We start from the raw sequence: 114,075 nt of genomic DNA, 5'->3' as shown, positions 1-114,075 counted from the left end.
GGCGAAGACTGGATGTTCGATGAAAAATTTAGGCATGACGGAAGGTTCCCGTTACTGCTTGTTCGAATCGGTGGTGGCCGGCTTGGCCGCATCGGCCTGTTCCGGCTTGGCCGCGTCGGCCGGTGCCTTGCCTGCCGCCGGTGCTGCGCCCGCCGGAGCGGCGCCGCCTGCGGCAGGCTTGCCGTTGGCGTCCTGCCCCGGGGTCCACGGCTTGGCCACCGCCGGTGCACCTTCCTTGACCTTCTGCACGCCGGCCACGATCACCTTGTCACCGGCGGCCAGACCGTCGCTGACCAGCCAGTTGCCGTTCTGCGCGCCATCGGTCTTCACGTTCTTGCGCACCACCTTGCCGTCGGCACCGACCACCATCACGTAGCCGCCGGTGGTGTCACGCAGCAGCGCCTGCTGCGGCACCAGGTAGGCATTGTTGCGCTCGCCCAGGTTGGCCTGGAAGCTGACGAAGGCGCCCGGCAGCAGGATCTGCTGGGGGTTCGGCAGCAGCGCACGCAGCGACACCGCACCGGTGGCCGGGTCGACCGTGGTCGAGGAGAAGTCCAGCGTGCCCGGCTCACCATAGGTGCTGCCGTCGGCCAGCTTGACGTTGACCGTGGCCTTGCCGTCGCCGGACAGCGCCAGCGAGCCCTTGGCCTGCTGCGCGCGCAGCTGGGTCAGCTCATCCACGCTCAGCGAGAAGTTCACATACAGCGGGTCGAGCTGGTCAACGGTGGTCAGCAGGGTCACATCGCCCTGGCCGACCAGCGCGCCCTCGGTGACCTGCTGCTTGTTGGCCACGCCACTGATCGGCGCGGTCACTTCGGCGTAGCCCAGGTTGATCCGCGAAGAAGTCACTGCCGCTTCGGCCTGCTTGACGGCGGCCAGGGCGGTGCGCTCGGCCGATTCGGCGTTGTCCAGGTCGGACTTGGAGACGAACTGCTGCGGCGCCAGCGAGCGCGCGCGATCGGCGGCGACCTTGGCATTGGCGTAGGTGGCGCGGGCCGAAGCCAGCTGGGCCTCGGAGGCGTTGAGCGAGGCACGCAACGGCGCCGGGTCGATCAGGAACAGGGTCTGGCCCTGCTTGACCTGCGAACCTTCCTGGTAAACGCGCTTGAGCAGCACGCCGGGTACGCGTGCGCGGACGTCGGCGCTGCGGAACGGCGACAGGCGGCCGACCAGTTCGCGCTGCAGCGGCAGGGTCTGCGGCTTGGCGTCGATCACGCCCACCTCCGGCGGCGGGGGCGTCTGCTGTTCCGGCTTCTTGCAGGCAGCCAGCGCGACAGCAACGGCGCACGTCAAGGCAAGGGTGCGGAGTGGGGCGGTCATCAGGAGGAACTCCGGGGTTGGTTTGTAGACGGGGCCGGCGACGGCTGTGGCGCGAACGCGCGCAGGAAGCTGTCGACGGAGAACTCTGCCCAGCGCCGACGCAGGAGCGCGTCATCACGATGGGGGGTATGGAAGCGCTGTTTGTCGAAATCCTGACCGGCGATCATGCTCAGCAGCAGTTCGGCCATGAAGTGCGGGTCGTCATGCCGGAGCTGGCCTTGCATGCAAACGGTTTCAATCCATTCAGCAAGATGAAGCGTCAGCGCGCCGGCACCGTGCCGGTACAGCGTACGCGCCTCTTCGGGAAACTGGGCTGCCTCGGCTGCAATCAGCCGGCAGGCCTGTCCTACGTGCGGTTGGTTGAAATGCTCCAGGAAGTCGGTGGCGAACTGGAGAAGGCTGGCACGCAGGTCGTCACTGCGGAGTGCACGCAGCATGGCCCCGGTGGCGTGGCCGACGTGGCGCTGCATCACCCGGCGCAGCAGTTCCTGCTTGCTGCCGTAGCGCGAGTACAGGGTCTGCTTGGAGCAGCCGGCATGCTGGGCCACCGCGTCCATGCTCATCTGCATGCCCTGCTCGGCCAGCAGTCTGCGCACAGCATCGAACACGCGCTCATCGCGCGCGTCGAGGGCAACGGGGAGGTAGGCCGGGTTCACGCGGTGGACTATACCGTCCAGTTCAGGATTGTGGAATCGAATCGGCGTCGCCGCGTGTGTCTTTCGGTAACACGCTTTGCCGATCCTGTCGGCACTGCTGAAGCAGGCGCCAGCTCCATACCGGAGCGAACTGAATAGGCGTCTAAACCGCAGCAAACCCGAATCTGCTTATTCCGTCCTGCAGCAAGGCCTTTTCGTGCGGTAGGGCTACAATTTCATTTTCCCAACTGAGCAAGCGCATCGCTCTGCCATGAAACCGCAAAAAACCGCAGCCAAGACCGTGAAAAACAAGACGAAACCAGCAGAGTCGGAGGTCGCAGTGACCGCTGGTTTCTCCCTGGAGCCGGTGTACACGGCCTTGCGCAAGCGCTACCCCGCGGCCGCACAGGCCGAAGCGGTGGCCTTCGCCACTGACTTCTACAAGCGCATGGAATCGGACGAGTTCCCGCACCACAGCGCTGAAGAGTGGGCCGCGCTCGCGGCTGAGACGCTGGAATTCGCCCGTGCCCGCAAGGCCGGCAAGGCCAACGTCCGCGTGTTCAATCCGACTGCGAAGGCCAACGGTTGGGAATCGCCGCACACCGTGCTGCAGATCGTCAACGACGACATGCCGTTCCTGGTCGATACCGTCACCATGTCGCTGGCCGAGCAGGGCGTGGGTGTCCACGTGCTGGGCCACCCGGTGCTGCGCTTCACCCGCGACAAGGCCGGCAAGCTGGTCAAGGTCGGCGAGGGCGATGCCGAGTCGGTGATGCTGCTGGAGATCGACCGCCAGCCGGCCGACGCCATGGCTGCCATCGAACAGGCCATCAACAAGGCGCTGGACGAAGTGCGTGCGATCGTGCGCGACTGGCAGCCGATGAAGGACAAGGCGCTGGCGCTGGCCGACGACCTCGGCAGCCGCCAGCTGCCGGTCGACGACGCATCGCGCAAGGAAGCACAGGAGTTCCTGCGCTGGGCCGCCGACAACCACTTCACCTTCTTCGGCTACCGCGAATACCGCGTCGAGAAGCAGGGCAAGGAAGAGGTGCTGGCGCCGCTGAACGACACCGGCCTGGGCCTGATGCGCGGCAAGGACAAGTCCGCCGCCCGTCCGGTCAAGACCCTGGCCGCGCAGGGCCTGAACACCACGTCCGGTCTGAAGGATGCGCTGATCCTGACCAAGACCAATGCCCGTTCGCGCGTGCATCGCGCTGGCTACATGGATTACATCGGCGTGCTGGAATTCGACGCCAAGGGCAAGATCATCGGCGAGCAGCGCTTCCTCGGCCTGTTCACCTCCAGCGCCTACAACCGCCGTCCGTGGGAAATCCCGCTGGTGCGCCAGCGCCACGAGCACGTGATGAAGCAGTCGGGCCTGGCCCCGGCCAGCCACAGTGGCAAGGCCCTGCGCCACATCCTGGAAACCCTGCCGCGCGAAGAACTGTTCCAGTCCAGCGAGGACGAACTGTTCCGCACCGCGATGGGCGTGCTGGGCCTGCAGGAGCGCGTGCGCAGCCGCCTGTTCCTGCGCCGCGACAAGTACAGCCGTTTCATCTCCGCGCTGGTCTACCTGCCGCGTGAGCGCTTCAACACCGACGTGCGCCTGCGCATCGAAGCGATGCTGAAGGACGCGCTGCACGGCGAGTACGTCGACAGCTCGGTGGTGCTGGGCGAATCGCCGCTGGCCCAGGTGCACCTGATCGTGCGCCCGAAGCCGGGTGAGATGCTCGACGTCGATACCGCCGAACTGGAGCAGAAGCTGGCCCAGGTGCTGCGCAACTGGCAGGACGACCTGCGCGAAGCGCTGGTGGCCCGCCACGGCGAGACCGAAGGACTGCGCATCGCCGCCCGTATCGGCAAGGCGCTGCCGGCCGGCTACATCGAAGACAACAGCACCGCGGTTGCCGCCAACGATGTCAGCCAGCTCGACGCCCTGACCGGCCCGGACGACCTGCGCCTGAGCCTGCAGGCCGTGCCGCGCGAAAGCGGTGATGGCCTGCGCCTGAAGCTGTATCGCCAGCTGGACGACATTCCGCTGTCGGACGCGCTGCCGATGATGGAAAACATGGGCCTGCGCGTGATCGCCGAGCGTCCATACCGCCTGTCGGTCGACAACGCCCCGGTGTACGTGCAGGACTTCGAGGTCGAGTCGACCGCCGGCGCGATCGATGCCGCCAGTGTCGATGAAGCCTTCGGCGAGACCTTCGCCCGCGTCTGGCACGGCGATGCCGAGAACGACGGCTTCAACCGCCTGGTGCTGGCTGCCGGCCTGCACTGGCGCCAGGTCGCCATGCTGCGCGGCTACTGCAAGTACCTGCTGCAGACCGGCGTGCCGTTCTCCCAAGCCTACGTGGAAGGCACCTTCGCGCGCTACCCGCTGCTGGCCCGCCTGCTGGTCGAGCTGTTCGAAGCCCGCTTCGATCCGGCCACCGGCCACGAGAGCAAGGACGACATCGCCGCCGGCCAGGCCCAGCTGAAGGCCCACTTCGACGTGCTGGCTGCCGGTGACGATGCCACCTTGAAGGTGCTCAAGACCGTGGTCGACGCCCGCAAGGGTGACCGCGACGCGCAGATGCAGGCCGCGCGCGATGCGCTGCTGAAGCTGATGGACCGCGTGTCCAGCCTGGACGAGGACCGCATCCTGCGCTCGTTCATGGGCGTGATCGACGCGACCCTGCGTACCAGCTACTACCAGACCGATGCCAACGGCCAGCACGGCCATGTCATCAGCTTCAAGTTCGATTCGGCGCTGGTGCCGGACCTGCCGAAGCCGCGCCCGTACCGCGAGATCTTCGTCTACGGCCCGCGCGTGGAAGGTACCCACCTGCGCTTCGGCGCGGTCGCCCGTGGTGGCCTGCGCTGGTCGGACCGTCGCGAAGACTTCCGTACCGAAGTGCTGGGCCTGGTCAAGGCACAGATGGTCAAGAACACCGTCATCGTGCCGGTCGGCGCGAAGGGCGGCTTCTTCGCCAAGACCCCGCCGGTGAACGGCGACCGTGATGCGATCTTCGCCAACGGCGTGGCCTGCTACAAGCTGTTCATCCAGGGCCTGCTGGATATCACCGACAACATCGTCAACAACAAGATTGTGCCGCCGGTGGATGTCGTGCGCCACGACATGGACGATCCGTACCTGGTGGTGGCCGCCGACAAGGGCACTGCGACCTTCTCCGACATCGCCAACGGCCTGGCCATCGCGCACGGCTTCTGGATGGGCGATGCGTTCGCCTCCGGTGGTTCGGTCGGTTACGACCACAAGGGCATGGGCATCACCGCACGCGGTGCGTGGGAGTCGGTTAAGCGCCACTTCCGTGCGCTGGGCCGTGACAGCCAGAGCCAGGACTTCACCGCGGTCGGCGTCGGCGACATGTCCGGCGACGTGTTCGGCAACGGCATGCTGCTGTCGCGCCACATCCGCCTGGTGGCTGCGTTCGATCACCGCCACATCTTCCTGGACCCGAACCCGGATGCGGCCACCACGTTCGTCGAACGTGAGCGCCTGTTCACCGTGCCGCGTTCGAGCTGGGCGGACTACGATGCCAAGCTGATCAGCAAGGGCGGCGGCGTGTACCCGCGCAGCCTGAAGTCGATCGAGATCACCCCGCAGGTGCGTGAAGCGCTGGGCCTGGACGAGAACGTCAAGGCGCTGTCGCCGAACGAGCTGATGAGCGCGATCCTGAAGGCACCGGTCGACCTGCTGTGGAACGGCGGCATCGGTACCTACGTCAAGGCCGCCAGCGAGCAGCACAGCGATGTCGGCGACCGTGCCAACAACGCGCTGCGCGTGAATGGTGGCGAGCTGCGCTGCAAGGTCGTGGGCGAGGGCGGCAACCTGGGCATGACCCAGCTGGGCCGCATCGAAGCCGCGCAGGCCGGCGTGCTGCTCAACACCGACTTCATCGACAACTCGGCCGGTGTCGACACCTCCGACCATGAAGTCAACATCAAGATCCTGCTCAACGATGTGGTGCGGGCCAAGAAGCTGACCGTCGAGCAGCGCAACAAGCTGCTGGCCTCGATGACCGATGAAGTCGCCGAGCTGGTGCTCAACGACAACTACCGCCAGAACCAGGCGCTGAGCCTGATGGAGCGGATGGCGGTCAAGCGCCTGGGTTCCAAGCAGCACTTCATCCGTACCCTGGAACAGCAGGGCCTGCTTGATCGCCAGATCGAGTTCCTGCCGTCCGATGCCGAGCTGTCGCAGCGCAAGGCGCGCGGCCAGGGCCTGACCCGTCCGGAACTGTCGGTGCTGCTGTCCTACTCCAAGCTGGTGGCATTCGCCCAGCTGCTGGATTCGGACATCCCGGAAGATCCGTACCTGTCCAAGGAACTGCAGCGCTACTTCCCGACCCCGCTGCAGAAGAAGTATGCCGACGCAATGGAGCGTCACCGCCTGAAGCGCGAAATCATCGCCACGGCCGTGACCAACCAGACCATCAACCGCATGGGCGCCACCTTCCTGATGCGCATGCAGGAAGACACCGGCCGTTCCATCGCCGAGGTCGCCAAGGCCTACACCATCAGCCGTGAAACGCTGGATGCACGCGCGCTGTGGGCGCAGATCGATGCCCTCGACGGCAAGGTGCCGGAGTCGGTGCAGATCGACGCCCTGGAAGTGATCTGGAAGCTGCAGCGCTCGTTCGTGCGCTGGCTGCTGTCGCGCCCCGGCGCGATGCCCGGCATCACCGAAGCGGTCAACCGCTACCAGGGCCCGTTCAACGACATCCGCGTTGCCTCGGGTGTGCTGCCGGATTCGCAGCGTCCGACCTACGAAGCCCTGGTGGCCGAGTGGAAGGAAAAGGGCCTGCCGTCCGCGCTGGCGCAGCAGCTGGCCGAACTGCACTTCCTGGAGCCGGCGTTCGACATCATCGAACTGGCCCGTACCCGCAAGCTGAAGCCGGTGGACGTGTCCAAGGTCCACTTCCGCCTGGGCGATGCCCTGCAGCTGCCGTGGCTGTTCGAGCAGGTCGATGCGCTGGAGGTCAATGGCCGTTGGCACGCGGTGGCACGTGGCGTGCTGCGTGACGAGCTGGCCGCCAACCACCGCAATCTGGCGGGCCAGGTGCTGGGTACCAAGGGCAGCAGTGCCGAAGCAAAGGTGGCGGCCTGGATGGGTCGCGACGACAGCAGCCTGCGCTTCACCCTGGCGATGCTGGCCGAACTGGCCGAGCAGAAGACCCTGGACTACCCGACCGTTTCGGTCGCGGTGCAGCGCCTGGGTCAGCTGGCCGCGCATGGTGCGTAAGCGCATTCGCGCTGACGCCCCACGGTTTGCTCTGCAAACCGTGGGCCCCATGCCAACCATGCTCCCAGACCCCCGCGCCGTTGGCGCGCCCCCCTGACTCAGGGGGGCTCCTGATCTGCAGCAGTTGGAGGAACGGCCCCGCGAAAGCGGGGCCGTTCTGCATTGCCGGGTAGTGCCGGCCGCTGGCCGGCAACCGCATGGATCACAATCGGGTGCAGCTGCACCCGATTGTGATCCATGCGGTTGCCGGCCAGCGGCCGGCACTACCGGGTATGCTCTTGCTGGCACACCCACCCGGATCCACCGATGAGCGACACCCCCCGCATCGCTTTCCTGGCCAGCGCCACCGAACCTGCACAGATGGCCCGCGCCGCGATGGTCTCGCGTTATGGCGATCACGCGCCGGAGCAGGCCGACGTGCTGTGTCCGCTGGGGGGCGACGGCTTCATGCTGCAGACCCTGCATCGGCATGGGCACCTGGGCAAGCCGGTGTTCGGCATGAAGCTGGGCACCGTCGGCTTCCTGATGAACCAGTACCGCGGCGACGACGACGTGCAGGCCCGCATTGCGCGTGCCGAACCGGCCAACCTGCGCCCGCTGGAAATGGTGGCGCTGACCGAGTCGGGCACCAGTACCGGTTCGCTGGCCTACAACGATGTCTCGCTGCTGCGCCAGACCCGGCAGGCCGCGCATATCGGCATCGACCTCAACGGCCAGGAACGCGTGGCCGAGCTGATCGGTGACGGCGTGCTGGTGGCCACCCCGGCGGGCAGCACCGCCTACAACTATTCCGCGCATGGCCCGGTATTGCCGCTGGGCTCGCACACCATCGCGCTGACGCCGTTGGCCCCGTACCGGCCGCGTCGCTGGCGCGGGGCGATCCTCAAGGCCGATACCGAGGTGCGCTTCCGCGTGCTCGATCCGTACAAGCGCCCGGTCAGCGTCACGGCGGATTCGCACGAGACCCGCGACGTGGTCGAGGTGACCATCCGCGAGTCGAAGGACCGCCGCGTGACCCTGCTGTTCGACCCGGAGCACAACCTGGAAGACAGGATCCTGAGCGAACAGTTCGTTTTTTGAGGACAATGGGCGGCCGGCCCCGCCGACCGCTTGAAGGACCCCCACCGATGGGCGACAACTCCCCCCGCTTGCTGACCGTCGCGGTGACCTCGCGCGCGCTGTTCGACCTCGAGGAAAGCCATGCGCTGTTCGAAAGTGATGGCGTGGCGGCCTACGCCGAATTCCAGCGCCAGCACGAGGACGATATCCTCGGCCCCGGCGTGGCCTTCCCGGTGGTGCGCAAGCTGCTGGCGCTGAACCAGGGCGCCAGCCCGGAGAACCCGCGGGTCGAGGTGATCCTGCTGTCGCGCAACTCGGCCGATACCGGCCTGCGCATCTTCAATTCGATCCAGCACTATGGGCTGGGCATCATCCGCGCGACCTTCACCGCCGGCGAGCCGACCTGGCCGTACGTGAAGCCGTTCGGTACCGACCTGTTCCTGTCGGCCAACCCCGAATCGGTGCGCAGCGCGCTGCGTCATGGCATCGCGGCGGCAACCATCCTGCCCAAGCCGCCGGGCGAGACCGCTGCGGCAGCCGCCGACCAGATCGATACTGGTCGCCCGGCCGGCCAGCTGCGCATCGCCTTCGATGGTGACGCGGTGATCTTCGGTGACGAGAGCGAGCGCATCTCGCGCGAGCAGGGCGTGGAAGCGTTTGGCCGCCACGAGCGCGAGCGCGCCCGCGAGCCGCTCAGCGGCGGTCCCTTCCGTGGCTTCCTGTCGGCCCTGCATACGCTGCAGGAAGTGTTCCCGGCCGGCGAGAGCGCGCCGATCCGTACCGCGCTCGTGACCGCGCGTTCGGCACCGGCGCATGAGCGGGTGATCCGCACCCTGCGCGAGTGGGGCGTGCGCCTGGACGAGGCACTGTTCCTGGGCGGCCGTCACAAGGGCCCGTTCCTGCAGGCCTTCGGTGCCGACATCTTCTTCGACGATTCGCAGCACAACATCGACAGCGCCCGCGAGCATGTGGCCGCCGGCCACGTGCCGCACGGCGTCGCCAACGAGGGGTAGGGCGGACTCGACCGGTAGGTGCCAACCGTTGGTTGGCACTGCCTAGGACCCATGCCCACCAATGTGGGCATCTACCAGAGCCACATGCCCCGGTAGTTGCCAACCTTGGTTGGCGCTGCCGTCAGGCCACGGGTCCGATCAAGGGCTGCCCGACATTCCCAGCTGCAGGTCCACCACCTTCCAGCGCAGGCCCTGCGGCTCCAGCACCACCTTCAACGGTGGCTGGCCGGGGCCGCGATCGACGTCGATCACGAATCGGTCCAGTGCCTCGAAATGATGCTCGGCATGCTTCAGCGGCCGCGCCGGTTCGGTCGCACCGAAGGCATCGCCGCCCTGCAGTTCATTGCGGCCACGCTTCCACAGCACGTGGCCCTGCAGCATCGCGCCGATCCCGGTCGGGGTCACCATGGTCTCCACTGCGGCACCGCCAAGCTGGTCGCCCAGCCCATAGAGCAGGGCGCCGAACGGGCTGGATGCCACGTCGGGGCCGGCCTGGCGCACCAGGTAGTCGTTGAGCTGCGCACGCAGGCTGCTGCGCACGCGCGGGAAGTCGACGTAACGCTCCAGTCGGGCGGTGTCGCGCTGCTCGATGGCCTTGGACAGGCCATTGACGGTCATGTAGGGGCCGCCGAACCACCAGGCGGCGACGGCCAGGACCAGCAGCACAATGAGTGCGGTGAGTTTCTTCATGCCGACCAGACTGCCGCAATGGCGGCAGTGCCGGGTGAAGACTCAATGACTGGGCGAGCCACGGCCGTCACCGAAGGCATCGACCAGCTGTTGCCGTTCGGCCGGGGTCAGCGCTTCCAGCCGCGTCGCCAGCACCTCGTCGAGGCTGCGGGTGCGGGTGGTGCCAAGGATGCCGCTGGCCACGCCGGGATGGCCCAGCGCATAGGCGAAGGCGGTCTGGGCCGGGCGTTGGCTGCGGATCGCGGCCACTGCCCGGCGCATCTGGCGGGCACTGCGCATCAGCTGGCGGCTGCTGGGCTTCAGCCAGGCGCGCGCCAAGTACCAGCCATCGGCCAGCCGTGGCAGGCGCGGGCGGGCGGGCAGCAGGTGGCCCTGCGCCAGCACGGTCCCGGCCAGCACGCCGATGCCCACCGCCTGCAACTGGTCGATCAGCGGTTCGCGGTCCTGCTGCAGGGCGTTGTAGTCCAGCAGCACCACATCGAAGGCGTCGGGATGGGCGATCATCCAGCGCAGGGTCGAGGCCGAGTGGGTGTTGATGCCGGTGTGCCGGATCAACCCGCGTTCGCGCAGGCGCTGCAGCGCGGCCAGCAGGTCGTCGTTGATGTCGTGCTCGCTGGCGCCATGCAACTGGTAGATGTCCAGGTGATCCAGGCCGAGATTGCGCAGCGAAGCCTCGCAGCTGGCGGTGATGGCTGCCGGCGAGAAATTGCGTTGCTCGGCGCCGCTGACGCCGGCCTGGCCGGTCAGCGTGCCCCCCTTGCTGGAAATCACCAGCGCGTCGCGCGGGTATTGTTTCAGCAACGGGCGCAGGATGCGGCCCAGCCGCGGCTCGGCGTGGAAACCGGAGTAGTTGTGGCCGGTGTCCAACAGGTTCACGCCCTGTGCCAGTGCATGCTCGACCACGTTCGCGGCCGATTGTTCCGGGAATCGGCGATGCCCCCAGAAGCCGGAACAGCCCAGGCCCACCGGCGAAACCGCCAGGCCGGTGCGGCCCAGCGTGCGGCGTTGCTGTGCCAATGGCATCAGAATTCCAGGTCCAGCGCCGCGCACAGGTAGTCGACGAACGGGCCGAGCGCGGCCAGATCCTTGCCCAGCGTGGACAGCAGGCGCGGACCGGTCATGGTGGCGTCGTCCAGCGAGCGCCACATCACCCAGTTGCGGTGCTTGAGGTCGTCGATGAACTCGAAGTCGGCGGGGAAGCCACGCGGCGGACGCACCAGCTTTTCGCTCTCCTCGAAATCGAAGCGCTTGCGCAGGCCCGGTGCGTGCGCGGCGGCCTTCCAGCTGCCCGGGTTGTCGAGGATGAAGTGGCGCACGCGGCGCTGGGTTTCCGGTTCCGGATGCCACAGGCCGGCACCGACGAAGCTCTCGCCCGGCTGCAGGTGCACGTAGAACGAAGGTGCGGCTACTTCACGGCGGCGCTCATGGAACAGGCGTGCGCCCTGCCAGGTCTTGTACGGTGACTTGTCGTTGGAGAAGCGCGCGTCGCGGTGGATGCGGAACAGCGAGCCGCCGACGCCGCGCGTATCGGCACGGAAGTGTTCGCTGACCTCGGCCAGGGCCGGTTGCAGGTCGCCCAGCAGGCGCAGGAACGGCTGCCGTACGTGGTCTTCATACTGCTGGCGGTGGTCGTTGAACCAGGCCTTGTCGTTGTGCCGCGCCAGGCTGCGCAGGAACCTGAAACTGGCGTCCGAGAAGTAGGTGCTCACAGTGTCTCCTGCAGGTGCTGGCCCCAGTCGCGCAGCGATTGCAGCAGGGCCTGGCGCCGCGCATCGTCGGGCGCTTCGGCGGCCAGTGCATCGAGCTGCTGCCGGTACTGGGGCAGGTTGAGTTCGCCCAGCCCGCCGTCGCCGAGCAGGCGCTGGCGGCGGTAATCCTGCCAGCGCTGGCGTTCCGCCGGCGCGAGGCTGTCGGGGTGGTTGCGCGCGCGGTAGCGGAACAGCAGCTCCGGCAGGCGCGGGTCGCGGAAACGGCCTTCCAGCGCGGCCAGCTGCTCGGGCGCGGTGGTGCGTGCCAGCGCAAGCAGCGGTTTGTCGCCGTTGCCGAGGAAACCGTCGTACAGCGAGGCATCGACGTCGGCCACGGTGGCGACGCGGGGCTGGTTGTAGACCTGGCGCGCCTTCTCGGCCAGCTGCGGGGCGAACGCGCGCAGCCGTTCCACCTTGGCCTCGATCGCGGCCACGTCCAGGCCGAGGCGCGCGTGGTCATCGGCGCGCAGGTGGTTCCAGGCGATCAGCGCTGGCACCTTGTTCAGATGCACTTCCTTCAGCGGCACCCGCGCCACGCCTTCGGGCAGCTCGCTGGCGCGCAGGTAAAGGCGCTGTGCGATCACCTCGGCCGGCAGTTCCAGCAGGTCGTCGATCTCGCCTTCCAGGTCGAACACGATCACCCGGTTGTTGATGGTGGGGTGCACGGCCAGCGGGAGTACTGGCGCCGCGCACAGGCGACTGGCCGGGTAGCGCATGGAAATGTGCAGTACCGGCTTCATCGCGGCCACGTCCAGCAGGCCGCCGACGAAGCGCTTGTCACGCAGCTTCAGCGCGTACTCCCACAGGCGCGGCTGCGACTGCTTGAACAGGCGTGCCATGCCGATGGTGGCACGTACGTCGGACAGCGCTTCGTGCGCATCGCCCTCGCGCACGTTGTTGGCCTCGGCCAGGTGCTCGAGCTTGAACGAGGTGGCGCCGTCCTCGCGCAGCGGCCACTTGATGCCGTCCGGGCGCATCGCGCGCATCAGGCGCAGCATGTCCAGCAGGTCCCAGCGCGAATTGCCGTTGCGCCACTCGCGCTCGTACGGCTCGTGGAAATTGCGGAACAGCCCGTAGCGGACGAATTCATCGTCAAAGCGCAGCGTGTTATAGCCCAGCGCGCAGGTGCCGGGGCGCGACAGCTGTTCGTTGATGCGGTCGAAGGCCTCGGCCTCGCTGATGCCCTCGGCCAGGGCCTGCTGCGGGGTGATGCCGGTAACCAGGGTGGCCATCGGCGAGGGCAGCAGGTCATCGGCCGGGCGCACGAAGAAGCTGACCGGCGTATCGATCTCGTTGAGGTCGGCATCGGTACGGATCGCGGCGTACTGCGAGATGCGCGTGCGCCGCGGGTCCTGGCCGAAGGTTTCCAGGTCGTAGAACAGGAAGCTGTCGGCCATCAGTGCGCGCCCTCCAGGACCGGCAGCTGCGCGTGGATCTGCGCTTCCAGCGCGGCCCAGTCGATGTTGTCCAGTGAATCGTGACCGGTGGTGGCGGCCACCAGCATGTCGCGTTGCAGTTCGGTGCGGCGCAGCGCCTCGGCGTACGGTGTGTGCAGGAAGGTGACCATCGTGTAGTGCGGCACGAAGCGGGTCGGCCAGCGCAGCTGCAGTTCCTGCTCCAGTTCGCGCTGCAGCAGGAACGCAGGATCGGCGACACGGTCGCGCATCTCCAGGTAGTTCTCCAGCGCCATCTGCTGGATGGCACGTGCATTCGGCTTGCGCTCGGCTTCGAACGCGGCGAACGCGCCTTCCAGATCATCCGCTTCCATCAGGTGCCGGGCCAGCGCAACGCAGTCCTCGAACGCGCAGTTCATGCCCTGGCCGTGGAATGGCACCATCGCATGCGCGGCATCGCCGATCAGTACGGCGCGACCGTGCTGGTGCCAGCGCTCCAAGGTGAGCGTGCCGAGCAGCCCCGGCGGGTGCTGTTCCCAGTCCGCGCGCAGGTTCGGGATCAGCGGCAGGGTGTCGGCGAACTCCCGCGCGAACAGCGCCTCGGCCTGCGCGCCGGTGTTGACCGTGGCGAAGCTGGGATCGCCCTGGTTGGGAAGGAACAGGGTGACGGTGAAGGTGCCTTCGTGGTTGGGCAGGGCGATGCACATGTAATGGCCACGTGGCCAGATGTGCAGCGCATTGCGCTCGATTCGGAAGCTGCCGTCGGCGGCCGGTGGGATCTCCAGCTCCTTGTAGGAGTGGTCGAGGAAGGCGATGTCCTCGCCCAGCGGGGCACGGCGGTTCATCGCTGCGCGCAGGGCCGAACCGGCGCCGTCGGCACCGATCAGGGTGTCGAAGCGGATGTCGTGCGGGCTGTCGTCGCGGTCATCGATGAAACGCGCGTAACCGGCGTCGAAATCAACGGTGTGCAGGCGCCGATGGAAGTGCACGGTGGCGCCGGCCTGCTCGGCCAGTTCCAGCAACGTGGTGTTCAGATCGCTGCGGTGGATCGACCAGATCACTTCGCTGTCATCACGGCCATAGCGCTGCAGCTGCGGTTCGCCGTCGCGGGGGTGCACCATGCGGCCGCGCATCATCACCGCGCGTGCCATCACTTCGTCCTCCACACCCGCCTGGCGCAGCGCATTGCGCCCACGCTCGGCCAATGCCAGGTTGATCGAGCGGCCACTCTCGTAATCAGCCACGCGCGGATCACCGCGGCGTTCGTACAGGGTGATGCGCCAGCCTTGCCGCGACAGCAGGATGGCCAGCAGGGACCCGGCCAGGCCGGCACCGATAATGCTCAACGAGCGGGAAGCATGTGCGATCAACGAACTGTCCAGCAGCAGGGGAGGGACCGGCTCAAAGGCCGGCCCAGGCTTCCACTTCCTCGACGAAGTGGTGCACGTCCAGGTAGCGGTTGTAGAGCGGGGTGGGCGAGATGCGGATCACGTCGGGTTCGCGCCAGTCGCCGAGCACACCGATGCCGCGCAGGTGCTCGAACAGTGCGCGGCCACGCTCGCGGCCACCGATCACGCGCAGCGACAACTGGCAGCCGCGGCGCTGCGGATCGGCCGGGGTGATGATGTCCAGCACCTGCGGCAGGCGCGCGCGCACCAGTGCCTCGAGCATCCCGGTCAACGCCAGCGATTTGCTGCGCAGCGCCTCCATGCCGGCGCGCTCGAACAGGTCCAGCGAGGCACGCAGCGGTGCCAGGCCGAGGATCGGTGGATTGCTCAGCTGCCAACCCTCGGCGCCGATGGCCGGAGTGAACTGCGGCGCCATCTGGAAGCGGGTGGCTTCCTCATGGCCCCACCAGCCAGCAAAGCGTGGCAGGGTGGTGTCGCGGTGGTGGCGCTCGTGCACGAAGGCGCCAGCCACTGCGCCCGGGCCGCTGTTGAGGTACTTGTAATGGCACCACACGGCGAAATCGGGGGCCACGTCATGCAGGCGCAGCGGCAGGTTGCCGACCGAGTGCGCCAGGTCGAAGCCGATGCGTGCGCCCTGCAGGCGGGCGGCGCGGGTGATCGCATCGAGGTCGAAGGCCTGGCCGGTGCGGTACTGCACGCCAGGCCACAGCACCAGCGCCAGGCGCGGGCCGTGTTCGGTCATGGCGCGCTCGATGGCGTTCAGTGAAATCGTGCCGTTGGCTTCGTCCGGCTGCACTTCCACCAGGCACTCGGCCGGGTCGAAGCCATGGAAGCGGATCTGGGCTTCCACCGCGTGGCGATCGGTCGGGAACGCGCCGGCTTCCATCAGGATCACCGGGCGCTGCGTGGTCGGCCGGTAGAAGCTGACCATCATCAGATGCAGGTTTACGCTCAGCGTGTTCATCGCCACCACTTCGCTGGGCAGCGCGCCAACCACGCGGGCCAGCTGCGCGCTCACCAGGCGGTGGTAGGACAGCCATTGCGTCGGGCCGGTGAAGTGGCCTTCCACCGCCAGTTCGCCCCACTGCTTCATCACTTCCTGCACCGCTGCCTGCGCGCCGCGCGGCTGCAGGCCCAGCGAGTTGCCCACGAAGTAGGTCTGCTCGCCGCCCTCATGGCGCGGAATCAGGAATTCACTGCGCAGCGGGCGCAGCGGATCGGCGGCGTCCAAGGCGATGGCGTGGGTGCGGCTGAGCAGGTCGGACATGGTCGGGCAACAGGCTGCAACGGGACCGCCAGTGTAGCGCTTGGGATGGTGGGACCGACGCCCTGAACGCCTGCGCGCCGGTTGAACTGTAGAGCCGAGCCCATGCTCGGCTTCGCGGCCCGGCAGCCGAGCATGGGCTCGGCTCTACAAGGGCCATGCCCGGCGACCGTTCAGCCCACCGCCGGCACCGGCAGCGGATCCACGTGCCCGCACTGGCTGCAGGTACGCAGCTCCAGGCTGGCGTGGTAGCGCGCAAACACCTTGGGCAGGTCGGTCTCGATGTTCTGCAGCGGGAAGAACTCTTCGTGCAGCTTGTGGTTGCAGCGCTCGCAGTGCCAGATCACGCCGTCCATCTCGTGCGGCAGGCGCTTGCGCTCGACCACCAGGCCGATGCCACCGGGCGGGCGCCGCGGCGAGTGTGGAACCTTTGCCGGCAGCAGGAAGATCTCGCCGGCGCGGATCGGGATGTCGCGCACCGCGCCGTCTTCCTGCACCTTCAGCACCATCTCGCCTTCGAGCTGGTAGAACCACTCGGGGCCTTCGTCGTAGTGATAGTCGGTGCGCGAATTCGGCCCGCCGACCACCATCACGATGAAATCGCCGTTGTCGATCATCTTGTTGCCCACCGGCGGCTTCAGCAGGTGGCGGTTCTCTTCGATCCAGGCGTGCAGGTTGATCGGCGAAGCGAGCATGATGGTCATCCGTAAGGGATCAGTCGCGCTTGCCCTTGCGCGGGATGTAGGACAGGGCCTTTTCATATGCAGGCTGCAGCTCTTCCTGCGAACCGACGTCGATGCCCATCTCGCGCACGCGTCCGTCCTTCAGGCTGTAGACCCAGCCATGCACCATCAGCTTCTGGCCGCGGGCCCACGCATCCTGCACGATGGTCGAGCGGCACAGGTTGGCCACCTGCTCGATCACGTTCAGTTCGCACAGGCGCGCGTGCTTGAGCTCATCGGTCTCGATCGCATCGAGGATGCCGGTGTGCTTCTGCATCACGTCACCGACGTGGCGCAGCCAGTTGTCGGCCAGGCCGACGCGGGTGTTGTGCAGGCAGGCATGCACACCGCCGCAGCCGTAGTGGCCAACGATCAGGATGTGCTTCACCTTCAGCTGGTCCACCGCGTACTGCACCACGCTCAGGCAGTTCAGGTCGGTGTGCGCGACCACGTTGGCGACGTTGCGGTGCACGAACACTTCGCCCGGGGCCATGCCGATGATCTGGTTGGCCGGCACGCGCGAATCGGAGCAGCCGATCCACAGGTATTCCGGGTGCTGCTGCTTGGCCAGCTGGTGGAAGAACTCGGGGTCTTCCTTCTCGATCCGGTCGGCCCAGTCGCGGTTGTTCTGCAGCAGCTTGTGGATGTCTTTCATGTTCGGGTCCCTGGCGTCGGGTGGGGGCGCGCCGCAGCCGTCCGGCTGCGTCGTCGCGGGAATCTGCGGCGTTCAGTCGCTGCGGGCGGCCTGTTCGCGGTGCCAGCGCATCCACTGCGCCAACTCGGTGGAAGAGGGGGTGCCCAGCTGTTCCAGTGCCGCGATCACCGCACGCTGGTTGGCGTCGGGATGGTTCTGGCTCAGCTTGAGCTTCATCTGCACATGTTCGACCTGGAAACGGAAGCCGACGATGGCGCGCAGCTCCGGGCCATGTTCGGCACGCGTGGCATCGAACTGCCAGGCCTGGCCGACGCTGGCTTCGAAGCGGTCGCTGATCGCGCCGACCAGCTCCGCCAGCGCGCCGGCATCGTCGAAGGTCTGCAGCTGGCCACGCAGCTCGGCAGCAGCGTAGTTCCAGGTCGGTACCCGCGCGGCGGGCTCCTTTTCCGGATACCAGCTGGCGGAGACGTAACCGTGCGGTCCATCGACCAGCACCTTGGCCGCGCCGCTGTGGCGCGACTGCGGGTTGGCGCGGGCCCAGTGGCCGCGCAGTTCGATCTGGTCGCCGTCACGCCGGTACAGCACCGGCATCCGGGTCAGCTCCGGCAGGCCATCGCTGCCGGGGGTGAGCACGGTAACGAACGGGTCGCGCGCCAGCAGGCGGTCCAGCCAGTGCAGGTCGGTCTCGGCGAAGGCGCGCGGGGTGAACATGCAGGGGTCAGGCGCGCCCGCCGAGTGACTGGATCATGCGGCCACGCAGGCCCTCGTCGCTGTCGGCCTGCGGCGGCTGCACTTCGTGCAGGCTGAAGCCGCGCACCAGTGCGTCCTCCTCGTCCAGGCCGTCGTACTCGACGAACTCGGCGTCGAACAACTGCGAACGGGCGGTGTCTTCGCTGTCGTAGCTCAGCGTGTTGCCATCGCTGTCGAGCACTTCGGCAGTGCCGGCCGGGCGAACGCGCAGGCGCGCCCAGATGAGGGTGTTGCCGAGGCTGGCCAGCCACCAGCTGTCGCGCGAGGCGGTGATGTCATTCATGAGCGTATTACCAGAGCGAGGCCAGCCAGAGCAGGGCGGCCATGCCCAGTCCGGCCAGCAGGGTCAGCAGCGATACCCAGGCCGGTGTCGCCAGCCCGGACAGCGAGCGGTCCGGTTGCTGCCGATAGTCGCGTCGCAGCAGCCAGGCCAGGGCATCGGGCTTGAGGAAGGCGCCGCTGCCGAAGCGCGCGGCGAGCGCCGGATGGCGGTCGCGCACGTGCACCAGGGTCAGCGGCCAGAAGATCACGAAGGCACTGAACCCGGCCACTGCAACGCCGACGAAACAGAGGGCGAAGAACAGGGTCATGGGGGCGGTACCTCCGTGGTCGTGTGGGGCTTAGAAGTCCGCGCTGCCCGGCGCGCGCGGGTACGGGATCGCATCGCGGATGTTGGACAGCCCGCAGACGTACACCACCAGGCGTTCGAAGCCCAGGCCGAAGCCGGCGTGCGGCACCGAACCATAGCGGCGGAAATCGCGGTACCAGCTGTAGTGCTCGCGATCCAGGCCGAACTGGGCCATGCGCGCGTCCAGCACGTCCAGGCGCTCTTCGCGCTGGCTGCCGCCGATGATCTCGCCGATGCCCGGGGCCAGCACGTCCATCGCGGCAACGGTCTTGCCGTCGTCGTTCAGGCGCATGTAGAAGGCCTTGATGTGCTCCGGATAGTTGGTCACCACCACCGGGCGGCCGACGTGTTCCTCGGTCAGCCAGCGCTCGTGCTCGGTCTGCAGGTCCAGGCCCCATTCGACCGGGAAGTCGAACTTCCTGCCGGACTTCTGCAGCAGGCTGACCGCGTCGGTGTAGTCGATGCGCTCGAACGGTGCGTTGATGAAGTCTTCCAGCTTGGTGATCGCGTTCTTGTCCACGCGCTCGGCAATGAAGGCCAGGTCGTCGCTGCGTTCGTTCAGCACTGCGCGGAACAGGTACTTCAGGAACTCTTCGGCCAGGCGCGCGTCTTCGGCCAGGTCGGCGAAGGCGATTTCCGGCTCGATCATCCAGAACTCCGCCAGGTGGCGGGTGGTGTGGCTGTTCTCGGCGCGGAAGGTCGGGCCGAAGGTGTAGACCTTGCTCAGCGCCAGGCAGTAAGCCTCGACGTTCAGCTGGCCGGACACGGTCAGGAAGGTTTCCTTGCCGAAGAAGTCGCGGCTGAAATCGATCGCGCCCTTCTCGTCACGCGGCAGGTTCACCATGTCCAGAGTGGACACACGGAACATCTGCCCGGCGCCTTCGGCGTCGGAGGTGGTGATGATCGGGGTGCTGATCCAGTTGAAGCCGTTCTCGTGGAAGAAGCGGTGCACGGCCTGGGCCAGGCAGTTGCGGATGCGGGTGACCGCGCCGAACAGGTTGGTGCGCGGACGCAGGTGCGCCACTTCGCGCAGGAACTCCGGCGACATCGGCTTGGGCTGGATCGGGTAGGTGAGCGGGTCTTCGACCCAGCCGACCACGTCCAGCGTGCTGGCCTGGATCTCGAACGACTGGCCCTTGCCCTGCGACTTCACCAGCGTGCCGGTGGCGATGACCGAGCAGCCGCTGGTCAGGCGCTTGATCTCATCGAAGTTGGCCAGGCTGTCGCCGGCCACGACCTGGATCGGGGCGAAGCAGGAGCCGTCGCTCACATTCACGAAGGCCAGATTCGCTGAACCGCGCACCGTGCGCACCCATCCGCGTACCGTGACTTCGCCGCCTTCCGGGATCTTCCCGGCAAGCGCATGTTCAACGCTGACCACCGTCATGACTTGAATCCTCTGCTGATCGACTCGATCTGTGAACACGGGAGTTTACCGGTTGCAGCGTTCTGCTTGCGAGGCATTTTTCGTGGCAACGGCTCCTTATAATGTCCCCGTACCTCTGGAGTAGCCCCATGGCCGTCAGCCTGACCCCCATTGCCTTTGAGCGCGTGCAGCGCTTCGTCGCCCAGACCCCCGGCGCGCTGGGCCTGCGTTTCGGCGTGACCAAGACCGGCTGCTCAGGCTGGGGCCACGTGACCGACCTGGCCCGCGAAGAGCGCGAGGGCGACACGGTGTTCGAGCAGGAGGGCGTGAAGATCTACGTCGACGCCAAGAGCCTGGCCCTGGTGGACGGCACCGTGATCGACTTCGGCAAGCACGGCCTGAGCGAGACCTTCACGTTCAGCAACCCGAACGCCACCGCCGAGTGTGGCTGCGGTGAGAGCTTCACCACCGACGCCGACAAGGCCTGAGGGCCGGCCACCGGGCATGGCCCGGCGCTGACCAGGCGTGCTCTGGTGGACGCCGACCTTGGTCGGCACGCTGGGCTCGGCAGGGACCCCACGGATGGAACGACCGCTTTTCACCTATCACCCCAACGCCTACGACCTCTCCTTCGAAGAGGTCGAGGGGATCTGCGACTGCTGCGGCCAGGCGCGCGCACTGCGCTATCGCGGACCGTTCTACACCCGCCTGCGCCCGGATTACCTGTGCCCCTGGTGTATCGCCGATGGCAGGGCTGCGGCCAGTTACGAGGGGGAGTTCACCGGCTGGAGCGATATCGAGGGGGTATCCCCGGATCCGGCTGATCCGCCGCCGACCATCGCCCGTGAGCTGCTGCTGGAGGTCTGCGAGCGCACCCCGGGCTACTCCTCCTGGCAGCAATCGGTCTGGTTGAGCCATTGCGAACGGCCCTGCGCCTTCCTCGGCTACGCCGGCAGCGACGATCTGCTGCCTATCCTCGACCAGGTCCGGCCGGACGTGGCGGCGGTCAATCCGCGCGACGCCGACTGGGTGCTGGAGCATCTGAGCCGGGACGGGATGATGGTCGGCTGCCTGTTCCAATGCCTGGAATGCGGCCAGCATCGTCTTCACGTCGATCTGGAATGAGCACGTGCCGGACATGGGCCGGCGCTCCCGTTCAGGTTGCCCGGTTTGCGCCCGGTTGCCCGGTGGCGCCGCTTGCCGCATAATGCGCGGCTTCCTGCCTTCCCGGCGGGAATCCTTGCCCCACCGCGGTCTCAACGGCGGGGGGCTGTCCGGCCGCAAGGCCACATCCGAAAGGTAGAAAAAACATGAGTCGTCATTACGAAATCGTGTTCATGGTCCACCCGGACCAGAGCGAGCAGGTCCCGGCCATGATCGAGCGCTACAAGTCGCTGGTCGAGAACGGCAACGGCACCATCCACCGTCTGGAAGACTGGGGCCGCCGCCAGCTGGCGTACCCGATCCAGAACCTGGTGAAGGCCCACTACGTGCTGATGAACATCGAAGCCGACCAGGCCGTTCTGAACGAACTGACCGAAAGCTTCCGCTTCAACGACGCCGTTCTGCGCAACCTGGTCATCAAGCGTGACGAGGCTGACACCGAGCAGTCGCTGATCATGAAGAGCAAGGACGAGAAGGGTGACAAGCCGGAGCGCGGTGAGCGCCGTCGTCGTGACGACGAAGAAGGCGAGTCCACCACCACCGCTGACAACGAAGCCGGCGACGACGCCGCTTCCGCCGCCTAAGGAGCCTTCCCATGTCCAAGTTCTTCCGTCGCCGCAAGTTCTGCAAGTTCACGGCTGAAGGTGTGAAGGAGATCGACTACAAGGATCTCAACACCCTGCGCCAGTACCTGACCGAGAACGGCAAGATCGTGCCGAGCCGCGTCACCGGTACCAAGTCGAAGTACCAGCGCCAGCTGGCGACCGCCGTCAAGCGCGCCCGCTTCCTGGCCCTGATCCCGTACACCGACAACCACGACGTCTGATGCCCGGCGGGGCGGCCTGGTGCCGCCCCGCTGTGCCAGCTATTCGGACAGCCTGTGTTGCGGGGCATCGCCTCGCTAACGAATAACTCATCTGGAGCAATACCATGCAGCTGATCCTCCTGCAGAAAGTCACCAACCTCGGCAACCTGGGCGACCTGGTCGACGTGAAGCCGGGCTACGGCCGTAACTTCCTCGTGCCGCAGGGCAAGGCCGTTCCGGCCACCGAGAGCAACAAGGCCGAGTTCGAAGCCAAGCGCGCCGAATACGAAGCCAAGGCCCAGGCCATCCACGCCGACGCTGACGCCCGCAAGGCCAAGCTGGACGGCGCGAGCGTGACCATCCCGGCCAACGCTTCGACCGAAGGCAAGCTGTACGGCTCGGTCGGCGCCCGCGAAATCGCCGATGCCTTCACCGCTGCCGGCCTGCCGGTCAGCAAGAGCGAAGTCATCCTGGGCGAAGGTGCCTTCCGCAACATCGGCGAGTACGACGTGCTGATCCACCTGCACGCCGACGTCGAGACCACCGTCAAGGTCGTCGTCGTCGCCGAAGCCTGATCCCACGCCGCAAGGCCTGGCATCACCGCAGAACGGGCGCCCGCAAGGGTGCCCGTTTTGTTTTATGGTTCCGTTTCGTGGCGTGCGGCCACGTCCGGCTGACAGGGTGGGCTGGACAATGTTCCACGCCCATTCGTAGAACACGGCCACATCGGTATACTCAGGGCGTCACACCCGTTCCACGGGCATCGATCCCAGCAGGATCAATGACTTGGAGGGTAAACGCAGGCCGCTTGCCGGCCCCAGTCCGGAACCCCTATGCGTCTTTCCACGATCAAGCTGTCCGGCTTCAAGTCGTTCGTCGATCCGACCACCCTGCACCTGCCGACCAACATGACCGGCGTGGTGGGCCCCAATGGCTGCGGCAAGTCGAACATCATCGATGCCGTGCGCTGGGTCATGGGCGAGAGTTCGGCCAGCCGCCTGCGTGGCGACTCGCTGACCGACGTGATCTTCTCCGGGTCCAATGCCCGCAAGCCGGTCTCGCAGGCTACCGTCGAGCTGATCTTCGACAACTCCGACCACACGATTTCCGGCGAGTACGCCTCGTTCAACGAAATCTCGGTCAAGCGCACGGTCAGCCGCGACGGCACCAGCAACTATTACCTCAACGGCACCAAGTGCCGCCGTCGCGACATCACCGACCTGTTCCTCGGCACCGGCCTGGGCCCGCGCAGCTACTCGATCATCGAGCAGGGCATGATCAGCCAGATCATCGAGGCGCGCCCGGAAGACCTGCGCGTGTACCTGGAAGAGGCAGCCGGCATCTCCAAGTACAAGGAGCGCCGCAAGGAGACCGAGACCCGCATCCGCCACACCCGCGAGAACCTGGACCGGCTGGGCGACCTGCGCGACGAGATCAGCAAGCAGCTCGAACACCTCAAGCGCCAGGCCAGGCAGGCCGAGCAGTACCAGGCCCTGCAGGAAGAGCGCCGGATCAAGGATGCCGAGTGGAAGGCGCTGGAATTCCGTGGTCTCGACGGTCGCCTGTCGAAGCTGCGCGAAGGCCTGTCGCAGGAAGAGACCAAGCTGCAGCAGCTGATCGCCGACCAGCGTGATGCCGAGGCCCGCATCGAGACCTCGCGCGCGCGGCGCGAAGAGGCCGCCGACGCGCTCAACACCGCGCAGGCCGCGGTCTACCAGGTCGGCAGCACGCTGGCGCGCCTGGAACAGCAGATCCAGCACCAGCGCGAGCTGTCGCAGCGCCTGCACAAGGCGCGCGATGAAACCCAGCAGGCCCTGGCCGAACTGGGCCAGCACATCAGCGGCGACGAGGCTAAACTGAGGGTGCTGCGCGAGGCAGTGGAGGCCGCCACCCCGCAGCTGGAAGCGCTGCAGGAAGAGAACGAGATCAAGCAGGAAAGCCTGCGCGAGGCCGAAGACCGGCTGGCCAGTTGGCAGCAGCGCTGGGAGCAGCACACCTCGCAGAGTTCGGAGGCGTCGCGCGCCGGTGATGTCGAGCGCACGCGCGTGGACTACCTGGACAAGCAGATCCTCGACGCCGACCGGCGTCGCGAGGCCCTGGCCGCCGAGCGCGCCGGGCTGGACGTGGACGCGCTGGAAGAAGCCTTCGAGCAGCTGCACCTGCAGCACGACACGCAGAAGGCCGCGCTGGATGAACTGAGCGAAGACGTCGAGCTGCGCAAGCAGGGCGTGGCGGCCGTGCAGGAACAGCAGCGCAATGGCCAGAACGAACTGGCCGAACTGCGCAAGCAGGCCAACGGCCTGCGCGGTCGCCTGGCCTCGCTGGAAACCCTGCAGCAGGCCGCGCTGGGCCAGGAGCAGGGCGCGGCCGTCGCGTGGCTGAAGGCGCGCGGGCTGGATTCGGCGGCACGTGTCGGCGAACGCCTGGACGTCGATGCCGGTTGGGAAAACGCGGTGGAAAGTGCGCTCGGCCAGCTGATCGAAGGCGTGCTGGTCGATGACCCGGGCAGCCTGGTCAACGCCCTCGGCGAACTCGGCGACGGCCACATTGCGCTGGTCGCCAGCGCGGATGCCGAGGTCAAGGCTGCACCGACGTCGCTGGCCGCACGCGTGCGTGGCCCGGCGGCGATCCGTCGCCTGCTGGCGCACCTGCATGGTGCCAAGGACCTGTCCGAGGCGAAGGCCCTGCAGGCCAGCCTTCCGGAAGGCGATTCGATCATCACCCAGAGCGGCGAGCGCCTGGGCCAGGGCTGGCTGCGCGTGTCGCGCTCCGGTGCAGCCCAGCAGGGCGCTCTGCTGCGCGAACGCGAGATCAACGAGCTGCGCGAGCAGATCGAGCAGCTGCAGGACCGCGAGGCCGAGCTGGAAGAACAGCTGGCCGGTTTCCGCGAGCAGCTGCAGGCGGCTGAACAGCAGCGCGAAGACGCGCAGCGTGCGCTGTACCAGGCCCATCGCGCGGTGTCCGAGCTGGCTGGCCAGCTGCAGGGCCAGCAGGGCAAGGTAGAGGCTGCACGCACGCGCATCGACCGCATCGAAGGCGAGCTGAAGCAACTGCAGGAAACGATTGAAGCCAACAACGCGCAGGCGCGCGAAGCGCGCTCGCGGTTGGAGAACGCGGTCAGCAGCATGGGTGACCTGGAGTCGACCCGGCAGCGGCTGGAGGGCGAGCGCCGCCAGCTGACCGAGGCGCGCGACCTGGCCCGCGATGCTGCCCGTGCAGTGCGCGAGCGCTCGCATTCGCTGGCCCTGACCCTGGAATCGCAGCGTGCGCAGCTGGCCTCGTTGAGCCAGGCGCTGGAGCGCATGGGCACCCAGCGCGGGCAGCTGGATTCGCGGCTGGGCGAGCTGCATTCACAGCTGGACGAAGGTGATTCGCCGGTCGAATCGTTGCAGGCCGAGCACCAGAATGCACTGGAAGAGCGCGTGCGGGCGGATCGCGTGCTGACCGAAGCGCGTACGTTGCTGGACGGCATCGACGCCGAGCTGCGCAATTACGAGCAGACCCGTCACCAGCGTGACGAACAGGCGCTGGCCCAGCGCGAGCGTATTTCGCAGCGCAAGCTGGACCAGCAGGCACTGGTGCTCAGCGCGGACACCCTGCAGGCGGCGGTGGAAAAGGCCGGCTTCGTGCTGCAGGACGTGCTCAACGCACTGCCCGAGGATGCGCGCCTGGGCGACTGGGAGCAGGCCGTGCATCAGATCGACGCACGCATGCGCCGGCTGGAGCCGGTCAACCTGGCCGCCATCCACGAGTACGGCGAGGCTTCGCAGCGCTCGGATTACCTGGATTCGCAGCACGCCGACCTGACTACGGCGCTGGAAACCCTCGAGGATGCCATCCGCAAGATCGACCGCGAGACCCGCGGCCGTTTCAAGGACACCTTCGACCGCGTCAATGCTGGCGTGCAGGCGCTGTACCCGCGCCTGTTCGGTGGCGGCCACGCCTACCTGGAGCTGACCGGTGAAGACCTGCTCGACACCGGTGTGACCATCATGGCGCGCCCGCCGGGCAAGCGCGTGTCCAGCATCTCGCTGCTGTCCGGCGGCGAGAAGGCGATGACGGCAGTGGCGCTGGTGTTCGCCATCTTCCAGCTGAACCCCGCGCCATTCTGCCTGCTGGACGAGGTGGACGCGCCGCTGGACGAAGCCAACGTCGGCCGGCTGGCCAACATGGTCAAGGAAATGAGCGAGAAGGTGCAGTTCCTGTTCGTCAGCCACAACAAGGCGACGATGGAGGCCGCGCACCAGCTCTCGGGCGTGACCATGCGTGAACCGGGCGTCAGCCGCCTGGTCAGCGTGGACCTGGAAGAAGCCGCGCGATTGGCGGGCGCGGCCTGACGTGCCATCCTAGTTACCTGAATGAACTAGCCGGAGAACCTATCGAATGTCCGACACGGCACTGTTGCGCATCGGCATCCTGGCCGCCGGCCTGCTGTTGATCGCCGCGATCTTCCTGTTTGGCCGTCCGAAGAAGAAGCCCCAGGGACGCCGCGTGGAAAGCGCGGAACCGGCCAGCGGCGAGCGCCGCGAACCGGTATTGGGCGAGGACGGCGTTGTCGTGGCCGATGGCCGCGTCGAACCGGGCATGGGCACGGAAGGCGAACAGGCCGAACTCGGCCTGGGTGATACCGACCCGGGCGCCAGCGATCTCGGCAAGCGCGCCACCCAGGATTTCGACAAGATCGTTTCGCTGTTCGTGGCCGCCCGGGCCGGTGAGCAGCTGCGCGGCGAAGACATCGTGGTAGCGGCGGAGAAGACCGGCCTGGTGTTCGGCCACATGAACGTGTTCCACCGTCTGGTGGAAGGCCATCCCGAGCGCGGGCCGATCTTCTCGATGGCCAGCATCATGAAGCCAGGCAGCTTCGACATGGCCAACATCCGTGCCATGGAAACCCCGGCCATCGCCTTCTTCCTGACCCTGCCGGCGCCGCTGACCGCGCTGGATGCCTGGGAGAAGATGCTGCCGACGGTGCAGCGCATGGCCGAACTGCTGGATGGCGTGGTGCTGGATGACAGCCGCAACGCCCTGGGTCGCCAGCGCATCGCGCACATCCGTGACGAACTGCGCGCCTACGACCGCCAGCACCAGGCGCCGCCGCTGACCAAGACCCCGCGCTGGTGAGCGCCATGGCGTGCCGACCAACGGTCGGCACCCACCCCGACCAACAGTCGGCACCCACCCCGACCAACGGTCGGCACCCACAACAGTAGATCCACGCCATGCGTGGATGGGGTCTACGCCGGTACGCCGGCCACCTTGGCAAACGCGCGGCGGAACGCGGCCATCTCGTCCTCGCTGCCGACGGTCACGCGCACGTGCTGCGGCCAGATCGGCCAGCTGCGCCCGATCACCACACCGTTGTCGGCCATCGCCTTGGCGAACGTGCTGCCGTCGCGTTGCACGTCGACCACGAAGCAGTTCGCTTCCGACGGCAGGCAGCTGAAACCACGCTTGCCCAGCCATGCGATGGTGGCCTGGCGCACCTTGGCGTTCTGCAGGCGACGCTGCGGAATCAGCTGCGGATCCTGCAGGCTGGCCAGCGCCGCCGCCAGCGCGGGCACCGGTAGCGGGTTGTCGCCGGGGCTGGCCAGCTCGCGCAGACGCTCGGGATGTGCGGCCGCCAGGCCCAGGCGCAGGCCGGCCATGCCGTACAGCTTGGAGAAGGTACGCAGTACGATCAGATCGTCGCGCTGCGCCACCTGCGCGATCAGGCTGGGCTGCTCGCTGTATTGCAGGTAGGCCTCGTCGACCAGCACGCGGGTGGAAGCAGGCTTGTGGGCCAGCAGCCAGGCGAGCTCATCCGGTGGGCTGATCGAACCGGTCGGGTTGTTCGGATTGCACACGTACAGCAGCCCGGTCGGGCGCGCATGCGCGGCTGCGACCATCGCACGCAGGTCGTGTGCGCCGTCATTGCGCAGCGGCACCTTCTGCACGTGTGCACCATGTGCGGCAGCGACCTCGCCCAGGGTCTCGAAGGTGGGGTCGGCCACCACCAGTCCCGCCTGCGGGCCGGTCCACAACGTGGCGGCGCGGTTCAACGGTTCGCTCGAGCCCGGATAGAGGCGCACATGGTCGGCCGGGATACGGGCCTGCTCGATGAAGGCATCGCGCACCTGTGCCGCCAGGGCGAAGCGGTAGCGGCCGCAGCTGGCGATGCTGTCGCGCGCCGCCTGCTGGGCAGCGGGGGAGGGGCCGTAGGGGCATTCGTTGAAGTTCAGGAGTACCGCGCCTTCGGCAGGGGCCGCACCGACGGTGGCCGCGGATTGGGCCTGGCCACGCAGCGGCAGGCCGCTGCCGGCGACGGCAAGGCTGGCACCGGCCAGCTGCAGGAAGCGTCTACGGGAGTCAGGCAGGGTCATGGGCAGGATTCCGATGGGGCCGTCGCACGCTAGCGCCGACGTGAGCGGGCGGCAAGGTGCTTTTTGTGGCGTCGAGCCATGCTCGACTACAGACGTGCCAACCAAGGTTGGCACCTACCGGAGCGGGGAGTGCCCGTCGAGCACGCTCGACGCTGCAAGGGCGGGGCGTTACAGGGCCTGACGGCCGGGCGCGGTAGAATCCCCGGCCATCCCAGAACCACCGGATCCCGATGAGCCCCAGCCCCGCCGAACGCGCCGAAGATCTCCGCCGGCAGATCGCCCAGGCCAACCGCGCCTACCACGAGCTGGACGCGCCGGAGATCCCCGACGTCGACTACGACCGGATGGTGCGCGAGCTGGAAGCGTTGGAGCGCGAGCACCCGGAACTGGCCCGTGCCGACAGCCCGACCCAACAGGTCGGTGCACGCCCGTCCGGCCGCTTCCCCGAAGTGCGCCATGCGGTGCCGATGCTGTCGCTGTCCAATGCCTTCAGCGATGAGGAAGTGGCCGACTTCGTGCGCCGCATCGATGAGCGCCTGGGCCGCCGCAGCCTGCAGTTCTCGGCCGAACCGAAGATGGATGGCCTGGCGATCAGCCTGCGCTACGAGGACGGTCATTTCGTACTCGGCGCAACCCGCGGTGATGGCAGTACCGGCGAGGACGTGACCGCCAACCTGCGTGAAATCGGCGATGTTCCCAAGCGCCTGCACGGCAAGGACTGGCCGGATGTGCTGGAGGTGCGTGGCGAGGTGTACATGGCCCGCGCCGATTTCGAGGCCTACAACGAACGTGCGCGCCAGCAGGGCGGCAAGGTGCTGGCCAACCCGCGCAACGCGGCAGCGGGTTCACTGCGCCAGCTCGATCCGAAGATCAGTGCGCAGCGCCGGCTGAGTTTCTTCGCCTACGGCACCGGTGAAGTGCAGGGCGGCGAGCTGCCGGACACCCATTCGGGCACACTGGCCCAGCTCGGCGCCTGGGGCTTCCCGGTCAGCGGGTTGTGCAAGGTGGTGCAAGGCGCCGACGGCCTGCTCGGCTACTACCGTGACATCGGCGAGCGTCGCGATGGCCTGCCGTTCGACATCGATGGTGTGGTCTACAAGCTGGATGACCGCGCCGGCCAGCAGGCCATGGGTTTTGTCTCGCGTGCACCGCGCTGGGCCATCGCGCACAAGTTCCCGGCGCAGGAACAGAGCACAACGGTGGAGGCGATCGAGATCCAGATCGGCCGCACCGGTGCCGCCACGCCGGTCGCGCGGCTGGCACCGGTGGCTGTGGCCGGCGTGATCGTGTCCAATGCCACGTTGCACAATGCCGATCAGATCGCGCGTCTCGATGTGCGTGTCGGTGACAGCGTGATCGTGCGACGTGCTGGCGACGTGATTCCGGAAGTGGTCAGCGTCATCCTCGACCGCCGTCCACAGGGCACCTCGCCCTGGCAGATGCCGACGCGCTGCCCGGTGTGCGGCTCGGAAATCGTGCGCGAGGAAGGTGCAGCTGCGTGGCGCTGTTCGGGCGAACTGTCCTGCCCTGCGCAGCGCAAGGAGGCCATTGCCCATTTCGCTTCGCGCCGTGCGATGGATATCGACGGCCTCGGCGACAAGTACATCGAAACCCTGGTCGACGCCGGCATCGTCAGGAGCGTGGCCGATCTGTACCGGCTCAACCGCGACCAGCTGTTGCATCTGAAGCTGGTGCTGGATGCCGAGGACCCTTCCGCACTGGCCGCCGCGCTGAAGCTGCACCTGCCGGCAGAAGGCAGCGGCGCGGTGCTCAATGCGGTGCTCAAGCTGGATGGCAACGATCCGGCGTGGCGCGCGCAGGCGCTGGCACAGCCGGCCAGCTTCGAATGGAACACGAAGAAGATCGCCACCAGATGGGCCGACAACCTGATCGCGGCAATCGACGCCAGTCGCGCAGCCACGCTGGAGCGCCTGCTGTTCGCGCTTGGCATCGAGCACGTCGGCGAGAGCACGGCCAAGGCGCTGGCGCAGTGGTTCGGTGACCTGGAACTGATCCGCCACCTGCCATGGCCGTTGTTCAAGCGCGTGCCGGACATCGGTGGCGAAGTGGCGCGTTCTCTCGGCCATTTCTTCGAGCAGCAGGGCAACCAGCAGGCCATCGACGACCTGCTGCAGGTCGGGCAGGTGCGCATCAGTGATGTGCACGCGCCCAGTGCCAAGCTGCGCGAAGGCCTGGATCTGGCGCAACTGCTGGTCGAATCGGAAATCCCCGGCATCACCCGCCTGCGTGCGGAGAAGCTGGTGGCTGCCTTGCCGGGTGCCCAGGCGGTGCTGGATGCCGAGCATGGCCAGTTCGTCAACGCCGGCCTGCCGGACGACACTGCGCGCGGTCTGGCCGACTGGCTCGATGCCGATGGCCATGGCGCGATGCTGCTGGCAGCCGAGAAGGCGATGCAGCAGATCCTGGCCAAGGCGCCGGCGCTGGCCGAGATCGTGGCCGGCCCGCTGGATGGGCAGACCGTGGTGCTGACCGGCACCCTGGCCCAGCTCACCCGCGATGCCGCCAAGGAACGCCTGGAAGCGCTGGGTGCCAAGGTTTCCGGCAGCGTGTCGAAGAAGACCAGCTTCGTGGTCGCCGGCACCGAGGCCGGCTCCAAGCTGGACAAGGCGCAATCGCTGGGCGTGCCGGTGTGGGACGAAGACCGCCTGCTGGCCTACCTCGCCGAACACGAATGATGACCCGCCGGGTGCCTGGCGCCCGGCATGAAAGACAAAGGAACACCGATGCAGACCGCCCCGCTGGATTTCCGCCTGGCCACCCGTGCCGACGAAGAACTGTTGATCGCGTTGATGCGCGAGTTCTACGCCGAAGACAGGATCGACTTCGATGACGCGCGCGTGCGTCGCGGCGTGGACGCGCTGCTGGCCGATCCGCGCAATGGCGAAGTGCTGCTGTGGCTGGACGAGGCGGGCGAGGTGGTCGGCTACGCGGTGATCGCGATGGGCTTCAGCCTGGAGCAGGGCGGCCACTTCATGCTGCTGGACGAGCTGTACCTGAGTCATCGCGCGCGCGGTCGTGGTCGCGGCAAGCAGGCGCTGGCCATCTGTGAACAGCGCGCTCGCGGGCGTGGTGTCAGCCGCCTGCGCCTGGAGGTGAACCACCACAACGAACTGGCCCGCCGCCTGTACCTGGCCAGCGGCTACATCGACGACACCCGCGATCTGCTGACCCTGCCGCTCGACCATCCGCGCCCGGAGGGCATCCTGTGAGCGAGGCCCTGCTGCGCGCGCTGCAGCAGCGCGCCACGCTCAACGCGCTGGTGCGCCGCTTCTTCGCCGAGCGCGATGTGCTGGAGGTGGAAACGCCGATCCTGTCGGTGGCAGGCAACACCGAGCCGAACATCGACAGCTTCCATACCGATTTCACCGGCCATGTCGATGCCGGTGGCCGTCGTCGCTGGCTGCGCACTTCGCCGGAATATCCGCTCAAGCGCCTGCTGGCGGCCGGTGTGGGCGACTGCTACGAACTGGGCCGGGTGTTCCGCAACGGCGAGGCCGGTGGCCGCCACAACCCGGAATTCACCATGCTGGAGTGGTATCGGGTCGGCTGGGACCACCACCGGTTGATGGAGGAAACCGCCGAGTTGGTCGGCCAGGCGCTGGCCCTGGTCGGACGCCGTGCAACGCTGCGTGTGTTGAGTTACCGCGAGCTGTTCCAGCAGCACGTGGGCCTGGATCCGTTCGAGGCCGATGAAGCCGCGCTGCGTGTTGCACTTGGCGACGTGCACATCGACCCGGTCGGGTTGACCCGTGATGACTGGCTGGACCTGTTGATGACCCACCACATCCAGCCGCAGTTCGATGACGCGGTGATGACCGTGGTGCATGACTGGCCGGCCAGCCAGGCCGCGCTGGCCCGCATCCGTCCGGGCACGCCGCCGCTGGCCGAGCGTTTCGAGCTGTACCTGGGTGCAGTGGAGCTGGCCAACGGCTATCACGAACTGAACGACGCCCACGAGCAGCGCGCCCGGTTCCAGCGTGACCAGCAGCGCCGCCACGAACGTGGACAGGTGCAGCCGGCCGTGGACGAGGCACTGCTGTCGGCGTTGCCGTCGATGCCTGCCTGTGCCGGCGTGGCGGTGGGTGTCGATCGCCTGTTGATGGCGATGAACCGCACGCCACGCATCGCCGATGTGCTGGCCTACGACTTCGCCCACGCGTGATCCCCGCGTGTTGCTGAACATCGCAGGCTGAACGAAACGCGGGTTCGGTGCGCTTGCGTCGGTAAGCACGATGATGCTCTTATCACGGCCAATGCCGGACACTGGCATCCAGTTCATCCATTCCTGCTGGGGAAGGCTTTGGTCAAGTGGTTCGCGGTTGTCGCTGCACCGGTGTACTCCATTGCGCTCTGGGGTGCCTGGCTGCCGTCGCCGGCGTCGGCCCAGCAGGTGGGCTACGACGATGAAGTGGTGACCTGCGAATCACGCGACATGGGTTGGGTGCACTGCGATATCGAGGTTGCCAACGGCGTCGACCTGGTGCGCCAGCTGTCCAGCAACAGCTGCATCCGCGGCAGCGAGTGGGGCACTGACCGCAGTGGTGTGTGGGTCACCCTGGGCTGCCGTGCCGAGTTCCGCGCCCGGCGCGCAGCGGGCGCGGCGCCGCCGGCTGACAGCTCGGGCAAGCGCCTGGTGCGCCGTGTGGTGCGCTGCGAGTCCAATGGCCGTCCGCAGAGTTGCCCGGTACGACTCGATGGCGCGCCGGTGCGCCTGCTGCGCCAGTTGTCGGTGTTGCCGTGCCGCGAAGGGCAGGGCTGGGGCTACAAGCGCAATGAAGTCTGGACCAGCCGTGGCTGCCAGGGTGACTTCGAAGTGGCCGATGACGATGGCCGCTTCGTCGACATGCCGCGCCGCCTGACCTGCGAATCGAAGTCGAAGAAGCGGCGCTTCTGCGGTGCCAGCATCTCGGTTGGCGCCGTGGTCTCCGAGCAGCTGTCCAGCACGCCCTGCGAGGAAGGCAGTACCTGGGGCTGGAGCCGCAACGGGATCTGGGTGGACGGCGGCTGCCGCGCCGAATTCTCGGTGAATTGAGCCCGGGCAGGCTCCAACCCTGCGGGGCGTGGCCCTACAATGGGCCCATGAACACTGCCTCTGACATCGACTACGCCCGTTACGACCACATCCGCCCGATCCTGTGGACCGGCGATGCCCTGCAACTGCTGGACCAGCGCAAGCTGCCGTTCGTGGTCGAGCACGTGGTCTGCCATGACAGCGACGAGGTTGCCAGCGCGATCCACGCATTGACCGTGCGTGGCGCGCCGGCGATCGGCATTGCCGCTGCCTGGGGTGTCGTGCTGGCTGCACGCGAGGTGCAGGCCGCCGATGGTGCGCACGCCCTGCAGCAGCTGGAACCGGCCCTGCAGCGCCTCAATGCATCGCGCCCGACTGCGGTCAACCTGGCCTGGGCGCTGGCGCGCATGCGCCGTTGCCTGAACGCCGCCGGCGCCGACTGGAAGGCGTTGCTGGAATCGGAAGCGCAGGCCATCGCCGAGGAAGACCTGGCCGCCAACCGCCACATGGGTGCACTGGGCGCGGGCCTGATCGAGGCTGGCAGCGGCGTGCTGACCCACTGCAATACCGGCTCGCTGGCCACTGCGGGGTTCGGTACCGCGCTGGGCGTGATCCGCGCCGGCATGGCCCAGCACCGCATCGCCCGCGTGTTCGCCGGCGAGACCCGGCCGTGGCTGCAGGGGGCACGCCTGACCGTGTGGGAACTGCAGCAGGACGGCATCGATGCCACCCTGATCGCCGATTCGGCTGCCTCGCACCTGATGAAGACCGGCGCCGTGCAATGGGTGATCGTGGGCGCGGACCGCATCTGCGCCAATGGCGATACCGCCAACAAGATCGGCACCTACCAGCTGGCCATCGCCGCCCGCCACCACGGCGTCAAGTTCATGGTGGTCGCACCGTCCTCGACCGTGGACATGGAGACCGTGGACGGCAGCCAGATCGAGATCGAGCAGCGCGACCCGGGCGAGCTGTACGGCGTGGGGGGTACCCGTACCGTCGCCGAGGGCATTGCTGCCTGGAACCCGGTGTTCGACGTCACCCCGGGCGAGCTGATCGACGCCATCGTGACCGAGCGCGGGGTCATCCTGAACCCGACCGCCGGGAACATGCGCACCGCCTTCGGCGGCTGAGGCGGGCAGGAAGGTCCCGGGGTCGGATCCCTTTTCGCAGGAAAGGGCTCTGACCCCAGGCAGGCCTCATCCACGCACGGCGTGGATCTACTGATTTCGCGCAGCCGAGCATGGGCTCGGCTCTACAGGGGCGGTATGGGGCCCTAAGTTCCTGATTTGTGCCGGTAAAATCCCCGTAAAGGGAGGCGGAAAACGGCCTGTTGTGGTAGTATCCACAGGTTGAATCGAGGTTCCGGCGCGACCCCCTCCCGCAGAGGGCTGCGCCGGACTGGACCGCTACCAGACAACGGAACCCGAATGGCAGAAACCGCCAAGGAAATCATCCAGGTCAACCTGGAAGACGAGATGCGCAAGAGCTACCTCGATTACGCCATGAGCGTGATCGTGGGCCGCGCGCTGCCGGATGCGCGCGACGGCCTCAAGCCGGTGCATCGCCGCGTGCTGTACGCGATGAACGAACTCAACGCGCACAGCAACAAGCCCTACTTCAAGTCGGCGCGTATCGTCGGTGACGTCATCGGTAAGTACCACCCGCATGGCGATCAGTCGGTGTACGACACGCTGGTGCGCTTGGCACAGCCGTTCTCGCTGCGCTACATGCTGGTCGACGGCCAGGGTAACTTCGGTTCGATCGACGGCGACTCCGCTGCAGCAATGCGATACACCGAGGCGCGCATGTCGCGCCTGGCGCATGAGCTGATGGCGGACATCGACAAGGAAACCGTCGATTTCCAGCCCAACTACGATGAGAAGGAACTGGAGCCGACGGTCATGCCGACCCGGTTCCCGAACCTGCTGGTCAATGGTTCGGCTGGCATCGCGGTGGGCATGGCGACCAACATTCCGCCGCACAACCTGAGCGAATCGATCAACGCCTGCATCGCGCTGATCGACAACCCGGACATCGATGTCGACGGCCTGATGGAATACATCCCGGGCCCGGATTTCCCGACTGCCGGCATCATCAACGGCACTGCCGGCATCGTCGCCGGCTACCGCACCGGCCGTGGCCGCGTGCGCATCCGTGCCAAGGCCGATATCGAAGTGGCCGACAACGGCCGCGAATCGATCATCGTCACTGAAATTCCTTACCAGGTGAACAAGGCGCGTCTGATCGAGAAGATCGCCGAGCTGGTCAAGGAAAAGAAGATCGAAGGCATCAGCGAGCTGCGCGATGAGTCCGACAAGGACGGCATGCGCATCTACATCGAGATCAAGCGCGGTGAATCTGCCGAGGTTGTGCTGAACAACCTGTACCAGCAGACGCAGATGGAATCGGTGTTCGGCATCAACATGGTGGCGCTGGTCGATGGCCGCCCGCAGTTGATGAACCTCAAGCAGATGCTGGAGGCGTTCGTCCGCCACCGTCGCGAAGTGGTCACCCGCCGCACCGTGTTCGAGCTGCGCAAGGCGCGCGCCCGTGCCCACGTGCTGGAAGGCCTGACCGTTGCGTTGGCCAACATCGACGAGATGATCGAACTGATCAAGACCTCGCCGAACCCGAACGAAGCCCGCGAGCGCATGCTGGCCCGCGTGTGGGAGCCGGGCCTGGTCGGTGCGATGCTGGGTGCGGCCGGTGCCGAGGCCTCCCGTCCTGAAGACCTGCCCAAGGGCGTGGGCCTGATCGAGGGCGGCTACCAGCTGACCGAGATCCAGGCCACCCAGATCCTGGAGATGCGGCTGCACCGCCTGACCGGGCTGGAGCAGGACCGCCTGACCGACGAGTACAAGCAGCTGCTGGAAGTGATCGCCGGGCTGATCCACATCCTGGAAGATCCCGACCGCCTGCTGCAGGTGATCCGCGAGGAGCTGGTCAACGTCAAGGCCGAATTCGGCGACGAACGTCGTACCGAAATCCGCCACAGCGAAGAAGACCTGGACATCCTCGACCTGATCGCGCCGGAAGACGTGGTGGTTACCGTGTCGCATGCCGGTTACGTGAAGCGGCAGCCGGTGAGCGTGTACCGCGCACAGCGCCGTGGTGGCCGTGGCCGCAGCGCGGCGGCGACCAAGGAAGAGGATTTCATCGAACAGCTGTGGCTGGTCAACACGCACGACACGCTGCTGACCTTCACCAGCTCGGGCAAGGTGTTCTGGCTGCCGGTCTACCAGCTGCCCGAAGCCGGTTCCAACGCCCGCGGCCGTCCGATCATCAACTGGATCCCGCTGGAGCCGGGCGAACGCGTGCAGGCCGTGCTGCCGGTGCGCGAGTACGCCGATGGCCAGTTCGTGTTCTTCGCCACGAAGAACGGTACGGTCAAGAAGACCCCGCTGAGCGAGTTCGCCTTCCGCCTGGCCCGCGGCAAGATCGCGATCAACCTGGACGAGGGCGATGCCCTGGTCGGTGTCGGCCTGACCGATGGCGAGCGTGACATCCTGCTGTTCGCCTCCAACGGCAAGACCGTGCGCTTCGGTGAAGACAAGGTCCGCTCGATGGGCCGTACCGCCACCGGCGTGCGCGGCATCAAGATGCCGGCCGGCGAGGAAGTGGTCAGCCTGATCGTGGCCGAAAGTGCCGGTGGCAGCGAGGACGAGAACGAGGACGACAGCGGTGTCGAGGAAGCCGCTGCCAATGGCGACGCGGTGATCGACGGCGCCGACGACGCCAGCGTTCAGTACATCCTTACCGCCACCGAGAACGGCTACGGCAAGCGCACCCCGCTGCCGGACTACCCGCGCAAGGGCCGTGGTACGCAGGGCGTGATCGGCATCCAGACCACCGAGCGCAACGGCAAGCTGGTCGCCGCAGTGCTGATGGGCTCCAGCGACGAAGTCCTGCTGATCTCCGATGGTGGCACCCTGGTGCGTACGCGTGGCTCGGAAATCAGCCGCGTCGGCCGCAACACCCAGGGCGTGACCCTGATCCGCCTGTCCAAGGACGAGAAGCTGCAGGCGGTGGAGCGCATGGATGCCTCGATCGACGAGGACGAGGATGAGGTGGCAGTGCCTGCCTCTGCCCCGGCCGCGACCACGACCGATGGCGCCCCGGCGGCTTCCAGCAGCGAGGACGCCGCGCAGGAGTGATCCTGCCGCAAGGTTGAGCTACGCGACGACGCCGGCCCTGTGCCGGCGTCGTCGTATCCGGATGCCGCACATACGCGCGCGCTTCACGTCGGCGGTGGGATAACGGCGCATGCTGCCCCCGGAGATCGACGATGTCCGCCACGCCGCCGTCCGCTCCTGCTCCCGTCCGCGCCTCCCGGCATCCTCTCGTTACCGTGCTGTCGCTGCTGCTGGTCCTGCTCGGCCTGGTCATCGGCGGGCTCGGCGCATGGCTGCTCAGCCTGGGCGGCTCGGCGTACTACGCCATCGCCGGGGCCGGCCTGCTGGCCAGTGGCCTCCTGTTGTTCGGCAATCGCCGCAGCGGCGCGCTGCTGTATGCGCTGGTGTTCGCCGGTACGCTGTTGTGGACCTGGTGGGAGTCGGGCAGCGACTACTGGCGCTGGGTACCGCGGCTCGGCCTGGTGACCGCGCTTGGCATCGTGCTGGCGCTGCTGGCGCCCACCCTCCACCAACCGGTTTCCAGGCGCCTGTCGCGCAGCGTGGCCGGCGTGCTGATGCTGGTGTTCGTCGCTGCCTTCGGATTGGCGTTCGCGCCGCACGGCGAAGTGGACGGGCACCAGCCGTTCCCGGAAGGCGCGGCCAGCGTCGGGCTGGAACCGACCCGCGACACCACCGGCCTGCAGCCGGCCGACCAGCCTGCCGAAGGGGACTGGCCGGCGTGGGGGCGCAGCAATGCCGCCACCCGCTATTCGCCGCTGCAGCAGATCACCCCGGCCAACGTGGCCACGCTGCAGCTGGCCTGGCAGTTCCGCACCGGCGATATGCCGAAGAAGCGCTGGGGTGCGGAAACCACGCCACTGAAGATCGGCGACCGTCTGTACCTGTGCACCGCCCGCAACCGCCTGATCGCACTGGATGCGGCCAGCGGCAAGGAAGTGTGGCGGTTCGATCCGAAGGTAAAGGACGCTTCGATTCCATACACCGCCGCCTGCCGTGGCGTGAGTTATTACGAGCAACCGGCCACGCCGATCCTCGCCGATGCCGCATTGGCCGATGCCGCTGCTGATCTGGCGTTGCCGGAACCGCCGCCCAGTGCCACCCGCAGCGCTGCACCGGGCAGTCGTCCGGCATGCTGGGCGCGCATCATCGAGGGCACGCTGGACGGGCGCATCATCGCGGTGGATGCCGACAGTGGCCGCCCCTGTGCGAATTTCGGCAACAACGGCCAGGTCGACATCACTCTGGGCATGGGCGAGGTGCCACCGGGCTATGTGTCGATCACCTCGCCACCGGCCATCGTGCGCGGGGTGATCGTCACCGGCCACCAGGTGCTGGATGGTCAGCGCCGCGACGCGCCGTCGGGCGTGATCCAGGCCTACGATGCGATCACCGGCAAGCTGCGCTGGGCGTGGGACATGGACCAGCCCGAACGCAGCGGCCTGCCGCCGCATGAGCAGACCTACACGCGCGGCACGCCGAACATGTGGACCACCGCGACCGGTGATGAGGCGCTGGGGCTGGTCTATCTGCCGCTGGGCAATTCCGCTGGCGATTACTGGAGTGGCTCACGCACGGAAAACCAGAACCGCTACGCGACGTCGCTGGTGGCGATCAATGTGGCCACGGGCAAGCCGGCCTGGCATTTCCAGGCGGTGCGCAAGGATGTGTGGGACTACGACCTGGGTTCGCAGGCCAGCCTGATCGATTACCCGACGGCGGCTGGCAAGGTGCCGGCGCTCCTGCTGCCGACCAAGCAGGGTGATCTCTACATCCTTGACCGCCGCAACGGCCAGCTGCTGACCGCCGCCGAAGAGCGCAGGGTGCCGGTCGGCGGTGTCGAACCGGAACAACGCTCACCCACGCAGCTGTTCTCGCTGTATCACACGCTGCGCCGGCAGCATGACCTGACCGAGCGCGACATGTGGGGCATCACCCCGGTCGACCAGCTGATCTGCCGCATCCAGTTCCGCAAGGCGTACTACGAAGGCTTCTACACCCCGCCGAGCAGTGATCGCCATTCCATCGAATATCCCGGCTACAACGGCGGTTCGGATTGGGGAAGTGTGTCCATCGATACACGCCGCGGCGTGATCGTGGCCAACTACAACGACATGCCCAACTACAACCGGCTGGTGCCACGCGCCGAGGCCGACAGGCTGGGCTGGCTGCCACGCGAGAAGGTCCGGTTCGACAAGGGCGGCGCCGAAGGCGCGGGCGACCCACAGGTGGGCACGCCCTACGCCATCCAGGTGAACGCCGGTTGGCGCCTGCCGTTCACTGGTCTGCTGTGCAAGCAGCCACCCTATGGCGGCATCCGGGCCATCGACCTGCGCACCGGCAAGCTGCTGTGGGACCGTCCGTTCGGCAGTGCGCGCGGCAACGGACCATTCGGCATCCGTTCCGGCCTGCCCATCGAGATCGGCACGCCGAACAATGGCGGTTCGGTAGTCACCGCCAGCGGCCTGATCTTCATCGCCGCCGCCACTGATGACCTGCTGCGCGCCATCGACCTGAAGACCGGCAAGGAGCTGTGGCATGCCAAGCTGCCCGCGGGTGGCCAGGCCAATCCGATGGTGTACGCGCAGGGCGGGCGCCAGTACGTGGTGATCATGGCTGGCGGCCACCATTTCATGGAAACCCCGAACGGCGATTACGTGATGGCCTACGCACTGCCGAAATAGCGCTGCCGGCCTGAGTGCGGCCTACGGGCTGTGACCGCTGTCGCTGAAGTTGCGCTGGCGACCGGGCAGCATCCATCATCGGAACAGGACGGGGCCGGCCAACGCCCCCAGGGAAGGAAACGCATGCTGAACTCCGAACGCCTGCCGGGGCGTGCCACCCGGCTGCTGGCAGGACTGCTTCTGCTTGGCCCTTGCCTGTGGGCAAGCGCGCAGGCGTCGCCCCAGCCCGCCGCACGCAAGGTGCCCAGCGGTGCCGAACTGATCGCAGGCGATGCGCGCTCTCTGAGCCCCGCTCATGCGCCTTGCATGGCGGCCGCAGGCACCGCGCTGGACGCCCGTCGCCGTTGTGCCGACGCTGAACTCAAGGTGCACGACGATGCACTCAATGCCGCCTACAGCGCGGCGCGCTCCACACTGACCGCCAGTGATCAGCAGGTGCTGCGCGATCTGCAGCGGCAATGGCTGCACCAGCGCGACAGCCGGTGCCCGGAAGGCAGCACGGCCGTTGCCCAGCTGGATTCACAGCAGTGCCGCACGCACATGACCCTGCTGCGTGCCCGCCAGTTGCAGGGCGGCGGTGCGGCGGCGCTGGTGGCGGAAGCCAAGGCGGCCCCGGCGCCGGCGCAGGCCGCTGTGCATGCCGCCGATGCCGCGCCCGACAAGCAGGGCAGGATCGTCCTGCGGCCCGGCGAGGGCAGGCTCACACCGGCACTGCAGGTGGTCTTCCAGGTGACCGATTGCAGCGGCACCGACAACGTGACGACCTGCGAGGTGCGGAGCATGGGCGTGACCCGTGGTGGGCGCAACGTGGTGGTCACGGACGTGCAGCCGCGCCTGACCCGCGCCGGCACCGGTGCCCAGGGTGCGACCGCCGTGCTGCTGACCGTTTCGGATTTCAATGGTGATGGCGTGCCGGACCTGCAGGTGTGGCAGGACAACAGCGGTGTCTACAACGTTCCGGTGCATGCGTTCTACCTGTTCGATGCCAAGCGCAACCGCTATGTGCGTGCCAAGGCGTTGGAAGCGGCCATCGGTGGGCGCGACATCGACCATATCGACAATGGGCGGTTCGTGCTTCGCGCGAAGGTCAGCCCGTGCGAGCGCGAGGACAAGGTCATCCAGCTGCGCGGAACCGGCGCGCGCACGTTGCTGCAGCGCCGCTATGACACCTGCAGGGGCGAGGCCCCTACCGAATCGGACCTGCTGAAGTAGGTCTTCCCCCGACGAATGGATGCGTTCCGGAACTGGAGAGCTGAAGGATGAGCGAAGGCTATGGAAAAGGTGGGTCGGGCTTCGGCCTGACCCGGGACCAGTCGGTCGAGATGATCGTGCGTACCTGCATCGACAACGGCATTACCGACCATCGGCAGATTGCCTATGTGCTGGCCACGGCGCAGCACGAATCGCGTGATTTCGCCGCGCCCGAGGAAGACTGGGGCAGGAAGCAGGCGGTGGATCTGCGCTACTTCGGCGGCGAGGAGTACTTCGGCCGGGGCTTTGCCCACCTCACCCACGTCAACAACTACGAGCGGCTGGGCGAGGCTCTGGGGATCGGCCGCGAGCTGGTCGAGCATCCGGAACGGGCTGCCCAGGCAGACATCGCCACCAAGGTGCTGGTGGTGGGGATGCGCGACGGCCTGTTTGGTGCGCGGCTGTCCGACAACGTCAACGCCAACCATGCCGACTACCGGCAGGCGCGGGCCTCGGTCAATGGCGGTGAGCTGAACAACGGCAGTCCCTATCCAGACGCCATCGCCACACGGGCCACTGAATGGGAATCCCAGGTTGCCGGCCTGGTCCAGCGTGTGCAGCAACCAGGCTTCCAGATGCCGGTGCCGACCCCCCAGGCGCCCGCCGGGGCGATGGACCTGCACCGGGGTGACGCCAACCAGCACGTGCTGGAAGCGCAGCAGTACCTGCAGCGCTTGGACATCCGCAACAACGCCAATGCCGCGATCAAGCCCGACGGTGATTTCGGCGCCTCCACCGAGCAGGCCGTGCGCCGCTTCCAGACCGAGCGGGGTATCAGCCCGGCCAATGGCCGCATCGACGCTGCGCTGCTGGAACGCATGCGCAGCGACACGCTGGCGGTCGATCCGGACTTCAAGCGCCGGACGGTGACCGACCTGACCGGCCCGCTGGCCGACGGCAACCTGGGCCCCGGTGAGAAGGGCGAGCCGGTGTTCGAAATGCGCCGGCAGCTGGAGGCGTTGGGGTACCTGACCGAACCGAACCCACGTGCCGAGCGCGATGCGCGCACGTTTGATGCCGGCATGCAGGCGGCCATGCGCAACTTCCAGCAGGACTATGGCCTGCCGCTGCGCCCCGGCGGCGTCATCGACACGGATGCGCGCCGGCAGTTGAACGATGCCGCCGTCGCTCGCGAACATGCGCCGACCACCGAGTTCGACCGCGCGGAGAACTGGCCGCCGCAGCGTCCGCCCTATACGCGGGCGGAGTTCCAGCCGGAGCAGGTGCAGGCGCGGCAGCAGGCCGCGGCGAATGCACCGGTCGCTGGTCCGGCCGCGCCGGAGCCCGCACCGCAGCCCAATGGCATGGAATCGCTGTCGCCCAGGGACGCCGCGCTGTTCGAGCGCATCCGCCAGGGGGTACCTGGCACCATCGGCGACGAGCACGTCATGCAGGCAGTGCTGGAGTCCAAGCGCAACGGCATCGATGATGCCGCGCGCGTCGACCGGGTGATGATGGCCGGAGACCGCCTGTGGGTTGCCGGGTTGATTCCCGGTGAGCGCGCCAGTGTGGATACGGCACAGCCGGCGCGCTCGATGGAGGAAACGGTGAATGATCTGGCCGGTGACAACCGGCAGCGCGAGCACCAGCTCACCCTCGAAAGCCGCCAGCATGAGAACCGCGGGCCTTCAATGGCCTGAGCCTGCGGCAGCGACGTGCCCGCAGTGGGTCCGTCGCTGCCGGCAGGGTGTTTACAGCGTCACCACCACTTTGCCGATCTGTTCGTTCGATTCCAGGTAGCGGTGGGCGTCCTGGATCTGTGCGAAGGGGAACACCTTCGCGATCTTCGGCGCCAGCGTGCCCTTGTCCAGGCCGTCGACGATGAACGCCTTGGCACGTGCCAGCGCGGCATCGTCGGAGACGATTTCCGAGTACAGGTAGCCCTTCAGCGTCAGCGACTTGCCCAGCACGTTGAACAACGGGAACGGGGTGGGTTCGCTGCTCAGCGCGCCGTATTCCAGCAGGATGCCGCCACGGGCCATTGCCTCGGTCAGCGGCACGAACTGCGGGCCACCGATCGGGTCGAACACCACGCGGGCGCCGGCACCGCCGGTGATGCGCGCCACTTCGGCTGCCAGGTCCTGTTCCTGGGTGGCGATGACATGGGCGGCACCGGCATCGAGCAAGGCCTGGCGCTTGCCCGAGCCACGGGTCACCGCAATCGGCGTGGCACCCACTGCATTGGCGATCTGGATCGCGGCCAGGCCGACGCTGCTGCTGGCAGCGGTGATGATGACGGAATCCCCGGCGGCCAGCTGCGCCTGCTCCAACAGTGCGCCCCAGGCGGTGACGTACTGCATCCACACCGCAGCCGCCGTTTCGAAGCCCAGCGCCTGCGGGTGCTTGACCACCAGTCGTGCCGGCACGTTGGCCAGCTCGCCGTAGGTGCCCCAGCGGGCGATGTCCAGCGGCGGCACCACGCTCACCGCATCGCCAGCAGTGAATCCGCTCACCGCACTGCCGACCGCCTCGACCATGCCGGCCGCTTCATAGCCCAGCCGGCTGGGGAACTGCGCCTCCTGCAGATAGGCGCCGTTGCGGAACATCACCTCGGCACGGTTCAGGCCGATGGCCTTGACCCGGATCTGGACCTCGTCGGCGGCGGGGGCGGGAACATCGATGTCGTCGATGCGCAGCACATCGGCGCTGCCATATTCGTGGATGCGGACAACCTGGCTCATGGGGGGGGCTCCTGGGCAAGGCCGGCGCTGGGGCCGGCGGAAAGGTGGAGGCTACTGTGCGCGTGGCCTGCCCCCAGAATAAGGGGTAATCTGGCGTTTCATTGAAAACCAATTGTTTGCAATGGACCTGATCGCTCCCCTGCGGACCTTCGTCAAAGTGGCCGAGGTTGGCTCCTTCGCCGCTGCCGCCGACGCGCTGGGCCTGTCGCCGCAGCTGGTCGGCAAACACGTGCAGTCGCTGGAACAACACCTGGGCGTGCGCCTGCTCAACCGCACCACGCGCAAGCAGAGCCTGACCGACTTCGGCCAGGCCTATCTGGCCCGTGCGCGGGTGATCCTGGAGGAGGTGGAAGGCGCCGAGCAGCTGGCCGAAGTGGCGCGCGGGCGGCCGATGGGGCGCCTGCGCGTCAGCGCACCGGTCACCTTCGGCGTGCATGCACTGGGACCGGCGGTGGTGGCCTACCTGCAGCAGTACCCGGACGTGCAGGTTGATCTGAACCTGTCCAACAGCCTGGTGGACATCGTCGAGGACGGCTTTGATCTGGTATTCCGCACCGGTGATCTGGCCGACAGTGGGCTGGTGGCGCGACGGCTGGGGCCGTATCCGCTGGTGCTGTGTGCATCGCCGGCGTACCTCGCATCGCGCCCGGCCATTGTCCATCCGGCCGATCTGAGTCGGCACGAGTGCCTGGGCTTCGCCCATTCGATCATCCGCACGCGCTGGAGTTTCCGCGATGCTGACGGCAGCGTGCTGAGCGTGCCGGTGTCCAGCCGCTTCATGGTCAACCAGGCCGAGCCGCTGCTGACCGCGGCAGTCGGAGGGCTGGGGTTGATCCTGCAGCCCCATGAAATGCTTGCCGCCGCGCTGGCGCGTGGTGAACTGGTGGAAGTGCTGCCGGACTACGTGCCGGTATCGACGTGGATCAACCTGGTGTACCCGCGCGACCGCCAGCTGACGCCCAAGCTGCGCAGTTTCCTGGACTTCTGCGTGGCTCGCTTCAGCGAGCAGACGATGGCACGGCGATAGCACGGCATCGGTTGGCATTCCTGTGACTGCCTGCGAAGGATCGCCCTGAGACGATTGGCCGGTTGCCGCTGCGTAGCGCGCGCTTGCTGCTGGGGCTGGCGGCATTGCTGTTCGCCGCCAACGTGATTGCGCAGCAGACGACTGCGCAGGCGCTGGCCGCGTGGGAAGCGCAGGGGCGTGCGGATGGCCTGGCGCGACCGGATATCGAATGCCAGGATTTCCTGCAGGCGATGGGCCGGAAGCCTGCGGGACTGGAATACAGCGGCTGCAGCCAGGACGACGCGTCCTGCATCAAACCCATGCAGGCCCACTACCGCGTTCCAGGTACCCAGGCAGTGAAGGTGGAAGCCTATCTGCGCGAGACCTTTGCCATGCCTGCATTGCGCTACGCCTGTTGCGGCTGGAGCAATGGCGCGCCGTACTACTGGCGCGACGGCCCGGATGCGGTGAGGTACCAGATCGGCATGGGCGTGGAATCGCTGCCGCATGAGCGGGGCGATTGGCATCGCATCGAGGCGTTCATCGTCACGGCTGAGGTGCTGCGGCAGGGTCCCTGGCATGGATGCAGCGGGCGGTTCCATGATCTAGGATGCGCCCAGGGATACCCGCAAAGGAACTGCCATGAAGGCTGTTGGATGCCTGCTGCTCTGCAAAGTACTGGCCTGTTCGGTGCTGATGACGCTTTGGGCTGTTCCGGCAGTGGGCGCCGCCTCCAGCGTGCGTGCACATCCGCGTGCGCAGGACGCCATCGGTGACTGGCTTGCGGCCTTCAATGCGGGCAGCCTCGAGGGGTTGCAGGCATTCGCCGATAGATACGCGAAGAAGCAAGGCAGCGGTCCCAAGGACTATCTCGAGTTCCGCGAAAGCACAGGCCCCTTGCGCGTACTCGAATCAACCGAGAGTGCACCCGGCCAAGCGAAGCTGCTGGTGATGGGCCAGATGAACGAACGCGCGATGTGGGTGACCGCCGTCATGGACCCGGCCAATCCGTCGCACCTGATGCAGTTCCAGATCGAGGGCACTGAAACGCCGGACAAGCACAAGCCGGCACGGGTTGCATTGCCTGCCCTGATGGCCGACGTCACAGCAAAGCTGGAGGCGCTGCGGGCACAGGACGCGCTGTCGGGCGCGTTGCAGGTGGCACAGAATGGGAAGGTGCTGCTGGACTGGCGCGGTGGTGATGCCGATCGCAGCACTGGAATTGCAGTGGGCGTGGAGACGCAGTTCCGCCTTGCGTCCTCCAACAAGATGTTCACCGCCGTGGCCATCCTGCAGCTGGTGCAGGATGGCAGGCTCAGTCTCGATGACACGATCGGCAAGCACTTGCCGGACTATCCGAACAAGGCTGTCGCCAGCAGCGTGACCGTGCGCGAGTTGCTGTCACACACCAGTGGCCTGGGGGACTTCTTTGGCGATGGTTTCGAACAGTATTCCGCGTCCCTGAAGACGCTGGATGACTACGTGCAGCGGTTCGCCAGGGATGCGCCGCAGTTCACGCCCGGCAGCCAGGACAGCTACTCCAACTATGGCTTCATCGTATTGGGACGCATCATCGAGGCGGTATCGGGGCAGTCGTACTACGCATATGTGGAGGAGCACATCCTGCACCCGGTGGGCATGACCGGCACCGGCTTCGAGCCGGAAACAGCGAGCGTTCCAAAGCGTGCCGTCGCTTACACGAAGCACGATGGGCAATGGGTCCGTGAAACGAAGTCGCTGCCCTGGCGCGGCATGTCGGCCGGTGGTGGCTACAGCACAGTGGCCGATATGGTGAAATTCGCCGAGGCACTGCAAGGCGGGAAGCTGGTTTCACCTGCATTGCTGCAGCAGGCCACCACGGCGCAGAACCACAAGGGCTGGTATGGCTTTGGTTTCGTGGTTCAGGGCGAGGGCAGGGAGCATCAGTACGGCCACGAAGGCGGTGCGCCCGGATCGAACAGTGCCATCGTGGTGCTGCCGGCGCAGGGCTACGTGATCGTTGGCCTGGCCAATGTCGATCCGGATGCGATCGGCAATGTGGTCAACTACATCGCGCGAAGGTTGCCACTGTGAACGCGGCAGGTGCCGTTCATTCCGGTATCCGCACCATCTTCGTCATCAAGTGTTCCACCACACCCGCCGGGTCCGCAGTGCGGCCGACATGCGTGCTCGACATCTGTACAACCGAGCTGCGCTTGGCGGTGAGGAAATGAAAGCGGGCGCGCGCGGGCAGCTTTGCGATGGGTCCGGCGCTGGCGTCGCCACGGCAGATGGCCACGATTGCATCCAGCCATGGCTGCAGCGCGTCCTGGTCCAGCGCCGGTGCGAAGGCACGCAGGCGCTCAGGATCGATTTCGATGGCCGCCTCCAGATGGCGCGCGCCAGGGCAGGAGACGATCACCCCGACGTTGATGAATTCCTCGCGTTCCACCCGCGGCACGACGCGGATGACCGCATAGTCATACGTGTGCAGCGTGGGCACGGATGGCCTCCTGCACGAACACTGCACGCACTTTCAGGCGGTGCTTGAGATAGTCGATATAGCCCTGGCGATAGGCCTGTGGGCTGTCGAACGCCGGTTCGTCCACCAGCCAGCTGTCCGGCACCAGGCCAACGATGCGCTCGATTTCGGCATCGGTCAGGCACGCAGCCAGTTCTGCGTCCACCTCGGCAATGCGGCTGGCGAACGACAGCAGCACGTGGTCGCGGATCAGCACGAACGGCTTCTCGCAGGCATCGCCGGCGCTGGCCCAGTCGTGGTGGAAGTACATGGCCGCACCGTGGTCGATCAGGTACAGCTTGCGATGCCATACCATCAGGTTGGGGTTGCGGGTGGTGCGATCGACGTTGCTGGTGAATGCATCGAACCAGACGATGCGCGAGGCCAGCTCGGCATCCACAGGCATCGCGGCCGGGTCGTAATTGATTGCACCGGGCAGATAGTCCAGGCCCAGGTTCAGGCCCTCGCTGGCGCGGATCAGCTCCTGGATTTCCGGGTCGGGCTCGGTGCGGGCGAACTCGCGGTCCAGCTCGACGAACAGGATTTCCGGAATCGGCAGGCCCAGCGTGCGTGCCATCTCGCCGGCGATCAGCTCGGCGATCAACGCCTTCGGGCCTTGGCCGGCTCCACGGAATTTCAGCACGGCCATGCCGTCGTCGTCGGTCTCGACCACGGCGGGCAGGGAGCCGCCTTCCCGTAACGGGGTGATGTAGCGGAGGGCATGTACGGTGCGCATGGACGCATTCTAGCGTCCTGCCAGGGCAGGCGTGCCGCAGCAGAGCGGGGCGCCAGCTTAATGAACGGGTACCGCGCGAACCGCTTGTTGCAGGTCGCCTGCAATCTTCACTTGTTCCTTCCGCGTGGAGTGGCAGCATTCGTTCCAACGGAGCAACGCACCCGCGTGTGACCTTCAACAGGAGGCGCTCATGCCACTACAGTGCAGCTGTCACGCTTCACCGTGTATGCAACGCAACGCGTGGTGTTGATCTTGACCTGACACGGTCCCGCCATCGGCGCAGATGGCCATCCGCCGCAGTTCCAGCCAAGTTCCAGACACCTTTCACCCATCGCACCCCCGCGTTGCCCGGTCGGGCCTGCGATCCAGCTACTTGCGCCCCGAGAGAGATTCCTGCGTTGCCGTCGACGCTGGCAGCGTGGGACCGCCGAACCCACGCTATCCCCACAGGCTTTGGAGGTGCACCGATGAACGACGAATTCAATGCCATGCTGCCCCCACTGGACGATGCCAAGGCCGAGGAAATGATCGGCAAGGTCGTGCTGGTGGGTGTCACCCGCTATGGTGGCGACGGCCAAGTGCAGGGTCTGGAGCAGTACGCGGGCACCGTGCTGCGCATCAGCGCCGACGAAGGCGTGGTGCTGGCCGACGAAGACGATGGTCATGAGCGCTACCTGCCGCCCATGCTCGACCAGTACCAGCGGGCCGAGCCAGGCGAATACCGCATGCGGAACAGTGGCATGATCGTGGTCGACCCCGATTACCTGACCGCCTGGGACCTGCACGCCCAGCAGTGACGACAGACCACGCCTGGCAGATGCCGGTCCATCGCCGGCCTCTCCGGGCGTGTCCCACTTTGCCCCATCCGGCCTCTAGCCCTTCCGGCCCATTCATCCCATCCCCTGCGGTGCTAGATTCGGGTCCATGCCCGATTCCGGGTACCCATTCACACCCAGGGGATAAGGATGCTGATCCGTCGAACCTCTCTGGCGGCGGCTGTTGCCGTTGCCACCGTCGGCCTGTTGGCCGCTGGCCCGGCCTTGGCCGACTACGCCAAGCCGCCGGAACACCTGCTCAAGGTGCTGAAGGCACCGCCACCGCCGGCGCCGAACGTGGCCCCGGGCGGCCAGCGCCTGCTGCTGACCACCGCGCAGACCTACCCCTCGATCAGCCGCGTGGCCCAGCCCTACCTGAAGCTGGCCGGCGTGCGGCTGGAGCCGAAGAACCGCAGCCGCCATGACACCCCGGGTGGCTACGGCATTCCGGCCTGCGTGGCCGACTTCACCCTGGTCGACATCGGCAGTGGCAAGGAGACCAAGGTCAACCTGCCGCAGGGCTGTGCCACCGGCGCGCTGTGGTCGGCCGATGGCAGCCATTTCGCCTTCCAGAATGCGGTCGATACCAGCGTGCAGCTGTGGGTGGGCGATGCGGCCACCGGGCAGGTGAAGCAGGTGCCGAACGTGCAGCTGAACCCGATCTTCGGCTACACCGTGCAGTGGCTGGGCGGCAGCCAGAATCTGCTGGTGAAACTGGTACCGGCCAACCAGGGCCCGGCACCTTCCAACGGCGGCGTACCGACCGGCCCGGATGCACAGGAGTCGCTGGGCAGCAGTGGCGAGAGCAGCACCTATGAGGCCCGCGACACGCTGACCAGCGTGCACGACGAAAAGCTGTTCGCTTACTACGGTGCCTCGCAGTTGGCCGTGGTAGATACCGCCGCAGGCAGCGTGCGCCCGGTCGGGCAGCCGGCACTGTTCAACGAAGTCAGCGCCGCGCCCGATGGCGTGCACGTGCTGACTGAATCGATCAAGGCACCGTATTCGCACGCGGTGACCTACCAGCGTTTCGCCAACGACGTGGCCGTGCTGGATATCAGCAGTGGCCGCAGCACGCCGATCGCCAGCCTCCCGCTGGCCGACCGCGTGCCGGTGCACGGCGTGCCGGAAGGCCCGCGCGGTTTCGACTGGCGCGCCACCGATCCGGCTACCCTGGTCTACGCCGAAGCGCTGGACAAGGGCGACTGGAAGGTCAACGTGCCGCATCGCGATCGCGTGCTGATGCTGAAGGCGCCGTTCAACGGCAAGCCGACCGAAATCACCCGCACCGCGCAGCGCTTCGAAGGCTTCGCGTGGACCGCCGATCCGGCCGTGGCCTTCCAGTACGAGAACGACGAGAATCGTCACTGGATGCAGACCCGCATCGTGGATGTGGACCAGCCGAAGAAGGAAGGCCGCCTGCTGTGGGACATGTCCAGCGATGAGCTGTACGGCAACCCTGGCAATCTGGTCTTCACCCGCCTGCCGAATGGCGCGCAGGTGGTGCGCCGTGAGGGCAACCATGTGTTCCTCAGCGGCCGCGGTGCCTCGCCGCAGGGCGACCGTCCGTTCCTCGACCGCCTCGACCTGGCCACGTTGAAGAGCGAGCGCCTGTTCCGCAGCAGTGCAGACGCCTACGAACAGTTCCTCGGTTTCAGCAACACGCCGGGCCGCTACCTGACCTGGCATCAGTCGGTGATCGATCCGCCGAATGCCTTCGTCCGCCAGCAGGGTGAGGCGGTGGCTGATGCGAAGGCCGGCGAGGCGCAGTTCGCGTCCACCGCGACCGCACTGACCAAGCTGGTCGACCCGACACCGGAAGTGCGCCAGATCAAGAAGCAGCTGGTGACCTACAAGCGCGCCGACGGCGTGGACCTGTCGTTCACCCTGTACACGCCGCCGGGCTACAAGGAAGGCCAGCGCGTGCCGGCGATCCTGTACGCCTATCCGGCCGACTTCGCCAACGCCGCGCAGGCGGGGCAGGTGTCCGGTTCGCAGCAGACCTTCACCCGCCTGCAGCCGTACCGCCTGATGCTGCTGGCCGGCTACGCGATCATCGACAACGCCTCGTTCCCGATCGTGGGCGATCCGAAGAACGCCTACGACACCTACCTGGAGCAGCTGGAAGCCGACGCCAAGGCGGCGGTGGACAAGGCCGTGGACATGGGCGTGGTTGACCGCAACCGCATCGGCGTGACCGGCCACAGCCACGGCGGCCTGATGACCGCCAACCTGATCGCGCACACCAAGCTGTTCAAGGCCGGTGTGGCGACCAGCGGTTCGTACAACAAGACCTTTACCCCGTTCGGCTTCCAGAACGAGCGTCGCTCGGTGTGGCAGGCGCAGGACGTGTACCTGAAGGCCTCGCCGTTCTTCTATGCCGACAAGATCAAGCTGCCGCTGCTGCTGGTCCACGGCGAGGACGACGCCAACCCGGGCACCGAGCCGTTCCAGTCGCGCAAGCTGTACCAGGCGATCCGCGGTAACGGCGGCACCACCCGGCTGGTGATGCTGCCGAACGAGCCGCACTGGTACACCGCGCTGGAATCGAACGAACAGTTGGTGGCGGAAATGCTGAACTGGTTCGATACCTACGTGAAGAACGCCAAGTGAAGGAACAGGAAGGCCGCCTCAGAGCGGCCTTCCTGCATCCTGTAGAGCCGAGCCCATGCTCGGCTGCCGCTGGCCTGTAAACAGATTGAGGTGCTCTGCAATCAACTGTGGAGACACGGTAACGGCGTGTTACCGGCACATTCGCACGCCACGCAAATGATCTAGGCTGAACCTGATAGCTCGTTTCAGGTCACTGCGATGAAAGCCATTCTCCTTGCTGCAACGTTGTCGTTGGCCCTGGTTTCAACCGCCCATGCCCAGTCGTTTCCTGCTGAGCTGACGCAATTGGGCATCGTCGCCGGCATGCCCTATGCCAAGGCCAAGCGCCTGCTGGATGCGGCAGGCTGGCAGGCGAGTCCGGCACAGGGCGCCCCCGAGTCACTTGAGGGCTTTCCCGAAGTCGGATGCCAGAAGGGCGGAAAGCAGTGCGCGACAACCTTCGAGAAGGGCGGGCAGCAGATCGCGGTGCAGCTGGGCACTACCTTGGCAGGGCAGCCGTTCGTGCAGGGCGCTGATTGAGCGTCTGCCACTCTCACGCCAGCGGTAGGCGATCCTGCGCGCGTGACAGCCGGTCATGCAGGTCACGCACATGCTCGGCCTTGGCATGCACCCGGGTGGTATCGCCGAAGCTGCGCAGGTAGGCGCAGGCGGCGAAGCCGGCACTCTTCTTTTCGTAATCGGCAATCCAGGCCAACCGGTCCGGGTTGTTGGCCTGTTCGGCTGACCACGCAGCCACCGGTGGCCTGATGCGATAACGCAGGCCGACGCGCCACGGCTTCGGTGTCAGTCGCGCACGGAAGCAATGCTGCAGCCGGCACATGCGCGCGTACAGGGTGTCGGTGCCCAGTGCCTTGAAGAATGACTGGAGCTGCTCGTCCTCGGGTGAGAACGTGGCATGCATCGCCAGCACGCGCAGCCCCGCCGGGGTGCGGTAGACGCGCAGATGCCAATCGGGATGCTGCTCGCTGAAGGCGTCCACGCGCTTCAGCGCAAGCCCTTCAGCACCGCCGGCAGCGGCCAGGCGCTGCTTCCGCCGCATCAGCAGTGCCGCGTTGACCAGCAGCACTGCCGCCACACCCAGTACCAGGCCCATCAGCCAATGCCAGAGCACGGTGCCGATGACGGCGCCGGCAAGCAGCACGAGCGCAGCGACGATGGCCGGTATCACACATCCAGCCGGTGGCTGCGCATGGTCGATGTCGGCGAACAGCACGTCGGGGCTGTTGAGACACAGCGCGCCATAGCTGTTGCGGGTGATGATGACATCGCCATCGCGCTGTACGATCTGCTCGCGGATCGGCACGCCCTCCACACCGTAGTTGCTGCGCACTTCGCGACGCGGCAGCACCTGCCCGGCGATGATGGCGTTGAGGGCTTCATGGGCACGTGCGTCGGCGTGGGCCTGGGCTTGGGCGGGCCCCTCGTCGGACCAGCCGAAGCGGCGCACGACCATCGGCCGGCCACGGAAACGGGCCTGCAGGCGGGCTTCGGCCCAGTACGCGGGAACGATCATCATCGTGCGGTGCTCCATCATCCATGGCAGGTGCCTGAGTGAGTCTGGCACAGCCCCGAAGGGCCTGCATGTGCCCGCTGCGGTGGCCGGGGCGGAGTGGTAGATTGCGCGCTTCGCATGCACTCCACCAAGGACGGAGCGATGTCCAGTTTCCTGCGTTGCCTGCTTGCCCTGGCCTGTGCCGGGGCGGTCGGCGTGGCGTCGGCGGGAACCCCGCCGGGGCCGCAGATCCTCACCACCGATGCCAGCCGCTTCTACGCGCTCTACGACAGCACCGGCGGCAAGCCCAGCATCGCCCAGCTGGCCGGTTACCTGGCCGAAGGCAGTCCGGGCCTGGGTGAACTGGCGAAGGCGCGCCGGGTCACGCCCGAGCGTATGGCCGAGGCCATTGCCAGCCAGCCCGGGGTGTATGCGCAGGGACGCGGTTGCCTTGCAGAGCTGCCGGCGGTGAAGCAGCGCCTGGTGCAGGTGTTCGGCAACCTGCAGGCGATCTATCCGCAGGCCGCGTTTCCGCCGGTGACCATCGCGGTCGGCCGCGGCCGACCGGTCGGGTTGACCTCCAAGAGCGGGGTGATCATCGGCCTGGAAGCGCTGTGCGCAGCCGATTTCATGAATCCCAATGTGCAGGACCGCTTCGTGCACGTGATCGCGCACGAGTACGTGCACATCCAGCAGACCGGCCTGACCGACGTCGAGCCGGGCGACCCGCATGCGACGGTGCTGCGTGTTTCACTGGGCGAAGGCATCGCCGAGTTCATCGGCGAGCTGATTTCCGGCAATGTCGGCAACGGTCGCCACGCGGCCTGGACCCGTGGCCGGGAAGTACATATCGAAAGCGCCTTCGCACTGGATGTGGACAGCACCGATCTGTCGCCGTGGCTGTACAACTACAGGCCCGGTTCGCAGGAACCCTATGATCTGGGCTACTGGGTGGGCTATCGCATCGCCAAGGCCTATTACCTGCAGGCCGAGGACAAGCGTGACGCGGTGCGTGCGCTGATCCAGCAGGACAACCCGAAGGCGATCCTGGCCGCCAGTGGCTGGACGCCAGGCATGTGGATGCCGGCCAAGGTGACCGGCGTGGCGGCGCGGTCGGCGGCACGCTGAGCGCGGGGCCGCGCGCTAGACTGGCGCAGACATTCAACGGAGAGACCCCATGCGTTCCTTGTCCGCTGGCCTGGCCGCGGTTGCCCTCGGTAGCGCGATGAGCGCCCATGGGATGGCGGCCGACGTGCCCGCCGTCAACCCGTTGTTGGTGGAACCTGTCGAGCGACTGCGCCCGGACGAGGTGCGCTTCATGCAGCAGCGCCTGGCCGATTGGCCGGAACTGCAGCGTTACCGCGATGCCAACGCGCGACTGCCTGCCGCCGTACCGGGGCAACCACGCGTGGTGCTCTTCGGTGACTCGATCACCGAAGGCTGGGGCAGGGAGGGCAGCGCGACGTTCTTTCCCGGCAAGGGTTGGCTCAATCGCGGGATCAGCGGCCAGACCACGGCGCAGATGCTGGTGCGTTTCCCGCAGGACGTGCTGGCACTCAAGCCGCGGGTGGTGGTGATCCTGGCTGGCACCAACGACATCGCCGGCAACACCGGCCCGTCCACGCAGGCGATGATCGAAGACAACCTGCACGCGATGGTGGACCTGGCTCGTGCACATGGCATTGCCGTGGTGCTGGCATCGGTGCTGCCGGTCAGCGATTACCCGTGGTTGCCGGGCACGGCACCTGCGCCCAAGGTGCGCGCATTGAACGCGGCATTGAAGCGCTATGCCGATGCGAAGCAGCTGGTCTATCTGGACTACTACACGCCGATGGCCAATGCCGCCGGAGGGCTGGATCCGCAGCTGGCCGACGACGGCGTGCATCCCACCGCGAAGGGCTATGCGGTGATGGCGCCGTTGGCCGAGGCGGCGGTCAAGCGCGCAATGGCGCTGGAGTAGGCACAGTACCCGCACTGCACAGGATCCAGCCCGCCAAGGTACAGTGGCGCCGAAGCTGGCCACGCCGCGTGGCCGCCAGGGACGATGGGGTGGGTGATGCGGAAGGGAATCCAGGGATGGCTTTGCCGCAGTGGCGCAACGATGGCCTTGCTGCTGGCCGCCGTGCCGGCGTTCAGTGCAGACACGGCGGTGCCTTCGCCGCTGACGCGTGAACCGGTGGGCGGCGTTTCGTTGGCCGAATGGACCGCCCGCTGGTGGCGCTGGGCCGACGGCCAGGGCGGCGCGCCCTATCTCGACCCGGATGGCCGCGTGTGTGATCTGGGCCAGGAAGGCCCGGTCTGGAACCTGGCCGGCACCAATGGCCGTTTCCGGCCACATCGCGAATGCGTGGTGCCGGCTGGCAAGTACCTGTTGCTGCCGATCATCAACATGGCGCACTACCAGGTGGATGAGGCTGTGTCCTGCAAGGAGCTGCAGGCGGGGGCGGCGGTCAACAACGATTACCTGATCAGCGCGGTGGTGCTGCTGGACGGCCAACCGCTGGGCGACATGCGCAGGCATCGGGTCCGCAGCGAAGGCTGCTTCCGCATGGATGCTGGCGACGAACACTCTCGGCTGGCCGCCGCCGACGGCTATTGGGTAATGCTCAAGCCGTTGCCGCCGGGCCGGCATACCCTCAGCGTGGGTGCCAACTACGGCGTGCCGGATGGCGGCGCATACAGCCGCATGCGGCAGTCCTTCGAGTACGTGCTGCACGTGGGAGGGCGCACCCAGGTCGTGTCGCGCGAACCGCACGCGGTGCCGGTGGCGGCCCCCTGAAGCTCAGGCGTCGTCCTGCTTCAACGCCGCATCGGCGGCCAGCAACGCTTCGGCGGCCGCACTGAGCGGCGGCGACGGCGGGGCGACCACGCCGATCGCTTCCATCATCTTCGGCATGCCCAGGAACTGCCGCGCACGCCGGTCGTAGATGCCGGTGACCAGCAGCGCGCGCGTGGCGATCTTCTGCTCGGCGCCGATCAGCACGCGCTGCTCCATGATGCCGCGCGAGCCGACCCAGCCCACCAGGCGCGTTTCCAGGGTGAAGCGCTGGAACGGCTTCAGCTCGCGACGGAACTGGATGGTGCCGGCGCCTACGATGGGCGCCCACTTCTCGCGCAGCGCCACCCGGCCCAGGCCCATGCGCAGGATCAGGTCCAGCCGGCCCAGGTCGAAGATGTTCCAGTAGCGACCGTTGGTCATGTGCAGGTTGCTGTCCAGGTCGTTGGGCAGCACCCGGAACTGCAGGCGCGAGACCCCGAACGGGGCCTCCAGCTTCGGCCGGAACAGGCTGTACAGCAGAAGGTGGAGCAGGCGGAACCAGAGATTCATGGTTATGACGACTGTTATAGAATCGCCGGTACGCTAATCTATGACGACTGTCTTAGCAAGGAGCCCGCCGTGAGCCCGCGTCCCTCTGATGCGCCACAACGCGTGATTGATGCTGCGGCACAGATGCTGGCGCGCGTGGGTCTCAATGCCACCAGCATTCGTGAGGTGACCAAGCTGGCCGAGGCACCGCTGGGCTCCACCTATCACCACTTTCCCGGCGGCAAGCAGGAGTTGCTGGCGCGCGCCACCCACATGGCTGGCGACAAGGTAGAAGCGCTGCTGGTGGAGCTGCTGAAGGGGGGGGCGGTGCAGGGCCTGCCGCAGTTCCTGGCGATGTGGCGTGAGCGCTTGCTGCGTTCCGGGTTCCGCGCGGGCTGTCCGGTGCTGGCCGCGGCAGTGGAAGAGCCGGTGGAGGCCGTGCCCAGCCAGCCACGTGTTGCTGCTGCCGAAGTGTTCGCGCGCTGGCAGGGGCACCTCGCCTCGGCGTTCGTCGCTGAAGGGCGCGCCCCCGCAGCGGCGGGCGAGCTGGCCAGCCTGGTGATTGCCAGCGTGGAAGGCGCAGTGGCGATGTGCCGCGCACTGCAGGACATCGCCCCGTTCGACCAGGTGACCGCGCAGTTGCTGAAGGCGGCCGCGCGTCCTTGATCCGGCTATCCGCGTGCGGAAGACGCGCAGCAGGTCATCGGAAGATCATCAGATAGCCCCAGCCGAGCCCGATGGGCAGGAAGGCAGCGATGGCCGACGCGCCCAACCAACGCAGGTAGCTGCGGGAGGCGGGGGATCCCTGCCGCTTGAGGGCCCAGGCATGCGTCGGGAGCACCAGCAACGCCTGCACCGCAAAGGTGGCCACGGCGGCAAGCCATGCCACCAGGACGCCGAGGCAGCCATCGCTGATGCAGCGGCTACCAAACCACGAACCCCAACCGGCGAGGCCAATCATTGGAACGAACATCACGAGGGCGGTGGAGCGGGTGAGCTGGGAGACGTGCATGCCGTAGAGCATACTTTTTCGTAGCGGAAAATCATGATCCAGCCGCCGGCGCGCGGGTACAAGGCCGGCGCCAGTGCGGCCTGTGGGTGATGGACCCACGGCCCCATCGCGCTGGAATCCGTCCACCACCGCCTACGCGGCCCGGCAAGGATGTCCGCATGCAGCATCAGGTTCCCGAAGTCCCTGGCCGCGCTGCCTCCGGCCCCCGGCGGCGGAATGAAGCGCTCACGCCATTTTTCACGCAGTCCACTGAAATTGCCCGTAAACCACGGCAGCGAAGTCGTGCGTGCGCGCCAGCACCTGCAGCAGCGGGGTTGGCCACGCCTGCAGATGGCCCTGATCGTCGCCCTGACCGGTGCGGCCGGATTCCTTGCCTCGTACCTGCTGCGCCTGGCCGGCATCGACGCGATGTTGCTTCGCTACCCGATGGCCGTGTTGCTGGCCTATGGCGTGTTCCTGCTGCTGGTGTGGATCTGGATCCGCTGGCGCTGGGCAACGTACTGGAGGGACTGTCGCCGGATGTGGGCGGTGGCAGCCCATCGCCTCGCATGCAGGGCATGCAGGAACAGGGATGGTGGCGGGTATGCGTGTCGCATACGATCTGGCCGCTGCTCGGCCTGCTGCTGTTTTTCGCCGTACTGGGCTGGCTCGCGCAGGAATGCGTGCCGGGTGCGAGCCATCTGCTGCAGGTCATCCAGGGGGGGAGTGCGGTTGGCTCCTTCATGTCGCCTGGACCCGCCCCGTTTTCAGCTGCACTGAACAGTAGGCTATGATCGCGGTCGGCCGGGATTCGTGTCCCGGCGGTGTCACCTATCGGGAGCTTGTCGTACTGCATCTGAAACAGGGGCGCTGGATGGCCGGACGCCCACTGGGACACACAACCACTGACGAGGAAGAGCGCATGGATGTCGCTGCACGCAGGAACAGGACGTTGTTTCGTTGGATCATGGTGACGCTGCTGGCGGCGTTGTTGCCGTTTGCAGCCCTGGCGCAGCCCGCAACCGGGCAGGCCGATGGCGCCGAAGCCGCCACCGCCGCGGACGAGGCGCAGTGCCGCGCCTGTACCTATGAGCGCATTGGAACCAAGGTCGATATCGGCCTGGTGGCACTGGTGTCGCTGCTGGTGGTGGGCCTGCTGACCGCGGCGTCACGGGAATGGGGCACTACCTCGCAGCGCTGGACCTGCCGCACGCTGGCCCTGCTGCTGGTGGGTGTCGGTCTGGCGTTGCTGTGGTGGGCTGGCAGCGTCGTCTACCTGGGCTACAACCCGTGGCAGGAAATGGCCGCCCCCGCCGATGGCTCGCTCACCTCGACACTGCTCAGTACCTCGCCGAAGTGGTTGGCGGCACTGGTGCTGATCGGCTTGGCGCCTTCCATCTGGAAGCGCAGCGAGCGCCTGCCGGCCTGGCGTATCGGCTGACACTGGAACGGCGGCGCCGGATCACACCCGGCGCCGCCTGCGGCAATCAGTCAAAGCGCCAGCGCATGCCCGCATAGACGCCACGACCTTCGCCCGGGGTCGAGCGCGCGACATCCTTGCCGGCGTCGTCGTAACCCGGCGTGACCGTAGCGGCGTAGTGGCGGTTGCCGAGGTTGCGCATCTCCACCCAGGCCTGCCAGCGGCCACCGGGTGCGTCGTAGCCGATGCGGCTGCCGAAGATCACATGGCTGTCGGCCCAGTAGCTGTTGGCGTAGTCGACGGCGATGCGCGAGGCGTATTCGGTATTGAGCGCGGCGTACAGGCCGGATGCATGATCGAAGCGCAGCTCGGCCTGGTAGGCGTGGCGCGGCAGGCCGGGCAGGCGGTTGCTGCCGAAACGCGCGTCGTGGCGGTAGCGGAAATCGCTGAAGGTATAGGCCTGGCGAAGCGACAGCCGGCCCGGTGCAGCCTGCCACAGCGTGCTGTCCAATCCGGCCTCGATGCCGCGGTGAACGGTGGGGCTGGCGTTGTTCTCGGCGATGAACAGGTTCGGCACCGGTTGCAGTTCAACGCTCAGCAGTTCGTGGTTCACGTGCGCGTAGTAGCCGGTCAGTTCCCAGCGGCCCAGCGCCGCGTCACCGCGCGCGCCCAGTTCCAGCGTGGTGGCGGTCTGGTTCTGCATCGGCACCGGCGCGCGCTGGCGGCCGGTAGACGGGCCATTGCCTGGCCCGAAGTACTGGTTCGAGCCCCAGATCATCGACCACGGGTGCGGCGCCTCCACCGAGCGGCTGAGGTTGCCGAACCACTGGGTCTGGGCGCTGTGCTGCCAGGTGAAGCCCAGTCGCGGCGCATGGTCCCAGTCGTGGTCGCGCAGGCGGCCACCGCTGCTCGGCCAGGTCACCTGCACATCGCGACGGGTGTTGATCAGTGCCAGCCCGGTCTGCATGCGCAGGCGGTCATTGAAGGTGAGGGTGTTGCCGACGTGCAGCGTGCTGTCGGTGCCGTGGTGCCGGAAGTCACGCGTGCGCGTGCCGGCGGCATAGCCGTTGCTGGCAAAGCGCAGCGACTCGCGCACATCGGCGTCCAGATCGTGGGTGACGCGCAGGCCGACCGTGGTTTCGCTGTCCAGGCCGAACAGCCGGTGGCGGCGGCGGTAGTCCAGCGTGGCGTTGAGGTTGGCGTAGTCCAGCTGCTGCCGGTACAGGCTCTCGTTCAAGTCCATCGGGTACGTGTGATAGACCAGCCCGGCCTGCAACGAGGAGTCTTCATCGATCTGCAGCGTGGTGACGTTGCCCACCCAGGTGCTGCCCGGCTGCGGGCGACGCGCATCGATGGCCAGGTTGGCCGCATTCGCGGCACGCGGATCGTTACGGATCTGATCGCGGGTCAGGCGACCGGGCGTTTCATGATTGGTTTCGCGGTAGCGCACGAAGAAACGCGTCTGCAGGTCGGGCGTGATCTGCCAGCCGATGTTGGCCATCGCGCCCTTGCCGTCGCCGCGCGCATGACGCTGGTAACCGTCGAATTCGGTATCGGTGTAGGCCAGGAAGTAGTCGACATCACCACTGACGCCGCCCCAGCTGATGCCGCGCTTCTGGTAGCCACGGCTGCCGGCTTCGTAGTGCAGCTGCACGCCCGCCGAATCACGACCGCTGCGGCTGACGTAGTCGATGGCACCACCCAGCGCCAGCGCGCCACGCTCGAAGCCGTTGGCGCCGCGCAGCACTTCCACGCGCGACAGCCACAGCGGTTCCAGCAGCTCGTAGGGCGTGCCGCCCGGGCCGGTCAGTGGCAGGCCGTCGATCGACACCGCAATGCCCGAGGCGTGCGCGCCCGGGCCCCGGTTGATGCCCGAGCCACGGATCGAGATCTTGGTGCCCTCATTACCCGGCGACTGCGCGCTGATACCCGGCTGGTAGGCCAGCACATCGGCGCTGGTGGATAGTCGGCTGTCGGCCTTGGCAACGTCGATGACGTTGCTGGCGCCGGGGATGCGCTTCAGCGCTTCGCGCGCCTGCGCGCTGGTACCGGCGGCGGTGACCTGTACGGCATCCAGCGTGGTGGCCTGCGGGGCGGCGGCGGCGGTGGAAGCCAGGGCGAGGGAAACAGCCAGGAACAGCAGCGACGGGTGGGGGCGGTACGACGGAAGCGACATGCGGGAATGCTGTAAACCACGAAAGTGGCGCGCAAGTTAACAGGTCGACAGCGCCGCGTCACCCGCCGGCGGCGTATGGCCGCCCGCCGTGTTCCTGTAGAGCCGAGCCCACGCTCGGCTAATCGCGCGCAGCGCGGGTTGTCTGCCATCGCAACGAAGAGCAGCCGAGCATGGGCTCGGCGCTACAGCAGGGTTTATGGCGAGGGTTTCGCCAGCTTCTTGGCCTTCGCGTACAGCCGATCAGCCGCTTCCCTATCGCCCAATGCCGCATGGCACTCGGCCAGGCTGTCCCACGCGTTGGCCGAATCCGGATACAGCTCGGCGTTGAGCGCGAACACTTTCAGCGCCTTGCTGGCACCAAGACTCTCGCGGATGGCATAGCCATCACCGTTGATCGCACGCTCCAGTTCGCCGGTGGGAACGCCATTGCTGTCGCGCAGCCAGCTACGCATCTGCGGCTTCGCATCGGTGCTGTCATCCAGCGCATAGCCGATCAGCCGCTCGGACAACACCGCATGCGGAAACTCCCCGGGCGCAACCACCGCCATCGTGCTCTCCACCAGCGTGCTGGACCAGACATTGCGGGCGCTGCCATTGGTCAGGTACACGAACACCCAGTAACCGTTGGCCAGCGTGCCCTTGTAGGCCAACCGCGCACGAACGCGGGTGCCACCATCGTGGCCGACCTGGGTGTAGCCGTCGCTGCGGGTGGTGTCCCAGCCGGTGGAGAAGAAGTTGCTGCCGCCACCGCTCAGCTTCTGCGGCTGCCAGAGTTTTTCCAGGGTCGCCGTGCGCACCAGCTTGCCGGTCGCCAGCGCCTGCAGGAAACGGTTCATGTCGCCCACGGTGGTCTGCAGGTCGGCATGCCCCCAGCCGTAGTTGGGCCAGGGATCTTCATTGGCCGGTTGCAACGCGCCATCCTTGCCGATGTACGGCACCGCCGCGCGCTCGACCGGCACGTTGGCGATGCCCCATGACGTGCTGGTCATCTTCAATGGCTGCAGGATGCGTTCGCGCGCGATGGCCGGGTAGGGCGTGCGGTAGTGTGCTTCCAGCAGCGCTGTCAGTACCAGGTAGTTGGCCTGGGTGTACTGCATGCGGCTGCCGGTGGCGAACTGCATCGGTGCCGCGCCGGCGACTTTCAGCGCAGCGGCAAGGTCAGGCGCTACACCGGGGTAGCCCTTGCTCACCCAGCGGTTATCCACCCGGTCGTAGTACTCGCCGATGCCGGAGCTGTGGTTGAGGAAATCACGCACGTGGATCGCCTGCCATGCAATCGGCAGGCCCGGCACGTAGCGGCTGGCCGGCGCATCCAGATCCACCTTGCCCTGATCGACCAGTTGCATCACCAGCGTGCTGGTCAGCAGCTTGGCCATCGACTGCGCGGCGAAGATGGTCTCGACGGTGGCAGGGGCATGGGCAGCGGGATCACGTTCACCGCTGGCGCCCTGGTAGAGCACCTGGCCGTTGTGTGTGACCAGTACCGCCTGGCCGGCAATGCCGTAGCGCTCGCGGTTGCTCTGCAGTTGGGCGTCGAGCTGAGTGGAGAGAGTGGTGGGGACGTCACGCGCCGAAGCGGGCGGGATCGCAAACAGCGTGCAGAGCAGTGCGGCAGCGAGCGTGCGGTACATCGCGGTGATCCATCAGCGGTGATGGCGCATGTTGGTCACGACCGACGAGCGGGTCAAGGCCGCCGATTCCCGCATCGGGGAGAGCCGGCCAGCGGCCGGCACTACCACACGTTTCGGTAGTGCCGGCCGCTGGCCGGCACCTCCGTGATCAGCCGAGGATTCCCGGCAGATCCAGTCCCTTTTCCTTCGCGCAGTCGATCGCGATGCCATACCCCGCATCGGCATGGCGCATCACGCCAGTGGCCGGGTCGTTCCACAGCACGCGGCCAATCCGCTTCGCCGCCGCTTCGGTGCCATCACAGACAATCACCATGCCGGCGTGCTGCGAGAAGCCCATGCCCACGCCGCCACCGTGGTGCAGCGACACCCACGTCGCGCCGCTGGCGGTGTTGAGCAGGGCGTTCAGCAGCGGCCAGTCGGACACCGCATCGGAACCGTCGGCCATCGCTTCGGTTTCGCGGTTCGGCGAAGCGACGCTGCCGCTGTCCAGATGGTCACGACCGATCACCACCGGTGCCTTCAGTTCGCCGTTGGCCACCATTTCATTGAAGGCCAGGCCGAGGCGATCACGATCACCCAGGCCGACCCAGCAGATGCGTGCCGGCAGGCCCTGGAACTTGATCTTCTCGGCGGCCATGTCCAGCCAGCGGTGCAGGTGCGGGTTGTCCGGAATCAGTTCCTTCACCTTTGCATCGGTCTTGGCGATGTCTTCCGGATCACCGCTCAGTGCGGCCCAGCGGAACGGGCCGATGCCGCGGCAGAACAGTGGACGGATATAGGCCGGCACGAACCCCGGGAAATCGAAGGCATTGGCCACGCCTTCTTCCAGTGCCATCTGCCGCAGGTTGTTGCCGTAGTCCACGGTCGGCACGCCCAGCGCGTGGAAGCCGAGCATGGCGCGGATGTGGTTGGCCATCGATGCACGCGCGGCCTTCTCCACTTCCTTGGGGGCGGAAGCGCGCTTCTCATCCCACTGTTCGACCGTCCAGCCCTGCGGCAGGTAGCCGTTCACCGGGTCGTGCGCGGAGGTCTGGTCGGTCAGCAGGTCCGGCTTCACGCCGCGCTTGAGCAGTTCGGCCAGCACATCGGCAACGTTGCCGAGCAGGCCCACCGACTTCGGCGTGCCGGCCTTGCACGACTCGTCGATCAGGCGCAGCGCTTCGTCCAGGTTGTCGGTCCAGGTATCCAGGTAGCCGGTGCGCAGGCGCATGTCGATGCTGCTCTTGCGGCACTCGACGGCCAGGCAGGAGGCGCCGGCCATCACGGCAGCCAGCGGCTGTGCACCACCCATGCCGCCGAGGCCACCGGTGAACAGCCACTTCCCGGTCAGGTCGCCGCCGAAATGCTGGCGCCCCATTTCCACGAAGGTCTCGTAGGTGCCCTGCACGATGCCCTGCGCACCGATGTAGATCCAGCTGCCGGCGGTCATCTGGCCGTACATGGCCAGGCCTTTCCTATCCAGCTCGTTGAAGTGGTCCCAGTTGGACCAGCGCGGCACCAGGTTGGAATTTGCGATCAGCACGCGCGGCGCGTCGGCGTGGGTGCGGAACACGCCTACCGGCTTGCCCGACTGCACCAGCAGGGTCTGGTCGTCGTCCAGGCGCTTGAGCGTCTCGACGATGGCATCGAAGCTTTCCCAGTCGCGCGCGGCGCGGCCGATGCCGCCGTACACCACCAGTTCCTGCGGGCGCTCGGCCACGTCCGGGTGCAGGTTGTTCATCAGCATGCGCAGCGGCGCTTCGGTCAGCCAGCTTTTGGCGTTGAGCGTGGTGCCGGTCGGCGCGGCGACGGTGCGGGATGGGTCGTTGCGGGTCATGCGGCGCTCCGGTTCGTAGCGAATTCAAGGCAGGCGTTGAGCACCTGCGCCAGGGTGTGGCGCAGTGGTGCGGCGAGGTCGGGGTCGAGCGGGGTGGGCCAGCTGTGTTCGTCCACCTGGTCCGGCAGGGGCTCGTGCATGTAGCCGCGGCAGGCAAGTTCCATCTGCAGGCTATGCACGCCGCCCGGGATGTTGCTGTAGTGGCGGGTGATCCAGCCGCCCTTGAAGCGGCCGTTGCGCACCTGGCTCATGCCACTGAGCGCCAGCAGGTTCTCCACCACATCGCTCAAGGCGTTGTCGCAGGAGGTGTCCGGTGCACCGGAGGGGCCGGCGGTACCCAGGTTGAACTGCGGCAGCTCGCCTTCGAACAGGTGCGGGATGTGTGAGCGGATCGAGTGCGCGTCGTACACCACCACGGTAGCGTGGCGTGCGCGCAGGCGCGTGATCTGCGCCGCCAGCGCATCGTGGTAAGGCAGGAAATACGTGTCGCGGCGACGGGCGATTTCCGCTTCGTCCGGTTCGCGCCCGGCGTGGTACAGCGGCTGGTTGTCGAAGGTGGTCAGCGGGCACAGGCCGGTGGTGTTCTGGCCCGGGTACAGCGACACGCCGCTGGGATCGCGGTTGAGGTCGATCACCGAACGCGAGATCGCCGAGCGCACCGTGGTCGCGCCCATGCCACGCACGAAGTCGTACAGGTCGTGTACCCACCAGTCTGTGTCGCGGCGGGCCAGCCACGGTGAGTGGTAGTCGCCGATCAGGTCGTGCGGCAGCTCGCTGCCGGTATGCGGAAAGCTGACGATGAGGGGGGCGTCGCCTTCGTGCACCGTCAGCCATTCGGGATGGGTATTCATGCCTGCGGTTCCACGGTTGGCAGCAGGTCGGTCAGGCCCTGCGCCAGCGCGCCACTGCGCACCAGATTCGTGGCGGTCACCATGTCCGGATGGAAGTAGCGGTCTTCTTCCAGCGTCGGCACCTGCGCACGCAGGGTGGCGCGCACGGCTTCCAGCGCGGCGCTGGAGCGCAGCGGGGCGTGGAAGTCGCAGCCCTGCGCAGCGGCCAGCAGCTCGATGCCGATCACGTTGGCCGCGTTCTCGGCCATCTGCATCAGCCGGCGCGCGGCGTGCGCGGCCATCGACACATGGTCTTCCTGATTGGCCGAGGTCGGGATCGAGTCAACGCTGGCGGGGTAGGCGCGCTGCTTGTTTTCCGAGACCAGCGCCGCGGCAGTCACCTGCGGAATCATGAAACCGGAATTCAAACCGGGGCGCGGGGTCAGGAAGGCGGGCAGGCCGGACAGCGCCGGGTCCACCAGCATCGCCAGGCGGCGCTCGCTGATCGAGCCAATCTCGCACACCGCCATCGCCAGCATGTCGGCGGCAAAGGCCACCGGCTCGGCGTGGAAGTTGCCACCGGACAGCGCTTCGCCGGTATCGGTGAACACCAGCGGATTGTCGGACACGCCGTTGGCTTCGATTTCCAGCGTGGTCGCGGCCTGGCGCAGGATGTCCAGCGCCGCGCCCATCACCTGCGGCTGGCAGCGCAGGCAGTAGGGATCCTGCACGCGCACGTCGTTGTCACGGTGTGATTCGCGGATGTCCGAGCCCTGCATCAGCGTGCGCAGGGTGGCGGCGGTGGCGATCTGCCCGCGCTGGCCGCGGATGGCGTGGATGCGGGGGTCGAAGGGCGTGTCGGAACCCTTGGCCGCTTCCACCGACAGCGCGCCGGTCACCAGTGCGGCCTGGAACACGGTCTCGATCTCGAACAGGCCCGCCAGCGCATAGGCGGTGGAGAACTGGGTGCCGTTGAGCAGCGCCAGGCCTTCCTTCGCGCCCAGCTCGATCGGTTGCAGGCCGGCACGTGCCAGTGCATCGACCGCCGGCAGGCGCTCGTCGCCAAGGAAGGCTTCGCCTACGCCCAGCATCACGCTGGCCAGGTGCGAGAGCGGCGCCAGGTCACCCGAGGCACCCACCGAGCCCTGTGCGGGCACCACCGGCAGCACGCCCTTGACCAGCATCGCTTCCAGCAGCAGCAGGGTCTCCTCGCGAATGCCTGACGCACCCTGCGCCAGGCTGACCAGCTTAAGCGCCATCATCAGGCGCACCACGCTGGCCGGCATCGGCTCGCCCACGCCAGCGGCATGCGAGAGCACGATGTTCCGCTGCAGGGTGGCCAGATCTTCGCGCTCGATGCGCACGCTGGCCAGCTTGCCGAAGCCGGTGTTGATGCCATACACCGGCGCGCCCTTGGCGACGATGGCGGCCACCGCCGCCGCACTGGCGCGCACCACCGGCAGCGCGGCCGGGTCCAGTGCGAGCGGCGCACCGCGATAGACCTGCCGCCACTGGGCGAGAGTGACATGGCCGGGGCGAAGAACCAGGGTGTTGCTCATGTGTTGCTCCAGGAGGCAGGCAGGTCGGGCTGTCCGCGCACCACGCGCGCGTGCAGCGGGTTGAATCCAATGCGATAGACCAGGTCGGCGGGGGCATCGATGTCCCAGATCGCCAGGTCGCAGTCCATGCCCACCGCCAGGCGGCCGATGCGCTCGCCATGGCCCAGTGCGCGCGCCGCTTCACGGGTGAAGCCGGCGATGCACTCGTCCACGGTCAGGCGGAACAGGGTGGCGCCCATGTTCATCGCCAGCAGCGGGCTGGTCAGCGGCGAAGTGCCCGGGTTGCTGTCGGTGGCCAGCGCCAGCGGTACGCCGGCCGCACGCAGCGCGGCGATCGGCGGCAGGGTGGTATCGCGGGTGAAATAGAAGGCGCCGGGCAGCAGCACGGCGACGGTACCGGCAGCGGCCATCGCGGCGATGCCGGCGTCGTCCAGATGTTCGATATGGTCGGCCGACAGTGCCCCGAAGCGGGCCGCCAGTTCGGCGCCGCGCTGGTTGCTCAGCTGCTCGGCGTGGATCTTCACCGACAGCCCGTTGGCGCGCGCCGCCTCAAAGACCTGGCGCGCCTGCGCCGGCGAGAAGGCGATGTTCTCGCAGAACACATCCACCGCTTCGGCCAGGCCTTCGGCGGCGATGGCCGGAATCATCACCTCGCACACTTCGTCGGTGTACTCCTGTGCTTCGCGGCCTGGCGGAACCGCGTGCGCGCCGAGGAAGGTGGTCACCACGTTGACCCGGCATTCCTCGCCCAGCGCACGCGCCACCTGCAGCTGCTTGCGCTCGTCGGGCAGGGTCAGGCCGTAGCCGGACTTGATCTCGAGGGTGGTCACGCCCTCGGCGCGCATCGCCAGCAGGCGTGGCCGGCTTTCGCGGGCCAGCTGTTCCGGCGTGGCGGCACGGGTGGCGCGCACGGTGGAAACGATGCCGCCGCCGGCACGGGCGATCTCGGCATAGCTGACGCCCTGCAGGCGCTGCTCGAACTCGTTGGCGCGGTTGCCGGCGTAGACCAGGTGGGTATGGCAGTCGATCAGGCCGGGCGAAATCCAACGGCCTTCGCCGTCGATGCGGGTGGTCGGCTGCAGGTGGGCATCGCTGCCGGCCGCGCCGACATGGACGATGCGGCCGTCGGCGCAGGCCAGGACGCCATCGCGGATGACACCCAGCCCTTCGCCATCAAGGGTGATCAGGTGGACGTTGGACCAGAGGGTATCGACGTGCATGGCATCCACAACGCGGCTGTGCTTATATGTCTATACAATATAGGCGTCCATTTCGGGTTGTCCAGCCATGTCCGATTCGCGTTCCCCGCACAGTTTCCATGCCGCCCACGCCCTGCTGGCCGAGGGTTGGGTCCGCGATGTCCGCCTGCAGGTGCAGGACGGTCGCATCGCGGCCATCAGCACGGGGCAGGGCGCGCAGGCGGGCGACACCCGGGTCGGCATCCTGGTGCCGGGCCTGCCCAACCTGCACAGCCATGCCTTCCAGCGCGGCATGGCCGGGCTGACCGAGATCGGCGGCGGCGACGGTGACAGCTTCTGGAGCTGGCGCGAGCTGATGTACCGTTTCCTGGCCCACCTGCGCCCAGACGCGGTGCAGGCCATTGCCGCCCAGGCCTATATGGAAATGCTGGAAAGTGGCTTCACCCGCGTCGGCGAGTTCCATTACCTGCACCACGATGCCGACGGCCGGCCGTATACCAACCGCGCCGAGATGAGTGCGCGGATCGCCGCCGCCGCCGACCAGACCGGCATTGGCTTGACCCTGCTGCCGGTGTTCTATGCACATGCCGATTTCGGCGGGGCGGCGCCGAATCCAGCGCAGCGGCGCCTGATCCACGACGTGGACGGCTTCGCGCAGCTGCTGGAGGCCGCCAAGCCGGCCTTGGCCGCGCTGCCCGACGCGGTGCTCGGCATCGCACCGCACAGCCTGCGTGCGGTCACCGGCGAGGAACTGAGTGCGTTGCTGCCGCTGACCGACGGCCCGGTGCACATCCATATCGCCGAGCAGGTGCGCGAAGTGGAGGCCTGCCTGGCCTGGAGCGGCCAGCGCCCGGTGCAGTGGCTGTACAACCATGCGCCGGTGGATGCGCGCTGGTGCCTGGTGCATGCCACCCATATCACTGATGACGAGCGCGCGGCCATCGTCGCCAGCCAGGCCGTGGCCGGCCTGTGCCCGATCACCGAGGCCAACCTGGGCGACGGCCTGTTCCCGATGCAGGCGTTCGCGCGCGAGGGCGGGCGCTTCGGCGTCGGTTCCGATTCCAATGTGCTGATCGACGCGGCCGAAGAACTGCGCCTGCTCGAGTACGGCCAGCGGCTTACCCTGCGCGGGCGCAACGTGCTGGCGCCGGATGCCACCCGCAGCAGCGGTCGTTTCCTGTTTGAAGGTGCACTGCACGGTGGCGCACAGGCGCTGGGCGTGGCCGCCGGCCTGCAGGTCGGCGCCAGTGCCGACCTGGTTGAACTGGACGCCGCACACCCGGCGCTGCAGGCGCGACAGGATGACGCATGGCTTGACAGCTGGGTGTTCGCCGCACGTAATGGCGCGCTGCGATCGGTCTGGCGCCATGGCCGCCAGTGCGTGGCCGAGGGCCGCCACCTGCAGCGCGAGGCGATCACCAGCGCCTTCGCTGCCGCCCTGCGCGGCGTGCTGGGCTGATCGCCTCCCGCCACCGAGACCCCATTACGTGAAGGCCAGCAAGTCCGCCACGCTCAACCAGCGTATCCGCAGCGATCTGGAAAGCCGCATCCTCAGTGGAGAGTGGGCGCCGGGCTTCCGGATTCCGTACGAGCACGAGTTGATGGAGCAGTACGGATGCTCGCGGATGACGGTGAACAAGGTGCTGACCGCACTGGCCGAGAGCGGCATGATCGAGCGCCGCCGTCGCGCGGGTTCGTTCGTGGCGCGTCAGCCACCGCACCTGGAGCAGGTGGCGCTGGAGATTCCCGATATCGCGATGGAAGTCGGCTCGCGGGGACATCAGTACGCCTATCGCCTGCTGCAGCGCGACCTGCGCCTGGCCGATGCCGGCAATGCCGGCGAAGTCGAGCTGGCCGGCAGCGAAATGCTGCTGGCGATGCGCTGCCTGCACCTGGCCGATGGCCGCCCGCTGGCACTGGAGCACCGCCTGATCAGCCCGGTGGGCGTGCCCGAGGTGTTGGAGGTCGACTTCAGCACCACCGCCCCGGGCAGCTGGCTGCTGCAGAACGTGTCCTGGACCCGTGCCCAGCATCGCATCAGTGCCTGGGGCGCGGATACTGCCACCGCCAGGCTGCTGGATGTGAAGCCCGGTACCGCCTGCCTGGTGATCGAACGCCTGACCTGGCGTGGCGAACAGCCGATCACCCGCGTTCGCCAGGTGTTCCTGGGGGATGCCTGGGACCTGGTGGCGCGCTTCGCGCCGGGCGCGCGATAGGGATTCCATCCACGCATGGCGTGGATCTACTCTGCCGAAACGACTGTCGCCTTGAACTCTGTCGGGGCGTGTGTACGATGTGTATCGTCCCTGCATGAAGAGCAGGGACCTCATCCGGGAACTGGAAGCGGCAGGTTGGATCTGTCGCCGGATCCGCGGATCCCATCATGTATTCGTGCACCCGCAGCACCCTCACATCATCACCGTTCCTCACCCAAGGAAGGATCTGGGGAAAGGGCTGGTGCAGGCGTTGCAGAAGCTCGCAGGACTGACGTAGGAGGGCCCATGCGATATCCAGTCTTGATCGAGGCGGGCGATGAGCGCACCGCGTGGGGTGTGGTCGTTCCAGATCTGCCGGGGTGCTTCTCAGCGGCCGACACGCTTGATGATGCGCTCACTGCGGCGGAAGAGGCGGCGCTCGCCTGGATTGATGCGGCCCTGGATGAGGGGCGCTCGATTCCGACACCTTCCGCGCCGCAGAAGATCGCCGCCGAGGCATCCAAGGACATCTGTTGGATTCTTGCGTACATCTGCGTTGATCCGGCTCTGCTGGACGACACCATCGAGCGGGTCAATATCAGCCTGCCACGCCGGATCCTGGCGAGGCTGGATGCGCAGGCCAGAGCGGCGGGTGAATCGCGCTCCAGTTACATCGCCCATCTCGCGGCATTGGGCTGAGCAGGCGCCATGTGGAGCCGAGCCCATGCTCGGCTGCTGTTCGCGCGTGGCTCAACTCTGCAAAGGCATCCACGCGTGGCGTGGATCTACCAAGGGGTCGCGCATCGGGATTCAGTAGATCCACGCCATGCGCGGATGCTGCGCCATCAATACGTAGCGCACTGCCGCCAGCGTACGGGCTCATCCACGCCGGGGCGGGCGTTGAGCTGGATGCGCACGTTGCGCAGCGCGGGGTAGTGCAGCACTTCCTCGCAGACCAGCGGCCACACCGCGTCCAGTTCGCCGGTGCGGTTGATCGCCAGTGTCTGCCGGGTCAGCCAGACACCGCTGGCGATGCCGGGCTTGCCGGCCAGGGCGCGGGCCAGATCGGCCTGGAAGCGCTCCAGCGTGGCGGCATCGGGGTCGGGATTGCTGCGCGCGTCGGTCGCGGGGGCGACGGCAGGCATGGGAGCGGGGGCGGCCGCAGGGACTGCTTCGATCGGGGCGGGTGCGGCTGAAGGCGCGGCCGAAGGCGTCGCCACCACCGGTGCCGCAGCAACCGGCGCGGCCTCGTCCACATGCAGGCCCTGCAGACCCAGGCCGACAAGCAGCCCCAGCGTGGCCGAACCCAGTGCGGCAATGGCAATGCGGCGCAGCGCTTCGTGCCGGGCGCTGGCGCGCACGCGCGCTTCGATGTCGCCGGGCAGGTAGGGCTGCAGCAACGGCCACAGGCGCGGCCCGTCCAGCACTTCAACCGCCTGCTTCTCGGCGGCGCCACGGCCGTCGCGCTCGATACGGCCTTCGGTCAGCAATACGCCACCCTTGGCGCCGGCCAGGCGCGCGGCCGCACCCAGTTCGTTCACTGCGGCGGTGCCGATGCGGTAGGCCAGGCCGTGCTTGCACGACACCAGCCATTGATTGGGGCCATCGCTGAGCAGGAAGTCGCTGCTCGGCTCGCGGGCATCTTCGGCCGGATCGACCAGCTCGCGCAGGCCACGCTGCTCGCGCAGCATGCGCTTGACGAGTACCGAAAATTCGCGCCAGTGCATGCCTGCCAGGGCCTGCAGGCCGAGTTGCATCTCCTTCTGCCGCCGCTTGATCCACCACAGATAGACAACGGCCAGGGAACAGGTAAGCAGGGCCGACAGCAGGGCCAGGATCCAGGGGAGCATGCAGGAGTAGGGCGGAAGGGGCGAAAGCGGAGAGCGACAGTGTAAAGGTCGCGGTGCCCGGCTGGGTCAGGATGTTCCTGACAGGAAGCGTGATGGAGCGCGCAGATCGGTATACGGCGGACACGAAAAACCCGCCAATCCTGAAGCCGTGAGGGGAGGGAACAAACGGCAGCCGAAGCGATTGGCGGGTTGCTCGCGATTGTCAATCAAAATTTATTGCATTGCAACAATTGCGCTCAGGGAATGCTGTCCGGCGATTGATGGCTGCCCGGTGCGGGGGCATCTGCACCCGAAGCCGCCCGGTTTTCCAGCCTGGCCAGGCGCGCGTGCAGGGCATCGATGCGGGCTTCCAGCGCGGTCACCTCGTCGGCCGTGGGCACATGCAGCCGCTTGAGCACGCCCTGCACCTGGTCATCGAAGGCCTTCTCGACCTTGTTCCAGGTGCCCGAGGCCTTCTCGCGGGCTTCATCCAGGGACGATTCGACGTTGTCACGCCAGCCCGGGCCCTGTTCGCCGCTGCGTTCACGGCGGCGGGCTTCCCAGGCTTCGCCTTCCTTCACCAGGCCGTCGAAGAAGCGGCTGCCCTCGGCCTGCGCGCGCCCCAGCGCACCCAGCCCGGCCAGCCAGACCTGTTGCGCCGAATCGCTGAGCTTGCGCGAGAAGCGCTCGGCCTGGTCACCGAAAGAGGCGTCGTCGTTGCGGCGGTCGTCGTTCTCGTAGTGGTTCATCGCACTTCCCGTGGGAGTTGGGCCTGCCCCGAGAGTAGCGCGCGGTGGCGTTGCACGGCCGTGATGGCCGTCGCCAGGATTCAGCCCAGCTTTTCCTTCAGCACGCGCTGGATCTCGCCTTCGACCATGCCCTTCATCGCCGACAGCAGGAAACCGAGCTTGGCGGTCACGCGCACGACGCCCGGCTGCAGTTCGATCGCACCGTCCACACCGCTGCCGGAGAAGTTCAGGACGTCGGCGGTCCAGGACGACTTCAGGCCGAAGCGCTCGGACAGCTTGGCAGCGACCTGTTCGATCGCGGCGCGCGCCTGTGCGTCGGGCAGGGCGTGGGCGTGGCGGACATCGATGGTGGACATGCAGGCTCCTGGCGCAGGGCGGGGATGATCAAAGAGGGCGAGCATTGTGCGCATCAAGGGCCGCCGCGCCAAGCACTCATCGTGGGTTCTTCTTCGTTGGCGACCAACCTGCTAGGCTGCGCCGCGTGCAGAACCTGCTAGTTCACTTCAGTCAGCAACAACAGCCCGACCAGCCCCTGCGGCCCGGGGTGCAGCGCATCGTGCGCCAGGCCAACGGCAGCGTGCGGCTCGGTGATGCCGGCCACGGCGCCCTGCTGCTGGCCCAGTTCTGCATGGACGATCGCGGCCTCTGGCTGCAGGTCGGCAATGGCATCCGCGGCATCCACGTCAATGGTCGACCGGTGCGCCGGATGGCCCTGCTGCGCGCGGGCGATGCGGTATACGTGGATGGCGTGGAGATGGTGCTGCAGGGCGAAGTCGAGAGCCTGCTGCAGGCGCCTGCGCCGAAGAACGAGGATGGCAGCGACGAGCAGCAACGACTGCTGCGCGGTGTCGGTGGCCTGCACCATGGCCGCAGTTTCACCCTGTCGCAGGCCCGCCTGATCGGCCGCGGCAACGAGGCCGACATCGCCATCGATGACCCGGCCTTCGCCGAACAGCATGCCCGCGTGGAAGTGCACGGCGAGCGCGTGCTGCTGCGCGACCTGGGCAGCGCCGACGGTACCCGGGTCAACGGCGTGGCCGTGCGCCACTGCTGGCTGCAGGCCGGCGACCAGGTCGTGTTCGATGGCCAGCACCGGTTCGTGCTGGAAGTGCCGCACGATCCGCGCCGGCGGCCGCTGCCCGCCGAGGACGACGCCAGCCACGAGGCCGAGCAGGCGCCGGTGCTGCCGGCCGCGCCGCGCAGGGTCCGGCGCTGGCCGTGGCTGCTGGTGAGTGCGCTGCTGCTGGCCGCACTGCTCAGCCTGCTGCTCTGGTTCGGCGCGCGCTGATCTGAATCCGCTGGGTCCGCGCGGTGGTGGGTGCCGACCTTGGTCGGCACGCTCCGTCGGCGGGCTTGACGCCTGGCAGCACACGGCTTTGGTAGGTGCCGACCTTGGTCGGCACGCTTTTTCGGCGGGCATGACGCCTGACGGCGTACGCCGACCAAGGTCGGCGACTACCGGCGCCACGCCTGCGGCGAATGGATTCCAATGAAACCAAATTTCCCTTGCCGCACTAGGCCGCAAGGCTGGTGCACTGCGGCATACTAGGGGTCTTGCCCCACAGGTGTGACATGACGCGCGCGTTCAACTTCAGTGCCGGCCCTGCGACCTTGCCGGAATCGGTCCTGCGCCAGGCGCAGGCGGAAATGCTGGACTGGCACGGTAGTGGTGCCTCGATCGTGGAAATGAGCCATCGCGGCGCGGAATTCATGTCCGTGGCCGCCGAGGCCGAGGCCGACCTGCGCCGCCTGCTCGATATCCCCGACGACTACGCGGTGCTGTTCCTGTCCGGTGGTGCCACCACCCAGCAGGCGCTGATCCCGCTCAACTTCGCCAGCCCCGGCCAGCGCGCCGACTACGTGGTCAGTGGCCATTGGGGAAAGACTGCGGTCAAGCAGGCCGGCGTCTACGTCGACGTCAACATTGCCGCCAGCAGCGAGCCCGACGGCTATCGCACGCTGCCGCCCCGCGCCGACTGGCAGCTCTCGCCCGACGCCGCCTATGTGCACATCACCGCCAACGAGACCATCCACGGCGTCGAGTTCCGTGATGTGCCGGATACCGGCGATGTGCCGCTGGTGGCGGACTTCAGCTCGTCCATCGCCAGCGAGCCGCTGGATGTACGCCGCTACGGTGTGATCTATGCCGGCGCGCAGAAGAACCTGGGCCCGGTCGGCATCGCAGTGATGATCGTCCGCCGCGATCTGCTCGAGCGTACTGGCCAGCCGCGCGCGGACATCTTCGATTACCGCTCGCATGTCGCCCGCGATTCGATGCTCAACACCCCGCCGACCTGGAACTGGTACCTGGCCGGCCTGGTGTTCAAGTGGATGCTGGCCGAAGGCGGCGTGGCCGAATTCGCCAGGCGCAATGCCGCCAAGGCGGCACTGGTGTACGGCGCCATCGATGGCTCCGGCGGCTTCTACCGCAACGAGGTCGCGCATGCGGCACGCTCGCGGATGAACATCCCGTTCTTCCTGCCCGATGCCGGGCTTGATGCCCGCTTCGTCGCCGAAGCCAAGGCTGCCGGCCTGCTGGCGCTGAAGGGACACAAGGTGGTCGGGGGCATCCGTGCCTCGCTGTACAACGCCATGCCGCTGGCCGGGGCCGAGGCGCTGGTCGCCTTCATGGCCGATTTCCAGCAGCGTCACGGCTGAGCAATGAACGGCGCGCACCGTCGGGTGCGGGTCCCGCAACAAGGAATTCCGATGGCAAGCAGCAAATCCCGCAAGAAGGCGCCGAAGAAGGCCGAACCGGCCAAGGACAGCGCGCCCAGCAAGGCGAAGGGCAAGGCCAAGGCCGCCTCGAACCCGGCACCCACCCTGGCACCGCTGGCGCTGGCCGATGTGCGCTCGAAGATCGACCAGATCGACCGTGACATCCAGAGCCTGATCGCCGAGCGCGCGCGCTTCGCCCACCAGGTCGGCAAGGCCAAGGGCAAGCTGGCCGCCGCTGTCGACTACTACCGCCCCGAGCGCGAAGCGCAGGTGCTGCGCATGGTGGTGGACCGCAATGAAGGCCCGCTCAGCGACGAGCTGCTGGTGCATGTCTATCGCGAGATCATGTCGGCCTGCCTGGCCCAGCAGGAGCCGCTGAAGATCGGCTACCTCGGCCCGGAAGGCACCTTCAGCCAGCAGGCCGTGCTCAAGCACTTCGGCCGCTCCGCGCTGGGCCTGCCGATGGCCAGCATCGAGGAAGTGTTCCAGGAAGTGGAAGCGGGCAACGCCGATTTCGGCGTGGTGCCGGTGGAGAATTCGGGACAGGGCACCATCCAGATCACCCTGGACATGTTCCTGACCTCCAACCTGAAGATCTGTGGCGAAGTGGAACTGCGCGTGCAGCAGTTCCTGATGTCGCGCAGCGGCCGCATCGAGGACATCGAGCGCATCTACGCGCATCCGCAGTCGTTCATGCAGACCTCGGCGTGGCTGCGCGCCAACCTGCCGAAGGCCGAGAAGATTCCGGTGTCGAGCAATGCCGAGGGTGCGCGTCGCGCGCGCAACGCCGACGACGCGGCGGCCATCGGCGGCGAGAGTGCCGGCCACGTGTACGGCCTGAAGAAGGTGGTCACCAAGCCGATCCAGAATGATGCCGACAACACCACCCGCTTCCTGGTGGTGGGCCGCAACATCTTCCCGACCTCCGGTCACGACCGCACCTCGGTGCTGGTGTTCATCCATGACAAGCCCGGTGCGCTGTTCGATGTGCTCAGCCCGTTCGCCCGCCACGGCATCAGCATGAACCGCATCGAGTCGCGGCCGTCGCACCACGGCAAGTGGGAATACGGCTTCTTCATCGACCTGGCCGGCCACATCGACGACGCGCCGATGCAGGCGGCGCTGGCCGAACTGGAAGCGCACTCGGCGCAGATCAAGGTGCTGGGCTCCTACCCGGTGGCCGTGCCCTGAGTGCTGCTGTGGCGGCCCTGGCCGCCGCTCCCTGATGCATCGCCGGCGCTGCCGGCGTTTACGGAACGATCGAACGATGAGCAACGCGCAACACTGGATCGCCCGCAAGGGCCAGCCGCTGCAGGGCAGCCTCACCATTCCCGGCGACAAGTCGGTCTCGCACCGCTCGGTGATGTTCGCCGCGCTGGCCGATGGTACTTCGCATATCGAAGGCTTCCTGGAAGGCGAGGACACCCGCGCCACCGCGCGCATCTTCAGCCAGCTGGGTGTGCGCATCGAAACCCCCAGCCCGTCACAGCGCATCGTGCACGGCGTCGGTATCGACGGCCTGAAAGCGCCGGAGGCACCGCTGGACTGCGGCAATGCCGGCACCGGCATGCGCCTGCTGGCCGGCCTGCTGGCGGGCCAGGCGTTCGACTGCACGCTGATCGGCGATGAGTCGCTGTCCGGCCGCCCGATGCGCCGTGTCACCGGCCCGCTGTCGCAGATGGGCGCAAGGATCGATACCCAGGACGACGGCACGCCGCCGCTGCACGTGCATGGCGTCCAGACGCTGCATGGCATCGACTTCGCCTCGCCGGTGGCCAGCGCACAGATCAAGTCGGCCGTGCTGCTGGCCGGCCTGTACGCGCAGGGCGAAACCCGCGTGGTGGAACCTCACCCGACCCGCGACTACACCGAGCGCATGCTGTCCGCCTTCGGCGTGGACATCGAATTCTCGCCGGGCGAGGCGCGCCTGCGGGGCGGCCAGCGCCTGCGCGCCACGGACATCGTGGTGCCGGCCGACTTCTCTTCGGCCGCGTTCTACCTGGTCGCCGCCAGCATCATTCCCGGTTCCGAACTGCGCCTGAAGCAGGTCGGCCTGAACCCGCGTCGCACCGGCCTGCTGCACGCGCTGCGCCTGATGGGGGCGGATATCACCGAAGAGAATCCGGCCGAGCAGGGCGGTGAGCCGGTGGCCGATCTGGTGGTGCGCTATGCTCCGCTGAAGGGCGCGCGTATTCCCGAAGCACTGGTGCCGGACATGATCGACGAGTTCCCGGCGCTGTTCGTGGCCGCCGCCGCCGCCGAAGGCAAGACCGTGGTGAGCGGTGCTGCCGAACTGCGGGTGAAGGAATCCGATCGTCTTGCGGCGATGGCCACTGGCCTGCGCGCGCTGGGCATGCAGGTGGACGAGACCGAGGATGGCGCCACCCTGCACGGCGGGGCTCGGCTGGGGAGTGGCACCATCGAAAGCCACGGCGACCATCGCATCGCCATGGCATTCGCCATTGCCGGCCAGATCAGCGACGGCGAAGTGCGCATCAACGACATCGCCAACGTCGCCACGTCCTTCCCGGACTTCGATGGCCTGGCGCGCAGCGCCGGCTTCAACCTGGCCTGATCGGCGGATCGCGTTTTCCGGTAGGTGCCAACCTTGGTTGGCACGCTCACATCACCCGGTAGGTGCCAACCCTGGTTGGCATGCTCACATCGCCCGGTAGGTGCCAACGTTGGTTGGCACGCTCACATCACCCGGTAGGTGCCAACCCTGGTTGGCACGCTCACATCGCCCGGTAGGTGCCAACCTTGGTTGGCACGCCTCTCCTGATAAAAGGACGGAGGCCGAAGCCTCCGTCTAAACATCACGAACCCCTCGTCCGCGATCAACGCTGTTCGGTACGGAAATCCACCGGGACCCGCACCACACTGGCCACTGCACGGCCTTCATGCATCGCCGGCTGGAACTTCCAGTTCTGCACGGCGCTCAGCACCGCGCGATCCAGGTCACGGCTGCGTTCGCCGCTGCGCGAAACAATCGCGGCATTGGTCACCTGGCCGCGGCTATCGACATTCAGGCTGGCGATCACGCTGCCCTGTACGCCATTACGCAGCGCGGCGGCGGGGTAGGTCGGCTTGATGTTGCCTGCCAGCGGGCGCGCCTCGCGATTGCGTACCGCAGGGGCGGCTTTGCGCTGGTTGCCGACCGGTGCGGCCTGGCGGGCCGCCGGCTCCTGCGCGTCGGCCACCGGCGCCTGCTCGGGGGCGGGCAGCATGCGCTCGCCGACCGGTGCCGGCGCCACGTCTTCCTGATTCGAGTGACGCAGCCAGAGCAGCGCGGCGGCAAACATCGCCACGATCAGCGCGATCCACATCCAGGGCGACGTGGGCTTGTGCTGTTCGCTGGCGTCCTGCTGCAGCTGCGGCGAATGAAGGTCTTCGTGGGTGGTGGCGGTCATCGCAAACTCCTTCCGTCAATGGACGACGGGGAGAGTGTTGCGCGGGCCAGTGGCGGGAAGTGTCAGCGTTGCGTCAACGTCACCGGCAGGGTTCAGGTTGCCTGCCGGGAAACGTTCAGTTACTGGGTCTTGAAGTCGAACGGCACTTCAATGCTGCCCGGTACGGCCTGGCCGTTGCTCTGCGCCGGGGTGAAACGCCAGCGGCGCACGGCGTCGGTGGCGGCACGGTCGAGCTCGCGTGAGCCGCTGCGCTGGATCACCGTGGCATTGTTCGGGTAGCCGGTGGCATCCACGTCCACGCGCACCACCACGCTGCCGGTCTCGCCCGCGCGCAGGGCCGCGGCCGGGTAGGCCGGCGGCGGCGACTGGCCGGCAATCGGCATCGGCTGGCTGTTGCCGGTGGCGGCTGGCGCAGGGCTCGGCGTGGCCGGGGCCGGTTCAGCGGTGGGCGCCGGCGGCGGCGGGGCGGTTTCGACCAGCTTCGGGGCGTCGTCCTCTACCGGGGCCGGCTTGGCATCGGGCATGTCGCTGGAGCCTGCGGCGGCGGCCAGCGGTTCCGGCAGCGGTTCCACCTGCGCGGTCTCCTGCGGGGTCTGCGCGGCCGGATCGGCACGGAAGAACTCCTTGTCGCGGCCGGTCAACCAGACCAGCACGAACAACAGCACGCCCACGCCGAAAGCGATGCCGGCGATCTTCAGGGCGTTGCGCGGGATATGCACAGTGAACGACTTGGCGGACGACGAGCGGGGTGCAGACATGGACCGGACCAGTACGGAATAGCCCGATTCTGCCACGCCAGGAATGAACCGGGCGGCAGAAATCCGTATAACAAGCGATAATCCCATCCCTGATACCCACCACGACACCTGCCATGCTTGATCCAGCCCTGCTCCGCCACCAGCCCGCCGACCTCGCCGAACGCCTGCGCACCAGCCGCGGCTTCGAGCTCGACGTGTCTGCCCTGGAGTCCCTGGAGGCGGATCGCAAGCGCATCCAGGTGCGGACCCAGGAGCTGCAGAGCCTGCGCAACAGCCGTTCCAAGGCCATCGGCCAGGCCAAGGCCAAGGGCGAGGACGTCTCGGCCATCATGGCCGAGGTCGCTGCCTTCGCCGACGAGCTGAAGGCCTCGGAAGTGGCGCTGGACGAACTGCGCGAGAAGATCGAAGCGATCTCGATGGGCATTCCGAACCTGCCGGCCGACGATGTGCCGGCCGGTGCCGACGAGAACGACAACGTCGAGCAGGCGCGCTGGGGTACCCCGCGCCAGTTCGATTTCAAGGTGCTCGACCACGTCGAACTGGGCGCCCGCAACGGCTGGCTGGACGGCGAGACCGCGGCCAAGCTGTCCGGTTCGCGCTTCACCGTGCTGCGTGGCCCGATCGCGCGCCTGCACCGCGCCCTGGCCCAGTTCATGGTCGACCTGCACACCGGCGAGCACGGCTACGAGGAGACCAACGTGCCGCTGCTGGTCAACGCCGACTCGCTGCGCGGCACCAGCCAGCTGCCGAAGTTCGAGGACGACCTGTTCAAGACCGCCGTGGGCGACTCCACGCGTTACCTGATCCCGACCTCGGAAGTGCCGCTGACCAACATCGTGCGCGATGAGATCGTCGACGCCGAGCGCCTGCCGCTGCGCATGACCGCCCACTCGATGTGCTTCCGTGCCGAGGCCGGCAGCGGCGGCCGCGACGTGCGCGGCATGATCCGCCAGCATCAGTTCGAGAAGGTCGAGCTGGTCTCGATCAGCCGCCCGGAAGACAGCGACGCCGAACACCAGCGCATGACCCGCTGCGCCGAAGTGGTGCTGGAAAAGCTGGGCCTGCCGTACCGCAAGGTGCTGCTGTGCACCGGCGACATGGGCTTCTCGGCGGTGAAGACCTACGACCTGGAAGTCTGGCTGCCGTCGCAGGAAACTTACCGCGAGATTTCCTCGTGCTCGAACTGTGGTGACTTCCAGGCCCGCCGCATGCAGGCGCGCTGGCGCAACCCGGCCACCGGCAAGCCGGAGCTGGCGCACACGCTGAACGGCTCGGGCGTGGCCGTTGGCCGCGCGATGATCGCGGTGATGGAGAACTACCAGAATGCCGACGGCAGCATCACCGTGCCGGAGGCCCTGCGCCCGTACATGGGTGGCCTGGAAACCATTGGCTGATAGCCGGCGCTTCGCGCCGCCGCCCGAGCATGGGCTCGGGCGCTACAGATCTGTGTAGAGCCGAGCCTATGCTCGGCTCTCCTTTATGGCCCGCAGCTTCTCCAGCGGCACCCATCCCGGTTCGCCGTTCTCCGGCACGCACCATGCCCAGCCATTGAGCGTGCGCATCCCGCGCAGCGTCTGCCCGGGGTCCACATCCAGTTCGCGCGCGCAGTAATCCTGCGTGGCAAACGCGCCACCCTGCGCATCGCGGCCGATCACCGGCGCCGGCACGAATCCGGGCTGCTGCCCCTCGGCCTCGCAGAGGAACCAGTCGTCCCAGCCCTCCGGGCCTTCATAACGTTCGCCCACCACCAGCGCCTGGCCGCGGCGCAGGATGATCGGGTGCGGAAATTCGCTGCGGTGCGCAGCCGTCACGATGTAGTTCATGCCCCCAGCCTAGCGCGCCGCAAAAGAAAACGGCCCCGCACAGCGGGGCCGCCAGGGTGGGCCGGGAGGGGGAGGGGATCCCGGCCCGCGTTCAGCGCCCAGACGAGGAGAGAGGGGCGCCGAACGTTGGAACGCGTTACGCCGCGACGGCTTCGGCCGCTTCGTGCGACGGCAGCGCCGCCAGCGCACCGGCGATGGCGTCTTCACGGTGCTGCGGCGAGTAGGCGATGCCCTCGGCGCGCACGAACTCGACTTCGTTGATGCCCATGAAGGCGAACACCTGGCGCAGGAACGGCTCCTGGAAGTCGGCCGGCGAGTCGGTATAGATGCCGCCACGGCTGCTGGCGATGATCACCCGCTTGCCACCGGCCAGGCCCACCGGGCCGTTCTCGGTGTACTTGAAGGTGCGGCCGGCCACGGCCACGCGGTCGATCCAGGCCTTCAACGTGGATGGGATGCTGAAGTTGTACATCGGCGCGCCGATCACCACGATGTCGGCCTCCAGGAACTGCTGCATCACCTGTTCAGCATCGGTCGCTTCAGCGGCGTCGGTCTTGGCCAGCGAGCTGCTGCGCAGGTGCGGTACCGGATTGGCGTCAAGATCGCGATAATCGACCTGCAGGCCGTCGATCTGGCTGGCGAGGCGGGCGACCACGGCGGCCGACAGCTGGCGCGAGACGGAGTTGTCGCCAAGCACGCTGGCGTCGAGATGCAGAAGCTTCATGGCAGTCACCTATGTTCTGGGAGGAAGGGGCGGGGTGGCCCCGCCGACGGAGAGAACGATAGGTTGTTGCAAAGGCGGAATAAAGGTGATTGAATGCCACGTATTGTTCTAGATATGGAACTCGGGCATGCATGACCTGAATGACCTGTACTACTTCGCGATGGTGGTCGACCACGGCGGATTCGCCGCCGCCGAGCGCGCTTTGGGCATCCCCAAGTCGCGACTGAGCCGCCGCATCAGCCAGCTGGAAACCGACCTGGGCGTGCGCCTGCTGCAGCGCTCCACGCGCCGTTTCGCGGTCACCGATGTCGGCACCAGCGTGCACCGGCATGCGCAGACGATGCTGGCCGAGGCCCAGGCCGCCCGCGAAGTGGTGGACCGCCTCAGCGCCGAACCGCGCGGCGTGGTGCGCGCCAGCGTGCCGGTGTCACTGGCGCAGATGCAGCTGCCCAAGCTGCTGCCCAAGTTCCTTGAGCAGTATCCGAAGGTGCGGCTGCAGCTGAACATCAGCAACCGCCGCGTGGACATCATCAACGAAGGCTACGACGTGGCCCTGCGCGTGCGTTCGCGCTTGGACGACGACGGCAGCCTGGTGATGCGCAGCTTCGGCCAGGTGCAGGAACTGCTGGTGGCCAGCCCGAAGTACCTCGACCGCGCCGGCCGCCCCAAGGACCCGGAAGAGCTGACCCAGCACGTGACCCTCAGCATCAGCGAAGACGAAGCCCGCCAGCGCTGGGAACTGCATGGCCCGGAAGGCGAAGTGCGCCGGGTCGACCTGCAGCCGCGCGTGGCCGGCTTCGACTTCCCGCTGCTGCAGAGCATGGTGAAGGACGGTTTCGGCATCACCATGCTGCCGGAAACCGTGTGCGCCGACGCCGTGCGTAATGGCGAGCTGGAAGTGGTGCTGCCGGACTGGTCGCTGCCGCAGGGCGTGTGCCACGCCGTGTTCGCCTCGCGCCGCGGCCTGCTGCCGGCGGTGCGCGTGTTCATCGACTTCCTGGCCGAGCACCTGCCGCCGCAGCTGGAGGCCTCGCGCCTGGATTGCGGTGGCGCCTGTGAAAAGGCCAAGGAGCGGATCAAGGCCAGTGCACTGGGTGCGCTGGCGGTGGATGCCGGCTGAGAAGGCGCGAAGGTAGCGCCGGGCCATGCCCGGCGTTGCTGTATTCCGGCGCCGATCAGTTCCGGCCGAACAGCCGGTCCCAGAAACTACGGCGTCGCGGTGCGGCCGGTGGCGGTCCGGCTGCAACGACGGGCGCTTCCAGCACCGCCATCAGCTCCGCGCTGCGTGGCTTCTTCAGGAATCGCGCATAGTCCAGATAGCTGGTCACCTTGCTCATGTGCAGGCGTTCGGGCATTGCCGGCAATGCGCCGCCCTGCAACAGCACCCGCAATGCCTGCGGACGATCCAGGCGGATCGCCTCGTACAGGGCGGTGCCGCCACAGCCCGGTTCGATCAGGTTGGCGCGCTGCGGCGCATCCTCCAACAGGATTTGCAATGCCTCCGCGTCGTCTCGTTCTACTGCAGCCACCAGCCGCGCCAGCGCCTCGGCTTCCGCAGCTGGCAGGTTGTCGCGATAGGCCTGGTCGGCAATCTCGCGCTCGTCGCGCCCGTCGCCGCCCTGGATGCACAGGAAATCGGTGACCAGGGCGACCGGAATGCCGGACGTATCCAGCGCCCAGTAGCTGGGATAGACACCGTCGCCCCAGCCGCTGGTGAACACCACCAGGCCGTGCGGCGAGTCCTCGCCCCAGGGGCGATATTCGGCGCCTTCATCCAGGCCATCGTGGTCGATCAGTGCATCCGACCATTCACCGTCTTCGTCGCCATCGGCCTGTTCGATCAGGGCCAGCAGCGCCTGCTGGGTGTCGGTGTCCATGAAGCAACCGATGCCAGCGTCGACCGGGTAGCCGATGAAGCTGTCCTCATCCAGTCCGGTCAGGTCCTGCGTGGTCCAGCGCGCCATCTGCCAGTGCAGGGCGGTCGCGGTGAGAGCTTCGCGTGGCTTGAACCAGACCACGGCCAACGCCGGGCGGCCGCTGTGCACGATGATCTCGACCGGATGCCGGCCCAGCGGGGCGGTGTAGTCGGCCAGCGCAGGCGCCTCGGCCTGCACCAGCGGATCGCAGACCACCACGTGCCCGCTGCTGACCGGCAGGTGCCCGGCGAAGGTGCGGTGCAGGGCCACAGCGGCCAGCTGGGTGTCGTCCAGCAAGCAGGTGCGCAGGTTGGCCAGATCGAGATGGGCCATGGCGGCTCCGAGTGCGGTGAAGGCCCCCACCGTGCCGGATGCGGAGGGCAGGGGCAAGGTGGTCTTGGGCAAATGCCCTTCACGTGCGAGAATACGGCGCTGCCCGGGCGACCGGGACCCGATTGGAGAGATGGCCGAGCGGTTTAAGGCACCGGTCTTGAAAACCGGCGAAGGGTTAAACCTTCCGTGGGTTCGAATCCCACTCTCTCCGCCAGTTGTTTCAAAGAGCCCCTGGGAACAGGGGCTTTTTTGTTGCTACGGCCCTTGCTGGCCCGCCATCCGGTCGCGAGGGTCAGTTGAACGAATAAACCGGTGCATTCCTCTGACAACAGGGAACTGCTTCATTCAAGGGCGGTAATCATTTCAAGTGCACAAACGTTCGCGCCGGGAAATTTGAATGCACCCGGCACCCGCGCTAGGCTTCGGATGCCCAAGGAGGGCGACCAACGGAGTCATGGCATGAAGATTGGATTCAAGCTTTCTGTTGCTGTTGCGGCCTGTGCGTTGACCTTTGGAATCGGTAGCGCCACGGCGAAAGCCCCCGGCCCTTGTTCCGTCTGCGAGGTCCAGTACATTGCATGCGAGGCGTCAGGTACAAACTTGAGTATCTGCACCCGGAACTATATGCAATGCCTGCGTCTGAACGGCTGCATTATCCCGTAGCAGGGCGCGGCGGGGACGTGTGGGGACCTTGCGATACCCTGCAACCTTGCCACCCTCCAGACAAAAGCCTCGGTCCTGCCGGGGCTTTTTCGCTTCCGGAAACGCCATGGCGCGGATCGTGCCGGGGGCGAAACCGAGACGGTGCCTATGTGCCCTGATGCAGGCAGGCATATGTGGAGGGAGCGGCATTCAGCCCCGACGCCCACCTGTTGGCTTGTTGTGGCACAACGGGTAACTCGAGCACGACCGGAAAGCCCCATGTGGCCCATTCCGGTCCACGAACACGCCCACCTTGCACACCGGGCAGCGCTCATCGTGGATGGCCGCGCCTGAAATCGCGGTTACTTCCACTGCCCCGTCCTTCACCAGCTCATCCAGAAATGGCGAGTGCTTGCCCTGCAGGGTGAACATCGCGACCGACCGTCGCGCACGCGTCAGCGCGACATAGAACAGGCGCCGTTCTTCGCTCAGCGGATAGGTATCGCCGTCCGGCATTGCCAGCGAAAGCACCGGGTCATCCGCGCGCAGGCTCGGGAAGCTGCGGTTGATCATGCCCGGCAGGATCACGTAGTCCGCCTCGCGCCCCTTCGATCGATGTGCGGTAAGGAACTCGACGTCCATCGTGCTGCCGAAGGCCGTCTTCCAATCCGAAGGCATCGCACCGCGATCCGCGCGATACCGCCCCAGAACAAAGACCGTCACGCGCCCGGTGCGGCCCTGCGGCACTGCACCTGACAACAGTTGCTGGTGCAGCTTCGCAAGGTACTGGCGAACGCCATCCTGCACCTCCTCGCGCCGGTTCATCTGGAACGCCTGCAGCACCGGGCCCATTGCCGGCGCAGCAGAGCGAACGTTTTTGGCGATCTGCGCGGGGTTGCGGCTGATGAAGCGGCTGGACACATCACACAGTGCCTGTGGGCAGCGGAACGTCTGCTCCAGTTTCAGCACCTGGCCATGGCCCATCCATTCGCCGAATCCAGTCATCACCGCAACGTCGGCGCCAGCGAAGCGATTGATCGATTGCCAGTCATCGCCCACCGCAAACAGATGGCGGCCCGGTTGGCTGACCAGGGCACGGCAGAGGCGCGCGCGGGCGCGCGATGCGTCCTGGAATTCGTCGGCCATCACCAGTTCGTAGGGCGATTCATAGTGGCCCTGTTCCAGCAGCCCGGCCGCCATGTTGAGCATGTCTTCGAAGTCGATGCTGCGCTCGTCAGCCAGTGCGTTGTCCCAGGCCTGGAAAACCGGCCCGGCGATCTCCAGGAAGCGCCGGTAGCGTTCCTTGAACTGATCCTCGGGCATCTGCCGCAGGCGCGCCGCCATATCGTCCAGTGTCAGGCAGTTGCTCTTGGCATGGGCAATGAAGGTGCGCATCAGTCCGATCAGGTCAGCATCCGGCATCGGCTTGGCGCCTTGATCGGGCAGCTCGCGGTCGGGGTTCGGGTCAAGCTCGACATCAGACGCGCCAAGCCGCTCGGCAAGATGCTGCAGGGCCTGTCCACTGCGCAGGCCAAACGACGTCGTCTCGACCAGAGCGGTGCCGCGCGCCACATGCTGCTGGCGCTTCCAGTGCATCCCTTCGCTGTAGTTGGCAAAGTGCTTCGGCGGCTGGCCATCGGCATCCAGCGCAAAGTGCTCGTGATACAGCTGGGCGTCCGGATAGTAGAAGTCCGGGCGATACTGGCGATGGGTGTCTGTCGCGGTATCGAATTCGTAGCGCCGCTCGTAGTCGTACGCCACGCCGTTGTAGAACAGCCAATCGGCGATGACGCACTCCTCCAGGCTCTTCACCCGCTCACCCTTCAGGGTGCGGATGTAGGGCGTGCCATCGCGGTCGTAACCATCGGCCATCATGTCGGCACCGAACGGCGGCAGGTCGCGCCCGAACACCAGGCGGAACATGTCCCACTGGGTGCGGAAATGGGTCGAGCGGTCCTTCAGGTCGTCCACCAGTTCGGCCAGCTTGTTGAAGCCCAGCGTCGCGTCGACCGCCCATTCCGGGATATCCGGCTTGCGCCCTGTGGCTTTGGCGATGATGGACAGGCCCAGGGCGTGGAAAGTCCGGGCTTCCACCACGGTGTCGCCCATGCCGAGCCGGTCGAAGCATCGCTGCGCGCGCTCCTCCAGCTCCTGGGCGGCGTCCTTGTTGAAGGCGAGCATCACGATCCGTTCGGGTTCGACAAAGCCGCGGTCGATGGCATAAGCGGCCTTGGCGACCATTGTGGAGGTTTTCCCAGAGCCGGCCGCGGCCACGACCTGTACCCGGTTGTCGAAGCAGATGACGGCGTGGGCTTGTTCCTCGGTCAGGGGCTTGCTCTCGACCCGGTCCAGGAAGTCCTTGGCCAGCACCCGCTCGCGCTCTGCCATGGTCGCGTTGGCCTCGGCCCAGACGGCGGGCCAATCCAGCTGCCAGTCGTGCAGGGCGTCCAGCGCCATGCGGTGGCCGGGCGCGTGCAGGTCGTCGTGCACCTCCTCGTCGAGGAACAGCTGCTCCAGCTCGGCGGGCGGCAGGGGCAGGGCGGGGCGGTCGGCCAGCAACGCCTGCTGCTGTTCGTGGGTGATCCAGCGGCGTCCGGTGGTGCCTCGGTCGGTAAGCGCGTCTGCTTCGGCCAGCCACGCCTGGATCTCCGCCAGAGCGCGCTCAAACAGTGCTTTGCGCCCCCGCCTGGAGCGCGCGAAAAGCATATGCTGCACGGCAGCCGCAAGCCGGGAGCCCTGGCTGTTGGGCAGCCCATCCACGGACAGTGCTTCACCGTGCTCGGTCGTCAGTTCGACCCGGGACCAGAGCACGCCGCGAACGACCCGCACGCTGTGTTCGTTCGCCACCTGCTGGCGGTACTGCCTGCCGTCGATCAAAAGCGCGAGCTGTTCGCCATCCAGCCGCAACTGCCAGTCCGGCGAGCGGGTCACACGCTGGCCCCAGCCCGAGGGGCGCCATTCCATAGACATCCAGATACTGCCCTGCGTACGTCACTGGGCGTAAAGTGCCCTTGCCGCCCCATGATAAGGCGGCTTGGCATGGCGCGCTGGGTTTCCGGTCACTCGCGCACGCGCGCCAGCGATGGCATTGCACCCTCGCCGGCGCGGCAGGCGTCAGGCGTTCACATCCACGACAATGCGGCCGCGCACCTTGCCGGGGATGATCTGCTCATAGACATCCAGCACCTCGGCGAGGCCGATCTGCTGCACGGTGCTTTCCAGCTTCTGCGGGTCCAGGTCGGTCGCGAGCCGATCCCAGGCGCGCTGGCGAACCTCTTGTGGGGCATTCACCGAATCCACGCCCGCAAGGGTCACATTGCGCAGGATGAAGGGCAGCACCGAGCCGTGCAGTGCATCGCTCTGGGCCAGGCCACAGGCGGCCACGGCACCGCGGTACTTCGTTTCGGCGATGGCATTGACCAGCGTTGGGCCGCCGGCCACATCCACCACGCCGGCCCATCGCTCGGCACTCACCGGCCGCTCGCGCGGCTCCGAGAGCTGCGCACGATCGATGATCTCGGCCGCACCCAGGTTGTGCAGATACTCGGCGTGCTCCGGCCGCCCGGTGGCGGCCACCACGCGATAACCCAGCTTTGAAAGGATCGCCACCGCAATCGAGCCGACGCCGCCGTTGGCACCGGTAACCAGCACATCGCCCTGTGCAGGCGTCACCCCTGCATGCTCCAGGGCCAGCACGCACAGCATCGCGGTATAGCCAGCGGTGCCGATGGCCATGGCGTCGCGGGTGCTCAGGTTGCCGGGAATCCGGTTGAGCCATTCGCCGCGTACGCGGGCGCGCTGTGCCAGGCCGCCGTGGTGGCTCATGCTCAGGTCCCAGCCATTGAGCACGACGCGGTCGCCTGGCTTGAAGTCGGCCCTGCTGGATTCCAGCACCACGCCTGCCAGATCGATGCCGGGAATGAGCGGGAACGTCCGGATGACCGGACTCTTGCCGGTGAGGGCAAGCGCATCCTTGTAGTTGAGCGTGGAGTACTCGACCTGTACCAGGACGTCGCCGTCCACCAGGTCGGCTTCATTGAAATCGACGAGTTCCGTGGATACGCCGTCGTTCGTCTTGCGGGTCAGCAGTGCCTTGAAACTCATGGTTGGGGGCTCACGTTCAGTGGATGGCCCCATGCTAGGCTCCCACCGTTATCGCAACAAGAACGATGATTTTCCGTAGGTACTATGGTTTTCCGGAGTATGCATGCGTAGCAAGCGTTGGGATGGCAAGAGCGGGTGTGCCGTGGAGGTCACGCTGTCGGTGATGGGCGGCGTGTGGAAGCCGATCATTTTGTTTCACCTGATGACCGGCAAGCGGCGTTTCATGGAATTGACGCGACGGGTGCCTAATGCCACCCAGTCCATGCTCACCAGCCAGCTGCGTGAACTGGAAGCCGATGGCGTGGTGATCCGCCACGTGTACCCGGAAGTGCCGCCGAAAGTGGAATACGAGCTGTCCGAGTTCGGGCGCACGCTGGTGCCGGTGCTGCTGGCCATGCGCGAGTGGGGTGAAACCTATCGCGGCCATGGAAGCACGGAAGGCGATTGCCAGAGTTGAAGACACTTTTGGCTCTGCGCGAGCGCATTCTGGATGCGCCCGCGCCTGGATGGCTCAGGCCGGCTGCGCTTTCCGGCCCTGCACCACCCGGGTGGCCAGCAGTGCCAGGGTGACCAGCGCGGAGGCGATTGCCAGCCACAACAACAGCAGGGAGTTGTCCGCTTCGCCCGCGGCCACAGCCACAGCCACCGATGGATCCTCGGCGTTGTAGCGGATATCAATCTCTTCCGCCTCGTCGGTGGCACGCATCCGATTGCCAAGGTCGTTGGAGACCGCGATCTTCTCGACGCGTGATTGGCCGTCTTCGGTTTCGAACTCGACATTCAGGACGAAGTTGCTCTTTCTGCCCCTTTTCTCATCCCAATGCACCTCGGTGACGAGGCCCACTGCATCGCGCCCTTCAGCACCGTCAGTGAGGGCATGACGGTGATGGTCGTTGTAGGCGGCCACGGAAAGTGCGACCGCCACGCCAGCGGCAACAAGAATGTTGCGCCAGGAAGTGAATTCCATAATGAGCTCTTGATCCATTGAGGTCGGCGACTATAGTCCTCACCTCGCGGATCTCGTACGAAAATGGCGTGGCGCAGACATTTCGTTGTGATCAGATCGCGCTCGAATGTGCCTGTGGGCTCCTCCATGCAAGCGTTCCCGGTGTGCATCCAGCGCGGAACGTCTGTGCTCCAGCTGAAGGCGGAGGCCGTGCGTATTGCGAATTTCTGCGCGATCGCCATGGTCGGCGTGTCGCGTTCGGCTCGATGTGATCGTTGGGTAGTACGCGCAGGCAGGCGCGATGTATCAACGAAGCACGTCAGTCGGTGGACGGTTCGCCATCCTGTGACGCAACCAGCGTAGGAACGCGTCAGCGCGGACTTTTCCTACTTTGCTTCGGCGATGGAGTGCGCCCATCATCGCCGCGCCAAGGCACTCGCCCTGGCCGGGATTGGCGTCCCGAACTTACGTACCGCTACCGGTCGCGATTGCAGCCGAAGCTGCAACCGCGACAATGCACCGCCTACCGGCTCATGGTGGACGGTGCGTGGGGATCTTCCGATCCGCCGGCTTTAGCGGTACGTATCCGGCACGCCAACCCGCACCGTCCGCCACCTTGCATCTGCAGGTGGCCACATCGTGAGGTTGCCGTCATGCCCGAACGTTTTCCCGACCATCCCCGCCTGCACGCGCTGCTGGGTGCCGCTGTACTTGATCTTCCCGCTGCCTTGGCCGAAACGCTGGAGGACGCGCTCCGCGAATCAGCCGAGTTCGTCACCCCATCGGCATTCTTTGCACACCTGAAAGGCCACGGCAGGAACCTGCGCGCTGATGGCGAGGCCTGGAGTGAAATGTGCCTGAGCCCCGGCCGCGCCTTCGACATGGCCCTGGCGACCCGCAGCGTTTCGGGCATCACGGCGTTGACCGCGGTGCTGCATGCCGCGCATGTGGCACGGGAGAACGACGATCCTGCCTGCTGTCCCTCCGCCGCCGTGGTCGAAGGTCTGTTCAACGCCTGCCAGGCGCTGTCGCTGCAGGTGGAACGCTGCCTGGTGCCGTGAAGGGCTGCGACGCGGTTCCTGTTCCGTTGACGCCCGGTTCCCTATAGTGGCGCTGGAACCCTGCAATGGAATGCCCATGCACGTGATGTCCCCCGGCCGTTGCCTGACGCTTGCACTCGCCGTCGCAACGAGTGCCAGCGCGTGTGCACGGCCGCCGTCCACCGAACACGAAAGGAATCCCGCCATGTCCGGCGCACCCCAGACCGGCCGCACGATCAACGGCCACACCTATACCGATGCGCCCGTGGACGTGAAGCTCGGGCCGAACACTTTCCGCATTCCGGCCAACTACCTGGACAGCCAGATCGCACCGTGGCCCGGCGAGGGCGTGACGCTGGTCATCGAGTGGCCGGACATGAAGCCGACGCCGCCGGGTGCCCGGGCCAATCCGCGTACGAATGATTTCCGGAAGGAGATTGCTGTTCGTATCAACTACATCGATCGCATTCCAATTGAGACTTCGCTTTCAAGGCTTTCCTCAAATGAAGCCATCACGGAGGAGGGTTCTGTGGAAAGGGAGGATCCCAGGGACCGTCTCGATCAACGCGTTGCACAGCCGGAGACCTTGGGCCTGACGCCCTATGCAATCGATGAAGCGAAGATGGTGTTGTACGCGAAGAAGTACGAGGCCCGGTATGGGAAGCCGCCTGTCCGCAATCCGGCATTCGAGCGCGACTGGTATGTTGCACGGGACGGTGCTGGGGGACTGACAAGCTTCATCAAGTGCGATAGCGCAACGTTCCTGGGGGACGGAGTGCGCCTGACGCAGGACGAGGTCATTGATCTGGACGATCCTGTGGCTGCCGGATGCGTTCACTACTTTGTCGATATCTCTGACAGCCTATCCATCTCCCTGCATTACAAGAGAGCTTTCTTGAAAGACTGGAAACGCATGGAAGATGCTGTTCGCGATGTTCTTGCTGCAGCACGGACGCGCTAAACGACGAGGCTCAAGGAGAAAGCAATGAGCGGCCTGACCCAGAAGGACATCAGAATCCTCATCGATTATGCAGATGCCGGTAATCGTGAGCTGTACTGGAACTACCTGTCGCAACTGCCGGGTTCGGACGGCTACGGTACGCTGGCGCTAGGTGTGGTACGTAATGACAGTTTGCCTGGACGCGTGGCCAATGCCTACGCGCAAAGCCATGCCAGATCTCAGAATGACGAAGGTTCGCGCTTTCCAAATGCCGAGCTGAGCGAGCGCCAGTGGGAAGCATTCGGGCGGACACTGCTGCGGGAAGATCTGGAGCTTCGACAGGCGTGGATGGGAAACGGACGTGCGGATCTCGCGCTGAATCTGCCTGGCGCTGACGTCATGCTGGCTCATGACCGCGCTTTCGAGCAGCACAGACTGGACCCCAATTGCTGGACTCCTCGAGTGCTCCTGCAAGCCGCCTCGGACAAGAGCGGCCCCGAGAAGCTGGAACAGATCTGGACCAACATGCTCAACAATGACTACGCCGGGGGCCCGCGCGTAGGCAACACCAGCGTCGATGCCATCAGCCAGATGGGATGGGCGAAGGGCGGGCAGTACCTGACCCGGTTGAGCGTGCTGGAAGCTACCCAGGCATTGGAAGGACGCTCGGCGGTCGATCCGAACGTCATCGGTGGCAACAGCTACTACGCGATGTACTTCGAAGCGGACAGGAAGTGGGCCAGTGTCAGCGCGGGTGGCGGCCATATGTCGATGCGGGAGATCACTGACCTCGCCCGTATCGCCGAACTCAACGACGCGCGCGAGGTTCGTCTGGAACGGCAGGAAAAGCGAACCCAGTTCCACCCGGACGACCCGTACCGGACCATCACCCGCAGTCCGCTTACCGCAGCCGTGGACGACGTGCCGGATCCCGCGCAGGCCCCGACCCGTCTGGCCGACATTGGTCCTGGCCACCGTGAGTACGCCTTGATGCAGCAGGTGCGCGAAGGCGTGGCCGCGATCGATGCCAGCGCGGGACGTACCCATGATGAGAACAGCGAGCGCCTGGTGGCGAGCGTGATGGCCTTGGCGCGTCACAACCAGCTTGAACGTGCCGACCATGTCCTGCTGAGCGCGCAGACCGCCGATCATCCGGCCGGCCGCAACGTGTTCGTGGTGCAGGGCGAGTTGAATGATCCGGCGCATCTGCGGGCCTCCATGCCCACGGACCGGGCGGTGCAGACGCCGGTCGAGCAGTCACTGCAGGCCCTGCAGGCAGTGGGTGCGGAACGTGAACAGGCACACGCGCAGCGCCAGCAGCAGGAGGTCGATGCGCGGGCGCGCGACACCCCGGCCATGCGGATGGCCTGACCGGCCCCCCGGGTGAGCCGGTCACGGGCTCGGGTCTAAAGTGGTTTTCGCCTAGGCCTTTAAGCCTTGGGCGCGGACCCTTCGTTCGCCTCCGCAGTTTTACCTATAATCGATTGGGAACTCTGCAATGGAATGCCCATGCACGTGATGTCCCCCGGCCGTTGCCTGACGCTTGCACTTGCCGTCGCGGTGAGTGCCGGCGCGTGTGCGCGGCCGCCGTCCACCGAACACGAAAGGAATCCCGCCATGTCCGGCGCAACGCAGACCGGCCGCACGATCAACGGCCACACCTATACCGATGCGCCCGTGGACGTGAAGCTCGGGCCGAACACTTTCCGCATTCCGGCCAACTACCTGGACAGCCAGATCGCACCGTGGCCCGGCGAGGGCGTGACGCTGGTCATCGAGTGGCCGGACATGAAGCCGACGGCGCCGGGCGCCCGGGCCAATCCGCGTACGAATGATTTCCGGAAGGAAATTGCTGTGGCGATCGACTACATCGATCGTGCGCCAATCGAAACATCATTGGAGCGATTGTCCTCCAACCAGGCATCCGCCGAGGAAGGATCGGTGGAGCGAGGGGATCCTCGGGATCGACTCGATCTGCGTATTGCGCGGCCCGACGTCATGGGACTGACGCCTTACGCCATTGATGAAACGAGGATGGGGATTTTCTCGAAGGAACACGAGGCACGCTATGGAAAACCGCCCACCCGTAATCCTGCCTATGAAGATGACTGGTACATCGCGCGCGCTCCCAACGGCAGCCTGACCACATTCATCAAATGCGAAAGCACGGCGTTTCGGGGGGATGGCGTTCGCCTGCAGGGCGATCAGGTCATCAGTGAGCAAGGGCAAGCCGCTGCGGGGTGCTTCCACTATTTCTCGGATGTGGAGAACAAGCTTTCCATCTCGCTGAACTACAAGCGGGCCTTCCTGGCGGACTGGAAGCGGATGGAAGATGCGGTGCGGGATCTTCTCGCGCGCTCCCGCGTCCGGCAGTGAGTGCATTCAGGAGCAGGCGATGGGCGGATTGACGCAAGAGAATCTCAGGATTCTGGCCAGCTATGGCAAGGCCGGAAACCGTGAGTTGTACTGGAACTATCTGTCGCAGCTGCCAGATGCGGATGGCTATGGCACGCTTGCGCTGGGTGTTGTTCGCAACGACAGCCTGCCAGGCCGCGTTGCAAACAGCTACGCACAGGATTACGCCCGAGATCAGGAAGGCAAGGGCTCCGGCTTTCCCGATGCGCAGCTGAGCGAGCGGCAATGGGAGATGTTTGGGCAGACGCTTCTGCGCCAGGACCTGGAGCGACGCCTGTTCTGGATGGAGCAGGGGCGTCCCGAACTTGCACTGAATCTCCCCGGCAAGGACGTGATGCTGGCTCACGACCGCGCATTTGAACGGCATGAACTCGATCCCAACTGCTGGACGCCGCGCGTGTTGCTGCAGGCGGCTGAGCAGAAGAGCGGCCCCGAGAAGCTGGAACAGATCTGGACCAACATGCTCAACAATGACTACGCCGGAGGCCCGCGCGTAGGCAACACCAGCGTCGATGCCATCAGCCAGATGGGATGGACGAAGGGCGGGCAATACCTGACCCGGTTGAGCGTGCTGGAAGCCACCCAGGCACTGGAAGGGCGCTCGGCGGTCGATCCGAACGTCATCGGTGGCAACAGCTACTACGCGATGTACTTCGAAGCGGACAGGAAATGGGCCAGTGTCAGCGCGGGTGGTGGCCACATGTCGATGGGTGAGATCACCGATCCGGCCCGCATCGCCGAGCTCAACGACGCGCGCGAGGTTCGTCTGGAGCGCCAGGAAAAACGCACCCAGTTCCACCCGGACGACCCGTACCGGACCATCACCCGCAGCCCGCTGACCGCAGCCGTGGACGACGTGCCGGATTTCTCGCAGGCACCGACCCGCCTGGCCGACATTGGTCCGGGCCACCGCGACTACGCACTGATGCAACAGGTGCGCGAAGGCGTGGCCGCGATCGATGCCGGCGCCGGGCGTACCCACGACGAGAACAGTGAGCGCCTCGTAGCGAGCGTGATGGCATTGGCCCGTCGCAACCAGCTTGAACGGGCCGACCATGTGCTGCTGAGCGCGCAGACCGCCGAGCATCCGGCCGGCCGCAACGTGTTCGTGGTGCAGGGCGAGATGAGCGATCCCGCGCATCTGCGAGCGGTCATGCCTACGGACACGGCAGTGCAGACGCCGGTCGAACACTCGCTGCGGCAGATCGAGGCCGCCAGCCTGGAGCGACAGCAGGCGGCCATGCAGCGCCAGCAGGACAACGACGTCCACGCGCGTGACAACCCTGCGATGCGGATGGGCTGAGGTTACGTAGCAGAGCCGAGCGGGCGCCCGGCTCTGCTGGAAGGCCTTCTCAGAAGCGGTAGGCCGCCTGCACATACACCCGCCGCGGCTCGCCCGGGAAGTGCCCGTTGCGCTCGATGAAGCCACTGGCTGCGTACACCTTGTCGAACAGGTTCTTGACGTTGGCCTGGAACTGCCACTGCTTCCACGTGGTCTTCCAGCTCATGTCGAATACCGTGTATGCCTTGACCGCCTGCCCATCCAGGCTGACACGCTCGCCCACATGGTCGGCGCCGAAGCCGATGGCCGAGTTGATCGACGGCAGGTCGTAGCGCGTCCACAGGCCGAGCTTGTTGCGTGGCGCATTGGCGAAGCGGTCGCCGGAGGCATTGGTGATGCCGTTCGGTCCGGCATCCTTCACCCGTGCATCGTTGTAGGCGTAGGTCAGGTTCACCACCCAGCGCTCGGTCACGTCGGCCAGCAGGTCCAGTTCCATGCCCGTGCTGCGTACCAGGCCCAGTGCAGCGAGTTGGTTTACCCCGCCGATCACCTCGCCGGTGGCCTGCACGATGTTGCTGCGGTCGATGCGGTAGGCCGCCATGTTCAGGGTCACACGGTCGGCCAGCAGGGACTTTAGGCCGACTTCCCATTGCCTGCTGCGCTCCGCGTCGAACGGTCCGCCGGCCGCCGGGTTCTGGTTGGTGGCACTCTGCGGCACGAAGCCGCTGGCGATGTTGGCATACAGGTTCACGCCGTCCCGGACGGTAAAGGTACTGCCCAGGCGCCAGCTGAGATCGTTGCCATCCACGCTGCCGCCACCCATGCGGTCCTGATCCTTGAAGCCATCCCAGCGCAGCCCGGCCAGCACATGCCAGCGCGTGCCCAGTGCCAGCTCATCCTGCAGGTAGCCGCCGTAGCGCTTGCTGCGGGTGGCGGTGCTGCGCCACGGCAGGGCGGCCAGGTTGTAGTCATGCCAGGTGCTCGCGCCATAGACCGGGTTGAACAGGTCGATGCCGCGCACCGGGCCGGCGCCGCGTGCCAGGTCGGCGCTGTTGGCGGTCTGCGCGGTGAAGTCGGCGTCGAGCTGGTACACGTCGGCGCCGAACAGCACCTTGTGTTCGATACGGCCGGTGTTGATCCGCCAGACGGCATTGCCGCTGGCGGTGAAGGCAGTGTTGTCACGGATCTGGTTGCGCAGCTGGCGCGTCATCCACTCGGCCACGCCGTCGCGGTCACGATCAATCAGCCCCATCGGCTCGTGGTACATCTGGTGCTCGTTGTTGCTGAACCAGCGCGCAGCAAGGTCCACGTCCAGGTTGTCGCGCGGTGCGAAGCGATACTGCGCCAGTGCGACCTTGGCGCGCATGTCGAGGAAGTCACTGGCCTCGTTGTGGTTCCAGCGGCGGTCGGTCAGGAAGCTGCCGGCATCGTTCACCGGCACGCCGCGCAGGCGGTTGCCGCCCAGGTTCTGGGTGATGTCGGTGAACTGCAGCACCAGCTCGCCGGTCTGGCCAACGTCGAAGGCCAGCGAGGCATCGCCGATCACGCTTTCGCTGTCGGCATTCCAGCGCACGCCCTGCTCGCTGTCGGCATACAGGCCGGCGCGATAGCGAATGCTGCCGCTGGCATTCAAGGGGCCGGTGCCTTCGATCGATCCGGCGCGGAAGTCCTTGTCGCCTGCCTGCAGCTCGATGCGGCGTTCGGCGCGCGCCTTGGGCTTGCGCGTTACATAGTTGATGACACCGCCCGCATCACCACCGCCGTACAGCGCACCGGCCGGACCTTTCAGTACTTCCACGCGTTCGATATTGAACAGTTGCGGCACCGAGAAGCCCGCATAGGGATCACCACGCAGGCCGTCGTAGAGAACGTTCTCCTGGCGGAACCCGCGCAGGGTGACGCCGGCATAGCTGAAGAAGCTGATGCCGCTGATGCTGCGGTACAGATCGGTGACCTGGCGCGCGGCCTGGTCGTCGATCAGCTCGCGCGGCACGACCTGGATCGACTGCGGCACCAGTTCCAACGGGGTATCGGTGCGGGTGCCGACGGCCGCATCGTTGGCGCGGTACAGGGTCTGCGCGCGGCCGCGGACTTCGACCTTGTCCAGGTCCTTCGGGGTGTCAGCGGAGGCCTCGGAGGCCAGTGCAGGCGTAGCCAGGGAAAGGGGCAGCGCCAGGCAGAGGGCGTGCTTGAGCGGGCTTGGAAGCGGCATGAGGGGGTCGGGACGGGCTGCAAATGAGAAAGATTAGCATTTGCAACGCTTCGTGACCTATCCCCTGATTGCGCTATGGACGCAGGCCCGGGTCGGTATATGGGGTGCCGGCCAAGGCCACCAGCACGCCGGTGCCACCGCGCACGATCAGCTGCAGCATCGCTTGGCGCGGATCCTCGCCCCTCTGCTGGCTGGCCAGTCCACTCTCATAGGCGGCCACCATCGACGCCAGCAGCATGGCTGCGCACAGGCGTGCCTCCGCGTCCTGCGCGGGCCGACCGGCCGCGTCGGCCATCAGCTGGGCCAGGTCGTCGGCCAGCTGTGCCTGCAGCCGTCGCGCGTGCGCCACCAGCACCGGACTGTCGGCCACGGTTGCCCAGAAGGCCGCTGCACCGGAGTTGATCCGTAACAGCGGATGGCCGCTGTCCAGCAGCTCCCGCACCAGCGATTGGAAGGCGGCCAGCGGGGCCATGCCACGGCGCGCCGCCATGCCTTCGCGAAGCAGGGTCCGGGCCTCCTCATCGCGGTCGAACACCAGGTCTTCCTTGCTGGCGAAGTAATTGAAGACCGTCTTGCGCGAGACCCCCGCCGCATTGGCAATCTCGGACATGGACACGGCTTCGAAGCCGCGGCGGATGATCAGTTCGGTGGCGACGTCCGAAATGGTCTGTCGGGTCTCGGTCTTGCGCTGCTCGCGGCGGCCCCGGGGCGGGATCATGGGCGGTTCACTTGTGGGAACGTACACCGAGTGTAACATTGGCGTCGCCAGAGCGCCGGCCCGGCGCTTACAGGGAAATCCCATGTTGTACGACGTCGTCATCGCCGGGGCCGGCCCGGTCGGCCTGTTCCTGTCCTGCGAGCTGGCCCAGGCCGGCTGTTCGGTCCTGTTGCTGGAGCAGGCAGCGTCGCCCGAGACACCCTTGAAACGCCTGCCCTTTGGCTTGCGCGGCTTGAACTCGCCCACCCTGGAGGCCCTGGATCGACGTGGCCTGCTGGATGCGGTTGCCGCCAGTCAGGTGCTGAAGCCGGACAACGGCGCACCGCCGCCCGGCACCGCCCATTGGCTGGCGCAACCGCGGCCGCTGGGCGGCCACTTCGCCGGCATTCCTTTTGCGCTGGACAACGTGGACAGTGCGCGCTGGCGCCATCGCCTGCCGACGCCGGTGCCCACCCAGATGGCGGTCGAGCTGCAGTCGCTGGAGGCGGTGCTGGCCGAGCGTGCGGTGTCACTGGGTGTACAGATCGAGCGTGGCTGCACGGTGCAGGCGGTGCACGCACGCGAAGCACAGATGGCGGTCCAGACCGGTCGCGGGCTGATGCGGGGCCGCTGGCTGGTCGGTTGCGATGGCGCCCGCAGCACGGTACGCAAGCAGTCGGGGTTCGTGTTCGCAGGGACGGCGCCGGAGTTCACCGGGCACACGCTGCAGGTCGAACTGGCAGACCCGTCGGTGCTCGTCCCGGGGCGTCAGTTCACCGAACACGGCATGTGCAATTTCAATCCGCCGGGCATGCTGGCGCTGGCCGATTTCGACGGTGGCGCCGGCCATCGCACGCCGCTGGACCAGCACACCGCCCAGGCGCTGCTGCGGCGTGTCTCCGGGCGAGAGGCAACGATCACGGCGTTGCATCTGGCCACCACATGGACCGATGCCGCGCGCCAGGCCACGGCCTATCGCAGCGGCCGCGTGCTGTTGGCCGGTGATGCCGCGCACATGCATTCGCCGTTGGGTGGGCAGGGGCTGAACCTCGGCATCGGCGATGCGATGAACCTGGGGTGGAAGCTGGCCGCGGTGGTGCGAGGTGATGTGGCAGAGTCGCTGTTGGACAGCTATCAGGCTGAGCGCCATCCGATCGGCGCCCAGGTGCTCGACTGGTCACGTGCGCAGGTGGCGTTGATGCGGCCAGGCCCCGGGTCGCGCGCGCTGGCGGCGGTCATCGCCGACCTGGCCGCGACCCGCGACGGTGCCACCTATCTCGCCGAGCGGCTGTGGGGTGTAGCACCGCCACCGGTGCTCGACGGCAGCCATCCGCGGGTTGGCCGAAGCGCACCGGACGTCCAACTGGCTGATGACCGTCGGATGGGAGAGCTGCTGCGTGCAGGGCAGGGCGTGCTGCTGGGGCTCGATACCGGCGATTCGCTCGGTCCGATCATTGAGCGCTGGCAGCGGTCGGTCACCTGCGTGATGTCCACGGCGCGCGACACGCTGGGACTGGGCGCCGTGCTGGTCCGCCCCGACGGTATCGTCGCCTGGGCCTGCGATGCTGGCGGTGACACGTCGGGGCTGGAGCCTTCGCTGGAACGCTGGTTCGGTTCGCTGCGGTGACCGCCCGCTAGGGCGACGCCACCACGGCCTGCGCGCAGCGCCCGGCTTCGGTCATCACCGAGGCCAGCTGCTTCAATGAGTAAGGCTTGCGCAGCAGGGTGAAGCCATGGCCAGGGTCCCGGGCCAACAGTTCGCTGTAGCCGCTGGTAAGGATCACTGGAAGCCCAGGCAGGCGGCTGCGGATGGTACGGGCCAGATCCAGGCCGTTCATGCCAGGCATCACTACGTCGCTGAACACTACATCGAAGCGGGAGGCATCCCGTTCGAGCTCCGCCAGGGCCTCGTCCGCATTGTGCGCAAGTACCACGTTGTAATCGAGCTCGCGCAGGGCGCCGACGGCAAATTCGGCCACATCGACGTTGTCTTCCACAACCAGCACGCAGACACCGTGACCATGCTGCAGCCCCGGTAGCGTCGCCGGCCGTTCCGTCATTTCTCTCGCCTGCGCCAGCGGCAGGTACAGGGTGAAGCGGGTACCGGCGCCCGCCTGGCTCTGCACGTCCACCTCGCCTTCTGACTGCTTGACGAAGCCGAACACCTGGCTGAGGCCGAGGCCGGTTCCGGCGCCGACGCTCTTGGTGGTGAAGAAGGGCTCGAAGATGCGGTCGACGACGGCGGGGTCGATGCCTGCTCCGGTGTCGGTCACGCTGATCGCGGCGAAGTCGCCCTTCATCGGCGCGGCGAAGCGCACCGAAGGCACCGCGGTTACCTGCTCCACCTCGATGGTCACCCTGCCGTGTCCCTCGATCGCATCGCGCGCGTTGACCGCGATGTTGATCAATGCAGTGTCCAGCTGGGTCCGGTCCAGCAGCACCGGCAACGGCGTGCCGGGCAACGTCAACGACACCTGGATGCGTGCACCCAGTACCGTGGTGATGATGTCCGAAAGCGCGTGCACGCTCTCGCAGAGATCGAAGACCTCCGGCGACAGGCTCTGGCGACGCGAGAACGCAAGCAGTTGCGCGGTCAGCTTGGTGGCGCGGTCCGAGGCTGTGGCAATGGCCTGGATGTAGCGGCGCCGGGTGTCGTCTGACGGCCACGTGTGCAGGAGCATGTCCACCGAACCGGTGATGACCTGCAGCAGGTTGTTGAAGTCGTGGGCCACACCGCCGGTGAGCTGGCCGATCGCCTCAAGCTTCTGCGACTGGCGCAGCTGCTCGCGGGCGCGCACCAGTTCCAGATGGGCCTCCCGCGCCTGCTCGGTGATCGCCGCGACCTGGCGGCTGTGCAGGTCGCGCTCGATCACCCGTTCGGTCTGCTCGCTGACCACGCACAGGATACCGGCGACACTGCCGCAGCCGACGCGCAGCGGTGAATAGGAAAACGTCCAGAATGTTTCGCGCAGCGTGCCGTCGCGATCCATCATCAATGGCAGGTTCTTGAAGCTGCGGCTGATGCCGGCAAAGGCGTCGTCCACGGCATGCACCACGTCCGGCCATACGTCCGCCCAGACATCCTCCAGGCGGTTGCCCATCGCGCCGTGCAATTTTTCCCCCAGCATCGGCAGATAGGCATCATTGAAGAAGAGCGCCTTGTCTTCCTTGCCCCAGGCAAGCCACAGGGGTTCCGGCGAATCCAGGATCATCGCCAGCAAGGTGCGAAGTTCGGCAGGTGCGCTTGCGGCAGTGGCCGAGCGGGCCCAGTCACTGTCCTGCAGCAGTCGGTAGGCGAGCTGATCAGGTGCAGAGACTGACAGGGGAAAAGGATGCATGGCCGCCATTGGCGCAGGGAGGTGGCGCAGCATAGCCGAGCGCATGTCATGACGCCCTGCACATCGCCGGCATGAAAGGCCTCGCCACTCCGCCGTCGACGTGGCAGGGATGCGCCCTTTGTTCCGCAGGTTGCCGCTATAGCGGCGCAGCGCGAAGGGAGGCGAAGCTGGCCTGATCGGCGGGTCTAGCCCTTACGACCTGCCTGCGCGGTGAGCACATCCCGGCCAGCCTCGGTCAGATCGATATCCCCGTCTTCCGCCTGTACCGCCCATCCGGCGGTCACCGCCCACGTTGCGGCATCGCCGCGCACCGGCTCTGCAGCGGCGATTGCCTGGAGTATTTTCCGCTGTTCCGCAGTCATTTCCACGTGGCGGCCCTCAGATACCCAGCAACGACGCCGGTTGCCAGTCCGACAGGCGGGCGTGGCTGACCGGTTGATGGCAGCCGCACACGTCACAACGGAACAACGCCCCGCCCGGAAGTTGCACCAGGTTGTCTTCGCTGGCAGAGCTGGTCGACGAGCAATGCCGGCAGGTGACCGTGAGCGCAGTGATGCGCTGCACGCTGCCTGATAGATCGAACACGGCCTCGAACGCGCGAATGACAGGGTGGGCAGTGTCCGGCATCTGAGTCTCGACAGGGTGGGGAGACCTCATCGTCGCGCGCCGGCTGTGATGGAGCAGTCAGCCGGATGCATGGGCGCGATCAAGACAGGCGCGGCAACCGGGCGCGCACCTTCGTCAGGGATTGTTCTTCTTTCCGCTCAGGTCCAGCGGCTTGTCACTGCCCTTGCGCTCGCTCGACCACACTTCCATGCCCTTGTTGCAGCGGCTCTCGCGGGCAGCGACCTCGGGCGGCAGGTCCTTCAGGTGCGGCGACTCCTGGCAGGCTTGATGCATGTTGCTGTCGTCATAGGTGGCGCAGGCGCTGAGCGATGCGAGGGCGATGGCAATGAGGGTCACGCGGAGCGGGGGCTGCAGGTTCACGGGGGGGGGCCTCGGGTGATGCCGGGATGGCCATGGAATTCAAATCCGTGACACCGGGCATGCACAATCGGACCAGCCGCACTTGTTATTCTATAACAGATGCGCGATAGTCCGGCCCCTGCCGGCGTCAGGCGATGCAGATCACCAGTACCGTGCACAGCACCAGCATCAGCACGAACACGCGCCGGCTCAGTGCCAGGCAGGCCAGATAGGCTGCGAGCGCCCACGCTGCCAGCAGCGCGCAGGCCATCACCCATAGCCCGATACCCATCATCGAACCCGTCGCCAACGCAGACAGTGCGATGGCCTTGAACAGCGCCACGCCCAACACGCTGCCCAGCATGCCGGCCTGCAAGGCGATGGCATCATGGCGGGCAGGTGCGCGATGGGGGGGCATTGCGGGTCCGGTACGGGCCGAGAGCGCGGCGTCGGCTGCACTGTGCCCAAATGCACATCCACGAAATGTGTTCATCGCGCGCGAAGACCGCGATGAAGCCCGTTCAGTCGAACTCACCCTCGGCCGATTCCAGACGCTGCCGGTACGCCGCGCGATGCTGGTACAGCCGCTGGCACTCGGCCGACCTGTGGATGCGGCTGCCGGGTTCATTGGCCACCGAGTCGCACATCCGCGCGATGTGATTGTTGTCCGCCAGTTCGGTGACGAAGAACACGGCAGTGATGCCGGTGCCAAGCAGCACGACATACAGCAGACGGCTGAGCCAGCGTGACAATTTCCGCTCGAAGTGCTGCTGGATGGTCAGGTCGAAGCGGATGATGCTGAGCACGATCCAGACGATGGCGACCAGGAAGCAGAGCGTGGGCAGCAGGTCGCGCCAGATGCCTGCTTCGTAGACCGACTCGCTGTAATGGACCGCAGCTCCGGCACCTGCGATGGCAATGGCCAGCGCCCAGTTGCGGCCCAGTGAGAGCAGGTCATCGAGCAGCTTTTCGTGGTTCCTGGTTGGTCCTGCTGCCACGAGGGTTCCTTCTGCGTGTTGCGACCGGCGGCGGGCTGCCGCCGATCATGCAGATGGTGAAGCATCGATTCGGTGATGAGAAGCCTGCCCGCTCAGTATCCTCCTGCGCGTGCACCGATCCAGCGCCGGTAGCGGCGGGTCCGGCACTTTGCGGCCGCCTGTGCCAGCAGCAGTGCCCAGACGGGCGAAACACCCGGCGCCGTGGGCCGGAGCCTGCTCAGCCGCGCCAACTGGTACTTCACTGCGGCCATGTGTGCGCTGGCGGCCAACGGTTTGTTGCGCCAGTCGATGGTGCGCAGTGTCGGCACCGGGTCGCGGCCCTGCTGCCAGCGGTGGGGCAGATCCGGCTCGATCGCCAGCGCGGTGGCGATGCCGACCATGGCCACACCGCTGTCAAGTACCTGATCGGCCACGGCGCGCCGGCGGATGCCACCGGTGACCATCAGCGGCATGGTTGCCACCGTGGCGATCTCACGCGCGAACTCAAGGAAGTAGGCCTCGCGGGCCAGGCTGCGCTGGTCGCGCGCGGCACCGGTCATGGCCGGTGCTTCGTAGCTGCCACCGGACAGTTCGACCAGGTCCACGCCGAGCGGCGCCAGCATTTCCACCACTGCGCGCGCATCCTCGGGCGAGAAGCCACCGCGCTGGAAATCGGCGGAATTGAGCTTCACGGCCACCGCGAACGTGGGCGACACGGTGGCGCGCACCCCCTGCACGATCTCCAGCAGCGGGCGCGCACGGTTGTGCAGGCTGCCGCCCCAGCGGTCGTTGCGGCGGTTGGACAGCGGCGACAGGAACTGGCTGAGCAGGTAACCGTGCGCGGCATGGATCTGCACGCCACTGAACCCGGCGCGCTCGGCCAGCTCGGCGCTGCGGATGAAGCGGGCGATCACCTCTTCGATGTCCGCCTCGGTCATCGCCCGCGGCGGTGCGAACTGCCTGGACAGAGCGCCTATCTCCAGGGCGACGGCTGACGGCGCGAGTGCCGGTTGGCCGAGTGCGGCCGGCATCTGCCGCCCGGGATGGTTGATCTGCATCCACATCTGCGCGCCCCGTGAGCGTGCCGTTTCGGCCCAGGCGATGAAGCGGTCAAGGTGGCGGTCGTCTTCCAGCACCACGCCGCCGGGGCCGGTCATGGCGCGGCCATCGACCATCACGTTGCCGGTGATGATCAGTCCTGCGCCGCCATCGGCCCAACGCTGGTAGAGCTGCAGCAGCGCAGCGGACGGCGCGTGGTCGGCGTCGGCCATGTTTTCCTCCATCGCGGCCTTGGCAATGCGGTTGCGGATGATGGCACCGGAGGGTAGTGCCAGGGGCGAGAACAGCGACATCGGACAGCTCCAGGACAGGGGAATGGCGCTACGCTAACCTTCAAGTTTTATTGAAGGTCAACAGGCTCCCATGGCGAGGATTCAGGCAGATGAAGATCGGTGAGCTGGCCCGCCTCACGGGCCTCGCGGCGTCGCGCATTCGCTTCTATGAAGACGCGGGGCTGCTGGTGGCGCAGCGCCAGGCCAATGGCTACCGCGACTATCCGGAACAGGCGGTGCTGTTGCTGGAGTTGATCACGGGCGCGCAGCGTGCAGGCTTCAGCCTGGAAGAGATCCGCGCCCTGCTGCCACCGGACATGGGCCAGTGGCAGCATGAGGCGTTGATCGCGATGCTGCAGCAGAAGGTGGCTGACATCGAAGCGTTGCAGCTGCGGTTGGCAGAGAGCCGGGCGCACCTGCTGGCCCTGATCGAGGACATCCAGGCGCGGCCGGACGGCATCGACTGTGCAGCCAATTCGCGGCGGGTGCTGGACCGTGTGAAGCGCGGTGAGCTGGCGCGGCCGACCCTGGTGGCCGGCGATACAGCGTTGCTGCGACCGGATCGCCGTCGCCGCAGAGGCAGCAACTGACGATCCGGCGCAATGTTCAGTGGCTGCCGACGACGGCGGTGCTGCGCTTCTTGTCCAGCATCACCGCCACGCACCACAGCAGCAGGCCGCCGATCGCGGTAGCCGCGCCGACATAGCCGGTACTGGCCGGGCTGAAGCCGGCGCTGATTGCCATGCCGCCCAGCCACGGGCCGAGTGCGTTGGCAGTATTGAAAGCGGCGTGGTTGGAGGCCGCCGCCAGCGTCTGCGCCTCACCGGCCACGTCCATCAGGCGGGTCTGCAGCACCGCCGCCAGTGCGCCCATGGTGCCGACAGTGATGATCATCGGGCCGATGGTCCACACCGACTGTGCGGCCAGCGGATACAGCAGCAGCATCACGATCGACCACAGCAGCACCACGGCGGCGGCCTTGAAGTGGAACTTGTCCACCAGCCAGCCACCGGCGATGTTGCCGATGATCGCGCCGATGCCGAACACGCCCACCGCCAGCGGCATCCACGATTCGGCCACGCCGGTGACCTGCACCAGGGTCGGTGCCAGGTAGGTGAACACGCAGAACATGCCGGCGAAGCCGACCGCGCCGATCGCCAGCGCCAGCCACACCTGGGACGTGTTGAAGGCGCGCAGCTCGCGCATCGGCGAGGTACGTACTTCATCCGGGTCCGGCAGCAGGAAGCGCGCGATCATCGCCACGGTGGCGATGGCCAGCACGCTGACCAGGGCAAAGGCGGTGCGCCAGCTCAGCTGCTGACCCAGCCAGGTCGTCAGCGGGTTGCCGACCAGGATCGCGATCGACAGGCCCAGCAGCACGCGTGACATCGCCTGGCCGCGCTGGCCTGCGGGACTGATCGCCGCGGCCACCAGCATCGCCACGCCGAAGTAGGCGCCATGCGGCAGGCCGGCAACGAAGCGCGCCACCAGCATCGTGCCGTAGTTCGGTGCCAGCGCGCTGGCCAGGTTGCCGACCGCGTAGAAGCCCATCAGTGCCAGCAGCAGCTTGCGGCGAGGGAAGCTGGCGCCGACGAAGGCGAGGATCGGGGCGCCGACCACCACGCCGATGGCATAGGCGCTGATCAGATGCCCGACCTGGGTTTCGGAAATCGACAGGCCGCGGCTGATCTCCAGCATCAGGCCCATGCTGGCGAACTCGCTGGTGCCGATGGCGAAGCCACCCAGTGAAAGGGCGAGGATGATCAGGGTGCGCTGGCGGGGCGTCAGCCGCGCAGCCAGGGAAGAGTTGGGGCTCATGCGGGGGCGCGATGGGGGGGGCGGGAGCCGCCCATTGTACTGCTGCACTGCAGCAGGAGCAGCAGCACTCAGGGTAAATCAGCGTTTGATCGGTGACACGCCGGCCCGCCGCGCCTCGTCGCGTCCGGCTCAGATGCCCAGCGCCGCCCGGGCATGAGCGTACTTTCCGTGCAGGCGCGCGGCCGTCGCCGCATCGAGCATTGCCAGCCGCTGCGGATCGGCGTTGTCATCCAGATCGGCGCGCTTCACTTTCAGTGCCAGCGGGTGGGCGGCAATGCGCGCGTAGTAGCTGTCCGCGTCGGGTGCTGCATCGCGGTTGAGCAGTTGCACCGCCTCGCGCAGCGGTGCGGGAAATACCTCGATCCGCGCGGCAAACGCCGGGCAGTCCTCGGCCACGTCATGCAGCCAGGCCACCACTTCGGCGTCATCGTCGCCGCGCACCGCAGCCGCCACCCGCGCCACATGGCCGATGTAAGGCTGGCCGGCCTTGTCGATCTGCCCCGCGTGGGCCTCGGTGGCCAGCGTGCGGGCAAGTGCTACCCAGTCCATTGCGGTTTCCTTGGATATCCGCGCACAGTTTCGCGCAGAAGCCGCAGCGGTTGTGGATGCGCCCATGACGCTGCCACCGGCATGATGGCGGGGCAGGGGGCGCAGTGTTGCCCCGACAAGGAGGAGTGCGATGCAGGAATTCAGGCATGTGCTGGAAACCCGTGGCCGCTACCAGCTGGTAGCGGTGTCCCACGAGCCGGTGTACGCTCCCGGCGATGTGGTCGGCCATGCGGTCGTCGCCGACGATGGGGATCGTCTGACCGACCTGATATCACTGGCCGAAGCGCGCCAACGCTTGCTGCAACTGGTGCGTGAAGAGGGCGAGGAGCCCGGGCTGGAAAACGAGAACCACCTGCGGAAGAAGGCGTCGCGCTGGCGCCACCGCTAGGCCGTCGCGCCGCGTGCGCATCATGGAGGATTCGGGTGTTGCCCAGTAAGAAGTATCTGCTCATCGCCATCATCACGCTGGCGACCCTGTTGCTTGGTTTCGTGTTCTCCGGCTACTTGACCTTGCTGTTCCTGGGGCTGGACACCCAGCTGTTCACCTGGAACACCTACTACCAGTACGTCCACGCCATCGGCCAACCGCAGGTCGCGCCTTTCGTGGGCAAGATCAAATGGGCGGGCTACGTAGGCTTCGGCCTGCCCCTGCTGGTGCTGCTGGTGGCCGGCTTGGTGCTGCTGCTGAAGAAGGACAAGCGCTCGCTGCACGGCGACGCGCGCTTCGCCACCGGTGCCGACCTGGCCAAGCACGGCATGTTCAAGAAGACCGGCCAGAGCATCGTGGTCGGCAGCCATGGCGGCAAGCTGGTGCGCCTGGATGGCCAGCAGTTCGTGATCCTGGCCGCGCCCACCCGCTCGGGCAAGGGCGTGGGCGTGGTCATCCCGAACCTGCTGGAGTACGGCGAATCGCTGGTGGTGCTGGACATCAAGCAGGAGAACTTCGACCTGACCAGCGGCTGGCGCGCCAGCCAGGGCCAGGAGATCTACCTGTTCAACCCCTTCGCCGAGGACCGGCGTACGCACCGCTGGAACCCGCTCAGCTACGTCTCCGACGATCCGGCCTTCCGGGTGTCGGACCTGATGAGCATCGCCGCGATGCTGTACCCAGACGGGGCCGAGGACCAGAAGTTCTGGGTCAGCCAGGCACGCAATGCGTTCATGGCCTTTACCCTGTACCTGTTCGAGAACTGGGACGACGAGCGCAGCAGCGGTTTCCCGGGCGGCGCCGGCACGCCCACGCTCGGTGCGGTGTACCGTCTGTCCTCCGGCGACGGCACCGACCTGAAGAAGTACCTCAAGACCCTGTCGGAGCGACCGTTCCTCAGCGCCAATGCCCGTTCGGCGTTCGCCAACATGCTGTCGCAGGCCGATGAGACCTTCGCCTCGATCCTGGGCACCTTCAAGGAGCCGCTCAATCCCTGGATCAACCCGGTGCTGGACAAGGCCACCAGCAGCAACGACTTCCTGCTGACCGACGTTCGCAAGAAGAAGATGACCATCTACATCGGCATCCAGCCCAACAAGCTGGCCGAGAGCCGGCTGATCATCAACCTGTTCTTCAGCCAGCTGATCAACCTCAACACCAAGGAACTGCCCAAGTCCAACCCGGACCTGAAGTACCAGTGCCTGCTGCTGATGGACGAATTCACCTCGATCGGCAAAGTGGAGATCATCGCCTCGGCGGTCTCTTACATGGCCGGCTACAACATCCGCCTGCTGCCGATCATCCAGAGCATGTCCCAACTCGACGCCACCTACGGCCGGGAAGTCTCGCGCACGATCATCACCAACCACGCGCTGCAGATCCTGTACGCGCCGCGCGAACAGCAGGATGCCAACGACTATTCGGACATGCTGGGCTACACCACGGTGCGCAGGAAGAACGTCACCCATGCCCGCGAGAAGACCCACAACTTCACCGAGGAACGGCGCGCGCTGATGCTGCCGCAGGAGCTGAAGGCGATGGGGCCGGACATGGAGGTGTTCCTGTACGAGGGGATACCTCACCCGGTGAAGTGCGACAAGATCCGGTACTACAAGGATCGCTACTTCACCTCGAGGCTGCTGCCGAAGGTGGACGTTCCGATGCTGAACGTCTAATTCACGTCGCTGAATTTGTGATCACCATTCGTAGTTAAGAATGTGAATTCGTGATTTCGGTCAAGAATTTGGCATTTGTTCATGGATTTTCAGACTTGTCTGACATGGAATTGACGCGTGGTTGTGCGACCCTGTGCATGTCGTTCAGAAATGTGTGATGGATGGCAGATGTTGTAGAGCAGGGTGGCCAGGAGTTTGTGCCATGAAACAAGGATGGTTTCGACGTTGGTGAGGTATGCGGGTGTGTCGTCGGCAGTGTCTGGCGGCCCCGCGACTTGGTTGGCAGCCGTTGGCTGCAGGGGAGCCGGAGCAGGTGTGCTGCCAGTCAGTGCGTCGCTCCGATTCCGGCGTGCGCGACGCAGCGCCGGACGACCAGGGGACCAATGCTCGGGACTGCTTTTTCGTACGTCAAAGTGAAGCCCGTATGAATCAGGCGTTTATCGCGAAAATGTCCATCGCCGCAGTGGCGGCGTTGATGGTGGCCGGTTGCGCCACCAAGTCCGCTCCCGATTTCGGAGGCCGGTGGAAGCCGGTCAACCGCTTCGCTGCGGCACCCACCGAGATTCCGCTGTACTCCAGCTACGTCTACCAGGCCTCGCCGATGGATGGCACGCTCAAAGCCATGCTCGAGCGCTGGGCCAAGGATTCCGGACGCACGCTGGATTACCGCCTGAGCTCGGACTTCACCCTGTACGGCGCGGTCTCCAGCATCGACACCACCAACGCTCAGCAGGCCGTGATCGATCTGACCGCAGCCTATGCAGCGCAGGGCATCTCCGTCTCCATCGTTGGCAACCAGATCGTTGTGCAGAGCGCTGGCTCGACGCCGACCGCGTCGGCGCAGGGCGCTGATTCCAACAGCGGCACCTGAGTCCACCTCGAAATCATCGAACGTGCCGCTCCCCGCGCCTGTCGCAGGGGCGCCACGCCCATTGATGTTTCAGCAGTACGGAAGAATCCATGTTCCGCAAGAAGGATCCCGGCAATAGTCCCAAGGTCGAGCAGTCGGTCGCCAAGGCGGTCAGCTACGAGATCACCGTGGCCGACATGGCACGCCGCAGCGAGCGGCGCGCATGGTGGGTCGCCACGGGCTCGTTGCTGATGTCGCTCGCACTGGCGGGCGGCTATTACTACATGCTGCCGCTGAAGGAGAAGGTGCCGTTCCTGGTGATGGCCGATGCCTACACGGGTACCGCGACCGTCGCGCGCCTGAGTGGCACGTTCCAGGGCGAGACGATCACCACCAACGAAGCGATCAATCGCAGCAACGTCGCCCAGTACGTGCTCGCGCGCGAATCGTACGACTCGGCAGTGATGGGTCTGCGTGACTGGGAGCTGGTGTTCGTGATGTCCACCGATCCGGTGGCGCAGTCCATGCGCGTCCGCTATGCCGGCAACAATCCGCAGAACCCGTTCGTGATGTACGGTCGCGAGCGCGCCATCCGGGTCAAGATCCTCAGCATCACGCCACTGGGGGCCGAGCCGAACGGCAGCTTCCGCGGCGCTTCGGTGCGCATACAGCGCAGCCTGCTGGACAAGCGCACCGGCGTCTCTACCTACCTGGACAACCAGCTGGTGACGATGCGCTTCAGCTACAACCAGAACCTGGCGCTGTCCGAACAGGATCGCATCCTGAACCCACTGGCGTTCCAGGTCACCGAGTACCGTGTCGACAACGACTACTCGCGTGGCGTGCCGGTACCGGATGACGGCGCCATGCAGGCGCAGGCGCAGCAGGCCGCTCAGGCGGCGCAGCAGGCGCAGGGCGTCTACGATCCGAACAATCCGGCCGCGGCCACCATGATCGATCCGGCCACCGGCCAGCCGGTCGCGGCTCCGGCCTACGGCCAGGTGCCGGGCCAGCCCGTACAGGGTCAACCCATGCCGGGTCAACCGGTGCAGGGTCAGCCGGTGCAGGGTCAGCCGGTGCAGGGGCAAGCAATGCCGGGGCAGGCCATGCCCGGACAGCCGGCCATGAGGCCGGCGCAGAACAATTCCACCGGAACTGCTGATGGAGCAAGCAACCGATGAGTAGTCGAAATATCAGGGGAAGCGCGCTGGCGCTGCTGTCGATGTTGTCGTTGCTGTTCTCAGCAGCGGCGATGGCGCAGGCGGTTGACCACTACGAGTACGAGAAGGACCGCATCTATCCGGTTCGAACCGGCCTGGGCCTGACCACCCAGATCGAGTTGAGCCCGAACGAGAAGATCCTCGACTACAGCACCGGCTTCAGCAGCGGCTGGGAACTGACCCGCCGCGAGAACGTGTTCTACCTCAAGCCGAAGAACGTCGACGTCGACACCAACATGATGGTGCGCACCGAGACCCATTCCTACATCTTCGAGCTGAAGGTGGTGGCCACCGACTGGCGCCAGCTGGAACAGGCCCGTCGTGCCGGTGTGCAGTACAAGATCGCCTTCGTCTATCCGAACGACACCGTGTTCGGCGTCGCCCAGGAAGCGGTCGAGGAAGAGGCCAAGCCGTTGCTGAGCTCGGAACTGGCCAAGGACCGCCAGTACAACTTCAACTACTCCTATTCGACCAGCAAGGCGAAGAAGATGGGGTGGCTGATCCCGGTCAACGCCTATGACGATGGTCGTTTCACCTACCTGAAACTGCCGAATTCGCCGGAGTACAAGACCGGCATCTTCCCGGCGGTGTTTGGTCGTGAAACAGAATACGGTGAAGACTTCGTGGTCAACACCACGGTTGAAGGCAATACGCTGATCGTGCACGGGACACACCCGTACCTGGTCATCCGCCACGGCGACTTCGTCGTCGGCCTGCGAAGGAACGTGAAGAAATGAGCCAGCAGAACACTCCCGGAAACGACCCGAACAACGGACGCGACGAGAGCCAGAGCCCGTACGGCGCACAGGGTGCTTCGGACGCGCAGTCGAACCCGTACTTCGGCACGACCCAGGCCGAGCCTGCGCCGGATCTGGATGCGGCCGCGCCGCAGCTGCGCTCGGCCGAAGAGCAGCGGCTGAACCGCAAGGCGCTGCTGTTCCTGGGCGGCATCGTGGTGCTGCTGGTGGCCATGGGTTTCCTGCTGTTCCGCAAGGGCCAGGATGACAAGGACGCTGTGCAGAAGGTGCCGGACGTTGCGCGCGTGTCTACGCCGACTCTGCCGGACGCCGTGCAGACGAGTCCGGTGCCCTCCCAGGCCATGCAACCGGTTGATCCGATTCCGATGACGCCGCCGCTACCGCCGCCGCCGCTGGATTCCACCCCGCTGTTCGTTCCCCAGTCCGATTCGGCGCGCGAGATGGACCGTGGCCCGACTTTGCTGGACCGCCGCATCGGCTCCGGGAGCGGGGTGGGTGGTGGTGATGGACAGGATGGCAACGGGAGCAATGGCGGCCGCGGCATGGATGAGTACACCCGTGCCATGCTGGCCCAGCTGCCCAACAATCAGGCGGCGCCGGCAAAGGTTCGCCGCGGCCCGGACGTCGAGGATGTCTCCAGCGCCACCTACATCCAGAGCCCCGACGCGCTGCTGGTGCGTGGCACCTACCTGCGTTGCGTACTGGAAACCCGAATCATCACCGATCTCGCCGGCTACACCTCGTGCCTGCTGACCGAGCCGGTGTACTCGATCAACGGTCGCAACCTGCTGCTGCCGAAGGGCTCCAAGATCTATGGCGCCTACGGCGGCGGTCCGATGGGCAAGCGCGTGGAAGTGATCTGGGATCGCATCACCACTCCGAATGGCATCGACGTTGCGATGTCCAGCCCGGGCGTGGATCAGCTGGGTGGCGCCGGTCATCCGGGCCAGTACAGCGCGCACTGGGGCAGCCGTATCGCCTCGGCGCTGATGATCAGCCTGATTTCCGATGCCTTCAAGTACGCAGCCGCCGAACACGGTCCGGAGACCACCACCATCGCCAATAACGGCATGACGGTGCAGTCGCCCTATGAGAGTGCTACCGCACGCACGATGGAGCGCCTGGCCAACGAGGCACTCAGCAGCAACCGTCGTCCGCCGACCGTCACCATCAACCAGGGCACGATCGTGAACGTCTACGTCGCCAAGGACGTCGACTTCACCAACGTGCTGCACCCCCGCCGGTAACCCAACGAACGATCATGGACGCCGAAGTGTCACCCCTCGCCCTCGTCTCCAGCGATTTCCTGCGCTATCAGTACGAAGTGCTGG

Annotated in this window: 105 protein-coding genes, 1 tRNA gene and 1 pseudogene (2 of these 107 running past the window's edge); 57 read left to right on the top strand and 50 right to left on the bottom strand. The window is 66.6% G+C overall.

Annotated features, from left to right (window positions below; all coding sequences use genetic code 11):
• The 3 genes in view from VG561_RS04995 to VG561_RS04985 are tightly spaced (at most 15 nt apart) and all read right to left on the bottom strand, a layout consistent with a single transcriptional unit that may run on beyond the window.
• Positions 1–36: the 5' end (the start) of a multidrug efflux RND transporter permease subunit gene (locus VG561_RS04995; protein ID WP_046431562.1), read on the bottom strand. Its footprint begins 3,138 nt before the window's first position; the window shows 36 of its 3,174 coding nt (coding positions 1–36); it begins with the start codon at positions 34–36; its stop codon lies beyond the left edge, outside the window.
• A gap of 15 nt (positions 37–51) precedes the next feature.
• A complete protein-coding gene (locus VG561_RS04990) occupies positions 52–1,320 on the bottom strand; it encodes an efflux RND transporter periplasmic adaptor subunit (protein ID WP_014647677.1) in 1,269 nt (422 codons plus the stop codon).
• Positions 1,320–1,976 carry a TetR/AcrR family transcriptional regulator gene (locus VG561_RS04985; protein ID WP_111207029.1) on the bottom strand — a complete coding sequence of 219 codons (657 nt, stop codon included), beginning with the start codon at positions 1,974–1,976 and terminating at the stop codon, positions 1,320–1,322. The genes VG561_RS04990 and VG561_RS04985 overlap by 1 nt, the downstream gene beginning before the upstream one ends.
• Positions 1,977–2,226: 250 nt before the next feature.
• Between VG561_RS04985 and VG561_RS04980 the strand changes: the two genes are divergently transcribed.
• From VG561_RS04980 to VG561_RS04970, 3 genes are all read left to right on the top strand, one after another.
• Complete coding sequence (locus VG561_RS04980; RefSeq protein ID WP_046431556.1) at positions 2,227–7,203, top strand: NAD-glutamate dehydrogenase; 4,977 nt, start codon at positions 2,227–2,229, stop codon at positions 7,201–7,203.
• A 306-nt stretch (positions 7,204–7,509) separates the two neighbouring features.
• On the top strand, positions 7,510–8,283 hold the full coding sequence (locus tag VG561_RS04975; protein WP_032962058.1) for an NAD kinase: 774 nt from the start codon (positions 7,510–7,512) through the stop codon (positions 8,281–8,283).
• Positions 8,284–8,330: 47 nt separating this feature from the next.
• Positions 8,331–9,275 carry a 5'-nucleotidase gene (locus VG561_RS04970; RefSeq protein WP_005410242.1) on the top strand — a complete coding sequence of 315 codons (945 nt, stop codon included), beginning with the start codon at positions 8,331–8,333 and terminating at the stop codon, positions 9,273–9,275.
• Positions 9,276–9,413: 138 nt separating this feature from the next.
• Here VG561_RS04970 and VG561_RS04965 read toward each other — a convergent pair whose 3' ends face one another.
• The 12 genes from VG561_RS04965 to asnS all read right to left on the bottom strand — a co-directional run bounded on the left by VG561_RS04965 (position 9,414) and on the right by asnS (position 19,922).
• A complete protein-coding gene (locus VG561_RS04965) occupies positions 9,414–9,965 on the bottom strand; it encodes a DUF2939 domain-containing protein (protein WP_014647672.1) in 552 nt (183 codons plus the stop codon).
• Positions 9,966–10,007: 42 nt separating this feature from the next.
• A complete protein-coding gene (locus VG561_RS04960; protein ID WP_049408572.1) occupies positions 10,008–10,988 on the bottom strand; it encodes an aldo/keto reductase in 981 nt (326 codons plus the stop codon).
• On the bottom strand, positions 10,988–11,674 hold the full coding sequence (locus tag VG561_RS04955) for a DUF2461 domain-containing protein (RefSeq protein ID WP_032962055.1): 687 nt from the start codon (positions 11,672–11,674) through the stop codon (positions 10,988–10,990). The genes VG561_RS04960 and VG561_RS04955 overlap by 1 nt, the downstream gene beginning before the upstream one ends.
• Positions 11,671–13,110, bottom strand: a complete 1,440-nt coding sequence (sbcB, locus tag VG561_RS04950; RefSeq protein WP_142234960.1) for an exodeoxyribonuclease I — start codon at positions 13,108–13,110, stop codon at positions 11,671–11,673. Before sbcB ends, VG561_RS04955 begins: the two co-directional genes overlap by 4 nt.
• Positions 13,110–14,477, bottom strand: coding sequence for an FAD-dependent oxidoreductase (locus tag VG561_RS04945; RefSeq protein ID WP_423179421.1), 1,368 nt, complete (start codon positions 14,475–14,477; stop codon positions 13,110–13,112). The genes sbcB and VG561_RS04945 overlap by 1 nt, the downstream gene beginning before the upstream one ends.
• 31 nt (positions 14,478–14,508) lie before the next feature.
• Positions 14,509–15,783: a kynureninase gene (gene kynU, locus VG561_RS04940; RefSeq protein ID WP_014647667.1), complete on the bottom strand. Its 1,275-nt coding sequence runs from the start codon at positions 15,781–15,783 to the stop codon at positions 14,509–14,511.
• A gap of 170 nt (positions 15,784–15,953) precedes the next feature.
• A complete protein-coding gene (locus VG561_RS04935) occupies positions 15,954–16,475 on the bottom strand; it encodes a 3-hydroxyanthranilate 3,4-dioxygenase (RefSeq protein WP_041864228.1) in 522 nt (173 codons plus the stop codon).
• A 19-nt stretch (positions 16,476–16,494) separates the two neighbouring features.
• On the bottom strand, positions 16,495–17,157 hold the full coding sequence (gene can, locus VG561_RS04930; RefSeq protein WP_010480460.1) for a carbonate dehydratase: 663 nt from the start codon (positions 17,155–17,157) through the stop codon (positions 16,495–16,497).
• A 72-nt stretch (positions 17,158–17,229) separates the two neighbouring features.
• Entirely contained in the window at positions 17,230–17,868 is a 639-nt protein-coding gene (locus VG561_RS04925) for an FMN-binding negative transcriptional regulator (protein WP_142234959.1), read from the bottom strand.
• A gap of 7 nt (positions 17,869–17,875) precedes the next feature.
• Positions 17,876–18,190, bottom strand: coding sequence for a hypothetical protein (locus tag VG561_RS04920; RefSeq protein WP_006453002.1), 315 nt, complete (start codon positions 18,188–18,190; stop codon positions 17,876–17,878).
• A 7-nt stretch (positions 18,191–18,197) separates the two neighbouring features.
• Complete coding sequence (locus VG561_RS04915; RefSeq protein ID WP_005410232.1) at positions 18,198–18,497, bottom strand: hypothetical protein; 300 nt, start codon at positions 18,495–18,497, stop codon at positions 18,198–18,200.
• A 30-nt stretch (positions 18,498–18,527) separates the two neighbouring features.
• Positions 18,528–19,922, bottom strand: a complete 1,395-nt coding sequence (gene asnS, locus VG561_RS04910) for an asparagine--tRNA ligase (RefSeq protein WP_111207034.1) — start codon at positions 19,920–19,922, stop codon at positions 18,528–18,530.
• Between the two features lie 128 nt (positions 19,923–20,050).
• Here asnS and VG561_RS04905 point away from each other — a divergent pair, with 128 nt between their 5' ends.
• The 7 genes from VG561_RS04905 (at position 20,051) to zipA (ending at position 26,991) form a co-directional block, all read left to right on the top strand.
• The gene (locus tag VG561_RS04905; RefSeq protein ID WP_046431542.1) at positions 20,051–20,389 is read left to right on the top strand and encodes a HesB/IscA family protein; all 339 of its coding nucleotides are present in this window, start codon (positions 20,051–20,053) and stop codon (positions 20,387–20,389) included.
• Between the two features lie 94 nt (positions 20,390–20,483).
• Positions 20,484–21,026: a CbrC family protein gene (locus VG561_RS04900; protein WP_049442463.1), complete on the top strand. Its 543-nt coding sequence runs from the start codon at positions 20,484–20,486 to the stop codon at positions 21,024–21,026.
• 185 nt (positions 21,027–21,211) lie between these two features.
• Entirely contained in the window at positions 21,212–21,649 is a 438-nt protein-coding gene (gene rpsF, locus VG561_RS04895; protein ID WP_006452997.1) for a 30S ribosomal protein S6, read from the top strand.
• 11 nt (positions 21,650–21,660) lie between these two features.
• Complete coding sequence (rpsR, locus tag VG561_RS04890) at positions 21,661–21,891, top strand: 30S ribosomal protein S18 (RefSeq protein ID WP_002804494.1); 231 nt, start codon at positions 21,661–21,663, stop codon at positions 21,889–21,891.
• 104 nt (positions 21,892–21,995) lie between these two features.
• Entirely contained in the window at positions 21,996–22,445 is a 450-nt protein-coding gene (gene rplI / locus VG561_RS04885; protein WP_014647660.1) for a 50S ribosomal protein L9, read from the top strand.
• A gap of 258 nt (positions 22,446–22,703) precedes the next feature.
• Positions 22,704–26,207, top strand: coding sequence for a chromosome segregation protein SMC (gene smc / locus VG561_RS04880; RefSeq protein ID WP_423179420.1), 3,504 nt, complete (start codon positions 22,704–22,706; stop codon positions 26,205–26,207).
• A gap of 46 nt (positions 26,208–26,253) precedes the next feature.
• Complete coding sequence (gene zipA / locus VG561_RS04875; RefSeq protein WP_014647658.1) at positions 26,254–26,991, top strand: cell division protein ZipA; 738 nt, start codon at positions 26,254–26,256, stop codon at positions 26,989–26,991.
• 113 nt (positions 26,992–27,104) lie between these two features.
• Here zipA and VG561_RS04870 read toward each other — a convergent pair whose 3' ends face one another.
• Entirely contained in the window at positions 27,105–28,229 is a 1,125-nt protein-coding gene (locus VG561_RS04870; protein ID WP_049420860.1) for a pyridoxal phosphate-dependent aminotransferase, read from the bottom strand.
• Between the two features lie 224 nt (positions 28,230–28,453).
• On the opposite strand from VG561_RS04870, the gene ligA reads away from it, so the two are divergent.
• From ligA to VG561_RS04825, 9 genes are all read left to right on the top strand, one after another.
• Positions 28,454–30,925, top strand: a complete 2,472-nt coding sequence (ligA, locus tag VG561_RS04865; RefSeq protein ID WP_185741890.1) for an NAD-dependent DNA ligase LigA — start codon at positions 28,454–28,456, stop codon at positions 30,923–30,925.
• 48 nt (positions 30,926–30,973) lie between these two features.
• A complete protein-coding gene (locus VG561_RS04860; protein WP_010480482.1) occupies positions 30,974–31,459 on the top strand; it encodes a GNAT family N-acetyltransferase in 486 nt (161 codons plus the stop codon).
• Positions 31,456–32,412, top strand: coding sequence for an EF-P lysine aminoacylase EpmA (gene epmA / locus VG561_RS04855; protein ID WP_014647654.1), 957 nt, complete (start codon positions 31,456–31,458; stop codon positions 32,410–32,412). The genes VG561_RS04860 and epmA overlap by 4 nt, the downstream gene beginning before the upstream one ends.
• 138 nt (positions 32,413–32,550) lie before the next feature.
• Positions 32,551–33,282, top strand: coding sequence for a DUF3011 domain-containing protein (locus VG561_RS04850; RefSeq protein ID WP_014647653.1), 732 nt, complete (start codon positions 32,551–32,553; stop codon positions 33,280–33,282).
• A 47-nt stretch (positions 33,283–33,329) separates the two neighbouring features.
• Positions 33,330–34,394 (top strand): S-methyl-5-thioribose-1-phosphate isomerase, encoded by a 1,065-nt coding sequence (gene mtnA / locus VG561_RS04845; RefSeq protein ID WP_014647652.1) that lies wholly within the window; start codon positions 33,330–33,332, stop codon positions 34,392–34,394.
• A 297-nt stretch (positions 34,395–34,691) separates the two neighbouring features.
• Positions 34,692–37,418 carry a DNA gyrase subunit A gene (gene gyrA / locus VG561_RS04840; protein ID WP_142234954.1) on the top strand — a complete coding sequence of 909 codons (2,727 nt, stop codon included), beginning with the start codon at positions 34,692–34,694 and terminating at the stop codon, positions 37,416–37,418.
• 131 nt (positions 37,419–37,549) lie between these two features.
• Positions 37,550–40,078: a membrane-bound PQQ-dependent dehydrogenase, glucose/quinate/shikimate family gene (locus VG561_RS04835; protein WP_046431508.1), complete on the top strand. Its 2,529-nt coding sequence runs from the start codon at positions 37,550–37,552 to the stop codon at positions 40,076–40,078.
• A 123-nt stretch (positions 40,079–40,201) separates the two neighbouring features.
• Positions 40,202–41,290, top strand: a complete 1,089-nt coding sequence (locus VG561_RS04830; protein ID WP_423179419.1) for a lysozyme inhibitor LprI family protein — start codon at positions 40,202–40,204, stop codon at positions 41,288–41,290.
• 47 nt (positions 41,291–41,337) lie between these two features.
• Positions 41,338–42,969 (top strand): peptidoglycan-binding protein, encoded by a 1,632-nt coding sequence (locus tag VG561_RS04825; protein WP_262093093.1) that lies wholly within the window; start codon positions 41,338–41,340, stop codon positions 42,967–42,969.
• A gap of 51 nt (positions 42,970–43,020) precedes the next feature.
• Here the strand turns inward: VG561_RS04825 and VG561_RS04820 are convergent, their stop codons facing one another.
• Positions 43,021–44,010, bottom strand: coding sequence for a zinc-dependent alcohol dehydrogenase family protein (locus VG561_RS04820; RefSeq protein WP_423179418.1), 990 nt, complete (start codon positions 44,008–44,010; stop codon positions 43,021–43,023).
• 121 nt (positions 44,011–44,131) lie between these two features.
• On the opposite strand from VG561_RS04820, the gene VG561_RS04815 reads away from it, so the two are divergent.
• The 3 genes from VG561_RS04815 to VG561_RS04805 all read left to right on the top strand — a co-directional run bounded on the left by VG561_RS04815 (position 44,132) and on the right by VG561_RS04805 (position 47,089).
• Positions 44,132–45,037 (top strand): LysR family transcriptional regulator, encoded by a 906-nt coding sequence (locus VG561_RS04815; RefSeq protein ID WP_032962018.1) that lies wholly within the window; start codon positions 44,132–44,134, stop codon positions 45,035–45,037.
• An 83-nt stretch (positions 45,038–45,120) separates the two neighbouring features.
• Positions 45,121–45,792, top strand: coding sequence for a DUF4952 domain-containing protein (locus VG561_RS04810; protein ID WP_258014705.1), 672 nt, complete (start codon positions 45,121–45,123; stop codon positions 45,790–45,792).
• Positions 45,713–47,089, top strand: a complete 1,377-nt coding sequence (locus VG561_RS04805) for a serine hydrolase domain-containing protein (protein WP_229653780.1) — start codon at positions 45,713–45,715, stop codon at positions 47,087–47,089. The genes VG561_RS04810 and VG561_RS04805 overlap by 80 nt, the downstream gene beginning before the upstream one ends.
• A gap of 16 nt (positions 47,090–47,105) precedes the next feature.
• Here VG561_RS04805 and VG561_RS04800 read toward each other — a convergent pair whose 3' ends face one another.
• Both VG561_RS04800 and VG561_RS04795 read right to left on the bottom strand, forming a co-directional pair.
• A complete protein-coding gene (locus VG561_RS04800; RefSeq protein WP_423179417.1) occupies positions 47,106–47,498 on the bottom strand; it encodes a DUF3037 domain-containing protein in 393 nt (130 codons plus the stop codon).
• Positions 47,476–48,252 (bottom strand): HipA family kinase, encoded by a 777-nt coding sequence (locus tag VG561_RS04795; protein ID WP_046431494.1) that lies wholly within the window; start codon positions 48,250–48,252, stop codon positions 47,476–47,478. The genes VG561_RS04800 and VG561_RS04795 overlap by 23 nt, the downstream gene beginning before the upstream one ends.
• Before the next feature lie 467 nt (positions 48,253–48,719).
• On the opposite strand from VG561_RS04795, the gene VG561_RS04790 reads away from it, so the two are divergent.
• The 3 genes from VG561_RS04790 to VG561_RS04780 all read left to right on the top strand — a co-directional run bounded on the left by VG561_RS04790 (position 48,720) and on the right by VG561_RS04780 (position 52,199).
• On the top strand, positions 48,720–49,049 hold the full coding sequence (locus VG561_RS04790; protein ID WP_014647641.1) for a hypothetical protein: 330 nt from the start codon (positions 48,720–48,722) through the stop codon (positions 49,047–49,049).
• A 168-nt stretch (positions 49,050–49,217) separates the two neighbouring features.
• A complete protein-coding gene (locus tag VG561_RS04785; RefSeq protein WP_111207043.1) occupies positions 49,218–51,680 on the top strand; it encodes a S9 family peptidase in 2,463 nt (820 codons plus the stop codon).
• 198 nt (positions 51,681–51,878) lie between these two features.
• On the top strand, positions 51,879–52,199 hold the full coding sequence (locus VG561_RS04780) for a hypothetical protein (protein ID WP_041863592.1): 321 nt from the start codon (positions 51,879–51,881) through the stop codon (positions 52,197–52,199).
• A gap of 13 nt (positions 52,200–52,212) precedes the next feature.
• On the opposite strand, the gene VG561_RS04775 is transcribed toward VG561_RS04780, so the two are convergent.
• Positions 52,213–53,196, bottom strand: a complete 984-nt coding sequence (locus VG561_RS04775) for a hypothetical protein (protein ID WP_423179416.1) — start codon at positions 53,194–53,196, stop codon at positions 52,213–52,215.
• A gap of 138 nt (positions 53,197–53,334) precedes the next feature.
• Between VG561_RS04775 and VG561_RS04770 the strand changes: the two genes are divergently transcribed.
• From VG561_RS04770 to VG561_RS04760, 3 genes are all read left to right on the top strand, one after another.
• On the top strand, positions 53,335–54,300 hold the full coding sequence (locus VG561_RS04770) for a DUF2268 domain-containing protein (RefSeq protein WP_262224708.1): 966 nt from the start codon (positions 53,335–53,337) through the stop codon (positions 54,298–54,300).
• A gap of 49 nt (positions 54,301–54,349) precedes the next feature.
• Positions 54,350–55,132, top strand: a complete 783-nt coding sequence (locus VG561_RS04765; RefSeq protein ID WP_014647636.1) for an SGNH/GDSL hydrolase family protein — start codon at positions 54,350–54,352, stop codon at positions 55,130–55,132.
• Between the two features lie 141 nt (positions 55,133–55,273).
• A complete protein-coding gene (locus VG561_RS04760; protein WP_262093102.1) occupies positions 55,274–55,951 on the top strand; it encodes a hypothetical protein in 678 nt (225 codons plus the stop codon).
• Between the two features lie 3 nt (positions 55,952–55,954).
• On the opposite strand, the gene VG561_RS04755 is transcribed toward VG561_RS04760, so the two are convergent.
• The gene (locus VG561_RS04755) at positions 55,955–56,500 is read right to left on the bottom strand and encodes a thioesterase family protein (protein WP_046431478.1); all 546 of its coding nucleotides are present in this window, start codon (positions 56,498–56,500) and stop codon (positions 55,955–55,957) included.
• A gap of 69 nt (positions 56,501–56,569) precedes the next feature.
• Between VG561_RS04755 and VG561_RS04750 the strand changes: the two genes are divergently transcribed.
• Positions 56,570–57,145, top strand: coding sequence for a TetR/AcrR family transcriptional regulator (locus tag VG561_RS04750; protein WP_197606218.1), 576 nt, complete (start codon positions 56,570–56,572; stop codon positions 57,143–57,145).
• 34 nt (positions 57,146–57,179) lie between these two features.
• Here VG561_RS04750 and VG561_RS04745 read toward each other — a convergent pair whose 3' ends face one another.
• Positions 57,180–57,503 carry a hypothetical protein gene (locus VG561_RS04745; RefSeq protein ID WP_014647632.1) on the bottom strand — a complete coding sequence of 108 codons (324 nt, stop codon included), beginning with the start codon at positions 57,501–57,503 and terminating at the stop codon, positions 57,180–57,182.
• A 204-nt stretch (positions 57,504–57,707) separates the two neighbouring features.
• Here VG561_RS04745 and VG561_RS04740 point away from each other — a divergent pair.
• Positions 57,708–58,189 (top strand): annotated as a pseudogene (locus VG561_RS04740) (hypothetical protein); the annotation flags it as partial.
• A 203-nt stretch (positions 58,190–58,392) separates the two neighbouring features.
• The gene (locus VG561_RS04735) at positions 58,393–58,911 is read left to right on the top strand and encodes a hypothetical protein (protein ID WP_321210534.1); all 519 of its coding nucleotides are present in this window, start codon (positions 58,393–58,395) and stop codon (positions 58,909–58,911) included.
• 46 nt (positions 58,912–58,957) lie between these two features.
• Here VG561_RS04735 and VG561_RS04730 read toward each other — a convergent pair whose 3' ends face one another.
• The 6 genes from VG561_RS04730 to hutI all read right to left on the bottom strand — a co-directional run bounded on the left by VG561_RS04730 (position 58,958) and on the right by hutI (position 68,122).
• A complete protein-coding gene (locus VG561_RS04730) occupies positions 58,958–61,066 on the bottom strand; it encodes a TonB-dependent receptor domain-containing protein (RefSeq protein WP_262093104.1) in 2,109 nt (702 codons plus the stop codon).
• A gap of 194 nt (positions 61,067–61,260) precedes the next feature.
• Positions 61,261–62,697: a serine hydrolase domain-containing protein gene (locus tag VG561_RS04725; RefSeq protein ID WP_262093105.1), complete on the bottom strand. Its 1,437-nt coding sequence runs from the start codon at positions 62,695–62,697 to the stop codon at positions 61,261–61,263.
• Positions 62,698–62,845: 148 nt separating this feature from the next.
• Complete coding sequence (hutU, locus tag VG561_RS04720; RefSeq protein WP_346601156.1) at positions 62,846–64,513, bottom strand: urocanate hydratase; 1,668 nt, start codon at positions 64,511–64,513, stop codon at positions 62,846–62,848.
• The gene (gene hutG, locus VG561_RS04715; protein ID WP_262093107.1) at positions 64,510–65,364 is read right to left on the bottom strand and encodes an N-formylglutamate deformylase; all 855 of its coding nucleotides are present in this window, start codon (positions 65,362–65,364) and stop codon (positions 64,510–64,512) included. The genes hutU and hutG overlap by 4 nt, the downstream gene beginning before the upstream one ends.
• Positions 65,361–66,902, bottom strand: coding sequence for a histidine ammonia-lyase (gene hutH / locus VG561_RS04710; protein ID WP_262093108.1), 1,542 nt, complete (start codon positions 66,900–66,902; stop codon positions 65,361–65,363). Before hutH ends, hutG begins: the two co-directional genes overlap by 4 nt.
• A complete protein-coding gene (gene hutI / locus VG561_RS04705; RefSeq protein WP_262093109.1) occupies positions 66,899–68,122 on the bottom strand; it encodes an imidazolonepropionase in 1,224 nt (407 codons plus the stop codon). Before hutI ends, hutH begins: the two co-directional genes overlap by 4 nt.
• Positions 68,123–68,189: 67 nt before the next feature.
• Between hutI and VG561_RS04700 the strand changes: the two genes are divergently transcribed.
• The 4 genes from VG561_RS04700 (at position 68,190) to VG561_RS04685 (ending at position 70,995) form a co-directional block, all read left to right on the top strand.
• Positions 68,190–69,560 (top strand): formimidoylglutamate deiminase, encoded by a 1,371-nt coding sequence (locus tag VG561_RS04700; protein WP_126411118.1) that lies wholly within the window; start codon positions 68,190–68,192, stop codon positions 69,558–69,560.
• A 28-nt stretch (positions 69,561–69,588) separates the two neighbouring features.
• The gene (gene hutC, locus VG561_RS04695) at positions 69,589–70,317 is read left to right on the top strand and encodes a histidine utilization repressor (protein WP_032957259.1); all 729 of its coding nucleotides are present in this window, start codon (positions 69,589–69,591) and stop codon (positions 70,315–70,317) included.
• Positions 70,318–70,411: 94 nt separating this feature from the next.
• Entirely contained in the window at positions 70,412–70,594 is a 183-nt protein-coding gene (locus VG561_RS04690) for a type II toxin-antitoxin system HicA family toxin (RefSeq protein WP_262093110.1), read from the top strand.
• Positions 70,595–70,602: 8 nt separating this feature from the next.
• Positions 70,603–70,995: a type II toxin-antitoxin system HicB family antitoxin gene (locus tag VG561_RS04685; protein WP_197605912.1), complete on the top strand. Its 393-nt coding sequence runs from the start codon at positions 70,603–70,605 to the stop codon at positions 70,993–70,995.
• 146 nt (positions 70,996–71,141) lie between these two features.
• On the opposite strand, the gene VG561_RS04680 is transcribed toward VG561_RS04685, so the two are convergent.
• The 3 genes from VG561_RS04680 to VG561_RS04670 form a co-directional block, all read right to left on the bottom strand.
• Positions 71,142–72,146, bottom strand: a complete 1,005-nt coding sequence (locus VG561_RS04680; RefSeq protein ID WP_262093111.1) for a restriction endonuclease — start codon at positions 72,144–72,146, stop codon at positions 71,142–71,144.
• A 236-nt stretch (positions 72,147–72,382) separates the two neighbouring features.
• Positions 72,383–72,874: a phasin family protein gene (locus tag VG561_RS04675; RefSeq protein ID WP_014647619.1), complete on the bottom strand. Its 492-nt coding sequence runs from the start codon at positions 72,872–72,874 to the stop codon at positions 72,383–72,385.
• A gap of 80 nt (positions 72,875–72,954) precedes the next feature.
• A complete protein-coding gene (locus tag VG561_RS04670) occupies positions 72,955–73,230 on the bottom strand; it encodes a polyhydroxyalkanoic acid system family protein (RefSeq protein ID WP_262093112.1) in 276 nt (91 codons plus the stop codon).
• 125 nt (positions 73,231–73,355) lie between these two features.
• Between VG561_RS04670 and VG561_RS04665 the strand changes: the two genes are divergently transcribed.
• The 4 genes from VG561_RS04665 (at position 73,356) to aroA (ending at position 78,167) form a co-directional block, all read left to right on the top strand.
• Entirely contained in the window at positions 73,356–74,162 is an 807-nt protein-coding gene (locus VG561_RS04665; protein ID WP_032961655.1) for an FHA domain-containing protein, read from the top strand.
• Positions 74,163–74,446: 284 nt separating this feature from the next.
• Positions 74,447–75,532 carry a 3-phosphoserine/phosphohydroxythreonine transaminase gene (gene serC / locus VG561_RS04660; protein WP_014647617.1) on the top strand — a complete coding sequence of 362 codons (1,086 nt, stop codon included), beginning with the start codon at positions 74,447–74,449 and terminating at the stop codon, positions 75,530–75,532.
• Positions 75,533–75,583: 51 nt separating this feature from the next.
• Positions 75,584–76,783: a prephenate dehydratase gene (gene pheA / locus VG561_RS04655; RefSeq protein ID WP_423179415.1), complete on the top strand. Its 1,200-nt coding sequence runs from the start codon at positions 75,584–75,586 to the stop codon at positions 76,781–76,783.
• A gap of 76 nt (positions 76,784–76,859) precedes the next feature.
• On the top strand, positions 76,860–78,167 hold the full coding sequence (gene aroA / locus VG561_RS04650) for a 3-phosphoshikimate 1-carboxyvinyltransferase (protein ID WP_423179414.1): 1,308 nt from the start codon (positions 76,860–76,862) through the stop codon (positions 78,165–78,167).
• 262 nt (positions 78,168–78,429) lie between these two features.
• Here aroA and VG561_RS04645 read toward each other — a convergent pair whose 3' ends face one another.
• Both VG561_RS04645 and VG561_RS04640 read right to left on the bottom strand, forming a co-directional pair.
• Complete coding sequence (locus VG561_RS04645; RefSeq protein WP_046431429.1) at positions 78,430–79,002, bottom strand: energy transducer TonB; 573 nt, start codon at positions 79,000–79,002, stop codon at positions 78,430–78,432.
• 119 nt (positions 79,003–79,121) lie between these two features.
• The gene (locus VG561_RS04640) at positions 79,122–79,760 is read right to left on the bottom strand and encodes an energy transducer TonB (protein WP_049404494.1); all 639 of its coding nucleotides are present in this window, start codon (positions 79,758–79,760) and stop codon (positions 79,122–79,124) included.
• A 113-nt stretch (positions 79,761–79,873) separates the two neighbouring features.
• Between VG561_RS04640 and serS the strand changes: the two genes are divergently transcribed.
• Entirely contained in the window at positions 79,874–81,154 is a 1,281-nt protein-coding gene (gene serS, locus VG561_RS04635) for a serine--tRNA ligase (RefSeq protein WP_014647612.1), read from the top strand.
• 66 nt (positions 81,155–81,220) lie between these two features.
• Here serS and VG561_RS04630 read toward each other — a convergent pair whose 3' ends face one another.
• Both VG561_RS04630 and VG561_RS04625 read right to left on the bottom strand, forming a co-directional pair.
• Positions 81,221–81,583 carry a ligand-binding protein SH3 gene (locus tag VG561_RS04630; RefSeq protein WP_053495993.1) on the bottom strand — a complete coding sequence of 121 codons (363 nt, stop codon included), beginning with the start codon at positions 81,581–81,583 and terminating at the stop codon, positions 81,221–81,223.
• 136 nt (positions 81,584–81,719) lie between these two features.
• Positions 81,720–82,307 carry an FMN-dependent NADH-azoreductase gene (locus VG561_RS04625; RefSeq protein WP_014647610.1) on the bottom strand — a complete coding sequence of 196 codons (588 nt, stop codon included), beginning with the start codon at positions 82,305–82,307 and terminating at the stop codon, positions 81,720–81,722.
• A 127-nt stretch (positions 82,308–82,434) separates the two neighbouring features.
• Between VG561_RS04625 and VG561_RS04620 the strand changes: the two genes are divergently transcribed.
• Positions 82,435–83,427, top strand: a complete 993-nt coding sequence (locus VG561_RS04620; RefSeq protein ID WP_005410175.1) for a LysR family transcriptional regulator — start codon at positions 82,435–82,437, stop codon at positions 83,425–83,427.
• A 55-nt stretch (positions 83,428–83,482) separates the two neighbouring features.
• On the opposite strand, the gene VG561_RS04615 is transcribed toward VG561_RS04620, so the two are convergent.
• A complete protein-coding gene (locus tag VG561_RS04615; RefSeq protein WP_069118297.1) occupies positions 83,483–84,556 on the bottom strand; it encodes a DUF4241 domain-containing protein in 1,074 nt (357 codons plus the stop codon).
• Between the two features lie 124 nt (positions 84,557–84,680).
• Between VG561_RS04615 and VG561_RS04610 the strand changes: the two genes are divergently transcribed.
• Positions 84,681–84,770 (top strand) — tRNA-Ser (locus VG561_RS04610).
• 638 nt (positions 84,771–85,408) lie between these two features.
• On the opposite strand, the gene VG561_RS04605 is transcribed toward VG561_RS04610, so the two are convergent.
• Positions 85,409–88,162, bottom strand: coding sequence for a UvrD-helicase domain-containing protein (locus VG561_RS04605; RefSeq protein ID WP_423179413.1), 2,754 nt, complete (start codon positions 88,160–88,162; stop codon positions 85,409–85,411).
• Between the two features lie 150 nt (positions 88,163–88,312).
• Positions 88,313–89,302 carry an MDR family oxidoreductase gene (locus tag VG561_RS04600; protein WP_262087022.1) on the bottom strand — a complete coding sequence of 330 codons (990 nt, stop codon included), beginning with the start codon at positions 89,300–89,302 and terminating at the stop codon, positions 88,313–88,315.
• Positions 89,303–89,405: 103 nt separating this feature from the next.
• Between VG561_RS04600 and VG561_RS04595 the strand changes: the two genes are divergently transcribed.
• Positions 89,406–89,759 carry a winged helix-turn-helix transcriptional regulator gene (locus VG561_RS04595; RefSeq protein ID WP_262087020.1) on the top strand — a complete coding sequence of 118 codons (354 nt, stop codon included), beginning with the start codon at positions 89,406–89,408 and terminating at the stop codon, positions 89,757–89,759.
• Positions 89,760–89,813: 54 nt separating this feature from the next.
• On the opposite strand, the gene VG561_RS04590 is transcribed toward VG561_RS04595, so the two are convergent.
• On the bottom strand, positions 89,814–90,269 hold the full coding sequence (locus tag VG561_RS04590) for a DUF3592 domain-containing protein (protein ID WP_075076630.1): 456 nt from the start codon (positions 90,267–90,269) through the stop codon (positions 89,814–89,816).
• Positions 90,270–90,901: 632 nt separating this feature from the next.
• On the opposite strand from VG561_RS04590, the gene VG561_RS04585 reads away from it, so the two are divergent.
• The 5 genes from VG561_RS04585 (at position 90,902) to VG561_RS04565 (ending at position 95,946) form a co-directional block, all read left to right on the top strand.
• Positions 90,902–91,309 carry a hypothetical protein gene (locus VG561_RS04585; protein WP_423179412.1) on the top strand — a complete coding sequence of 136 codons (408 nt, stop codon included), beginning with the start codon at positions 90,902–90,904 and terminating at the stop codon, positions 91,307–91,309.
• Between the two features lie 76 nt (positions 91,310–91,385).
• Positions 91,386–92,249: a hypothetical protein gene (locus tag VG561_RS04580; RefSeq protein WP_041863587.1), complete on the top strand. Its 864-nt coding sequence runs from the start codon at positions 91,386–91,388 to the stop codon at positions 92,247–92,249.
• A 24-nt stretch (positions 92,250–92,273) separates the two neighbouring features.
• Positions 92,274–93,599: an XVIPCD domain-containing protein gene (locus tag VG561_RS04575; protein ID WP_262087016.1), complete on the top strand. Its 1,326-nt coding sequence runs from the start codon at positions 92,274–92,276 to the stop codon at positions 93,597–93,599.
• A gap of 138 nt (positions 93,600–93,737) precedes the next feature.
• Positions 93,738–94,604, top strand: coding sequence for a hypothetical protein (locus tag VG561_RS04570; protein ID WP_423179411.1), 867 nt, complete (start codon positions 93,738–93,740; stop codon positions 94,602–94,604).
• 19 nt (positions 94,605–94,623) lie between these two features.
• Positions 94,624–95,946, top strand: a complete 1,323-nt coding sequence (locus VG561_RS04565) for an XVIPCD domain-containing protein (protein WP_423179410.1) — start codon at positions 94,624–94,626, stop codon at positions 95,944–95,946.
• A 49-nt stretch (positions 95,947–95,995) separates the two neighbouring features.
• Here the strand turns inward: VG561_RS04565 and VG561_RS04560 are convergent, their stop codons facing one another.
• On the bottom strand, positions 95,996–98,137 hold the full coding sequence (locus VG561_RS04560; protein ID WP_423179409.1) for a TonB-dependent siderophore receptor: 2,142 nt from the start codon (positions 98,135–98,137) through the stop codon (positions 95,996–95,998).
• A 73-nt stretch (positions 98,138–98,210) separates the two neighbouring features.
• Complete coding sequence (locus VG561_RS04555) at positions 98,211–98,855, bottom strand: TetR/AcrR family transcriptional regulator (protein ID WP_423179408.1); 645 nt, start codon at positions 98,853–98,855, stop codon at positions 98,211–98,213.
• Positions 98,856–98,937: 82 nt separating this feature from the next.
• Between VG561_RS04555 and VG561_RS04550 the strand changes: the two genes are divergently transcribed.
• Positions 98,938–100,461, top strand: a complete 1,524-nt coding sequence (locus VG561_RS04550) for an FAD-dependent monooxygenase (RefSeq protein ID WP_423179407.1) — start codon at positions 98,938–98,940, stop codon at positions 100,459–100,461.
• Between the two features lie 7 nt (positions 100,462–100,468).
• On the opposite strand, the gene VG561_RS04545 is transcribed toward VG561_RS04550, so the two are convergent.
• The 7 genes from VG561_RS04545 to VG561_RS04515 all read right to left on the bottom strand — a co-directional run bounded on the left by VG561_RS04545 (position 100,469) and on the right by VG561_RS04515 (position 105,467).
• Complete coding sequence (locus VG561_RS04545; RefSeq protein ID WP_423179406.1) at positions 100,469–102,172, bottom strand: ATP-binding protein; 1,704 nt, start codon at positions 102,170–102,172, stop codon at positions 100,469–100,471.
• 185 nt (positions 102,173–102,357) lie between these two features.
• Entirely contained in the window at positions 102,358–102,534 is a 177-nt protein-coding gene (locus VG561_RS04540; protein ID WP_172980598.1) for a hypothetical protein, read from the bottom strand.
• Between the two features lie 16 nt (positions 102,535–102,550).
• Positions 102,551–102,799 (bottom strand): hypothetical protein, encoded by a 249-nt coding sequence (locus tag VG561_RS04535; RefSeq protein WP_423179405.1) that lies wholly within the window; start codon positions 102,797–102,799, stop codon positions 102,551–102,553.
• 114 nt (positions 102,800–102,913) lie between these two features.
• Complete coding sequence (locus tag VG561_RS04530; RefSeq protein WP_032957423.1) at positions 102,914–103,159, bottom strand: hypothetical protein; 246 nt, start codon at positions 103,157–103,159, stop codon at positions 102,914–102,916.
• 127 nt (positions 103,160–103,286) lie between these two features.
• Positions 103,287–103,556: a hypothetical protein gene (locus VG561_RS04525; protein ID WP_014647587.1), complete on the bottom strand. Its 270-nt coding sequence runs from the start codon at positions 103,554–103,556 to the stop codon at positions 103,287–103,289.
• A gap of 103 nt (positions 103,557–103,659) precedes the next feature.
• Entirely contained in the window at positions 103,660–104,136 is a 477-nt protein-coding gene (locus tag VG561_RS04520; protein ID WP_014647586.1) for a hypothetical protein, read from the bottom strand.
• Positions 104,137–104,228: 92 nt separating this feature from the next.
• The gene (locus VG561_RS04515; RefSeq protein WP_423179404.1) at positions 104,229–105,467 is read right to left on the bottom strand and encodes an NADH:flavin oxidoreductase/NADH oxidase family protein; all 1,239 of its coding nucleotides are present in this window, start codon (positions 105,465–105,467) and stop codon (positions 104,229–104,231) included.
• An 89-nt stretch (positions 105,468–105,556) separates the two neighbouring features.
• Here VG561_RS04515 and VG561_RS04510 point away from each other — a divergent pair, with 89 nt between their 5' ends.
• Positions 105,557–106,036 (top strand): MerR family transcriptional regulator, encoded by a 480-nt coding sequence (locus tag VG561_RS04510; RefSeq protein ID WP_046431348.1) that lies wholly within the window; start codon positions 105,557–105,559, stop codon positions 106,034–106,036.
• A gap of 16 nt (positions 106,037–106,052) precedes the next feature.
• Here VG561_RS04510 and VG561_RS04505 read toward each other — a convergent pair whose 3' ends face one another.
• Positions 106,053–107,264 (bottom strand): MFS transporter, encoded by a 1,212-nt coding sequence (locus tag VG561_RS04505; protein ID WP_014647583.1) that lies wholly within the window; start codon positions 107,262–107,264, stop codon positions 106,053–106,055.
• 129 nt (positions 107,265–107,393) lie between these two features.
• Positions 107,394–107,813 carry an HD domain-containing protein gene (locus VG561_RS04500; protein WP_032957003.1) on the bottom strand — a complete coding sequence of 140 codons (420 nt, stop codon included), beginning with the start codon at positions 107,811–107,813 and terminating at the stop codon, positions 107,394–107,396.
• 130 nt (positions 107,814–107,943) lie between these two features.
• Here VG561_RS04500 and VG561_RS04495 point away from each other — a divergent pair, with 130 nt between their 5' ends.
• The 7 genes from VG561_RS04495 to virB11 form a co-directional block, all read left to right on the top strand.
• Positions 107,944–108,201 carry a hypothetical protein gene (locus tag VG561_RS04495; protein ID WP_014647581.1) on the top strand — a complete coding sequence of 86 codons (258 nt, stop codon included), beginning with the start codon at positions 107,944–107,946 and terminating at the stop codon, positions 108,199–108,201.
• A 35-nt stretch (positions 108,202–108,236) separates the two neighbouring features.
• Positions 108,237–109,916 (top strand): type IV secretory system conjugative DNA transfer family protein, encoded by a 1,680-nt coding sequence (locus VG561_RS04490; protein WP_014647580.1) that lies wholly within the window; start codon positions 108,237–108,239, stop codon positions 109,914–109,916.
• A gap of 424 nt (positions 109,917–110,340) precedes the next feature.
• Positions 110,341–110,787, top strand: a complete 447-nt coding sequence (locus VG561_RS04485) for a hypothetical protein (protein WP_032957008.1) — start codon at positions 110,341–110,343, stop codon at positions 110,785–110,787.
• A gap of 89 nt (positions 110,788–110,876) precedes the next feature.
• On the top strand, positions 110,877–111,947 hold the full coding sequence (locus VG561_RS04480; RefSeq protein ID WP_262093121.1) for a VirB8/TrbF family protein: 1,071 nt from the start codon (positions 110,877–110,879) through the stop codon (positions 111,945–111,947).
• Entirely contained in the window at positions 111,944–112,723 is a 780-nt protein-coding gene (locus VG561_RS04475; RefSeq protein WP_014037652.1) for a TrbG/VirB9 family P-type conjugative transfer protein, read from the top strand. Before VG561_RS04480 ends, VG561_RS04475 begins: the two co-directional genes overlap by 4 nt.
• Positions 112,720–113,991, top strand: coding sequence for a TrbI/VirB10 family protein (locus tag VG561_RS04470; protein WP_049442499.1), 1,272 nt, complete (start codon positions 112,720–112,722; stop codon positions 113,989–113,991). The genes VG561_RS04475 and VG561_RS04470 overlap by 4 nt, the downstream gene beginning before the upstream one ends.
• 14 nt (positions 113,992–114,005) lie before the next feature.
• On the top strand, positions 114,006–114,075 hold the beginning of the coding sequence (gene virB11, locus VG561_RS04465; protein ID WP_049408142.1) for a P-type DNA transfer ATPase VirB11. The gene runs 974 nt beyond the window's last position; only the first 70 of its 1,044 coding nucleotides appear in the window; its start codon is at positions 114,006–114,008; its stop codon lies beyond the right edge, outside the window.

Source organism: Stenotrophomonas sp. CASM110 (genome assembly GCF_049384345.1).
Classification (GTDB): domain Bacteria; phylum Pseudomonadota; class Gammaproteobacteria; order Xanthomonadales; family Xanthomonadaceae; genus Stenotrophomonas; species Stenotrophomonas muris.
This window is presented reverse-complemented; position numbering and strand designations above follow the sequence as displayed.

Coding starts and splice junctions, on each gene's coding strand:
- VG561_RS04730 (WP_262093104.1), bottom strand. CDS start 61,066: ATGTCGCTTCCGTCGTACCGCCCCCACCCGTCGCTGCTGTTCCTGGCT.
- VG561_RS04785 (WP_111207043.1), top strand. CDS start 49,218: ATGCTGATCCGTCGAACCTCTCTGGCGGCGGCTGTTGCCGTTGCCACC.
- serS (WP_014647612.1), top strand. CDS start 79,874: ATGCTTGATCCAGCCCTGCTCCGCCACCAGCCCGCCGACCTCGCCGAA.
- mtnA (WP_014647652.1), top strand. CDS start 33,330: ATGAACACTGCCTCTGACATCGACTACGCCCGTTACGACCACATCCGC.
- VG561_RS04680 (WP_262093111.1), bottom strand. CDS start 72,146: ATGCTCCCCTGGATCCTGGCCCTGCTGTCGGCCCTGCTTACCTGTTCC.
- VG561_RS04475 (WP_014037652.1), top strand. CDS start 111,944: ATGAGTAGTCGAAATATCAGGGGAAGCGCGCTGGCGCTGCTGTCGATG.
- aroA (WP_423179414.1), top strand. CDS start 76,860: ATGAGCAACGCGCAACACTGGATCGCCCGCAAGGGCCAGCCGCTGCAG.
- VG561_RS04925 (WP_142234959.1), bottom strand. CDS start 17,868: ATGTTCACCCCGCGCGCCTTCGCCGAGACCGACCTGCACTGGCTGGAC.
- VG561_RS04505 (WP_014647583.1), bottom strand. CDS start 107,264: ATGAGCCCCAACTCTTCCCTGGCTGCGCGGCTGACGCCCCGCCAGCGC.
- VG561_RS04555 (WP_423179408.1), bottom strand. CDS start 98,855: ATGATCCCGCCCCGGGGCCGCCGCGAGCAGCGCAAGACCGAGACCCGA.
- VG561_RS04495 (WP_014647581.1), top strand. CDS start 107,944: ATGCAGGAATTCAGGCATGTGCTGGAAACCCGTGGCCGCTACCAGCTG.
- VG561_RS04975 (WP_032962058.1), top strand. CDS start 7,510: ATGAGCGACACCCCCCGCATCGCTTTCCTGGCCAGCGCCACCGAACCT.
- VG561_RS04770 (WP_262224708.1), top strand. CDS start 53,335: ATGTCCAGTTTCCTGCGTTGCCTGCTTGCCCTGGCCTGTGCCGGGGCG.
- VG561_RS04745 (WP_014647632.1), bottom strand. CDS start 57,503: ATGCTCTACGGCATGCACGTCTCCCAGCTCACCCGCTCCACCGCCCTC.
- VG561_RS04980 (WP_046431556.1), top strand. CDS start 2,227: ATGAAACCGCAAAAAACCGCAGCCAAGACCGTGAAAAACAAGACGAAA.
- pheA (WP_423179415.1), top strand. CDS start 75,584: ATGGCAAGCAGCAAATCCCGCAAGAAGGCGCCGAAGAAGGCCGAACCG.
- VG561_RS04795 (WP_046431494.1), bottom strand. CDS start 48,252: ATGCGCACCGTACATGCCCTCCGCTACATCACCCCGTTACGGGAAGGC.
- VG561_RS04640 (WP_049404494.1), bottom strand. CDS start 79,760: ATGTCTGCACCCCGCTCGTCGTCCGCCAAGTCGTTCACTGTGCATATC.
- VG561_RS04970 (WP_005410242.1), top strand. CDS start 8,331: ATGGGCGACAACTCCCCCCGCTTGCTGACCGTCGCGGTGACCTCGCGC.
- VG561_RS04755 (WP_046431478.1), bottom strand. CDS start 56,500: ATGAATCTCTGGTTCCGCCTGCTCCACCTTCTGCTGTACAGCCTGTTC.
- VG561_RS04825 (WP_262093093.1), top strand. CDS start 41,338: ATGAGCGAAGGCTATGGAAAAGGTGGGTCGGGCTTCGGCCTGACCCGG.
- VG561_RS04485 (WP_032957008.1), top strand. CDS start 110,341: ATGAATCAGGCGTTTATCGCGAAAATGTCCATCGCCGCAGTGGCGGCG.
- VG561_RS04790 (WP_014647641.1), top strand. CDS start 48,720: ATGAACGACGAATTCAATGCCATGCTGCCCCCACTGGACGATGCCAAG.
- VG561_RS04905 (WP_046431542.1), top strand. CDS start 20,051: ATGGCCGTCAGCCTGACCCCCATTGCCTTTGAGCGCGTGCAGCGCTTC.
- VG561_RS04920 (WP_006453002.1), bottom strand. CDS start 18,190: ATGAATGACATCACCGCCTCGCGCGACAGCTGGTGGCTGGCCAGCCTC.
- VG561_RS04480 (WP_262093121.1), top strand. CDS start 110,877: ATGTTCCGCAAGAAGGATCCCGGCAATAGTCCCAAGGTCGAGCAGTCG.
- VG561_RS04960 (WP_049408572.1), bottom strand. CDS start 10,988: ATGCCATTGGCACAGCAACGCCGCACGCTGGGCCGCACCGGCCTGGCG.
- sbcB (WP_142234960.1), bottom strand. CDS start 13,110: ATGGCCGACAGCTTCCTGTTCTACGACCTGGAAACCTTCGGCCAGGAC.
- VG561_RS04820 (WP_423179418.1), bottom strand. CDS start 44,010: ATGAGCCAGGTTGTCCGCATCCACGAATATGGCAGCGCCGATGTGCTG.
- VG561_RS04860 (WP_010480482.1), top strand. CDS start 30,974: ATGCAGACCGCCCCGCTGGATTTCCGCCTGGCCACCCGTGCCGACGAA.
- VG561_RS04590 (WP_075076630.1), bottom strand. CDS start 90,269: ATGGAATTCACTTCCTGGCGCAACATTCTTGTTGCCGCTGGCGTGGCG.
- VG561_RS04470 (WP_049442499.1), top strand. CDS start 112,720: ATGAGCCAGCAGAACACTCCCGGAAACGACCCGAACAACGGACGCGAC.
- VG561_RS04600 (WP_262087022.1), bottom strand. CDS start 89,302: ATGAGTTTCAAGGCACTGCTGACCCGCAAGACGAACGACGGCGTATCC.
- hutH (WP_262093108.1), bottom strand. CDS start 66,902: ATGAGCAACACCCTGGTTCTTCGCCCCGGCCATGTCACTCTCGCCCAG.
- smc (WP_423179420.1), top strand. CDS start 22,704: ATGCGTCTTTCCACGATCAAGCTGTCCGGCTTCAAGTCGTTCGTCGAT.
- VG561_RS04835 (WP_046431508.1), top strand. CDS start 37,550: ATGTCCGCCACGCCGCCGTCCGCTCCTGCTCCCGTCCGCGCCTCCCGG.
- VG561_RS04735 (WP_321210534.1), top strand. CDS start 58,393: ATGGATGTCGCTGCACGCAGGAACAGGACGTTGTTTCGTTGGATCATG.
- VG561_RS04935 (WP_041864228.1), bottom strand. CDS start 16,475: ATGCTCGCTTCGCCGATCAACCTGCACGCCTGGATCGAAGAGAACCGC.
- hutU (WP_346601156.1), bottom strand. CDS start 64,513: ATGACCCGCAACGACCCATCCCGCACCGTCGCCGCGCCGACCGGCACC.
- zipA (WP_014647658.1), top strand. CDS start 26,254: ATGTCCGACACGGCACTGTTGCGCATCGGCATCCTGGCCGCCGGCCTG.
- serC (WP_014647617.1), top strand. CDS start 74,447: ATGACGCGCGCGTTCAACTTCAGTGCCGGCCCTGCGACCTTGCCGGAA.
- VG561_RS04830 (WP_423179419.1), top strand. CDS start 40,202: ATGCTGAACTCCGAACGCCTGCCGGGGCGTGCCACCCGGCTGCTGGCA.
- VG561_RS04510 (WP_046431348.1), top strand. CDS start 105,557: ATGAAGATCGGTGAGCTGGCCCGCCTCACGGGCCTCGCGGCGTCGCGC.
- VG561_RS04700 (WP_126411118.1), top strand. CDS start 68,190: ATGTCCGATTCGCGTTCCCCGCACAGTTTCCATGCCGCCCACGCCCTG.
- hutI (WP_262093109.1), bottom strand. CDS start 68,122: ATGCACGTCGATACCCTCTGGTCCAACGTCCACCTGATCACCCTTGAT.
- hutG (WP_262093107.1), bottom strand. CDS start 65,364: ATGAATACCCATCCCGAATGGCTGACGGTGCACGAAGGCGACGCCCCC.
- VG561_RS04915 (WP_005410232.1), bottom strand. CDS start 18,497: ATGACCCTGTTCTTCGCCCTCTGTTTCGTCGGCGTTGCAGTGGCCGGG.
- VG561_RS04585 (WP_423179412.1), top strand. CDS start 90,902: ATGCCCGAACGTTTTCCCGACCATCCCCGCCTGCACGCGCTGCTGGGT.
- VG561_RS04580 (WP_041863587.1), top strand. CDS start 91,386: ATGCACGTGATGTCCCCCGGCCGTTGCCTGACGCTTGCACTCGCCGTC.
- VG561_RS04870 (WP_049420860.1), bottom strand. CDS start 28,229: ATGACCCTGCCTGACTCCCGTAGACGCTTCCTGCAGCTGGCCGGTGCC.
- VG561_RS04725 (WP_262093105.1), bottom strand. CDS start 62,697: ATGTACCGCACGCTCGCTGCCGCACTGCTCTGCACGCTGTTTGCGATC.
- VG561_RS04575 (WP_262087016.1), top strand. CDS start 92,274: ATGAGCGGCCTGACCCAGAAGGACATCAGAATCCTCATCGATTATGCA.
- VG561_RS04805 (WP_229653780.1), top strand. CDS start 45,713: ATGACGCTTTGGGCTGTTCCGGCAGTGGGCGCCGCCTCCAGCGTGCGT.
- VG561_RS04670 (WP_262093112.1), bottom strand. CDS start 73,230: ATGTCCACCATCGATGTCCGCCACGCCCACGCCCTGCCCGACGCACAG.
- VG561_RS04625 (WP_014647610.1), bottom strand. CDS start 82,307: ATGAAGCTTCTGCATCTCGACGCCAGCGTGCTTGGCGACAACTCCGTC.
- VG561_RS04965 (WP_014647672.1), bottom strand. CDS start 9,965: ATGAAGAAACTCACCGCACTCATTGTGCTGCTGGTCCTGGCCGTCGCC.
- VG561_RS04565 (WP_423179410.1), top strand. CDS start 94,624: ATGGGCGGATTGACGCAAGAGAATCTCAGGATTCTGGCCAGCTATGGC.
- VG561_RS04540 (WP_172980598.1), bottom strand. CDS start 102,534: ATGACTGCGGAACAGCGGAAAATACTCCAGGCAATCGCCGCTGCAGAG.
- rpsF (WP_006452997.1), top strand. CDS start 21,212: ATGAGTCGTCATTACGAAATCGTGTTCATGGTCCACCCGGACCAGAGC.
- VG561_RS04615 (WP_069118297.1), bottom strand. CDS start 84,556: ATGGCCCATCTCGATCTGGCCAACCTGCGCACCTGCTTGCTGGACGAC.
- gyrA (WP_142234954.1), top strand. CDS start 34,692: ATGGCAGAAACCGCCAAGGAAATCATCCAGGTCAACCTGGAAGACGAG.
- VG561_RS04645 (WP_046431429.1), bottom strand. CDS start 79,002: ATGACCGCCACCACCCACGAAGACCTTCATTCGCCGCAGCTGCAGCAG.
- VG561_RS04630 (WP_053495993.1), bottom strand. CDS start 81,583: ATGAACTACATCGTGACGGCTGCGCACCGCAGCGAATTTCCGCACCCG.
- VG561_RS04760 (WP_262093102.1), top strand. CDS start 55,274: ATGGCCTTGCTGCTGGCCGCCGTGCCGGCGTTCAGTGCAGACACGGCG.
- VG561_RS04765 (WP_014647636.1), top strand. CDS start 54,350: ATGCGTTCCTTGTCCGCTGGCCTGGCCGCGGTTGCCCTCGGTAGCGCG.
- VG561_RS04545 (WP_423179406.1), bottom strand. CDS start 102,172: ATGCATCCTTTTCCCCTGTCAGTCTCTGCACCTGATCAGCTCGCCTAC.
- VG561_RS04990 (WP_014647677.1), bottom strand. CDS start 1,320: ATGACCGCCCCACTCCGCACCCTTGCCTTGACGTGCGCCGTTGCTGTC.
- VG561_RS04525 (WP_014647587.1), bottom strand. CDS start 103,556: ATGCCCCCCCATCGCGCACCTGCCCGCCATGATGCCATCGCCTTGCAG.
- VG561_RS04605 (WP_423179413.1), bottom strand. CDS start 88,162: ATGGAATGGCGCCCCTCGGGCTGGGGCCAGCGTGTGACCCGCTCGCCG.
- VG561_RS04675 (WP_014647619.1), bottom strand. CDS start 72,874: ATGAACCACTACGAGAACGACGACCGCCGCAACGACGACGCCTCTTTC.
- VG561_RS04550 (WP_423179407.1), top strand. CDS start 98,938: ATGTTGTACGACGTCGTCATCGCCGGGGCCGGCCCGGTCGGCCTGTTC.
- VG561_RS04775 (WP_423179416.1), bottom strand. CDS start 53,196: ATGATGATCGTTCCCGCGTACTGGGCCGAAGCCCGCCTGCAGGCCCGT.
- VG561_RS04500 (WP_032957003.1), bottom strand. CDS start 107,813: ATGGACTGGGTAGCACTTGCCCGCACGCTGGCCACCGAGGCCCACGCG.
- VG561_RS04685 (WP_197605912.1), top strand. CDS start 70,603: ATGCGATATCCAGTCTTGATCGAGGCGGGCGATGAGCGCACCGCGTGG.
- VG561_RS04815 (WP_032962018.1), top strand. CDS start 44,132: ATGGACCTGATCGCTCCCCTGCGGACCTTCGTCAAAGTGGCCGAGGTT.
- VG561_RS04595 (WP_262087020.1), top strand. CDS start 89,406: ATGCGTAGCAAGCGTTGGGATGGCAAGAGCGGGTGTGCCGTGGAGGTC.
- VG561_RS04560 (WP_423179409.1), bottom strand. CDS start 98,137: ATGCCGCTTCCAAGCCCGCTCAAGCACGCCCTCTGCCTGGCGCTGCCC.
- VG561_RS04900 (WP_049442463.1), top strand. CDS start 20,484: ATGGAACGACCGCTTTTCACCTATCACCCCAACGCCTACGACCTCTCC.
- VG561_RS04780 (WP_041863592.1), top strand. CDS start 51,879: ATGAAAGCCATTCTCCTTGCTGCAACGTTGTCGTTGGCCCTGGTTTCA.
- can (WP_010480460.1), bottom strand. CDS start 17,157: ATGAAAGACATCCACAAGCTGCTGCAGAACAACCGCGACTGGGCCGAC.
- VG561_RS04515 (WP_423179404.1), bottom strand. CDS start 105,467: ATGTCGCTGTTCTCGCCCCTGGCACTACCCTCCGGTGCCATCATCCGC.
- asnS (WP_111207034.1), bottom strand. CDS start 19,922: ATGACGGTGGTCAGCGTTGAACATGCGCTTGCCGGGAAGATCCCGGAA.
- rpsR (WP_002804494.1), top strand. CDS start 21,661: ATGTCCAAGTTCTTCCGTCGCCGCAAGTTCTGCAAGTTCACGGCTGAA.
- VG561_RS04570 (WP_423179411.1), top strand. CDS start 93,738: ATGCACGTGATGTCCCCCGGCCGTTGCCTGACGCTTGCACTTGCCGTC.
- rplI (WP_014647660.1), top strand. CDS start 21,996: ATGCAGCTGATCCTCCTGCAGAAAGTCACCAACCTCGGCAACCTGGGC.
- VG561_RS04620 (WP_005410175.1), top strand. CDS start 82,435: ATGCATGACCTGAATGACCTGTACTACTTCGCGATGGTGGTCGACCAC.
- VG561_RS04535 (WP_423179405.1), bottom strand. CDS start 102,799: ATGCCGGACACTGCCCACCCTGTCATTCGCGCGTTCGAGGCCGTGTTC.
- kynU (WP_014647667.1), bottom strand. CDS start 15,783: ATGTCCGACCTGCTCAGCCGCACCCACGCCATCGCCTTGGACGCCGCC.
- VG561_RS04690 (WP_262093110.1), top strand. CDS start 70,412: ATGAAGAGCAGGGACCTCATCCGGGAACTGGAAGCGGCAGGTTGGATC.